The organism is Anaerobacillus sp. CMMVII, assembly GCF_025377685.1.
Taxonomy (GTDB): Bacteria; Bacillota; Bacilli; order Bacillales; family Anaerobacillaceae; genus Anaerobacillus.
The window spans coordinates 173014-288356 of sequence record NZ_JACEHK010000016.1 but is presented as its reverse complement, the minus strand read 5'-3'; the positions used below and the strand labels follow the sequence as shown (position 1 = coordinate 288356).

Genomic DNA, 115343 nt, shown 5'->3' with positions numbered 1-115343 from the left:
ACTACTTCATATTCCCCATACCATTTATATATGGACTTTGTATTTTTTTATTATATTTTTTATTAATCTCTTCTACAAATTTATGATAAAATATTCCAATTTTATATAAATAAAGTAAAAAACTGTGATATATTGTAATAAAATGTAGAATAAAGAAGGTGATGATTTGGTTGTTGTTAATGAACATCTAACTGCCACACAACAAGAAAGAGATGGAGGTTATTACGCAGTTAAGGGATTTTTATACCAATTTGACTTAACCATAATGAAAATACTCGAAAATCCTGACTGCGAAATTAGCTTTGAAAATCAACAAGATATCGATTATGAAGAATTTGTTATTCAGGTCAAGCATAAAGAAACACAAGTATATCAACCTAGCAAAATAAAAGCCCCTGTTATCCAGCTTCTAAAACTTTTTGACATCAATAGAAGTAAAACCTTTTGCTTGTATTGCCACTTTAAAGACACACCACAACATGATAAGCAGCTTTCATTGGAAGAACTAAATACGATTTTAGGAAAAGAAGGAAATTCGTTTTCTACGGAACTTAAAAATTATTTCATTAAATCATTTACACTAAAGTTCCTTCATGATTATGAACAAACCTTTATTAATTTAATTGAAAAGATAAAAACTGTCTATAGACTAAAAGCTAGAAACGAATCCCTTATATACCACTCAATCTTTCGTTCTGAAATACTTAGGTTAGTTATTAAAGAAAAAAAGTTTAGAATTTTAAATAAATTAGCCTTGGATGAACTTATAAAAAAAACTCAGGATATAGTCTTTCATTCTGTTTATGATAACTACTTGACAAAAGATTCCTACGAGGACTTTATCAGAAAAACGTTTTTTACCCAAAGAACACCCAATTTACAAAATTTCGAAAGGCTATTTATTATTGACACGAGTGGCTACTGGGATTTAACTGACCTTCAAAGCGTGATTTACAATATTAGTAATAAATATTATAGAAAAGAAAAGTCTCCTGCCCCTTACATTTGTTTTCAAAATATCAACAAGGACACATTAAATATAATTAAGCAAGATTTAATTGATGCTGGTCTATCATTTTGTGATGGTACTTATTTTAATGGTGATAAATTCAGGTTAGATAAACTAATTACGAATAACTGGGATAATAAAGTGAAATTCATTGACCGTGAATTTTTAGAGCAACTAGTTAAAAGCAAAAACATCCAAGAAATTTACCAATTTTACACTGAGAGCAATTTTGAAATAAATACAAATTACAAACACATCAAAGTACAACTAAATGACATAACTCAAGTAAATAAAATCCTAAAATAAGGAGGAACTATAAGTGACTAATTCTATACAAGAAAAAATTGCAAAAGTGGTTCAAGTGTTGCCAAATAAAATTAAAATTCAAGTAAAAGATATAGAACGTTTTAAAATTGAAAATGAAAAATTTGCTGTTGGCTCATATTTAAGAGTTTCAGATAGTGAAGATTGTGCATTAATAAGTATAATTGAGAATTTTACCATTGAAAAAGAAGAAGATAAGACTAGCAACTATATTCTAGAAGCTACTCCAATCGGTTTTCTTGATAGTGATGGGACGTTTACTAGAGGTGGCAACAATATCGCTATCCCACCTACTGATGTTGAATTGGCAAGAAAAGATGAAATTCAAAAGATTTACAATTTTATAGATGACCAGCGGAAATTCTGTTTTTCAAAACTTTCCCAAGATAATGAAATTAATGTACCTGTAAATGGCGATAAGTTTTTTAACAAGCACATCGCAGTTGTAGGCTCTACAGGTTCGGGAAAATCGCATACTGTAACTAAAATTCTACAAGAAGCAATAACCTCAAAAACGTGGGTTATCAGGGTATAAATAATTCCCATATTATCCTATTCGATATTCATTCAGAATATAAAAGTGCCTTTCCAACTTCAAACTATATTGATGTAGAAAAATTAATTTTACCTTATTGGTTAATGAACGGAGAAGAACTTGAAGAGTTATTTGTAGAATCAGGAGAAAATCAGTCTTATAATCAATCGTCAATCCTAAGAAGAGTAATTACTAGAAATAAGCAAAAATTTAATGATTACGATGAGAATATCACATTTGATACGCCAGTTAAGTTTTCTATTCACGAGGTACTAAATTGTATAATTAACTTATCTAAAGAAACGCGAAAGTCAAAGCAACCAAACATCGTTTGTTTACAAGAAGAAAAATTATTTGAAAATGAGCAAGATAAGTTTGATTTTTATTTTACTGATGATTTCGAATTCCAGGAAACAAAACAGGGTTCAATTAAGAACGGCACTTATAATGACGGTACATTAGAAAAATTTATTTCAAGAATAAGAAATAAAATAATTGATAAAAGATTAGATTTCTTATTTAGTGAGGCTGCATTAAATAGTTCATTTGAAGACACTCTTAGACAAGTGATTGGTTATACTTCTGAGAAAGAAGCAAATATTACAATATTAGATTTAAGTGGTGTTCCTTTTGAAGTGCTGAGTATTACAGTATCACTAATTTCTAGACTGTTATTTGAGTATGGTTATTATTACAAAAAACTGGTAAACGAGCAACCAGAATTGCAAGTTACTCCGTTTCTTCTTGTTTATGAAGAAGCTCATAAATATGTTCCAAAGCTTAAATCAGCTAAATATAACGCCTCTAGAACATCCATTGAGCGAATTGCAAAGGAAGGAAGAAAATATGGTGTAACCGCAATGATTGTAAGCCAAAGACCATCTGAAATTTCAGAAACCATATTTTCCCAATGTAGCAATTTCATTTCAATGAGACTTACTAATCCTGAAGACCAGAATTATGTTAAACGTTTATTACCTGACGTTGTTGGAGCAATTACAGATTCCTTATCAACTTTAAAAGAGGGAGAAGCGATAATTATTGGAGATTCTATAATTATGCCGTCACTAGTTACTATAGATAGATGTGAACCACAACCATCATCAAACGATATTGCTTATCTTCAAGAATGGAAGAAAGAGTGGCATAACACTAATTTTGAAGAGATAATAAAAAAGTGGATAAAATAGTAAAAGGAGTGCAAAACAATTGCACTCCTTTTTATTGTCATAACTCAACTTCCATTATAATTTATTGTCTATACCAAGTATAATGGAGCATTAACTTTTACGATGGTATCGCTATTACCATTCTCTTTTATTTTAACTTTTAAGACTATTTATTTTGTAAGGATTTATTATCCCATGATTGAAGGAGAGTATACCTGACTCTATTGGTCTATAGCCTGTAACTATTACCAAAGAGTTTAATTGAATGAGTTCGTATATTCCTTTACTCTTTTCAAATTGGATGTAATGATTGACATCTCTCCAGAAAACATCATTGTGATTTATTGATAGTCTTTCATTACTTATATGGTCGCTTGCAAAATCACAAAAAGGTATATGAGTATTTAAAAACTTAAAGGAAAATTGGTCAAAATATATTTTTCCTAAACAATCATCTTTCCCTATAAAATTCATGGCTTCTAGGCAAACTGTTTCATTACTAGGATATTTTTCACCGTCTTTAAAAAAATTTACTAATACTATTGAAAATGGGTCTTCAGCAAATACTAGTTTATAATTCATATATGGCAACTCTTTTAGAACTGTATCTGCCCCCGAACCATAAAGACCGTAGTCAAAAGTTGAAATAACCTTACTTTTATCATACGCTTCAATAATAACTTCTTTCAACTTAGAGTTTATACTTTGTGGAGAGGATAATATTTCTCTAGAAAGTGGAATTTCACCTTCAAAAGCTAGCATTTTCCTATATACCAAGTAAGTATGTTCATATTTTTTTTCTGCCCTCCATTTAATTTCACTCATATTTCGCACCTCCTAAATTCGACAAAAATATATTAGTATCCACTAGTTGAATATAAATCTAGTATATCCCAAATAAATCCCAATAAGTCGAAATATTCTCTGAAACACCATAAAAAAACCTATTTTCGTAGAATAGGTTTTCTAAAATTGGTCAAAGTTAATATGAGGTAAACACTACTACATCTCAACACACCTAAAGGAGTTGAGATGTAAATGAAATGTGCTGTATATATAAGGGTTTCAACAGATAAAGAAGGGTAGCGTCAAGTATTTTGTGTAAGCATTAAAAGTAGGGCCCTATGAATTACTTTAGTTAGTTTCTGAATTTTCAGTCATGTATGGGCGGGGGAGCCCGTACATGACTGAAAATTTTTCCATTTTTTAGTTATATCGTTTAGTAAACATTTCTTGTAACTTTGATTTTGATTGTGCAAATCCAGCAGATATTCTAGTTGACCATTTGTCATTCATCGATTTAACTGTTAGATACAAGATCTTCTCAGCTGCTTTAATATCAGGTAGGCTATTCATTGGTTTTACACGTTTTCGAAACTCTTTTATTGTTCTTTCAATCCAATTAGTTGTATAAATACCAGATCGGATATCCATAGGATATTTCATAAACGTCAATAACACTGGCAGATCCTGTTCCCAGGATTGAACTTCTTTTGGATACTTTTTAGACCATTCTTCTTTAAACTTCTCAAATTGAATTTGAGCGATTTCTCTTGTTGGAGATTTATAAACTAACTTCACTCCTTCAGATATGTCAACTTGGTCTTTTTTTCGTACTTGGTTTAAGGTATTTCTTACTTTGTGAACCACACAACGCTGTACATCAGCTTTAGGATACACAGCTAGGAAAGCCTCTTCGAGGCCGCTTAATCCATCAAAAACTCCTAATAAAACTTCTCTTAAACCTCGCGTATACAAATCTGCTAAAATAGTATGCCATCCAGTTGAACTCTCACGTCCCCCTACGTAAAAGGCTAGAATTTCACGGTGACCATCTTCATTTACCCCCATGACAACATAGACAACTTCTTTATCCACCGTATCTCGGCGAACTTTAATATACATTCCATCTAAATATAGTACAGAATATCTCTTATTTAACGGACGTTTTTGCCAAGCTTCAATATCTTGATGCACAACTTCCGTTATATTACTAATCGTTGTCGCGGAGTTAGTTGAGCCGACCATTCTTTCTACAAACTTACCAACATCACGGGTGCTCATCCCAGTTTGGTACATACGAATAATGGCTTCTTCTAACCAACCATCTCTACGCTTGTAAGGCTCAAATAATTGAGTCTTATATTCTCCTTGGCGGTCACGAGGTACAGAAATATCCTCAATTTTACCGTATTTTGTGTCCAATGACCTTTCATAGTAACCGTTACGTTGAAGCCCTTGATCAGGTTTCTCTACTTCAATAAAATTCTTAATTTCTTCTTTTAAGTATAGCTCCATTTTATCTTTTAAAAAGTTTTTTACTAAATCTTCAAGTTGATTCGTAAATTCGTTAGCAGGTATAATAGATTTCATAGTAGGGTTTTTCCTCTCTGTTTGGGATGTCGCAATTCCGAGGATACCCTACTTTTTTTATTTTTTGGAGACTCCAAATTTTGGCCATTTATGTCTTACACAAAATATTTTATACCATCTAAAGAAGAGCAGAAAACATCATTAGAAAATCAACAACGCTACTTCTTTAATGTAATTGCTGAAAAAGGCTGGGATTTATATCGTTTTTACGTTGATGTGGAGACAGGAACAAAGGATAAGAAGAGGAAAAACCTTCTTCAATTAATTAAGGATGCAAAGGAGCGCAAATTTGACATTATTCTTTCTAAAGAATTATCTCGCCTCGCTCGTAACGGTAAACTTTCATATGAAATCAAGGATATTGCGGAGAAAAACAACATTCATATTGTCACATTTGACAATGCTATTAATTCAATTGATGGCAATATTCATATGTTTGGACTCTACGCTTGGCTATACGAGCAGGAATCGCAAAGGACTTCTGAACGAATAAAGGCTGCACTTTTCACCAATGCAAAGAAAGGAGATTTCCATGGCTCAAATGCACCATATGGGTATAAGGTTATTGATAAGAAATTATATCCATCAGAAGATACTACCCCTCATATAACAAAACGGATTTATGACATGTATCTGTCAGGCATGGGTTTCGATTCAATTGCGCGGTTACTTACAAGCGAAGGAGTTCCTACACCAGCAGCAGTTGCTGGTAAAGTAAATGCTGGGGAGTTTTGGCACGGTTCTACAATAAAAAAAATCCTAATGAATCCACACTATACAGGAGATTTAGTACAATGTAGGGAAACAACAAGAAGTGTAAAATCTGAAGCTAGACACCCACTCCCAAAGGAGAAACATGTAATCATCAAAGATGCTCATCAACCACTAATTTCCCGTGACGATTTTGAAGCAGTTCAACATATGATAACTACACGAAAAAAGAATATCACCAAGGGAAAAAAGCATCTCTTTACTAATTTGTTGTATTGTTCTGATTGTGGAACAGGAATGTGGTACCGACAAAATCGGGATGGCTATATTTGTGGTCGCTACGCTCGCTATGGTAAAAATGCTTGCTGTCAAAGAACCATTAAAGAAAAGCATTTACAATCGTTAATCCTAGCCGATGTAACAAAGATGTCGCTCTTAGTTAATAGCGACTCATTCATTAAAGATTTCAACGCTACGTCAGAAGAAGCAAAAAAGCGGGCACAAAAAGATTTACTTAAAATTGACAAGAATGTTGAAGAATTAAAGTTAAAAAAGAAACGTTACCTCGAATTGCTAGCAGCTGATGCAATTACTCACGAAGAATATCGTGACGCAGCAGATGCAACTCAGGAAGAGTTAAAAATTTTATCGCTAAAAAGGAGTGAGCTCAATGCATCACTCCAGGATGAAACGTATATGAATGAAAAAGTTTTAGAACTCAGAAGGGTTATTAATTCCTTCCTACCACTAAACGAGGTTACCGATGAGCTACTTCATTGTTTTGTAAATCGTATAGAGGTAGATAAGAACGGAACGCCTAAAATTAGTTATCGCTTTTCTATTTTACCGGATTAATCCTTTAAAACTATCTGCGACACTACCTCAACATGTGTGGAGTGTATTTAACAAAACATGGGTTGTTCTTGGGTTTTGATTTACAAAGTTTCTAAAATCTGAACTAAGCTTACTAATTTTGTCTTATATCCCTTAATGATTTTGTTTCAACTAAAGCTTTTGACTTTTGATTAGAAAGGAAAACTCCGAAAAAGATTGTTATTAAGCCGATAATTAGGTTACTAGTGATTGGTTCTCCTAATAATACATTCCCCCACAAAAGTGCAGTAAGGGGGATTAGGTAAGTGACAGTACTAGCAAATTCCGCCCCACCATTATTAATCAAATAATAATAGAGTAAATGTGCAATCCCTGATCCTAAACAGCCTAAACCTAATACAGATATTAGAAAAAGTAAATCAATTGATTCTAATATGTTCGCAAATGATGAAGAGTCTGTTGTAACTACTCCTATTGCCCCTATACAAGCACCAACAAGTAAAGAGAATATTGTAATGATGACGACATTTAAACTTTGGAGGTATCTTCTAGTAAAGTGAGTAGCGAATCCATAACAAGTGGTCGCTATGATCATTGTTCCAATTCCAATAAAATTGCTAGAAAGTAGATCGTTAATGTTAAAATTCATCAAGATTAAAATTCCAATAAAACCGAGAAAAATGCCTCCCCATTGCTTTTTGTTAAGATAGACTGAAAAGATAATAAATCCAATCAAACCTGTCAATATTGGCGTCAAGGCATTAAGGACTGCTGCTGTATTACTAGTAATATTCGTTTGACTAAGTGCAATTAGTCCCCAAGGCAATCCTGCATTAAAAATCCCAACGGTCACTAGTGCTTTCCATGGTAGACGTTTCGGAACCTCTTTTTTCTTCATCTTAATTAATAAAAATGGTAATAGGATGATAGCACCCGCGAGACAGCGTAAGAATACCGTTCCCCATACACCAGCTGTACCAATTAAGTTTTCTATAAACACAAAGGATAATCCCCATATTAAACTTAATACTATTAAAGGCCCGATTAATCTCATAAGCTAACTCCCTTGGCAGTTTTATACTTTTTTCTATAAGCGATTGGTGACAACAGCTTTTCTTTTTTAAACAAGGTAACGAAGTAAGAGGTATTAGCATACCCAACTGCGGAGCCAATTCTTGATACCGTTTCGTTTGTGTTTTCCAAGTAATAGATTGCTTTTTCTACTCGAATTTTCCGAAGGTATTCCACTGGACTAATTCCTGTTGCCCGCTTGAACGTTCTCTGAAGATGATATGGACTCACATGAAAAGTTTCTCCAAGAGTCGTTAACGTAATAGCTTTCTTATAGTTTAAGTCCAACCAACTCAAAATGGAATTCACCCACTTCTCCTCAGGAAGTTCGATAGTATCCGGTCTACATCGTTTACAAGGTCTATATTGAAAGGATTGTGCTACGTTCGCATCATGGAATATCCTAACATTATCTTTATTAGGTGGTCTTGAATGACATGATGGACGGCAGAATATCCCTGTCGTTTTGACAGCATAGTAAAAAACTCTATCATAACTGGGATTATTTTCTAAGATTGCTTTCCAATATTCTTCTGGTATTTCCTGTTTCACTCGAACACCTCATCCCTACCTTCTAAGATACCAAAATTCAAAATATAGGCAATAGCTTTCGAATGTAATAGCAAAAAAACAAAATAACGGCTCAAATCCTGTGCCTAGTCACTCCCCCTAACTACGCTTTTATATTATTTCTTTTCCCTTACGGATAGGATGCGAGCCTTTTCTCCGTACTCCAATCGCATTGTTTTTCTTACATCGACAGGCGTTCTCGCATTAACGGACTTGGTTTGCTTTTCACCCATTAGCTCTATTTCAACGAGAAAGCATTTGGATCCGCACCTCATGGGAATTCCCTCTTTTCTGTATTACTTTACTCCATGACGATAATCGTATGTTTGATCTGGAAGAATCAAAGTAACATTATTTATCTATACTATGTTGTCATCAATCCACTCAAGGACAGCTTTTTCTCCTCGGTATTCCCAATATATTTCCTTAGATTTTTTATTGTTTTTATCAGGATCTTTTCTAAAACATTGTTGCTTTTTCAACTAAGATAATTGAAAAAATTACTTAAAAGAAGATATCACCCAATAAATTTAGTAAGAAAAGAGCAATACTTACTAATAGTAGTCAAATTTTAGTATGTACTTAAGCAACAAACTTTGCGAAAACAGCCTTTTATTAAAAAACTAGTTCTCCAAGAACTGAATAGTTAACCGTAGCTCCACCATTATATACATATGCATTAATCGTATACGTACCTTCAGGAGAGGTTAATTCGATAATTAACTCTTGTTTAAATAAACTCCAATCAAAAAAGGTATATTGTACACTAAATACTATAAGACTGACAAGTAGGAATAAAACTATGATTGGGGTCTTTCTTACAAATTTCAAGTCAACTACCTCGATTTTAAAACTCCACTTTTTTCCTAACACAAAATACCAGACAGTTTTTACAATAATTCACAAAATGTCTTTCTCGCATGTTGAATGAACAGTTAAATTGCCATTTCCTGCGCTTGCCCGGGAAAAGTTTTGAATTTCAGGAAAATAAAAACGGCATTTCGTAAACGCCGTTTTTAAAAAGTTAATTAGCCGTACTAATCTGTTTTTTCTCTTTGCCTATACTTTGTTTCACAAGTGCTTTCTTCTTCCAATTTCCTGATAAGTAATAGGTACCTGCAATAACGTAAGCCAGAATAAAACTTAAGGCCATTCCATACCAAATTCCATCAGTCCCAAGAAAATGCGCCAATATATAAACGGCGGGAACTCGTATCGCCCATAAAGAAGCTGCTGTAAGGATAAGACCCCAAATCATATCCCCTGCTCCCCTTAACACACCTGTAATAATAAACATGAAGCTAAATGGGACGAAAGCGAACACTACAATTTTAAGATAAGAAGCACCTTCTTTAATAACTTGAGGATCGTCTGTAAATAAAGCTAATGCTTGTTCTCTTAAGAAAAATAATACCAAAGATAAGCTTCCCGTAATAACAAATGTTAAAAATAGACCAGAACGGACAATGCTCGGGATCCGTTCCCACTTTCCAGCTCCGATATTTTGACCAACCATTGCCGAAATTGCCAATCCCAAGGACATGGCAGGTAGCATGATAAAGCCATCTAACCTCGTTGCCGTACCAAATCCTGCCACAGTAGCCGCTCCTTGCATATTTACCGCACCCATCACTGCAACTACCGCTGATGAGACTACTACTTGCTGCAGCCCTGCAGGAATCCCCATTTTAATCATTCTCATAAGATAGAAATTCTCTGCTTTCCCCTTAAACAATCTCATTTTAAAACCAAGGTCATGTCTTTTGATGTAACTTAATCCTAACCCAAATGCTAACGCTTGAGAAAGGACCGTTGCTAGTGCGGCACCTGCTACGCCTAGTTCCGGAATTGGTCCCACACCAATAATTAAAATAGGGTCTAAAATAATATTTGTTACTGTCGCTACAATTAGAAAATATAAAGGAGTCTTTGAATTCCCTAAACCTCTTAATATAGCACTTAAGTAGTTATATCCCCCAACAAATAATAATCCAGAGAAAAAGATCATTAAATATGTTTGAGCCATATCAAAGATTTCAACCGGGGTTTGTAAAACTCTTAATATGTAAGGCGTAAGAAAAATAGCAACAACGGTTAATACGAGAGCAGCTAAAGTTAGTGCCTTTACTGAACTATCAACCGTTTTCTGTAATGACTCTTCGTCTTTTGCCCCTTTATATTGTGCAACCATTGTCGAGGTTGCAATGACAAACCCAAAGATAAAAGCCAGCAAAACAAAGACGACCGAGCCTGACACAGCAATACCTGCTAACGCATTAGGACCAATAAATCTCCCAACCCAAAACGCATCAATTAATTGATTTAATGACTGCAGTAGGTTACCAATAAGTAATGGAAAACTAAAAAACAATAAATGCTTAAAGACATTGCCCTCTGTTAAATCTCTTCCCCTACTCTTTTTTTCCGTTTGACTAGACATGAAGTACCTTCTTTCTCTGCTCTATTAAATTATTTAGATAGTCTAATTATATATAATTTTAGACTGTAGGTTACTATTTTTCAAATATTTTGTAAATAACAAAAAACAGCTTCCAAGCGCAAATTATAAAGATTTTATATTTTCCATTAAAACATTCTTATTAAGCTAGAACCTACCACTTCAAAATTCGTCACAGTGACTCCCCTAAGTTTCTTGTTTCACAATGTTTAACGATTTATCAACAACGCCTGTGAAACCTACTTGCGAAACAAAATTTTTCGGGGTGTCACTGTGACGAAATTATATTGACAGAATATTGTAATTTTGAGAAAATGAACGCGTGTACATAACGATAAAAGCACTTACGTAAAAAGTTTGACAGCTGGTAAATATCTTTTGGTGTAAAGAATGGAGGGAATTTTATAACTAAGAGAATTGATGTTGCAAAATTAGCAGGTGTGTCAGAAGCCACAGTATCCCGGGTGTTTAATAATGTTGGTCCCATCCGTGAAGAAACAAAACAGAAAGTATTTGAAGCAGCTAACGCTTTAAATTATCAGCCTAATGCCATTGCTCAAAGCTTTGCTAAAGGCAAAAGTGGAAACATCGGTGTCATCGTTCCTTATCTTCCTAAAGTTCATTTACTATCTACCTATTATTTTTCTGAAATCCTAAGTGGAATTGGAATGAAGCTAGGGGAACATCAGTACAATCTACTATTATTGTTTCAAACTCCTAATGAACATAAAGATAATGTCCAGCTTTTTCAATCACAAAAGGTAGATGGCTGTATCATCTTAGGGGCACGGGATGTACCTAGCGAAAAAGAAGATATTGCTAGATTGCATACACGAGGACTTCCCTATTGCCTAGTTAACCAAACCTTCGATGATGATGAACCGTTTAATTCGATTGATGCCAAACATTATGATGGAAGCTTTGAAGCCGTGTCACTACTAATAAAAAAAGGCTACAAACGCATTGCTTTCTTAAATGGACCCATGGAGTATTCAAATAGCTCTGAGCGTTTAAAAGGTTATCAGGAGGCACTTCGTATAGCAGATATTCCCTTAAAGGATAATTGGGTATTCGAAGGCAATTACAGTCGTTCAAGCGGGCTCAAAATCGCACAGGAGATAGGGTCTATGTTGTCAGAGGTTGATGCAGTTTTTGCTGGGAATGACCGGATGGCAATTGGACTCATGCAAGGCTTAGGGGAACAAGGATTTCAAATTGGTCAAGATTACGCTCTGATTGGCTATGATGACTCAGATGTAGCTAGTATTATCCAACCTCAGTTAAGCTCAGTCCATGTTCCATTGTTTGAAATGGGACAAATGGCTGCAGAAAGGGTTTTACAAGCACTTTTACAGGGTAAAACAGAAAGTTATCAAGAACGATTGCCTGTATATGTTGTAGAAAGACAATCAAGCAATAGAATTAATAGGGGATGATTGGATGAAGTCCGTTAACGTTGGGATGATTGGTTATAAATTTATGGGAAAAGCACATAGTCATGCGTATCGTGACCTTCCGATGTTCTTTCCAAATAGCCTTAAACCTGAAATGAAGGTCATTTGCGGGAGAAATGAGGAAGCTGTGGCTCAAGCAGCTAAACAATTTGGCTGGGAAGAATACACAACGGATTGGAAAAGCCTAATCGAGCGTGATGATATTGATGTAATTGATATTAACGCACCTAGTGATGCACATAAAGAGATTGCGATTGCAGCTGCTAGAGCTGGAAAACACATTTATTGCGAAAAACCGTTAGCGCTTACATTACAAGATTCTCGTGAAATGTTAGCCGCTGTACAAGAAGCAGGTGTAAAGCATATGGTTGGGTTTAACTATAGATTTACTCCGGCCGTTATGCTTGCAAAAAAATTAATTGATGAAGGTCGTTTAGGAGAAATCTATCATTTCCGTGCATGGTTTTTACAAGATTGGATTATTGATCCGAACTTCCCTCTTGTATGGAGACTTCAAAAAGAGGTGGCTGGTTCTGGATCGCATGGTGACTTAGGAGCACATCTCATTGATATGGCTCATTATCTCATTGGTGATATTTCAGAAGTTATTGGTATGAGTGAGACGTTTATTAAAGAGCGTCCTATTCCTGCTAACATGACTGGCTTATCAGCTACAAGTGATGAAAACTCTCCAAAAGGGCCTGTAACAGTAGATGATGCGACTTTATTTATGGCGCGATTTGCAAATGGAGCGCTAGGTAGTTTTGAAGCCACGCGTTTTGCAACAGGTCACCGTAGCACAAATTCATTTGAAATTAACGGTAGCAAAGGTAGCGTAATCTTTGACTTTGAACGCATGAACGAGCTACAGGTTTATTTTACTGATGATGCAAAAGACGTACAAGGCTTCCGCCGTGTCTTAGCTACAGACGCTCCTCATGCTTATTCTGAGGCTTGGTGGCCAGCTGGACATACCATTGGCTATGAGCACACCTTTATTCATAGCATGGTCGAGTTAATGGAAGCATTCACTGAAGACCGTCAACCAGTTCCAAACTTTGTAGATGGAGTAAAATGCCAACAGGTTTTAGAAGCGGTAGAACTTTCGGTTGAAAAAAGACAGTGGGTAAAAGTTTCAGATTTGTAAGATTTCTATTTTCCTAGTCTAATAACAAAGGAGCGAAAAATGAATATGACAAAAAAAGCACTGATTGTATGGGGCGGCTGGAACGGCCATGAGCCAGAACAAGTGGCTGGTATTTTCAAAGGAATCCTAGAGGAAGAGAATTTTGATGTAGAGGTTTCTGATAGCCTTGATTCATATGCAGATCCTGAAAAATTAAAATCACTTGACTTAATCGTTCCTCACTGGACAATGGGTCAAATTGAAAAAAAGTACGTTGACAATATTTCTAAAGCTGTGATGAGTGGTGTTGGATTAGCTGGGTGTCACGGGGGGATGTGTGACTCGTTCCGAAATAACGTCGACTGGCAGTTCATGACTGGTGGAAATTGGGTGGCTCATCCTGGAAATGACGGAGTTGAATATATGGTCAATATTAAACACTCTTCTAGCCCAATCCTAGAAGGTTTCCATGACTTTAAAGTAGTAAGTGAGCAGTATTATTTACATGTAGACCCTGCTGTAGAAGTACTTGCAACAACTCGCTTCCCAATTGTAGAAGGACCACATTCTTTAAATAAAGCAGTTGATATGCCTGTTGTATGGACAAAGCGTTGGGGCGTTGGCCGCGTATTTTACAGTTCTTTAGGTCATCTTGCAAATATTGTATCAATGCCTGAAGTATCCCTTATCATGCGCCGAGGCTTCTTATGGGCGGCAGAAGGAAAAACTCTATATGCAAAAAAGGAATCGAATACGTTTGCTGCAGTAGGAAACGGCAGCCGCATCTATACAGGTATGGGAGATAGTCAATAATCACAGTGGGAGGAAAGTTCAATGAGTAAAGTGAAAATAGGGATTATCGGTTGTGGAAATATAAGCTCTATCTATATGCAAAACATTCCTAGCTTCGATCATCTAGAACTAGTTGCTTGCGCAGACTTAGATGTGGAGAGAGCTCGTGCTCAAGCTGAGAAATTCAATATTCAAAACGCTTATTCAGTAAGTGAAATCCTTGACGATCCTGATGTTGATCTTATCATCAATTTAACAATTCCTAAGGCACATGCACAGGTTTGTATTCAAGCTCTTGAGGCTGGAAAACATGTGTATGTTGAAAAACCACTTGCGGTAACACGTGAAGAAGGTCAAATGATTTTAGATGTGGCAAAAGGAAAGGGCCTACTTGTTGGAAGTGCACCTGATACTTTCTTAGGCGGCGGGATGCAAACCGCTCGCCATTTGATTGAAAAAAGTGAAATTGGTACACCCATTGGCGCTTCTGCATTTATGATTGGGCGTGGACATGAGCATTGGCATCCAGACCCAGGTTTCTACTATGACGAGGGCGGAGGTCCAATGTTTGATATGGGACCTTATTATTTAACTGCACTAGTAAATTTATTAGGACCAATCCGTCGTCTTTCAGGTTCTACTCGAATTAGTTACCCTGAACGTACGATTTTGAGCCAGCCAAAAGCAGGAACCATTATTCAAGTAAAAACCCCGACTCATATTGCGGGTACCATAGAATTTAGTTCTGGCGTTATAGGAACGATTACTACAAGCTTTGATGCATTTGGTGGTTCCACTCTTCCACCAATTGAAATTTATGGAAGTAAGGGTACATTGCTTGTCCCAAATCCCAATACGTTTGGTGGACCTGTTCGAATTCGCAAACGCGAAGAAAAAGAATTTGTTGAGGTCCCCCTCACCCATCATTATGCTGGTAACAGCCGTGGTATCGGTGTAGCAGATATGGCCCTTGCCATTCTAACAGGCAAACCGCATCGAGCGAATGGAGAATTGGCATTCCATGTATTAGAAGCGATGCACGGTTTCCACGATTCCTCTGAAAGTGGGACCTTCTATCGAATGCAAAGCACCTGCGAAAAACCTGAGGCGTTCCCAGAGAATTATCAATTTAATCCATTGGCTAAAAATTCATAATTCTAGATAAATCATAGACCAAAGGTTTATCAATCTGAGTTAAATGTATACATTAAACGATCCTAGGCAGAACCAGGGAATTTTCATCTATACAATAAGCTGTTTTCGCAAAGTTTGTTGCTTTCGTAAAAATCCCAAAAGCCGGATTTTTACACAAAAATACTAAGATTTCACAACTTATTTAATAAGTAGTGCTCTTTTCTTACTCATTTTATTGAGTGATACCTTCATCTAAGGAATTTTTCCAATTATTTTAGGTTAAAAAGCCACAATGTTTACGAAAAGAGCCTTATAATAAAATAAAGTGACCAATCAAATTGGTCACTTTTTTGTTATCTTCCTACATAATAGGTTTCTGTTGGTCCTAGATAGCTATTTGCAGGTCTCTTTCCTTCGGGATAGATGACGAGCTTTTCTAATACAAATCCAGGACTGACTGCGTAAATACGTAAGGTATTTACTCCTTCATGACAGTTTATTTTAATCACGTGCCTGTCGATATTGTCAAGCACCCTAATTGCCCAGTTGTCATCATCAACACGATACCCTTCAGGAAGTGTATTCACAATGTAAATTTCATCATCATTTGTTTGGATGCCACAGAATATCGTGAAATCATTCGATACTGGGTTAGAAGGCTGCATATATAACTCCAACTCATAGGATCCAGCTTCCTGTACTACGAATTGATATTCAAGGTTAGGAGCATCCTTTCCTGGAGTAAAGTACTCTGTCGTCGGAAAAGCCTTTACAGCTGATAATGTTTTACCATAACCATCAAGCACTTCGAATTTATGAACAGCCCCCTGCTCGCTCTTAACTTCCTGTTTTAAGACATAATGCTCTGCTTCGATAGAAATATATCCTTTTGTCTGAATAAAAGTCTTCTTAGCTAGGTTACCGATGTCGATTGGTGATGCGATTACAATGATTGTACAAGTACCTACTGGTGTTTCCACTACTATTCTACCTTCAGTTTCTCCATTTATTGCACTACGATCAATTTTTACATCAACTTTTTCCGTTGCTTTTTCGATACCATCTAAGCTCCCACTTGTCTTAGAAAACTTTAACCATTGGTTTTCGCACGTGATTTTAAACTCTGCATTAAGGTCACTAATACTAGAGATTGTAAAAGAAGCTTTCTCCACATCAGGCTCTAAAAAGTCATTTAAATTTAAGGTGTTTTTATGCCATGGGCTTCCTTCACTGTGTTGATCTGTTCCATCCACCCTAACCATTAGTCTTGGTTTACTAGCAGGCATGACATTCATTAGGATTGGGTACTTGCACTCATCTTCATTCCAATGAATAAAACCAATATGTTCAGATAGGCCCATACCATACCACTTGCCATCCTCAATCGAATGATATTGCTCCACTAGTTCACGATCTCTTTTTAGACATTCTTTAATCTGTTCAGAGAGTTGGTTTGCCTCCATTTGACCTAATTTGGCTGCGTGGTTATTTTTCCCAGTAAGTAACCACATTTTCTGTAAATTAAGGTTACCTACAGTCGGATAATAAATTAGTGCAAAGTAAGCTGGGAAGTGCTCAGGATTCACCTGCTTATAAAGTTCTTCTGCAAGCTCTAATAGGTAATGGATTCGCGCTAATAAATGATCCGTTTCCTTGTAATTCACGGGATGGTATACATCTGCATTCATATGCTCAGGTCTACGATTATGAGCAATCTTTGTATAACCTGTCAGTAGCTCCCATACCTTTTCCATTTCATCCGGACCAAACACACCACCAAACTGTTTTTCAATCCATTGTTTGGTATATAAATCCGTTGAATTTAAGGCACTCGTTCCCCATTTTTCAAAATCATAAGCCATATCTAGGAAATATGATAACGGGAATTCCTGCGTGCAAACATCACCAACATTTACGATCCAAAGATCGCGGATACCAAAGTCGTAAGCCATCGTCATCTGTTCCCATATCTTCGGAAGATAAGAACTGTTAATCCATTCATAAGAAATTGGCCCACCATGGTAATCAAAATGGTAATACATACCATAACCACCTTTATGGTTACGCATTTCTTTCGTTGGTAATGTTCGAAGATTTCCGTGATTGTCATCACAGAGCATCAAGATAACATCCTCAAGCTCCTTAGAGTTCATTAATCCTGGTGTATCCTTATCTCCATAAAAGAATGGTTCTACTTCTTTATATAAGGCAAGCATCCTAGGTACTTCAGAAAGATTAGGATTAACGTTTTCTTGTATCAATCGATTTTGTGTCTGTAATACAACTCTTAGCAGTTCAATATTGTCAGCTAATGTTGCATTTTTCCCCATGATGGAAGTATCTTGTTCGCCACGCATTCCTACAGTAATCACATTTTCAAATTTTCCGCTGCGCTTTAGACCGTCTTCCCAGAACTTTGTGATTCCTTCTCTGTTAGAAATAAAATTCCAGGCATCTCCGTAAATTGAATTCTCTCCACGGAGATATTTATATTCCTCTCCATAACGCAAGCAAGGCTCATGATGCGATGCGCCCATGACGACTCCATATTCATCTGCCAATTCAGCATTTGCGAGTCCCGGCCCTTCATCACTGAAACGAGCTGACCACATTGCAGGCCAGAGGTAATTTCCTTTTAATCTCAATAGCAGTTCAAAGACATGATCATACATTTCTGCATTAAATCCGCCGAAATTTTTCATCGTCCAGTTACCAAAGGCAGGCCATTCATCATTGATGAAAAAGCCACGGTAACGAACTGACGGCTCTTTAGAAATATATTTCAAGTCTTTACTCAAGGAAAATGCTTCTTTACGCTGTGGCTTTACACTACTCCAGTCAACTAGCGGAGAAACACCAAGACGTTCAGATAAGTGAAATAAACCATAGATCGTACCCCGTTTATCACTTCCTGCAATGACTAGAGCGCTTTCAACACCTTCAAATGGTTGACTGATCACTTGGAATAGATACACTTCTCTCTTACCTGTAATTTTTGATAGATCAATCAGCTTTTTCTCTTCAAGTTCCTGAAGAAGCGGACTATGACCGATTGTGCCATAAAAAATAGCCTGTTTTCCAAGCTTCGCTCTATCGCTCGTAGCTTGTGGTGCATATTCAAAAACTAGCTCTATATCATGCATCACCTTACTAGCAATTTTTTGTACACCACTAAAAGCCTCTTTTTCCTGATACAATAATGGAACGGTTTTTAACATTTCCTGATTAATCACAAAGTCCATAAAACCATCCTTTCCGAGACAGAGGGACAGGTTTCTCGTCTCACACCGTTATGAATACAGGTACTTTTTGCCCGTTGATTGGGACAATGTTCCTGTCCCTCTGTCCCGCCCATACATTCGTAAAATCAACAGGTATCTCGGCTAGCGCCAACCACCCATGAAATTTTCACCTCAAAAACAAAACACCTTTACAATATCTCTGTACCTTAATTTCCCTTGGCGACTGAAGCTTGATCCATTTGTATGCTATGATAGAAGGTATACCACTTTCCATTAATCTCCACGATGCTGCCATAATATTGCGACCATAAAACATTGTTTATCGGCAGTTTTGTAAAAATTAATATAAAGATCATTATTGCCACTATCAAAAGAAGCTTCAGCACTGAACAAGCTGTAAAGAATAATGGCAGAGATAAAAAAATTCCAATATTATTATTTTACCTCTTGAACATCTTAAATGTCCTCCTTACAAAATATACTTTTGCACCACTAGATTAAAGAACTTTGTGGTGGGACAAGGGGACAGGTTCCTCGTCCGACTCCGCAAGTGGTGTGAATTTAGAAGGTGCGGTGCCTACCCGAAAATCTTATTTCACAAAATCGTTTCACAGATGTGCAGATGCCAATAATATTTACTAAAAACAAATAGGTCACTCAATACGAGTAACCTAATTTAATATATCAATATTTATATCAACTCTAAACTCTCTGATTTCAAATACCAAGCTGGTAAATGATTATTTCTCTTATCGTTAGTTGATTTTGTTCATCTGTATATTTCTTTAAAATATCTTGTACCATTAATAACCGTTGGCGGTTTGATAAGTTTGAGGGCATATTTTGAGCTCCCTTCAATTGTAGTTAAAATAATAGAATTGTTAATTTATAAGCTCAATTGTTAATTGTTCGTTACATACTGAAGTAGTAGTATCAGACAGATAAATAAGTTTACTGTCAATTTCTAAAAGCTGCTTTGCTAGATAAAAAAAGCGAAGTTGTGGCTCTCGAAGCCTATCTTTCTCTTTTTTCACTTCAGCAAAAAAACAAGTTTCTAAGTTAAAGACAAATAAATCAGGATTTTCAATTGAAATTCCTTGTTGAATAAGGTGCTGAACCGCCTCTTTAAATTGCTTTATTTTATCAGTGTTTACCATGGTTGAAATTATTTTATTGTATCGTTCGTATTTTGATGTTTTCGAAAGTAAATTAAATTCATTTGTTAAGACATAATATCCATGATTTCTAAAATACTTTTCTGCCACCCATTCTCCGAATCCATATCCATTACTAACTCCAGGGCCTTCCCAATCTAATATAAACGCTGGTACAATACCGCTATCTCTATGCTTCCATTGTTGTAATTCTTCCTTAAGATAAGGCAGTGTTATTTGATCTAATTCTATAACCGTCATATCTATCCACCCTTATCAAATTTTTTGAACTATTTCTACTTACTTAATATTATCTCTTAATAGCTTCTTGGCGTGTTCTGAGATAACCGGACTTTTGTATAACTTTACAATTGCTTTTATCATGTCTGCTTCATCAAATGCAGGAGCATTATTTACTGTTTTACCGTTTTTTGTATATCTCATTAACAATTCTTCATGTTCCAATTTTTCTCCATCAATTTTGGGTGTACAACGATCAAATACAATATCGTATTCATTGTTAACATTGTGTGAAATCCGTTCATTTACTATATAATTTATTCTTCCAGTTTTGCTCATTACTAAGCCTCCCTCGTTTATACTTAATATTTTCAGACCCGTTTTTTGTGTGTTTGCAAATTACAATAGTTCGACAACTGCTGTTAAATTCCTCCAATTCGGTGTAGGGGAAAAATATATTACGACACCATACAATATTAAATATTTTAGAAACGACGTTGCCAGGGAAATGGTTAAATAACCATAAATACAGTAAATACAGGGAAGTATTAATAACTTCCCTGTATTTCTTATAACGCTAACCCTAATTATAAACAAAAAAGTGCATCTCTCCTCTTTTAACACGATAACTATTTTCTCAACTAAGTTAAGGAATTGATATCAATGTTCTCGAATATACTAAATGGTTCTTATTCTTTCTTTAACGCTCTTTTCTAAAAGCAACAAAGTTTACGAAACAGCCTTCTTTAAAGAGGCATTTCTTATCTAATAAATTAATCTAGGCCATTTTAGTTATCTTTTCTATATTCCGGACAAACATCTTTATTTAATGCATACTTATCAGGTTTAACTTCATAGACTAAACATTCAACTACACTTTTATAATTTTGACAGTCACTGCATTGAGATGGTGTAACCTTAGGCTTGTAATCATCAAACCTCTTTTCACTACTCACAATAATCTTCCTTCCACAGAGAATTATTTGTTTTCCTATTCAACCCCTAGAACTCACCTAAAAGATTAACTAACTCTTGTCTTATTGCATTATTATATCCGGTGTCACTTCCCGGAATTGCTCAACGGTCATATAGTAAAAATAAAAGCGCTATACTACGATAGCGCTTAAAAACATTCTATATTTTTGTATAATTAACTGAAAAGCATCGCGTTATCACATAAACATTTGATAGAAATTCACACCATGTTTTGGAATAGAAAATCCATTTATATATTCTTATTATTATAATCCTAACAAATTGATAGTTCTTTATTTAATGGCTATTATCTAAGATATCCCATGCAGTAATTATTCCTAGCAATTTTTCATTTTCTTCTCCATTCTCGGTTATTAACATGGCATCAATTCGATTGGAGTATTTCTCGAAAATATCTTTTGCATCATAAATAGATTTCTTTCTGCTGATAAAAATAAAATTATTTTTTTCTTCTTCTAACGACATAACATCACCTATTGACGTTTCTATTGTGGATAATAAAAGGTGATCATCTTCTACATTATAGGACAACCAATTAGTTATTCCATTATCAGTTAGTAAACCTTTAAATTCCCCATTTGAACTATAAACCGGAAAATTCGTATACTTTTTAGTTTTAACTTCTTCCAATACTAAAGAAAGGGGATCATCTACGTTAAATCGAACTACGTCTCTCATAAATCTCGGTATTAATAATTCAGGTTTGGTTAATTCGTTATATATGTTATTAAATTTTTCAACTATTTCTGGCGAAGGGTGTGCCACATAATAATTTGGATTTGTTTTTTCATGGATCATTAAATTTCTTAATGTTGCATATAGTTGAAGTTCATCGAAATATCTTTTTATAATCGAATTTTTATTTTTTGCCTTTTGAGAACAGAACTGTACCCATCTTCGTCCCTAGCTCCAATGGTCTTCTTCATCCACTTTTCCGTTTTATTAAATACAGCAAGAAAATCTTCTGCACTATTTTTTTCCAAAGAAATCTCTCCTATTTACTTTATAAATTTTAGTAACGTCTATCTCCCAAATTCTTCCGTTCAAGTAATCGATGTTATTAGAACTACACAATACATATTTCGACACATTTTGTAAAACCCCTTCAATATCACCTTTGAAAAACAAAAGAGTGATCTCCTTTTTTGGGAAACCACTCTAGTAATAATTAATTTTCTAATTATGATGAAGTTAATCTAGTGCTTCTTATCTATTTACTATGCAGCAAATAGCCCACTTGTTTTTTCACCTTACTTATGATGCAGTTCTCTCTGGTTTACTATGTTATTGGCTTTACTTAGCTAATTATTTCGATTTGAGCACATTTGTCATACTCTATATTATTTTCCACTCTCTTTTTTAAACTAGGTCAATTACCAATTTTTCTACTACCATTTAGTTCCACTCTAAAATAATCAAAATCTACAAAGCCACCAGTTGTTTTTGTGGCATAAGAAAACAAAGCAAAACGATAACCCATGAAATGGTCTAGTTTATAGCTCATCTGAAGAGTATTCCCTATTAAATTCCAGTTAACATTATCTAGACTATAGTAAAAATATGCCTTGTCTGTCTGATTTCTGTAATCAAAATCAATCCTAAAATATACCTGCTCCTGATCAATGGGGATGCTTTCTATTTCCTCTGGTATACCAGAACTAGCATTTACCATTACAATCTCTTTAAAACCTTCGATCATTTTCACACCGACAAAGCCATAATCCTTTTGAAAAGCAGCAAACCCAGCAATGTCCCCGTCCTTCATATGTATCGTTTCTATTTCAACACTACCGGAACATTCCGGTCCAAATGTTCTTTGGGTAAGGGTATTTCTTGCATCTTCCAACCCCGTGCTGACTTTTCCATTTCTCATCCTTAAATAACCAGGACGTTCCGTTAAGGACCAGTTCTGATTGTCCGGATTATGATTCCATTGCCAAGCCATTTCAAGGGAGTTATTATCATAATTAAATTCATCAGACTTTATTATGTTATTTTTAATATTCTTACTACTAACTGGAATAGACATATGTTTTGGAACAGTACCTTGCTCACCAAATACTGGCCAGTTATCTCTCCATGTAACTGGAATAAGACAAGGAATGCGACCTACTGATCCATGATCGCGAAACAGCAATCCATACCAGTTTCCATCAACCGTATCAATAATTCCTCCTTGTGCCGTACCACTGGGATCATCCAATGCAATCCTGCCCTCATACTTACCATCGATACGATCAGATCGGTGAACAAGCTGTGTTCGACTGCCATTCTTGGGCCATGTTATCGTAAACACATAATAATATCCATTGATCTTATGGATATGTGAGCCTTCTGCCTCAAGAAGAACGTCTTCTTGAGCACTTGCCACTAAACTAGCATCTGGAATAATAACTTTGTTTAGCCCTCCTTCTTTAATGGCTGTTGTATCTTCTGTAAGTTCAATAATTTTTATATCTCCTCTGTCATACACCAAATACACGCGTCCATCATCGTCAAATAATATAGACATATCATGGTAATATTTTTCTAGAGTAGAACGTTTCCAAGCACCCAATTCAATATTATCAGTGGTAAAAATATATGTCTTCCCGGTAGACAACGAACCGACAACTAAATAAAAAGTGCTTTGATGATAACGCAGACTACTTGCCCATGAACCTTTTCCATATTCATGTTTTCCGTTTGTTAGCGTTTGTTCCTCATTTTCGGCTAGAACATCATAGGCGTAACTAACGATTTCCCAATTCAATAGATCATACGATTTCATAATCGGTACCCCAGGGTTCATGTGCATAGTAGTACTAGACATATAATAGACATCACCTACTCGAATCACATCTGGGTCTGGTACATCTGTCCAAAGGATAGGGTTTTCAATAATATGTTGATTCAATAAGTCTTCTTTCATGGACTTAAATTCCTTTCCATTTTCCTATTTTTCGCGGTTAAATAGCTTGATAGCCAAATCATAATGAATATGTCTCGTCTCTACTTATGTATTGGGATCAGTAAATCTTCATCCTTTTTGTTAAGCTATTCACTGTACTTTCAACTGCGGTGCCAGATACGGTATAAAGTTTATCCATTTTAAACCACTTACTTCAAACAGCTGACATAATAAACTTCAAACCCAATACCTCAACAAAAGTGGCTATGACAACCTTATATCTGTTACCATAGCCACTTCATTTAATTTCTAAATATGGTCCTTATCACCATTCTCCTCGAACACGAGCCTTAATAACATCTGTGTAGAACTGCTCATAGCTTTCTACATCTAAAGCCCTATAAGCTGAAACAAAATCATTCCACTCTTTTTCAAAATCAGCTTGATTAGCCAATGCAATTCTTGCGTAGTGACGTCTTATAATTTCATTAGCACGCTCATTAAATACTTGTGGGTCAGACCCTTGGATCATATTGGCACTCCAAGCTGGGTACCAAGGACGATCATCCGGGGAAGAGAACAACTCAGAGAATGTTTGGATACCATAAGCGTTAAGGTACTCTTTGTCAGCATCCGTGTACGATGCTAGAGCAACCTCAGGTTGTCTTCGTGGTTCAACAGCATTTCCTTCTATGAAAGAACCATTAATTCTTGGCCAGTTCCATTCGAATGTCTTCATTCCTATTTTTTCTCTTTCTTGCTCATTTTGAGTAAGTTCAATTTGTTCAGGTGTGCGGTAGTAACGACCCTTTTCATCTACATTGTAATGTTCGTCTTCAAATCCCCAAAAAACAAGCTTTTGAATTTCTTCTTTAACTAATTCATTCCAGAATTGAATAATTCTTTCCGGATTTTTAGCATTTACCGTGATACCTACTCCACGGTTACCTACAAACGCAGGCGGATCTAGATACTGATCTTTAATATTCTTATCGAATACAATTGGTAAAGCCATAAACTCACGATCAGGGTTTCCGGCATCTCTCAATGCGTTACTTGCATCTCCAAACTGCCAGCCATAGTCAAAAAACCCTAAAACACGACCAGAAGAAAGCTTTGCAATATACTCATCGTAGTTTGAAACAAAAAGTTCTCGATCAAGTAATCCTTTTGCGTTAAGATCATTTACAGTTTTTAACCAGCGCTTCGCATATTCAGAATCAGCGTATACGCTAGCTTCATGGGTTTCCATATCAACCATTACACCACCATCGTTAGGATAACCAGCTAAATGGTTTGGAATATTGGAAAATGCAAAAAATCTCCAATCATACGTCAATCCAGTAAATGGAATTACATTCATTCCATCAATTCTTGGGTTTTCTGAAGCGTAGCGCTCTATGATTTCCATATACTCTTCCAATGTCTTGATTTCTGGAAAACCGTATTCTTTAAGGATTCCTCGTTGAATCCAAAATGCACCTTGATCAATATTTGGGTTAGGAATAAATTCATTTACATCTGCACCAAATGGTATATAGTAAATATTCCCATCACCCATCGTAAATCTATTAAGATATGGACCATAAACTTTAAGAATTTCTTGACCATGTTCTTCAAGAAGATCGTTTAGCGGGATAAATGCTCCAGCATCTAGCATTGTATCAATTGCGGCATCCGGTATTACAACGTCTGGGTAGTCACCGCTCGCAACCATTAACCCAATTTTTGTATTCATGTCACCAACAATATGTTCAAGCTTAAAGTTAACACCTGTTCTGTCTTCAAGAATTTTCCCAATTCGAGTCGTATTGGTATCAAGATCTTTCCCAGGGACTGCAGCGTTATAATAAGTATACGTTACTGGTGTTTTATTTTCTTCTACTTCTTCCTTGTCAGTCTGTGGTTCATCTTTATTATCTGAAGAAGTTTCATCAGTTTTTGAACAAGCGGTGAAGAATAAAAGCATGGATAACACTAATAATAATACCGAAAATTTTCTTTTGAACATCTAAATATCCCCCTTTGAATTTTTTTGTACTACTACATAAATGAAGTTTTAAACCTTCTCTATACCTATCACCCCCTAAAAGTAAAGTGAAAATTTTAAGCGCTTTCATTTACTAGTGTCCACCATTCTTTTTTACTGACAATACGCCCAAAAATAAAAACGTATCAAACATAGGTTGGTAGCCAATTTCCATGTGCTTCAATTAGATCGTCACAGAGGGAAACAATATCATCAATTGATAATTCTGCAGCCGTATGCGGATCAAGGAGGGCTGCTTGATAGATATACTCCTTCTTTTTTGTCATAGCTGCTTCAATGGTTAAAAGTTGGGTATTAATATTGGTGCGGTTTAGCGCCGCAAGCTGTTCTGGCAGGTATCCAACATAAGTAGGGGTAATTCCACTGCGGTCAGCTACACAAGGAACCTCAACGCATACTTTTTCAGGTAAGTTACTTATTAATCTACCTGTATTTAAGACATTTCCTCCAAATTTAAACGGAGTGTTTGTTTCCATTGCTTCAATAATACGAGAACCATATTCCTGTGAACGTTTATGGGTAAGCGACTTGTTATTTACGAGATTATCCCGCATTTCTTCCCAGCCCTTAATTTGGTTCTCACACCGGCGAGGGTACTCGTCCAATGGGATATTATATTTATCAATGAGCTCCGGATAATTTCGCTTAATAAAATATGGGTGGTATTCTGCATTATGCTCTGACGATTCGGTTACATAGTATCCGAATTTATCCATTAACTCAAAACGGACCATATCATTATGCTTGCTTTTCTGTTTTTCCTTTGCTCTCCGTTTTATTTCCGGATAAAGATCCTGCCCTTCCTTGGAAATTTCCAGAAGCCAAGCCATATGGTTAATTCCGGCAATCCTTTCTTTTATACCCGTTGGATCCATGTCTAATGATTTAAATAAGTGATCTGTACAAATTTGAACACTGTGACATAATCCAACCGTTTTGATAGGGGTGAAGCGGTTCATCACCCCTGTTAGAACAGCCATAGGATTTGTATAATTGAAAAATAGGGCATCTGGGCAAACCTCTTCCATATCCTTTGCAAAATCAAGCATGACTGGAATTGTACGGAGATTTCGAAAGATACCTCCAATCCCTATAGTATCGGCAATGGTTTGCCGGAGACCATATTTTTTAGGAATCTCAAAGTCTATCACAGTACTTGGTTTATATCCTCCAACCTGAATTGCATTAAATACATACTTTGCCCCACGCAGTGCTTCCTTCCGGGAAGTATAAGCCTTAATCGTAACTTTTCTATCCAGACTTTCCGTTAAATTTATCAGCATATTCTCAGAATCTCTTAATCTCTGTTCGTCAATATCATATAATGCAAACACAAATCCTTCTAAAGCAGGAACAAGCATACAGTCCCCTAATACATTTTTGGCAAATACGGTACTACCAGCACCCATAAATGTGATTTTTGACATTTTCTATCCTCCTAAAGTTAACCTTTATCAGAGTATGTTTGTGTTAAAATAATCATAAACAAGAAATGAGAGTTGTCTCAACGGTAAGATAATGTGATTGGAGGGTAAAAAATTGTCTGGTGAATCCGTAGTAACACCTTATGGCTCTTATCGAATTAGCTCTCTGTTTAAAGAAAATGAGCAGTCTCAGATTTCAAGCATCTATGTTGTAGGTTGGGAAAATCGAGAAACAGTAGATTACTATTGGGATGGATTACATAGAAATGACACAGGTACCTATGTTTTTCAATATACGCTCTCCGGAAGTGGAATACTCGAATATGATAACATCAAATATCGCCTTAAATCCGGCGAAGCGTTTATTGTAGACATTCCTAGCTCACATACTTACTATCTGCCTGATGATAGTGAAAGGTGGGAGTTTGTCTATATAACCCTCCAAGGACAGGAAGCGTTAAAATGCTGGAGGTATTTGCGAGAACTATTAGGTCCTGTATTTCAAATTCAGGCTGATTCGGAACTCATTCAGCTACTTATGCGGATATATCGAGACGTTGCAGAAAGAAAGGTTTCAGACATCTACATTTCTTCAGCAAAGGCCTATGAATTTATTATGGAATGCTATCGTTTTGGTAAAAGCAAGGCACTTGCGATAAATGAATTACCTGAAGCTATTTCAAAAGGTGTTTTTTATATAAGAACGCATTATGAAAAACAGATTAGTGTGGAGGATATTGCGGAGTATGTTGGATTTTCAAAATATTACTTTATAAAAAAGTTCAAGGAACATATGCATATGCCTCCGCTTCAATATTTAACGAAAACTCGAATGGAACAAGCTTTCCGGCTACTAACACAAACGGAATTGCCAATTAAGGAAATTGCCGAAAAGGTTGGTTATACTGACGCAAACTATTTTCATAAGGTTTTTAAAAAAGCTGTTGGAATATCTGCAGGACAATTTAGGGAAAATCGCTCAAAGATCCCGTTTGAACATTTATTAATTGAGTAGGTCCCACCAGCCATAAGTTCCTAACCCCTGGCACAAAGCTTTACCCAGTCGGATGTGGTCAGGAACCAAAATTAAAGAAGATGTCTAACTCTAAGTAACCCAAGAAATGAAAAAGAAGCCTTTCAAAAGTTTAGTGAACTTATGAGTAGCCTCTTTTTCATTACCTATGTTAACTAAATGTTAGCATTTCACTCTCACCTTACTTACAAACCCAGTTCTACCAAAGGTTCAAGGGGCAGTCTAGCTACAATGGCTAGTCTCTCGCATCATAAACTTACATCATAGTCCTATCCTTTCATAGAAGGAGACTATTTGACGCTTACCTTTATTTCCTTTTTTATTGAATATTATCGTTGTACTGCGCAACAGCTAGGTCTGTTGTTTTTCGTCTTTCTTATTCAAAATTCCAACCTTGTTTTTACATCTAAAGAAGCGGTTCTGCGTGTTGCTATTTGAAGGCTATCTTGTACTGGCCATCATTCTCGAAATTCCTCCACCATTTTCAAGGTTGGTGAAACCATATGCTTTGAGAACCTGCACTGCATAGGCACTTCTTGCGCCTGACTCACAGTAAAGAATTATTTTTCTATCCTTCTCTCCAAGTCTTTCTACTTTAGACTGTAATTCGTCTAGAGGTATATTTATCGCGCCAGGATATGCACCGTATGAAAATTCCCCGGCAGTACGCACGTCAACAATCAAAGGTTCATTTGAATCTTCCTTTTTCATTTCAACTGTTGGAGCGTTCTTCTCTTCCACATTGCTTTTCTCTCCAATTTTTTTTGGTTCTGGAGCAGGCAATTCTAAACGGAAATTTGATGGAGTTACTGCCCTAACATAGCTGGAAAGACTTGCAAATCCTCCGCTTACATTAAATACATTGGTAAATCCTGTTCCAACGAGAGTACGCAATGCCTGATGTCCTTTTTTTCCTGTTTGGTCATAGACAAAGATTAGTTTATTCTGCGGAAGCTCATTTAGTTTTGATGGAAGAATCTCTAAAGGTATATTCACTGAGCCTTCTATATGAGATTTTTCGAATGCAAATACATCCCTTACATCAATCCAGAGTGCTTCTTTACTATCTATATGAGTATCTATTTCAGAAACTGTCAATGTGGGAGAGTACCCTGAAATTCGGTTCTCGGCTACATATGCTGCCATATTCATGGCATCATTTGCTGTTCCAAGAGGTGGTGAATAGGCAAAATCCATATCCGCAAGATCAGAAACTGTGAGCTTTGTTGCCGCGGCTGCTGCTAGAACATCTAGTCTTCTGTCAGCACCTGCATAACCTGCAGTCTGTCCGCCTAGCACCACTCCGGTTTCTTTGTCATAAACCACAAGTACAGTAACCTGTTCTGCTCCTGGAAAATAAGATGTGTGATGTTCTTTATGAATGACAATTGCATCTGCATTAAGTCCTGCAGCTCTAGCCCCTTTTAAAGAAAGTCCGGTAATTCCTGCAACTGCTTCAAAAACCCTGACAATAGATGTACCTATAGAGCCTTTATATTCATGTCTTTTGCCTAGGGCATTTTCTGCTGCTATTCGCCCTTGACGATTAGCAGGGCCAGCAAGAGGAATACGTACTTTCTTGCCGTGCACTCGGTGTTCAAGTTCAACCATATCCCCTGCTGCATAAATGTTGTCGTCGCTGGTTTTCAATGTTGAATCGACAAGTAAGCCGCCCGCTTCACCGATAGTAAGACCTGCTTCTTGAGCAAGTTTAAGGGTAGGCCGCACACCTATAGATAACAGAACCATATCTGCATCAACTCTAAGTCCATCCTTAAGAGTTACACTGTTTCTTCCTATATCGGAAACTGCTTTATTTGTTAGAACATCTACTCCATATGACAACATTTCTTGCTGGATAAACCCTGCTATTTCGGCTTCCATAATAGTCATCACATGTGGCATCATCTCAACCACAGAGACCTTCATTCCCCTCTTAACAAGTGCTTCTACCATTTCAAGGCCTATAAATCCACCGCCTACAACTACCGCTGTCTTAGGCTTTTTATTTTCTATAAATGAATTGATCTTATCCATGTCTTCAAGAGTCCAAAGCTGGAAGACATGATCCTGTTCTGCGCCAGGAATGGGCGGAGCGATAGGTTTTCCACCCTGAGCCAGAATCAGCTTGGTATATTCATATGTTTTCTTTTCTCCAGTACGTGAATCTACAGCATGTACAATTTTGTTTTTTCGGTCAATCTCTGTTGCGGTTGTATATATATGAACATCTGTCTGATACTGGTCATTAAAACTTTCAGGACTTTGAAGGATAAGCTTTGATCTGCTGTTTATGTCTCTTCCGATATAATATGGAAGTCCGCAATTTGCAAATGAGATATCGGGTCCAGATTCTAGAATTGTAATTTGAGCTTCTGCAGAAAGTCTTCTAGCTTTTGCTGCCGCTGTTGCTCCTGCTGCTACACCACCAATAACAACAATTTTCTCCATGTTTATCGCCTCCGAATAATTTACTTAGTAAGTTCTGCCCATACCTTCATCAATAATAAAATTAGATTTTGAGCTGTATTTTAATGCACAAAAATCATCAAATACTTAGTGTCAGCACAGATTTTGCAGATATCTTTTTATTTACTATGATGGAATATCGATACCTACAACACCTTTGATGTATACCCCACTAGGTATATAATATAAGTTTTTTCTTTAGTTGTCAATCCTCGCGATTATGTAAAGTTTTAACTTATAAAAGTATAGTGTCGGCCTACTCAACATTACCCAACCTCTCAAGCTTGAGCTATCCACCACCCGCAACTTTGAAAGTAAAGTAGGAACAGGTTGTTCTGTTTACCTTTAACTCCAAATATTAAATAACGAAATTACCAACTACACTTTTTGTGTTTCTGGTTTGCTGTGTAACTGATTTTGAATGTTGTTCATATTTGTAACGCAAAACAAATAGCAGCCCTGATGATTGTTTTCTCATCAGGACTGCTTCATTAATTAAATACGTATGATCGTAGTTCCAGGTTGTCATAGTGAAAGTTTCCAGTCCTGGCATGAAAATAATCCTCATTAGTACCTACTTCCCACACCAGCATTTATTTCGACCCAAACGTCATGTCCGTGCTTTTTAAACTCTATGATCCTCTTCGCTCTCCCCCAACTAATAGTTATTAAAACATCAACTATCCCTTGTTCTGTACAGCTGCATTCCATTTCTTTAGGTTTTAAATTACTATTAAATAGTCTCTTCTACCGCTTGAATAGCTTCATTTAAAATGCTGATTAATTTATCGATTTGGTCTTTATTTATCGTTAATGGAGGTGCGAACACAAGCGTATCTTGGCCTTCAAAAACAACCGATCTACAAACGAGCCCTCGCTTCGCGGCTTCTCCAACAATTAATGGAGATAATGGTGTAGAAAATCTCTCATTTGTTTGTTGATCTTTTACAATTTCTATACCACCCATTAAGCCTAGGGCTCTAACCTCCCCAACAATATTTCGGTTTTTTTGTATCCATTTAAACCCATTTAACATTTCGTTCCCCATGAATGTCGCATTGTCGATCAAATTTTCTCTTTCAATGATTTCTAAATTTTTTAAGGCAACACTGCAAGCCATTGGGTGACCACTATACGTATAGCCATGCAAAAGTGTCCCAGTTGAAAGCTCAATAAAATCTTGATGCATTCGTTCAGAAATAACGACACCACCAAGCTGTGCATAACCACTTGTCACTCCTTTTGCAATACACATCATATCAGGAGTAACACCATAGTGCTCCATACCGAAATATTTCCTGTACGCCCAAAACCAGTGATCACTTCATCAGTGATAAATAAAATACCATACTCATCACAAATCTTTCTAACCTTTTTAAAGTAATTGTCAGGAGCAATATGAACTCCTCCAGCACCTTGTACGGGTTCAGCAATAAAAGCAGCAATCGTCTCTGGACCCTCATTTTCAATCACTTCTCGCAACGACTGTGATGAGAAATTTTCCACATAACAGAAATCAGGAGCTAATGAATTCGTAAAATCTCGAAATGCCTTCAAACCAGTTGCACTTGTCGCCCCCATCGCTACTCCGTGGTAAGACTTTTTTCTTGAAATAATTTTTTTTCGGCTTTGTTCCCCTTTTAAAATCCAATAATGTCGTGCTAACTTATAGGCAGTATCGTTCGCTTCAGAGCCACCTGATGTAAAAAATGTAGCCGTCAAGTTACTAGGAGTAATTTGCGACATTTTTTCAGCTAACTTGATCGCTGGTTCATTACTAAATGTTGCAAAACAAGAACTAAATGCTAACTTAGACATTTGCTCCATGGCTGCTCTTCCCAACTCCTCTCTACCATGACCAACATTCACATTCCATAGTGATGACATCCCATCGATTACCTTATTTCCTTTAATGTCCTCAAGGTATATTCCCTCACCTTTCATAAATATAAAGGCCGGTCCTTGTTGATGTTGTTGCTGAATCGGTGAAGTTGGGTGGAAAAAGTACTTTTTATCTAATTCCTCTAACTCTTTAATGTGATCTACCATTATATAAACATCCTCTCATTTTAAAAACTAGATTTACCAAAACATTTGCAAGAAACATGCCACCTTTAACAACCAGTAATATTACTCCACTTAACCCTTCAACCTACGTTGATTTAATTTTTAATTAAAAAGAGGGGAAATTTGATTTAATTATTGATTATTCTGTTAATTTTAATTTATAGTTTAATTAACTTACTATGAAATGGGCGATGATCTTGAACAGCAATACATTAGAAATGGAATTAAACAAAATAATCGAAACTTCTAACAACAATATTACAATCACTGATGAAAATGGAATTATTTTACGCTCCAATCCAAATCATTGGATCATGTATGGGTTAAAACCTGATTCATATATTGGAAAATCCGTATATCAATTTGAAGAGGAAGGCGTACTTTCACCTTCGATCAATGCCTTAGTTCTTAAAGAAGAAAAATACGTCCGTGCTATGCAACATACTAAGACTGGTCGCGTCGTTATGTCTACTGGTTTCCCGGTTTTTAATCATTCTGGTCGTTTAATTAGAGCCATTAGTTTTAGTCAAGACCAAACGGAAATTTTGAATCTTCAGTCACAATACAAACAATTACAACAAAAGATTAAAGGCTATCAAACAGAGGTCGAGGAACTGCGTGGGAAGAATTTGGGTCAGCACCCCTTTTTATTTCGAAGTACAAGTATGCAGCAAATTTTCAAGACCATTTCTCGAGTTGCAAAAACAGATGCAACCATTCTTTTTTTAGGCGCCTCAGGTGTAGGGAAAAGTACACTCGCTAGAGCCGTTCACGATCAATGTCTTAGAAAGACCGAGCCATTTATCGAAGTCAATTGCAGTACTATCCCTGAAACGTTATTTGAATCTGAAATGTTTGGATATGAACCAGGGTCCTTTACAGGAGCTCATAAAACAGGGAAACAAGGTTTGATTGAGCAAGCTGATAACGGAACGTTATTTTTAGATGAAATTGGTGAATTACCCCTCGCCATTCAAGTTAAATTACTTAAAGTACTTCAAGAGAAAAAAATAATGCGCATTGGCGCAAAGAATGAACGTCACGTCAATTTCCGACTGATCACTGCCACAAATCAAGACTTAGGGAAAATGGTTAATGAAGGAAGATTTAGGCTTGACTTATTTTATCGTTTAAACGTCATCCCCCTACAAATTCCTGCTTTAACCGAACGTAAGGAAGATATCCCCATCCTTATCCAGCATTACCTTCAAATGATGAACGAAAAGTATCAGACATCAAAGAAGCTACAGCCTTCTACCTATGAAGTATTATCGAATTATGATTGGCCCGGAAACGTTCGTGAATTAGAGAATATAATCGAACGTGTTGTTTTAACCATTGAGGAAGACACAATCTATCCACAGCACCTTCCTTTTCCCCTTAGACAAACGCTAAAAGAACCTGTCGGTAACGAATATTGGAACCTCGAGAAAAAAAATGCGGGCAAGAAAAGTTTGAAAGAAACACTAGAAGAAGTAGAAAAACACTTAATTAAGAGAGCCTTCGAGGAATGCAAAACTACGTATGAAATGGCAAAGTATTTAGGGATAAGCCAACCTTCTGTAATTTATAAGATGAAAAAATATCAAGGAGAACTCTAAAGAAGGGAACCGTCCCCACGCTTCCTACCAAAGCAAAAGGCTACCTTATTAATGAAGGTAGCCTTTCTGGTTATTTTAATGAGGTAGTTCTTCCTCGTTCATATCAACATCAATGTAAAACTTTATCTTATTTGCGTATAGATAGTATTTTGAATAATGGACTGGAACATCATATTCATCTCTGATAAGTTTTTTTATTTGTACAAGGGGTTCGATTCTGGAAACATCTAACAGGTTGCTAATCTCAGGTGAAGGTTGAACGATTTCCATTTCTTTTCTCGCTTTGCCGAACTTAATGCCGTACTTATTATGAATAATATTAAATGTTGAAACATTATCTTCTATTAAATCACTAATACCAGGATAAATATCTAAGGGGAAATAGGCAAAGTCAACACTAAATGCCTTATTTGAATCTTTTATAAGTCTAGCTAATTTCAATACCTCAAATGGTTCTTTTCGCTCAAATAGTTCCATTAGCTTCTCATCTGCTGTTACGATTTCATTGCTTAATATTTTCTTTGTAATCGAGTTTTGCCCTATCCACATTCCCTCTGTATATCCTTTTAGGTTAAGAATGTGGATTTGTTGCTTTGTTTCTCTTACGAACGTTCCACGACCATGCAAAATTTCAATGACACCCTCATTTGCAAGTTCCTTTAGCGCTCTACGTATCGTAATTCTACTTGTATCAAATAGGTCACATAATTCACTTTCATTTGGTAATTTCTCATCAGGAGCAATTTCACCGTTTGCGATCATTTCCTTAATCTTAATAATTACCTGTTCATATAAAAATACTGGATTCTCTGAACTTATCGATTTTTTTTCAGTCATAGCTACCCCTAATTCACTTTAATTATATCTTTATTATAACGTATTAGTTCGTTGAGACAAACTCAATTGACTCATAATTAAGAAAAAATGTAAATAAAGTCCGTCCGAAGAAGTTCAATTTGGCGCTTGAACAGGAGAGCTTTCAGTCATATAAGGATTATTCAGACAACTCTTTTGGATACCCAAACCCGCCATACACTTTGCAAGTCTCACTTGCTTTTGTCGCTGCGAATGTAAGGGAATCAGACATATTTTGTGTATCAACAAAAGCTGTTAAAAATCCAGCAATAAAACTGTCACCTGCTCCCATTGTATCGACCACATCGGTTTCAACGGGTTCCTGATCATACCTAGTACCGTTATAAATGAACAGGGCAGGTTTGGAACCTCTTGTAATTCCAATTACTTCGAGCTTGAATTTGGAAAGGGTATCAACTAGCTCTTCTAGCTCTGAATCGCTTAAATGAGAACCTGAAAAAAATCCGTATGAGATATGAGGACAAACTTTCTCTAGATAGTCATTCGTATATTTATCTGAAAAGTCAAAGGAAATTTTAATATAGTTGGATAAGCTAGGTAATTCTTCTTCCATTGACGAATAACAGCTAGAATGACAGAGATCGAAGTCCTTAATATAATCATAATCCTGCTGAATCAACTTAAGCTTAACAATATGTTGAACTGTATCCCTCGGACCACCTACAAAAACACGGTCCCCATCTTCCGTTAAATTCACTCTTGGTTGACCACTTACACCCTCTACTGTTCTTGAGCGATGATAGTCAATCCCTTCTATTTCTAACACTGATTTCAGATGTGCAGCCTTATCATCTGTGGCAAAAATTCCAATATAGCCCACCTCACTTGCTCCAGATCGCTTACAGTTAACTGCAACGTTCACGCAATTTCCCCCAGGGTAATAATTTCCCTGATCTAAGTAACAATCGACAACATTATCTCCAACAGCAATAATTTTCATAAAATCTTCCTTTCTTTTTAACCTTTAACAGATCCCTCTGATAAACCTCTTACTAAATGTTTTTGAAGTGCAACTAAGAGTACGATCATCGGCAATGACGAAATAACCATCCCCGCTAATAGAACGCCCCAATCAGTCCTTAATGCATCCCTAAAATTCATTAAACCTGATGGAATGGTCTTCAATGAGTTAGAATCTATGAAGATAGTAGCAAAGAGAAACTCATTCCAGGCAAAAAATGCGGTTAAAACTACAGCTGTTATCAAAATTGGTTTTGCGATAGGAAGATAAATCTTCCAATAGATGCCAAATTCGCTACAGCCATCAATAATCGCAGACTCTTCAAGTTCTTTAGGAATACTTAAAAAATAGGAGCGGATTAATAAAATGGTAATCGGCAATCGAAAAGCGATATAAGGTAATATAAGCGCCCATCTTGTATTGATAATGTCCAAAGAACTTAAAATCCCAAACAATGGTACAATGGCTACTTGAGGATTAATCATCATCCCGGCAATAATAAACACGAGTGCAAGGTCAATCATTCGAGTACGATACCTAGCCAATGAAAATGCTGCCATTGAACCAAAAACAATCACTGCGATAATAGTGGTTCCGGTGACTATCACACTGTTAATAAAGTAACTTGAGATCCCCTTTGACCATGCTTCGACGTAGTTCTGGATTTGCCAGTTACTAGGAAACCCCCAAACATTGTTATAAATTTCATCATAGGTTTTCATTGATGACACGACCATCCAAAAAAGAGGGTAAAGAATAACGATGGCACCTATAATTAAACCTAGCAATGTCAAACCTTCTCCAAAGCCAAAATGCTTATTTTTATAAGATGATTTGTTAAAAACCGCCATTTTAATCATCCTTTCCGGTACGAGACAAACGTATTTGAATTAATGCTAGTATCGCTGTGAGGACAAAAATGACCACTGCTAGAGTTGAGGCATAACCCATATTATCCTTTACAAACCCCTCCTGATACATATGAACAGCCATCGTTGTAGAGCTAAAACCTGGCCCACCATTTGTTAAAATATAAGGTTCGTTAAATACTAACATTGATCCCGTAATTGTAATGAGCGTGTTTACAAAGATTGCCTCTTTTACCTGTGGTACAGTTACACTGACGAATTTGCGAACTCTCCCAGCCCCATCTATGTCTGCTGCTTCATATTGTTCTTTTGGAATTTTCTGAATAGCAACGATAAACAATACCATGATAAAACCTATACTTTGCCATTGTGACATGGCAATGACAGCATAGATAGCTGTGGTAGAATTACCAAGCCAAGGTTTTGCAAATTGTTCTAGTCCTATCAATTCTAAAAAACTATTTAATAGGCCCATCTGTGGATTATATATAAATCCAAAAAGTAGTGCAATAACTGAAATTGAGATCATTACTGGCATAAAATAAACGACTCTAAAAAAATGGTGCAACTCTTCTAAATACTTTTTCTTCTAGTATATAGGCTAACACTAGGGCAAAAGCAACCTGCAAGGCTACTGAAATAACAGCATATTTTACGTTATTTGCTAAAGCAACTTTCACAACTTTATCGTCCCAAAATATCTTAAAGTTGTCCCATCCTACAAACGTTTTTGTCTGAGAAAAAACCGAGAAGTCATAGAAACTATTGTAGAAGTTTTGTATTAGAGGTATAAATACAAAAATGAGAAGTAAAACAATACTTGGGAGCAAGAAAAGAATTGAAGCCATCCTACTTCTATACTTAGGCAATGGATGTCACCCCTAACTTAGTAATTTATAAATCTAAGATTCAGGACGTCCCTGAATCTTAGATCAGTTGAGAAATAAACTGTTATTCAGTTCTCAGGCGAGCTGCACGCTGTTTGACATCATCGACAATTTCTTGAGGAGTCATCTGACCAGTTGCTAATGACTGGCCACCTCTCATGAAAATATCAGCAATGTTAATATTAACAGCATTATCAAACCATGGGACTGGGGCTGTGGCATTTAATACAATGTTATATGCTTCGAAGCTTTCAGGACTTGTATTCCCCTCATCAACTCCGCCTTTAATAGCATTTAATTGCCCATCAACTTTTGTAAATTCATAAGCAGTTTCTTGTGAAGTTAAAAACTTCAAGAAATCAACTGCTTCTTGTGGAGCATTTTTGCTTAACATCCAACCTTCTGGAGCACCTGTTAACGCATCAGGGTCTCCTTTTCCATCTGCGAATTTAGGGAAGTTAAAGAAGCCAAACTCCACCCCACCAATGTTTTTCACTAGCTTAATTTCTGCAAACTGCATATAAACGATAGGAATATCACCATTGCCGAACATATTTCTTGCTGTTTCATGGTCAATTGCAGTCGAGAGATCACCCATATAAGTAGTTAACTCTTGAAAGACCTCTAATCCTCTAATGTAACCAGGATCAGTAAACTCACCAGTCTTCGCATTATAGTCAGCAGCTAACACCTCAGGATCTAGCAATCTTTGAAAAATGGATCCCATATAGTGCGATACTGCCCAGGCATTTGTTAACCCTTCTACCAACGGCGTTTCGTAACCAGCAGCTTGTAGCTGATCTAATGCATTAATGAACTCATCATACGTTTTTGGCACTTGAATATTATGTTCCTCAAAAATTTCTCTGTTATAGAAGAAAGCCTTACCATCCATTGTAAATGGAACACCATAGGTAACACCATCAAACGTAAAGCCACCATATTGAGATTCGATAATATTTCCTGACCAAGCTTTATCAGCCTCTAAAATTTCATTTAAAGGTTTAATTCGCTCTGAAGAAACAAGGTTAAGTGCAAAGGAGTCTGACCAAGATGTAAAAATATCTGGAAGATTATCATTTGAAACTAGTACTCTAATTTTTTCTTTATAGGAATCGTTTAGAACAGCATCAACATTAATTTTCACATGTGGATTTGCATCCATGTACTCTTTTATTTTATCATCATAAAAAGACTTACGTGGCTCATTTGGCCATCTATGGAAGAAATTAATTTCAACGGTTTCCTCGCCAGTTACTTCTTTAGAAGAATTGTTTTCTCCAGATGAACAAGCCACAACTAGAGGAACAAGAAACAGTACTAGAATGACGAATGCAAATAATCTTCTCATTTTTACTACGCCCCTTTTTAAAATGTTAGTTTGTTTTTAATATTCCATTTTCCACATATAACGTCTAACAGATAACGGATGCCCCGTATGTTCAGCTAATCCATCAGCATACTGACGTAAAACAACTCCAGCAATTGCAGGTCCAAAATATTCTTTTAGATCTTCATCAATTCCCTGATAATCAAGCTCTGCAATATCTACGACTTCTACTTTTTCACTAAACTTTTGGACAAAATCAATTGCTCTCTCATCTAAAGGTCTACTAGCGCCTTCTCCTTTGATAATTAAGAAAGGAACATCATAATCCGTTACTTCAAACGGTCCATGGAAGAATTCACCAGAATGAATGGCATTAGAATGGATCCAAAGCATTTCCATCAATAAACAACTAGTAAATGAGTAAGCTTGATGAATATATGCGCCACTAGCCATTGTGTAAATAACTTTTTCCCTTTTGTTGACTTTACCAAAGTTAAAGGCTGTTTCAAATGTCCTTTTTTTGTTAACTTCGAAAAGATTTTCCAAGTGATTTAGTTGATTTAAGACTCTATCATACTTTTCATTTGGAGAGATCGCATTAAGAATACCGAAAATTAAACTATAATAAACCCCAGTCTCGCCGTCAATAGCATCAGACCCGTCTTTGTAATTATAGTGGACCACGTATTCTGCCGCTTGGCATAAAGGTGATTCAACCTCCATTGATATAGCTATTGTTAGGGCACCTTTTTCTCTAGCAAATTTCGCTGCCTCAACTGTCTCTGGCGTCGTACCTGAGTGAGAACGAAGGATCACGACACTGTTACTCCCTAATCCCTTTGGGTTACTATGAATGAATTCATTGGAAGTATACACTCGACTTGGAACATCAATTTCCCGATCTAAAAAATAATCTCCAGTTGCTAGTGACGCCATCGAACCTCCACACGCAACAAAATAAAAATTCTTAACCTCTTTAGCTTTAACGGCATTAACAGCATGATTGATTTGTTCTACATGTTCTAATTTCAAAATTAGCACCTCCGATATAATATAACATCATATGATGTCTTAAATACATCTTAGTTTCTTTTAAGATGAAAGTCAATCAGTTTTTAAAAAATTCTGTTAATTGTTTTTCGCTGTTTTTCAGCAAAATATGCATAAATTTTAATAGAGCATTCCTTGCAAGGTCACCGACGTTAAAGTTTTTCTAGTAGTCTCGTGCGTTTCAGAAGCGTGGGGACGGTTCTCGCGCTTCCTACACCTCAGACTTTCGTGCAACCGTCCCTTTGTTTTGTTTTCAAAATCTTCTTATTGTTTTACGAAAGATAAGTGGTCTAAGTGGTATAATTTAGGAGCGATTAGGAATTTTTGTTAATTAGTTATTACACTGTTCGCTTGAAGCACTGGTTCAAATAAAAAGTTTCATAGCATGAAGCTATTCATGTAACGGAGGTGTGAAAAATATCAATGAATTCAAATGAAACGCAAACAAGGTTACTTCAGGGCCTTTTGGACCAACTAATGGGTATGAAAGGTGTCAGGCATGCAATAATGGCTGTGGAGAGTAGAGATGGTTCGTTTAGTTGGAGTGGGGCTAAAGGCATTGCGCAGCCTGATGGAACGCCTATGGCGATTGATACGCCATTTTGGATCGCCAGCATAACAAAGCTCTACATTGCTTCATCGATCCTCAAGTTACACGAAACAAATAAGCTTTCCATTGATGACTTAGTTATCAATTATCTCCCTGGGGATCTGCTAAAGGGGGTGCATGTCATAAGCGGTGTAGATTATTATGATCAGTTAACGATCAAGCATCTAATGAGCCATTCCTCTGGGATCCCAGATTATCTGGAGGTTAAGGCGAAAGGTGGTAAAACAATAATCGATAGAGTACTAGAAGGAAACGACATGTCCTGGTCTCTTGATGACACACTACAAATAATTCAGAAAGTGAATACTCCCCTTTTCCCGCCTCAAGACTTTAGTAAAACGAAATACCGGATACGTTATTCTGACACCAACTTTCAAATGCTAATTGCCATCATTGAAACGGTAACAAAAAAAACTATAGAAGACGCTTTTAAGGATATGCTTTTTCAACCTTTGCATTTAGTAAATACATTTCTTCCAGGCTCTAAACCACTAGAACCTTTGGGACCTGTTGCTACAGTTTGGATTGAAGACACACCATTTAACAATAAGCCACAGGCGATGCGAGCTTTCGGGGATCTTAATAGTACTGTGAATGATCTCATCAAGTTTATGAGGGCTTTAGTCGATGGTAAAGTTTTTGATAAACCAGAAACTTTACAATTAATGCTTTCTCAGTGGCAAACATTTGGGTTTGGAATTAGTCTGTTAGCACCAGGTTGGCCGATACAATATGGACTAGGGATGATGCGCTTTAAAATGCCTCGTCTTTTTACGCCTTTTCGCCAGATGCCTGAATTAATAGGGCATACTGGTGCTGTTGGATCTTGGCTTTTTTATTGTCAAAAACTAGATATCATTGTTTCAGGAACTGTAAGTCAAGTAACAGCGGCTCCTGCCCCATTTAAAATAGTGCCAAAGCTGCTTCGGATACTAGAAGAAAAGGATTAGTTAAAGAAATCATTTGTGAAAATCCTCTTTTGGTGTGGACGATATTGTTTTTGGGGTGTATATCCTTACATTGCGAGTTAAATAGGTCAAATGAACCCACCACAAGGAACAAAGGTATTAAGGAGGGATAATAATGAAAACTTTGTTTGATTTAAGGGAAAAACAAGAGGATGATATTTATGATGCCATCCAAAATCTTTATAATGAACCATTGAACATCGTTAAATTAGAGGATCAAACTATAACTCCATGTACTGGCTGTTGGACATGTTGGCTAAGGACCCCTGGTAAATGTGTAATGAAAGATCAAATGACTGAATTTTATCCTAACTATGTAAACAGTAATACTGTAATATTACTAATGGATACAGCCCAAGGATTTATCAACCATCAAGCGAAAGCTTTTTTGGACAGGACAATTCCCCACTACCACCCATATATTGAATTGATAGATGGGGAGTGCCATCATGTTGCTAGATATGACTCCTATCCTGACATGGTATTTTTCTATGATACGAAAGGCTTAACAAATCAAGAAGAACAGATTATTGAAGATTATTTGTATCGTACTGCCTACCATTTTAAATCATCTAAAGTCTACCGCATTGTAAAAGGTGGTGCTCTTCAATTGCACCACCTAGAATCAAGGATGGCGAAAAATAAGATTATAGACTTTTCATCAATTGAACCGATAGAAAAACTAGTGATTTACAACGGTTCTCCTAGAAAAAGTGGTAGCAACTCAACACTTATCCTGAATAAAGTGAATGAAGCCCTTGGTGATAGGGTTGAGATACGTGATTTGAAAAAACGAGGTAAATGGGAGGAGTGGGCAGAATCTTTTAAAGGTGAGAAACATGTTATGTTCTTTATGCCCTTATATGTCCATGCAATGCCTTCCCACGTAATGGGATTTATCGAAAAGCTTCAAGTTTCTAAAGGGAGTATAAGCTTTTTTGTACAATCTGGTTTTCCTGAAAGTAGTCAATCTCACTATCTCGAGGCATACTTCGAACAATTGGCGCTCAGATTAGGAAGAACTTATAGTGGTACAGCCATTAAGGGCGGGGTTGAAGGTTTGCAGGTGAGACCGATTAAAGCTCAAGAAAATATGATTGAACCGATCGTAAAAGCCATTGTGAACTTAGTGTATGAAGGGTACTTTAACGAAGCAACTATTCGCAGATTAGCCAAACCAGTTCGATTTAATAAAAGTGGGCAACTTTTCTTGAAATTATTTACGAAGATTGGACTATTAAACTATTTTTTCTGGGATCCACAACTGAAAAAAAATGGTGCGTATGAAAAACGGTTTGATCGTCCTTACTGATGTGACATGGTGACGGTTCTGCTGCTTCTTTCGTTTTGCTAAACGAAAGAAACAGTAGAACCGTCACCGCGCTTCCTAAATACGTTTTATCACATCAGCCAACCCCATTTCTGCCATCGATCTAAGACGTAAATGGTGATTTACAAAAGGTAATGCTTCAGTAACAGGGTTAGGAACGATGACGCATTTTAATCTAGCTGCTAAAGCTGCTTGAAGTCCATTTAATGAGTCTTCAAAGACAACTGCCTCGTTGGGATGAATATTTAATGCTTCAAGTGCTTTTAGGTACAAGTCCGGTGCTGGTTTTACTTTGTCAACATCATCCCGTGTGATAATAAAGTCAAAATAGCCTATAAGCCCAAGTTCAGTTAAATAGTAAGTGACCCATTCTTTTGTTGAACTAGACGCGAGAGAAATTTTGTATCCTAGCGACCTCGCTTCATCTAAATAATCCTTCACACCTTCACGGGCCTGGGGAGATTTCATCATTTCTTTATGTAGCCCTTTTGCTTTTTCTTTTACCTCCTGAATATCACAACTTTCCCCAATCTGTTCTTTCAAATAAGTAAAAAAGAAGTTCCATCTGAACCTACTACTTTAACAAACTGTTCTAGATCCAACTCAAATTCAAATACATTCAAAGTTTCTTTATAAGCCTGAAACCATGCTGTCTCTGTGTCTATAATTAAACCATCAAAGTCGAAAATTACAGCTTTTATCACTATACTTCCCCCTATTTAGTTCCTTTAAGTAATATAGGTATTTATTTTTTGAGCGTAAAACCTGACTGCCCTAGTCCACACCTGTACCTCCAATTGCTGTGCTACATTTCCATATCTCACTATACAGCTAGTTAATAGAAAATTCTATTTTTCATTGTTTAATTATGGAAATACAACCGTTCGGAAATGCTATAATGAAAATGTGTTTATTTAATAATTTCTCAAATAACGCTACATAATGAAAGGAATGATTTTTGCATGTATCAAATTGGAGATACGATTATTGCAGATATTGAAGGACAAAAAAAGGAAGCTGAAATTGTAGAAATTGAAAAGATTTTTCGTGAAACGGATGGAAACGGAGATTTTGTGGAACATGGACTCATTTTACTTGAAAGTGCAATTCCTACCATTCAACTTCCATATGAATACCATGAGGATATCTTAATCGTCTTTTATCCAGAAAGTAAAATTGAAGAAAACAAAGACGATAACAAAGTCATTTATCGATGTAAGGACCATGCGTATACACTACAGATTGATGATTACCGTATTGTTGTAGGTGAAGAACAATTGATTTAATCAATTCATTCGACTGACACCCTTTCTTGGTAGGAATACACCTGTTACAAATCCATTACCATTAAAGCTAAACATTGCTTTGCAAAATTATCCGCAGCCTTTTCATGGGGAATGTTTCGATACTTCTTCTTCTCCTTATATGTGTAACCGTGTTTCATTTCTGAAACAAAGCGTTTGTAGAAGTATTCTCCCTTATCGAAATAATCAAAAATGCGATCTCGTTTCTCCTTCCCATTTCCGCCAATCAGGCCATGGAAAAGGTGACCGACTTCATGAAGACAAACAAAGGCAGCATATTCAAAGCATTTAACTTCACTTTTATTCATTTCAAGTACATATTCCTTATTTTTGTAGTCTTCTGCAATGGCCATAATGTTTAAATAGATGACCGCTTGAAAATGTTCCTCATCATACACCCCTAATTCGCCTGGGAAATTGATCGGTTCATCCGTAATATTGAAAACAATATCTTCGATTACTTTTTGATAAATTGAACTGGTCAACCAAGTAATTGTAGCATGGATACCTTTCAAAGCCTCTGTCATATGAAGCTTTGAAACACCAAATTTATCTTTAATATACTCGTCTGCTTCATCTAAGTAATCTATCATTTCAATAATTTTCATTTTGAGCACACCCTGTTTTTTGTAGTAAAAACACTCAACGATACCATTGGCTCATTAAACTTCCTTATGAAATGATATTCACAAACCACTTACTTATGTATTTACGACATTTACAATATGTTTACATATGTTTTCCTCGAAAATTGCGCTATTAAAATAGCTAGTTAAATGACAAAAGATGTCCGTATAGCACTGTTTCCGACTACAATCAAGAAAATATTACTTGATAAACCTCCACCATCTTCCTATTCTGGCTGTAAGTGTCTATTTTGTGTCTTTTTATTTCCTTAATTTACATTTTGCAAGTCTTTTTTTTTGAAGTTGTTAATAATAGTTTATTATAATGATTATAGAAATAAGAATAATTATTGTTTGCTAGTTTGTAAGGTTTTCGACTAGAGGCATAATTGTTCACTACTTAAATTACAGAAAATGAGGAGGAAAAACGATGGATGCGAAAGAAAATGCTAACATTGGAAAATGCCCATTTAACCACGGCGCCACTACTAGCCCTAAATCTAGTGGTACGTCAAATCAAGACTGGTGGCCAAACCAGTTGAACTTGAATATTCTCCATCAGCATGACAGAAAATCTAACCCTATGGGGGAAAGCTTTGATTATGCAGAAGAATTTAATAAGTTAGACTACGCTGCTCTTAAGCAGGATCTTTACGACTTAATGACAGACAGCCAAGATTGGTGGCCTGCTGACTATGGACATTATGGTCCATTCTTTATCCGTATGGCATGGCACTCGGCTGGTACATATCGTACAGGTGACGGCCGTGGTGGTGCTGGAAGCGGAACTCAGCGTTTTGCTCCACTTAACAGCTGGCCAGATAACGGCAACCTAGATAAAGCCCGTCGACTACTTTGGCCAATTAAGCAAAAGTATGGTAACAAAATCTCTTGGGCTGACTTAATGGTTCTTGCGGGTAATGCTGCTATCGAATCAATGGGTGGAAAGACATTTGGTTTTGGTGGAGGACGTGAAGACGTTTGGCATCCTGAAGAAGATATCTATTGGGGTACTGAAAAAGAATGGCTAGGCGATAACCGTTACACGGGTGATCGAGACCTTGAAAATCCACTTGCTGCCGTTCAGATGGGTCTTATCTACGTTAACCCAGAAGGACCAAACGGTAAACCAGATCCACTTGCAAGTGCTCGTGACATCCGCGAAACCTTTGCTCGTATGGGAATGAACGATGAAGAAACTGTTGCCCTAGTGGCTGGTGGCCACACTTTTGGTAAGGCACACGGTGCAGGGGATGCTGCTCATGTTGGTCCAGACCCTGAGGCTGCTCCTATTGAAGCGCAAGGCTTAGGTTGGCTAAGCACACATGGTAGCGGTAAAGGTCGTGACACAATTACTAGCGGTATTGAAGGTGCTTGGACTGCTAATCCGACACAGTGGGATAATGGTTACTTTGATCTATTGTTTGGATATGAATGGTGGCTTACAAAGAGTCCAGCAGGTGCGTATCAGTGGCTAATTGTTGATGCTGATGAGAAAGACCTTGCACCAGATGCTGAAGATCCATCAGTTAAAGTTCCAACCATGATGACTACTGCAGATATGGCACTGCGTTTTGATCCAGACTACGAAAAGATTTCTCGTCGTTTCCATCAGAACCCAGAAGAGTTTGCAGAAGCATTTGCTCGTGCTTGGTTCAAACTAATACATCGTGACATGGGTCCTAAAACAAGATATCTAGGTCCAGAGGTTCCTGAAGAAGATCTTATCTGGCAAGACCCTGTACCAACTGCTGATTCTGATTTAACTGATGCAGAAGTAGCAGAGCTTAAAGCAAAAATTTTAGACTCAGGGCTTACAGTTAGTGAGTTAGTTACAACTGCTTGGGCTTCAGCTACTACATTCCGTGGCTCAGATAAGCGTGGCGGTGCTAACGGTGCCCGCATCCGTCTTACTCCACAAAAAGATTGGGAAGTTAATCAACCAGAACAACTTGCAAAAGTGCTTTCTGTACTTGAAGGTATTCAAGCCCAATACGATAAGGAAGTCAGCCTTGCTGATTTAATCGTACTTGGTGGTAGTGCCGCAGTAGAAAAAGCTGCACGAGTGGCAGGCTTTGATGTGACTGTTCCTTTTGTTGCTGGACGTGGCGATGCCACGCAAGAGCAAACTGATGTAGAAGGTTTTGCAGTGTTAGAGCCTGTTGCTGATGGGTTCCGCAACTATCAAAAGAAGCAGTACAGCGTAAGTGCTGAAGAGCTATTAGTAGATAAGGCACAATTGCTTAACCTTACTGCCCCAGAAATGACTGTACTTATTGGCGGTATGCGTGTTCTAGGTACAAACTACGGTGGTAGCGATCACGGCGTATTTACTGATACTGTAGGTACTCTTTCTAACGACTTCTTTGTTAACTTGCTTGACATGGGAGTACAGTGGAAGCCTGTAGACGAAAACGTATATGAAGGACGTGATCGCAAAACAGGTGAAGTGGTACGTACAGCAACTAGAGTTGACCTAGTGTTCGGTTCAAACTCAGTTCTACGTGCTATTGCAGAGGTTTATGCTCAAGACGATAACAAAGAAAAATTTGTGCGTGACTTTATAGCTGCTTGGGTAAAAGTGATGAATGCAGATCGTTTCGACCTTACACGATCTGACCTTAAGAAAGCTCAATTAACTAGTAAATAAATAAGAGGAAAACCGCCGTCGATTGACGGCGGTTTCTCTTGTTTAATTAATATTGTACCTTTTGGATACGGTCCTCAATGGTTGCGTTAAATGGTTGTGGTAATGATTTGATGTAATCGACAAGCGCATCTAAATCAACAGGACCTGTTTCTCGATTTGTGCCATCACGAAAAACTGTAAAGCTATCTCCTCCACCAGCAAGAAAACTATTCACAACAACAGTGTAAGTTTGATCAGGATCTAGTTCTGATCCGTCTGGTAAAGAAATACTTAACACCTTTTGACCTGGGGGTTGAAGAGCATCCCACATATAGGATAATCCTGAAATTTGGAGCATCCTTGTCGTATTCGGTTGCCATTGCTGATTAAGAGCAGTACGAATTTGCTGCCCCGTTAATGTCATTTTTACAAGCATATTATTAAAAGGTTGAACGGTATACACGCTACCCCATGTAACTTCTCCCATATTGATGTCTGCTCGAATTCCTCCAGGATTCATAAACGCAAAATCAGCATTCATCGCTTGCCGCTGTGCGTCGGCAATGAGGTTTCCTAAAGCAGATTCGCCATGTTCATTTTGTTGTGTTCGTAGTCTAGTCTCTGCTGTTCCAACGACACGTTGGACAATAGCTTCGACTTGTTGTTCGTATTGCGCAACCCACTCTGTATATTCTGGATCTGGGTCAATATCTTCTTGGAACACATTGACAATTTCAGCATTTTTCGTAACAATATCCTTTGTTCGAGGATCAATTTCGATATCGACATCCGAGAAGGCTGTTGCAAATGAATATGATTGAATTAGGAGCTTGTCATCAACTAGTGCGTTCATATACGCATGGTTATGACCACCATAAATGATATCGACCTCATCATCCACTTCATTGGCAATTCTCACTAAATTACCTGTAGCTTGTTGGCCATTCATATTTGAACTACCTGGATTATGAGCCAGAACAATAATTGCTCTTACTTTCCTATTCTTTAGCTCAGCAACTGCTTTGTTAATCGCTTCTACTTCATCGATAAATTTTAGTCCAGCAACACCACTCGGGATAACAATATTCGGTGTATCGGTTGTTACTACTCCAATAAAACCAATGTCCATGCCATCAACTTTTACCACTTTATATGGTGGTAAAATTGGCGTACCTGTTTCTTCAGTTATGACATTAGCTGCAAGCCATGTGAAATCTGAACCACCGAATTCGCCAGTTTCTTCATGGAAACCACCAGCGTCGATCCGCAGTAGTTCATCTACGCCACGATCAAACTCATGATTTCCTACCGCTCCTATATCAAAATTCATTTTGTTTAAAAATTCAATCGTTGGTTCATCTCGTAATAACGCTGAAATAGGCGGACTTGCGCCAATCATATCACCCGCATGAACAAATAATGTGTTTTTATTATCAGCTGCCCGCTGTTTTAAATAGGCTGCTAAATAATCGACACGTCCAACAGGTCTGTTATTGACTCGACGGGTGACGTTTAATTGTCCGTGAAGGTCGTTAATCCCTAAAAGTTGAATTTGTTTAAAGCGTGGATTAGCCGCTGGCTTCTTCCCTTTCTTTTCTTGTGTTGGGCGTCTGTCGATATGGCCATGTTCATTAGACGATTGCCCTTGTTCGTTCCAGCGGTCTTGATTGTTTCTATTTTGTCCGCGTAATTGGCCCTGTTCAGTCTCCCAATCTTGATCGTTTCTATTTTGGCCAAATAATTCTCCTTGGTCTCTTTGGCGGTTGCGATTATGTAGACTGCCAGTTCTCCCTTGTTGGCGATTGGCCGTATGGGTGTTGTTGAATGGTTGCAAGTGAGCCGTATCAGAGTCAGTCACATTTCTCTCCTGATACCCATACCCTTGCTGAGGATTTTGTGCCCCCTGGTTTACGCCGTTGCACCCAATTAAAGAAAATATGAAGAGCAACATAAACGCATTCATAAGAATTTTTCTCACCGTAATTCCTCCTTTTAAGTTATACGATGGTATTTTCTCTTTTACTTGAATTTGTTATCCATATTAAACCGGAAACTCATTTCCTTTATATGTAAACTTATAAAAATAAAGTCAGATCTACATTTTTTTAAAGGCTATTACTCTTTTCTTACTCAATTTAATTTATTGGGTGATATTTTCATCTAAGGAATTTTTCCAATTATTTTAAGTTAAAAAGCAACAATGTTTTAGAAAAGAGCCTTTAGAAAAGATAGGTTAGAATTTAAAGTGACTAATTATGGTTAGTAACCAAACATTTTTGCCTACATATATATGGTACTACTAGCTTGATTAGAAACGCTATGCGTTAGACATCATCTAAGATTTTTATAAATATTTTTTAAAAAAGGAGGCGTTTCATTGCCCTATTTCATAGTTTTCGGAATTATGGTGGGAATGTTAACTTACCGAATTACACTAAGTAACATTATGTATATGGATCATTGGAGACAGAAGGTAGTAAATTACCTAACGATCCCAATTATTTTCAGTTTGTTCTATAGTGGTGTTATCATTATTTTTTCAATACGACTTAGTTGGAATATTCATTTAATCATCGGTTTTGTTATTGGGTTACTTACGCAATACTTTATGATCAAAATTAGAAAAAAATATTATAGGGAACTACTTAAGTTAGAGAGTTTAACCAGAAATGAACATACTCCTGATTAAGTACGTATACCGCTTTCAAGCCCTGTAGAAACACTGCAAGGCTAATTTTCTTTCCTAAGAAATCCCCCCTATTCCACAGAAATACCACAGTCTACGAACTGTGGCAGCCCTAATTTACAAACTTTTATAGTACTAGATGACTTATCCTTTTACGACATATTTATTGGCATCATTACCGGTAATATGGATAGGAAGGATAGCCGAAATACGGGTATGGATATGGCCTTGGGTATGGTCTTGGATAATATGGGTAAGGCGGGTAGGCATATCCAAAGCCAGGTCCTGGAGTTAATAGTGCACCGGTAGCTAGGCCACCTAAAAAGCCAAGTCCTAATCCTAAACCTGGCACAAACCGTTGATCATTGACATGATAGTTATATGCCTGAGGGGATGCCATGTATTGATGATAGTTAGTCAAGATAATTCCTCCTCCTGTTATTTTCATTACAATAAATGATATGCGTCTATAGGCAAATGGGATTGGGTTAACGCCCTTATCCTTAAAATTTCCCACACAATCCAGGTTTGGCTATCCCAAAATCTGTCACTACTCCACCGTTTTCCAAAGTTAAAAGCAAAAGGTTCAAGCTCAGTGGAACTGAACTTGAACCCTTGAAGCTTCTTTCCCTTAGATATACAAATCCTTACCATGGACCTATGTTATTGCTATTGGGTGGATTATGTTTTTGAGTTTCATCTTTAATTTTTTCAATGTTTTCTTTAACTTTTTTATCAGTCACCGATTTATACCTATCGGTTCTTCTATCAATGAAATATCCTAACACCAATAACGATACGACAAAAAGTAAAATTAGATACCATACCATCAACTTCGCCTCCTTTACGATAAAAAACTAACCAGATTTAGTAATTAGAAATCCTATGCAGATATCTATGAATAGTCTAAGTTGCTTATTCCTAGATAGGAAAGTTCTATTCTTAGCCATGGTTATATTTTCTACCAAGTGTGTGCTACTATTTATATATGGTACACACTCGCTAAAGTAATAATGGAACTACTATACAAAAGAAGCCAGCTCTTTATTTGTGATATTGGCTCTTATTCGCCACAAATACGATTTTTTACAATTAAAAGGAGAATTTATGAGAACTGAAAAAGAGAAAATGCTGAACGGCGAACTTTATCAAGCAGGTGATCCTGAATTAGTGAGAGATAGAGTTAATGCTCGAAGACTTACTAGACTTTACAATGATTCAATTGAAACAGATGATCAAAAAAGAACGGAATTGTTAAAGGAACTGTTCGGTTCCACAGGTGAAAATCTCTTCATCGAACCCGCGTTTCGTTGTGATTATGGGTATAACATTCATGTTGGTGAGAATTTCTTTGCGAACTTTGATTGTGTTTTTTTGGATGTTTGTGACATTCGAATTGGTGATAACTGTTTCATTGCTCCCGCTGTTCACATCTATACTGCGACTCATCCGCTCAATGCTGTTGAAAGAATATCTGGTGCGGAATACGGCATACCGGTTACGATTGGTGACAATGTTTGGATTGGCGGAAAAGCGCTTATCAACCCTGGCGTGACGATCGGCAACAATGTAGTCGTTGCTTCAGGCGCAGTCGTAACCAAAGGTGTTCCAGACAATGTGGTCGTCGGTGGCAATCCCGCCAGGATCATTAAGGAAATTGAGAATTAACTACTCGGCAATCACAGTACGCTATTTGCTACTGTGATTTTCATTTCACCTTTGCATAATCTTAACTAGGAGGTTTGTAAGATAGAACACACACTCCTCCTTTCACTATCTGAAAAAGGAAATACATACCGTCATAATCAAACTGAAGAACACAGCATACATTACCATCTCAAGTTGAAATTTCAATAACGATTTTTTTAGTAAATATTCTTTTTTGAAATATACCTGCCCCTCAATGTTATCCAAAAATGGTGACGCAGATGAAATATGGGTAAATACAAACATCAAACTACCAAAGAATATGAACTGTACGACTGGCCCTAGATCTCCGATTGCATTTACTAACGGCAATAGAACCAATGCCATTAACAAACCTCTAACTATTTGGGCTGGCAGAAAATACTTCTCTACATGCTTTCGCTCTTTGTCCAAAGCCATGTCATTCAAAAATGACAGAGCCTATTTTTCGTCTCGTAAATATCCTTACTAAACTTCAGTGCAATCGCTCCAGCTACGGTATACGACACAACATGTGCAATGGTAAATAAAAGAATGAACGTTAAATACATCGTTCTTCGCCTCCTTTCACTAAAATTTTACCATATTAATCCAATCTACTTACTAAATTATTTAAGATAACAAAAACAAAACCTACTGATTTTTTAAGTAGGTTTATTTGACCTTATTTAGTATTTAATAAATCTTTTTTTCCCTCTCGCCTCAAAGTCTTTCTGGAGAGAAATCTTGTTAAAATATATGAAGGAATATGCAAGGCAAATAAGTAGCAGACTTTCATTTTGAAGTCGCCCCAAAACCAGTAACTACTCCTCTACCTTAGCAACTCCTAGTGCTAGGTGATCCCATAATACCTTTTCTACTTTTTCGACCAATTCATCAGAGCAATCAATAACGACTACTACTTCAGACTTCTTACCTTTGAGTTCCCGTTTTCTTTTGTGTATGACTTTAAAGATAAAATAATCGATGAGAAAGCCAATGACAAATCCTCCGGCTGCACCTATTAATCCCCAATATATCGGGCCCCATTCCAAGACAAAACCGACACTTGCGCCAATAACAGAGAACGCAGTTCCAATCGCTGCCCCCTTATCAAATAGGCTTACACCATCTGCACGATGAAGCGTATCAAATAGTCTTCTCTCTTCAACTCGATTCGTAAGCGGAACGGCAAGAATCTGTTGCTTTTTTATCCCTACTTTTTCTAATGACGTAATTGCTAATTCAAGATAAGTTGAATGCTCAAAGGTTGAAAAAATCTGCAAGATTGTCACCTCATCCTTTTTGGGCGATCTTCACGCGATAGTGTTGATATTTTTTCTTTAGGAATTTCCTTTGTTCACTTTCAAACAGTTTATTGTTCTCTACTGTATTCACATAGGAATCGTAAACTGAAAATCCGTAGTGAGAAGGGATGAATAATAACCATTGTGGGTCAAGGACTTGTGTTGCTAAGTTTATTTCTCCTAGAAAAAGGTGCTGCACTGCAACAAGGACACCGGAAAAGTAAACGAACACAATCATAAACACCATCGTAAAAGCTCCTGTCAAAACCCTGTGGATATACAGTTGCCCTAATCCTGGAGTAAATAGTGACCATAAGACCGCCATAATCGGTCTTCGTTTATCTAAATAGTTAATTTCAACTGAACCAATGCTGTATGTATTAAAATCTGCATTCTCACGTTCTGCTAGCAAAAATACTTTGTTCAAATCAACCGTGGTTCGGTAACTGTCCCATATCGCAAAAATATAGACCGGTATATACAAAAGAAGCCATCTCGGTTCAAGAACCTCCTTAGCCCTTCCAATATTCCCAGTAAAGGAATAGACCATGGCTAGATTGATATTAGCCATATTATTAACGAGGATCTCCCAGACAAAAAGCGCATACCCTCTAAGATATTTTGACAAAAGGAGATGACCGAAGCCCGGAAATGCAGCTGACCACCAAGCAATTATATAGGGGTTTCGTAGATGTAATTGTGTGGTTCCGAGGAGACTTACATGGGCTTTAAAACGCCGTTCACGATTAGTTGATTTGAAATTCTCCAATTTACTACTCCCTCAACATTTTTTATAACATTTGTTATCTTTTCCAATTTTCAGGTCCTTACTCATTTTTACTTAGTAAAGAAAAAAAAGCGATTATTAACAATCGCTTTTACCTAGTACAACCGCAGTCATATACCTCGAATCTGTATTCTTTATACAACCTTATTTGTTTAAAGTCACTTGTATCGGACTCATAGACTTTTATTAACGGAGCAATATCAAGTTTTGCAATTTCTTTTATTTGCTTCTCCATATCTTCAAAAGAGTCGAAAAAGTATTCATTCATATCTTCATATAAGTGATTGTGTTCACAAACATCATATGTCACAGCTTTATATAATTGCTTCATTAAGACCTCCTAATACTCCATCCGGTTACTTTTTCGATCAAGTACAGTTTATTTTGCAAATCGGTTTAAAATTTTTTTAAACATTCCTTTTGACTTATCATTTTTAGAAGACTGATTAAAAATATAGTTTGGATTGTCACTATAAACTTCAACTCCGATAAAATCTAAACAATCATCATCTGCAAAAAGAAATTTCACATCAACAATCCGTTCGTAAGTGACCGTTTGCCTCACAGGTTTGTCTTCCAGTTTAAACGAGTAGTAGCTATGTCCTTGACCATCTGTTTCTTTTAAAAAGCATCTCTGTTCAATCGGCAATTCAGATATTTTCTTTGCTGCTGCACCATCAAGCTCAATTCCAACGATCGGAACTTCTTTTCCTAAATCAAGAATGATCTGCTCACTTTCTGGCAAAGTTTCTGTATAAAACTCAAATTTTTTCGGCTCTGCAAAAAAAATATAACCAGTTTCTGTCTCTTTGTCATATGTAATGAACTCTGCATTTATGTTAGTCATCATTTCACACCTTTTCTCAAGTCATCGTTTACTCTGCCTCTAACTTTATCTATTAAATTTTGGCACAAATCTAACTAATAAGTAAAGCGAAAACTATGAAATTTCTATATGGCTGTGGTGAAAAAAAACATGTACCAATGTTTCAGTACATGTTTTTCGCTTTCGCTTACTCTTTAAGGTTCTTTCTTATCTAGTTTAATAAACTCTTTGTACAACCTAACTCCCCCTTCTAACTAAGCATTCCGCTCTAGCCTTTCATCTAATCCGTCGCGATCAAGTCAATTATCCTCCCAATCTAGTAACTCATCTATTTTCTTCTGTTGCACATAATCACACCTTTATAAAATCGATACACCGTAAAATTAATATTCTACAAAATACATGTTTTTCCTTTTATGAGTCAATTTCATCATTACCTTAATCCAAGCTAACTAGTTATAAAAATTAGGGGATTCCATTCGAAAAAAAAGGGCAACAATCAATGATCGTTACCCAATTATATATCCGATTAATAGTTATTAGCTACATTTTGGAATTCTTTATAAAATTCATCTATTTGCATATGGCCTACCATCATGTTTGCCATAATCTCATTAAATAAATCATTGTCCTTATTTTCCAAGTACTCAGGTAACAAATCAGTAGCTGATTTGTAATAGTTAATGGCGTCTAGCAAAATCCTATGAGGTTCACTTAGTGGTGCAGGTACTTGGTCGTAATTGCTGATAAAATTGATGTTAGATTCAATTGTCTCAACTGCTCCATCGATTGCCTCTTTTCTTTCCTCATTGAAGCCTTCGTTATCAAAGATTACGCTAATTTCGTTAAATGCAGAACCTAGTTCTTGTAATGCCATTCCGATATCAATTGAATAAGCGGAAACTTGCTGACTTTCTGTTAATTCCACCGATTCATCATGTTCTTCGTTATCTTTTTCTACCGTTTCTTCAATCGCGATTTCAGCTTCTTCTGTGTCAGTAAATTCAGGTTCTGTCTCAGGCAAAATCATAATCCCGATAAAAAATATCACAAAACCGATTGCTGCTCTTATAAACATAGTTTTAGCTTCAGCCTGTCGCTTGGATAACATTCGTCGTATCATTTTGATTAAATAGACTAAAAACATTACTAGGCCTAAAAAGATTAGTAATAAACTCATTATTTCCCCTCCCTTTTGTCTTTAACATTTATTATTTGAGGAATAAGTGGACTTATTCAGGTTGAAAAAAATTAGTGCAAGTGATATAGATTATTAAATATTACACATAACTTGTTTAATGACGTGATTTTATTGGACATGTCGGGAATGGACATATACAATTCTTTTAAAAGGAGGAGAAATGGTGAGACAACATTTTATTTTTGGAATTGAAAATCCAGACTATACAGTGATAAACAGTAACACAAGATATAACCAAGTAAAAGGCTATGGTTTAGAGTATGGAACTTTCAATGATGATATAAAATCAACCTCCTTTCGCGCAAATGTTAATGCTGGAGAAGATTATCTAATTTGTGTAAAAGTGAATCGTAATTGTACAATTGAAAATCCTTTATTCATAAATGACGTAGAAATCAGTAAAGAATGGCTACAGGAAGAAGATAGTAGCATGATAAGTTTCAGGTTTGCAGCAATCGAGAGTAGTCTATACTTTGAAATTCCTTTAGTATTTGAAGACCTATGTGAGCTTTCTCTTTCTCCAATACCAAAACGTACTGCAAGTAAAAATCCTAGTATCTACTTGATTAGTGATTCTACGGTAAAAACATACGGTCTTGATCAATCACCTATGGCAGGATGGGGCCAAGTTATTCATCGTTTTTTTAATCGAGAAATTAAGGTTGATAACCGTGCAATGGGTGGGAGAAGTACAAAACTTGCCTATAAGGAAGGCAGATTGAATGATTTATTAGTAGATATAAAACCTGGTGACTACATGTTTATCCAATTTGCTCATAACGACATGGCTCAAGGAAAACCGGAACGATATGTTACCATCGAACAATACAAGGATTATTTAAACAATAAATATATTAAAGGTGCGCTTCAGCGTGGCGGGACTCCTGTATGCCTTACATCTATGAACAGAAGAACATTTGATAATGAAACCAAAACATTTGTTGATTCTTTCCCTACCTATACTCAGGCAATGAGAGAGGTAGCAAACGAAAATAAGCTTACTCTGCTTGATTTAAATCAAAGAAGTTTGGCCTTTTATAACTCCCTTGGACTAAATAATACAGACCCGCTTTTCATGCAACTACGTCCAGGAGAACACTCTAATTATCTAGATGGCCTAGACGACAATACTCACTTTCGAGAAGCTGGCGCTAAACAAATGGCACGAATGGTGATCGAAGAAATCAATCATAAACTACCAGCATTAAGTTCCTATACTTTAAATCCTCAAAGCGTTTTAAATGAGGTCTTTGCTGATACAATGAATTATTGGGCACGTGATCAGGTTGAATTAATGGCCCGCTTAGGAATTATGGCAGAAGAACCGGACGGTTTCTTTCATCCAGAAGCTGACATTACGGTAGGAACTTTTTTTAAGGCTCTTGGAAAAATAACTGACCATCCTGATCTTAACTCTTTCAAGCTTACAATTGATAATTTCTTAGACTTACATACTGCAAGTTCAGTTATTTCCCAGCTCGGTTACGCAGATGTTAGTGTTCAATTTCTTCTAAGAAATAGTGAAGAACATGATTATAGATTAACCAAGGGGGAAGTAGCGGCTATTCTGTATAAGCTTTATTTCCATATCAAAATTAAGGAGCATACCCTGCCTCTCGAGGGGTACTAGATTCGGCTATCAACTTTCCGTATCTTAGTCTTTTATTATCTAAGCTAAAAAAACCGCCTTTTCGCGGTTTTTTTGTGTTGCAATATGTAGTCTTTTTAAATCTGAGAAAAAGTTACTTCCTATTTTCTCTAGCTGCTTTTTTCCTTGCTTTTTTACTTTGCGTAAGTTCTGCTCCAAATTCTGTATCGGTTTCTTTCCCTACTGCAGACTGCTGTTGATCGCGCTTCTTTTTACCCATTCATTTCCCTCCTTTTTTATTTTCGCTAAAAAATTGAATAGACTACTCTTGCAACTATTATAATGATGCATTATTATCTAGGTAATTATTCCTATAGTTGAGAATATTTAGTGAAAATTAATATCTTTAGGATCTCATTCTGCCTTTTGAGAGCTTAGGAAGAAGACAAGCAACTGACCTCCTTCACATCGTGAGGTAAATCATATGGAACCGCTATCCTAGGCTTGCGTAAAGTTGAATTTAAAATTTAGTGGACGTACGTTCCTCTATTTTAGCCAATATAGTCCTTTTTAAAATTTCGAGGACATACGATCACTTATTATCGCATTCGGACATGTATTTTAATGAATTCAGAGGAAATAAGGTACCGTATGTCCTCAAATATAGTAAAACCTCAAAGTTCTACCAATAGAGGATCATATGTCCTCTTAATTTCTCTAGTCACAACGCACAGATCTCTTTTATGTATGTACAAAAAAACACATCCGCAATTGGATGTGTTTTTTACCTAGCAACGTCCTACTCTCACAGGGGGAAACCCCCAACTACCATCGGCGCTGAAGAGCTTAACGGTCGTGTTCGGCATGGGAACGAGTGTGACCTCTTCGCTATCGCTACTAGATTATATGAAGAAAGTTCATTCCTTCAAAAAAGCGACTGACCTCAATCACATCGTGAGATGCTTCTTTGAGTTTACATCATGCTGCTTTGCGTCGAGGAAGCTTACTTCGAAGCTACACTAGTAGACACAGACGCACGAACTCAATTCAAGATCAAGCTACTTAATTTTTCAAGAAATTTTCATTCCCTGAAAACTAGATAACACACATTTAAGACTTGAGTAAAATTCAATCCGTATTGTTTAGATTTTTGTATTTTGCTTCATTGAGTTACTCACACAACTCAAAACTCAACACTCATAACTCTAAACTATTTATAGGATAAGTCCTCGACCGATTAGTATCTCTCAGCTCCACACGTCACCGTGCTTCCACCCGAGACCTATTAACCTCATCATCTTTAAGGGGTCTTACTGGATTAACTCCAAGGGAAATCTCATCTCGAGGAGGGCTTCATGCTTAGATGCTTTCAGCACTTATCCCTTCCACACGTAGCTACCCAGCTATGCTCCTGGCGGAACAACTGGTACACCAGCGGTGTGTCCATCCCGGTCCTCTCGTACTAAGGACAGCTCCTCTCAAATTTCCTACGCCCGCGACGGATAGGGACCGAACTGTCTCACGACGTTCTGAACCCAGCTCGCGTACCGCTTTAATGGGCGAACAGCCCAACCCTTGGGACCTACTTCAGCCCCAGGATGCGATGAGCCGACATCGAGGTGCCAAACCTCCCCGTCGATGTGGACTCTTGGGGGAGATAAGCCTGTTATCCCCAGGGTAGCTTTTATCCGTTGAGCGATGGCCCTTCCATGCGGAACCACCGGATCACTAAGCCCGACTTTCGTCCCTGCTCGACTTGTAGGTCTCGCAGTCAAGCTCCCTTTTGCCTTTGCACTCTACGAATGATTTCCAACCATTCTGAGGGAACCTTTGGGCGCCTCCGTTACTGTTTAGGAGGCGACCGCCCCAGTCAAACTGCCCACCTGACACTGTCCCCGAACCGGATCACGGTCCTAGGTTAGAATTTCAATACAATCAGGGTAGTATCCCACCGACGCCTCCACCGAAGCTGGCGCTCCGGGTTCTCAGGCTCCTACCTATCCTGTACAAATTGTACCAAAATCCAATATCAAGCTACAGTAAAGCTCCATGGGGTCTTTCCGTCCTGTCGCGGGTAACCTGCATCTTCACAGGTAATATAATTTCACCGGGTCTCTCGTTGAGACAGTATCCAAATCGTTACACCATTCGTGCGGGTCGGAACTTACCCGACAAGGAATTTCGCTACCTTAGGACCGTTATAGTTACGGCCGCCGTTTACTGGGGCTTCAATTCAGAGCTTCTCCTTACGGATAACCCCTCCTCTTAACCTTCCAGCACCGGGCAGGTGTCAGCCCCTATACTTCGCCTTGCGGCTTCGCAGAGACCTGTGTTTTTGCTAAACAGTCGCTTGGATCTATTCACTGCGGCTCTCTCGGGCTTTAACACCCTATCAGAGCACCCCTTCTCCCGAAGTTACGGGGTCATTTTGCCGAGTTCCTTAACGAGAGTTCTCCCGAGCGTCTTAGAATTCTCTTCTCGCCTACCTGTGTCGGTTTGCGGTACGGGCACCTCTCACCTCGCTAGAGGCTTTTCTTGGCAGTGTAGGATCAGGAACTTCGCTACTTAAATTTCGCTCGCCATCACAGCTCAGCCTTCACGAGAAGCGGATTTGCCTACTTCTCAGCCTAACTGCTTGGACGCACATATCCATCAGTGCGCTTACCCTACCTTTCTGCGTCCCCCCATTGCTCAAACGGTGAGGAGGTGGTACAGGAATTTCAACCTGTTGTCCATCGCCTACGCTTTTCAGCCTCGGCTTAGGTCCCGACTTACCCTGAGCGGACGAGCCTTCCTCAGGAAACCTTGGGCTTTCGACGGAGGGGATTCTCACCCCTCTTTTCGCTACTCATACCGGCATTCTCACTTCTAAGCGCTCCACCAGTCCTTCCGGTCTGACTTCGCTGCACTTAGAACGCTCCCCTACCACTGCGCACCAGGTGCGCAATCCATAGCTTCGGTGATACGTTTAGCCCCGGTACATTTTCGGCGCAGAGTCACTCGACCAGTGAGCTATTACGCACTCTTTAAATGGTGGCTGCTTCTAAGCCAACATCCTGGTTGTCTGGGCAACTCCACATCCTTCTCCACTTAACGTATACTTTGGGACCTTAGCTGATGGTCTGGGCTGTTTCCCTCTTGACTACGGATCTTAGCACTCGCAGTCTGACTCCCGAGGATAAGTATTTGGCATTCGGAGTTTGACTGAATTCGGTAATCCTGTGGGGACCCCTAGTCCAATCAGTGCTCTACCTCCAATACTCTTCCCTCGAGGCTAGCCCTAAAGCTATTTCGGGGAGAACCAGCTATCTCCGAGTTCGATTGGCATTTCACCCCTACCCACACCTCATCCCCGCACTTTTCAACGTGCGTGGGTTCGGGCCTCCATTCAGTGTTACCTGAACTTCACCCTGGACATGGGTAGATCACACGGTTTCGGGTCTACGACCACGTACTCATTCGCCCTATTCAGACTCGCTTTCGCTGCGGCTCCGCCTCTTCAGCTTAACCTTGCACGTAATCGTAACTCGCCGGTTCATTCTACAAAAGGCACGCTGTCACCCGTAAATGGGCTCCAACTACTTGTAGGCACACGGTTTCAGGATCTCTTTCACTCCCCTCCCGGGGTGCTTTTCACCTTTCCCTCACGGTACTGGTTCACTATCGGTCACTAGGAAGTATTTAGCCTTGGGAGATGGTCCTCCCGGATTCCGACGGGGTTTCACGTGTCCCGCCGTACTCAGGATACACTCTGGAGGAAACGAAGTTTCGATTACAGGGCTGTTACCTTGTTTCGCGGACCTTTCCAGATCGCTTCGTCTACTTCGTTTCTTTGTAACTCCGTGTAGAGTGTCCTACAACCCCAAGGGGCAAGCCCCTTGGTTTGGGCTGTTTCCGTTTCGCTCGCCGCTACTCAGGAAATCGATAATTTCTTTCTCTTCCTCTGGGTACTTAGATGTTTCAGTTCCCCAGGTCTGCCTCCTCATAGCCTATGTATTCAGCTATGGGTACCATCCCATTACGGATGGTGGGTTCCCCCATTCGGAAATCCCCGGATCAAAGCTTACTTACAGCTCCCCGAGGCATATCGTTGTTCGTCACGTCCTTCTTCGGCTCCTAGTGCCAAGGCATCCACCGTGCGCCCTTTCTAACTTAACCTAAATTTTTCGCAATAAGCGGCGAATATCTTCGTCGCCTTCATTCCTCAATCATCCTCATGTACGGTTTATGTACACTCCGGTGATTGACTCAATCGGCTCCTGGATCTTCTTGCTTCTTTCGAAAAATTACCTGTTAAAAGGATTTTACGTCGAATTGAATTCTTGACTACTCAAGTTTACTCATAAAGTTTTTACAAACTTTCCGGTAAAACTTAAATGTGTTAGTTGTTATCTAGTTTTCAAGGAACAAAGCCACTGATCTCAATTACATCGTGAGATGCTTCATTGATTAGCTTCATGCAGCTTTGCGACGAGGATACGACGCAAGGAGTACCGCAGGAGCACAATAATGAATATTGAGCAGTTAACTATTTAATTGAGAGATCATTCTCTCAAAACTGAAACACAGCGTCAGCGTACTTTTCTAAAAGAAAAGCATCGACTAGAGTTTTAACTCCATAGAAAGGAGGTGATCCAGCCGCACCTTCCGATACGGCTACCTTGTTACGACTTCACCCCAATCATCTGTCCCACCTTAGGCGGCTGGCTCGCATATTGCGTTACCCCACCGACTTCGGGTGTTACAAACTCTCGTGGTGTGACGGGCGGTGTGTACAAGGCCCGGGAACGTATTCACCGCGGCATGCTGATCCGCGATTACTAGCAATTCCGGCTTCATGTAGGCGAGTTGCAGCCTACAATCCGAACTGAGAATGGCTTTATGGGATTGGCTCAACCTCGCGGTTTTGCTGCCCTTTGTACCATCCATTGTAGCACGTGTGTAGCCCAGGTCATAAGGGGCATGATGATTTGACGTCATCCCCACCTTCCTCCGGTTTGTCACCGGCAGTCACCTTAGAGTGCCCAACTGAATGCTGGCAACTAAGATCAAGGGTTGCGCTCGTTGCGGGACTTAACCCAACATCTCACGACACGAGCTGACGACAACCATGCACCACCTGTCACTTTGTCCCCCGAAGGGGAAAGCCCTATCTCTAGGGTTGTCAAAGGATGTCAAGACCTGGTAAGGTTCTTCGCGTTGCTTCGAATTAAACCACATGCTCCACTGCTTGTGCGGGCCCCCGTCAATTCCTTTGAGTTTCAACCTTGCGGTCGTACTCCCCAGGCGGAGTGCTTAATGTGTTAACTTCGGCACTAAGGGCATCGAAACCCCTAACACCTAGCACTCATCGTTTACGGCGTGGACTACCAGGGTATCTAATCCTGTTTGCTCCCCACGCTTTCGCGCCTCAGCGTCAGTTACAGACCAGAGAGTCGCCTTCGCCACTGGTGTTCCTCCATATATCTACGCATTTCACCGCTACACATGGAATTCCACTCTCCTCTTCTGCACTCAAGTTTCCCAGTTTCCAATGACCCTCCACGGTTGAGCCGTGGGCTTTCACATCAGACTTAAGAGACCGCCTGCGCGCGCTTTACGCCCAATAATTCCGGACAACGCTTGCCACCTACGTATTACCGCGGCTGCTGGCACGTAGTTAGCCGTGGCTTTCTGGTTAGGTACCGTCAAGGTACCGCCCTATTTGAACGGTACTTGTTCTTCCCTAACAACAGAACTTTACGACCCGAAGGCCTTCATCGTTCACGCGGCGTTGCTCCGTCAGACTTTCGTCCATTGCGGAAGATTCCCTACTGCTGCCTCCCGTAGGAGTCTGGGCCGTGTCTCAGTCCCAGTGTGGCCGATCACCCTCTCAGGTCGGCTACGCATCGTCGCCTTGGTAAGCCATTACCTTACCAACTAGCTAATGCGCCGCGGGCCCATCCTGTAGTGTTAGGTAAACCCAACTTTTACTTTCGAGCCATGTGACTCAAAAGATTATCCGGTATTAGCTTCGGTTTCCCGAAGTTATCCCAGTCTACAGGGCAGGTTGCCCACGTGTTACTCACCCGTCCGCCGCTAACAATTGAGAGCAAGCTCTCAATTGTCCGCTCGACTTGCATGTATTAGGCACGCCGCCAGCGTTCGTCCTGAGCCAGGATCAAACTCTCCATAAAAGTGTTTGATATAGCTCGAAAAATTTTGTTACATTGACGAGATATTTACTATCTCTTTCATTCGCTTGGCTGTGTGTTCAGTTTTCAAAGAACGATGCTTCTGATCTTTCTCTTGCAGACGCAGGAGCAATTACTGTCGTTTTAGCGACAAGATTTATTATATCACAATAACAAATCCAGCGCAACATCTTTTTAAAAAGAAACTTTTTAATATTGAAATTAAAAATATGTGATAACGACAAGAAAATAATAATAACATAATTCATTTTCTATCGTCAATAGCTTGTTGCATTTTTTTATTTCTGTCCAAAAAATAAATGGCTAGGGTACCGACCCTCATGATCGTTACCCTTAAATATAGTACGTTAGCTAACAAAGCCTACTCTTCATTTTCTATCTCTTCTATATATAACTTAAATTTCGCTTCAACTTGTTTCCACTCTTCTTCACTTTCGATTTCATCATAGAACAGTGTTCCTTCATCATCTTCTGTATAAGAGAATGCAATGATTTCAGGTTCTCCATTTTCTTTATCTAATTCATCACTAGGCGCAGCCAATAAATATAGCTTCTCATTCAACTCACATGTGTAAACTACTTCATATTTCTGTTCGTTACCTTCTTCACCAAAAAACAACTCTTCTCCAATTTCAACTGCCATGTATAATTACCTCCCTTTTATTCTTTCTAGTTTAACCTACCAATTGCACAATAAAAACATTCTTACCTATTTAATTCATTTTTCTAACAATCCAACCTCATAACAGGCCTGTCCACAATTAGGAACTTGCTCAATTCAGAGGCATTTTAATCTCCTCGAAAATTTTTCCTCCAGTAATACTGAACCTGTAAAAAGTCCGCCAATACTTTTTGGTTTTTGCTAGATAATTCGGTAGTAAGTACTCCGAATTCTTTAAACCGATTATTTTTATGAACAACATCGACATCCTCTCTCAGTTGATTGGAAAGCTTCATAAATTCATTTCCTGCATAACCGGCTAAATCAAAAAATTCATTCATGAGGAAATAGGGACCGATCGTTGGTCCATCGCCTTTAAAATCATTGTTTAAGCTTTTTTTTGCGCTGTCATTTCCCCAGATAAGATACGGAGTATTATAGTAATTATAAAAACCTTCATCTAAACTTAAATCAAAATCAATGCCCAACGTTTTGTAAACACTGTTGTTATCACCCAACCATGGGTTGTGATCTCCGAACAAGATAATTACTACCGGTTCCTCTTCTTGTCTAAAGTAATCGATGAACGTTTTTAGCTCTTGGGTTGTATGATGAATCCCTGCTAGATAATTGTTTAGAATATGGTATTCTTCATCAGGATAGCCAATATTTTTAATGAATTGTACGTCCGTTGTGGCTTCAGTAGAATACGGTCCATGATTTTGATAAGTAACATTAAAGCTGAAATACGGTTTACCTGTCTTTTTATTTGCTTCATATAGCTTGATAATTTGTGGGAACAATATATCATCATCAGCTATTTTTCCGTTAGCAAGTTCGGAATAATAGTTTTCAAAATAATAATAGTTCTCAAAGCCGAAATACTCATTAATATTTTTACGATTATAAAACCAATCATGGCAAGGGTGGCTACCTTCTACGGTATACCCTTGCTCACCAAAATAACGAGCATAGGAGTTAACATTGTTTCTGAAGTTATAAAGAGACGTGTAGCCTGTCAGAAAACTCCGTTCGGTATCGACTGTATTTCCAGCGAAAATATTGGTGACCAATTCTCCTGAATATGACTCCGCTTCAAGCTCGTGCAGGTAGCCATAAACATCTTTACTAAATTCAATTTGCTTGAATTTAGTAAAATCATTGTAAGCTTCGAGCATGATCGAAATGACGTGAACCTTTTTATTTTCGGCAATGTTCGAATAATTGTATGCGGATAACCTCTCTTTTGCTGCTGTTTCATTGTATCCTACTGGTGCTTCATCAATTGCTGCTTTAATACTATAAATAAAGGGATATACAAAACCTTTTGATATATATACCTGTGTGGCTGACCATCTGTTTATTAATGTATAGTTTTCCGTGGCTGAATAGATTTTGTCGTTTGCGTATAGATTTTTATACGAATACAAACTTACCACTACAAGCACAACGATGCCAAGCGTTCGAAAACGAATGAAATCGATCCTCCCCTTTACCCAATAGAACGCTACTGCTGTTCCGAGAATACAGGCAACAATCACAGAGATGATCTTCCAGTCTAACTCTATTACATACTTACCAGCCATATTCATTGATTCAAAAAATAAGTTTACATCCATCGCTAATAAAGGATCGTTTCGAATTAAGAGCTTGAAATAATTGATCCAGGTTAACCCCATGATGACTATTGATGTAAGTAGGAAACTTACCCAAGCCCTGTTAAAAATAAAATATAGCAAAAATATAATTAATACCACCGGCAAAACATTTAAAAAGAGCAAATTTTCCACTTTAAAATACGAAATGAACATCGGCATGAGAAAATAAGCTGCTCCAAAATACATGCTGATAAGACCAAGAGATAGTCCCATCATCAAAAGCATAAAAAAGGTATAAGCTAAATTTAGAAGTTTGTATACCCAGAACCGTCTACTAGTAACGAAAAATTTATGATTATAAACGATCACAAACTCTGCATCTTTCATTTTTTTTAGCTTGGAATGATAATTGGCAAAAATCCGCGTTTTTTCACTTAAAGATGTTTTTTCATATAATTGCTCGACAGCTTCAAAAGAGTAAAATGCTTTGGCATTGATATCATACGTATTAGCCACTATCTCAACCTTGTGTTGGTTGGCAATGTCCCTTAGTAAAACGTAAGGGTACTCACTGATCCAGACAATCTTCCCTACTGAAACATGGTTCATAAATTGCTTTCTTCCAGACTGCCAAAAGGAATTGACCTTCTCCTCAAGATTATTGACATCCTTCAGAAAACCCAAGCGAAGCTCGAGGTATTTTTTCTTCGGGATGATCATCAAAAGGTGAAGAAATGTGTAGAGTAAATAGGTTATTAAATATTTGCTCAAAGACAATTGCCGAAGTAGACAATAATAGTAGAACTCCTTCTCAAGAGCACGTGGATAGACTGCTTCTTCAAACAATAAAACTTTTCTCATTGAAACTACCTTTCATGTAACTTTCAGATTTTCTTCTATTTTTAACCAAAATGACAGAAATCACTCAAACTCTTTTTTTCAAGACAAAAAATCACTAATTACGCTCTCTACCAATTCAACACACTGTTAGGTTTTGGGCTTCAATGTCTTTTGATTTAATGGTATGATGTGATGTAAAATAACTACGTAGTACTCCAACGATTATCAACTATTTAAATAAATAGAAAAGAGTGTAGGAATATGCAGACGAACTTCGTTTCATTAAGAGAAAAAAGCATTGTTTTTATCGGTTTTATGGGCTCTGGAAAAACTACGATTGGTGAACTTGTTGCTAAAAATTATATCGATCATTTATAGATGTTGATCAAGAGATTGTCAAAGAATTTGGTATGCCAATCTCTGAGATATTCCAAACATTAGGCGAAGAAGCCTTTCGCGCCAAGGAAAAAAGTATGATTAGTACCTTTTGTACACAACGTCTAAAAATCATTTCTGTTGGTGGAGGCGCTTTTCTCCAAAAGGACATTCGTGAAATTTGTTTAAGAAATTGTATTGTCTTTTATTTAGATGTTTCTTGGGAATCATGGAAGGATCGACTTAATATCTTAATTGATAGTAGACCTGTACTTCAGGGACGTAGTCTTGAGGAAATCGAAGAACTTTTTCACAAAAGAAAAAGTAGCTATTCTTTGCACAATTCAAAGTTAACTACCGATAACCAAGATGTTGAAGAAATTGCAGATTATATCATTGAGTCACTTAAGTTAGCATGGGAGATGTACGACTAAAAAAAAACAAAAAGCTCCTTCCATATCCGTATATGGGAGGAGCTTTTTTAGTTTCTGTAAATGGGGTCTACAATTCCTGTAATTTATCTTCCTTGAAAAGTTCACTTTTCTCTACATAATTGCTTCTTCAACTATATTTGTTACACTTATTGGTGAAAGTGAACATTCATTGTAATTCCTAGAGGACGTTCCAACGGTGCGTCCTCTTTTGATTCTTCAAGGATATTCGCTACATTAGGATGATAAAAACGCAAGTGTCGATGCTAGTTGATTTATATGTTCCTTGCTCGCCCATAGAATGAAATAATTATAGGTTGAACCTCCAATTTTTATTAGGCTTGGGTACCTGACAATTAGTGCTGCTTGGCCCTTCATCCCTTCAGGTTGATCAGCGGAAGGAAAAATAAAACATGCATCTTGATTTTGAAGCATTGTATGGACAATCCTTGGCTGTGTACCATAGGGTAGTAATTGATGAAATGCTTCATCCTGACAAACCACATCAATTTCGGGACCAGCATTAATAGCAGCGATTTGAAAAAAGCCATCTGTCCCTTCGTACCTTTCGGGATTTACTCGGAACCAATTCATTGGATATTGCAGTCTTATGTTAAATTCCTCATTTGAGTATACTCTACTAGGTAGTGTCATTTGGGTTGGAGACCATCTCATAGATTGAATAGATCTACCACTTATTAGTTGAATTGGTACAGGGTGATTAAGGTCAACATACCACATTTCACTTGCAACTGCCGCACTCTGACAACCAGAAAGGTAGACTATTTTTGGGCTATCAGGAGACCAAGTAACTGGGGTCGCAAAGCAATCGGATATCGCCCAGGTCCGGTCATTCTCCCCTCTGTTCCCGACAGTTCTAATAAGTGAATAATATCCTTGCTCCAGAAAAGCGGTCGCACTATAAGCGATGTTCTTGGAATCTAATGACCATTCAGGAAAATAATTTTTAGCAAGTGGACCGCCTCTCACTTCGAACACTTGACCAGTGAAAATGTCCACAGTATAAATAAGGGAAATACTAGCACCCGGGGTTGTATAGAGTACAAAACGACCATTAGAAGCCAGTCGAACGTGATTTAGCGGCCCTTGTTGGTTCATCGTTAATTGCTGAATACTTGTTTGGTCAATACTAATTCTGAATAACTGACTAATCCCCGTAAAATCTGCGGTTTGAAATAAAAGTGTCGTTCCATCTGGAAACCATTGAACGTCCGTGGGACTAGGTTCGTTAATCATTTGGGATTGATGAGAGCTAATGTTATATAAAATAATTTGATTTTGCTTCGTATAAGCTAATCTTTGACTATCAAAGGACCAATCGAGAGTGTGGACTTCACCTTCCACTAATTGATCAATTTGGGCGACCGCCCCGCTACTAACCTCAACGACATAGACAATAAAGTCCTTTCCTACAAAAGCAATATAGCGACTATCACGGGACCAAAAAGGTATTGTAAAATAATCCGCTTGACCATAAGTAAGTTGAGCATGAACGCCGTTCCTCAAGTTATAGAGCCAAATATCATAATCACCACCATGATCAGAAGTATAGGCAATTAATCCGATCTCACCAGTGGGCGCATAAGGAATGATGAGTCTCATTCCTGGAACAATGATGGTTGATGGTAGATCATTTACTTGACGAATTAGTTCAAAGTTATAAATCCCAGCCGTAATGACGTTATATCTTCTTGCGATTTGATAAAGCGAATCCCCCTGTTGTACTACATAATAAGCTGCTCCTGGTGGAACCACAACGAGTTGGTCAGGATAGATTACGTAGGGAGGTAGCAAATTATTTGCTTCAATAAGTAATGATAACGGAATCCCATATTTTTCAGAAATCCTGTATAGCGAATCCCCCTGTTGAACCCGATAGTGCGTTACTCCGATTGGCATCGAGAGTTGCTGACCGATAAAAATGATATAGGGAGACACTAAATTATTAGCTGCAATAAGAGATTCAATCGGCAATTCCCACCTTTTGGCGATATTGTAAACCGTATCACCTGGTCGAACCGTATAAAAATGCTGTTGTAATCCTTCTGACAACCTTATCACTCCTCTCTACCCTATAAATTATTTATTACGGCAAAGGGAGCTTCATTCCAAGTTGCAAAAATATATAGGAACCAATTTACGTTATTTGAGATAAACAAAATTGAAAGAGTCAACACGTAAGGATGTTGACTCTTTCACTCCCCTTAGTAAGGTCTAACAAACGCAGTCCCGACAATAACTAATAGGATAAACAACACGACGATTAACGCAAAGTTGTTTGAAGGTCTGTGACAATGTGACATATTTATCACTCCTTTATTAGGATATTACGAGATTTACGTACCTCGCATTAATAGTTTATGCTGCAAAAATACATCGGACAGGGTATTTGTAGCTAACATTTAGCTCATTTTAAATTGCTTAATATGCATTGAGATTCATTCAAGACAATAGAAACAATCTTAAAAAAGCACTTTTCGAATCACTCACTTAAATAAGCATAAAAATGCGATGCTGTTCCGACAGCACCGCTTCATAGTATATTATTATATTAGTTCAAGACTTTGTTTGATATCATCACGGATATCTTCCCAAGCCTCAAGGCCGACAGATAAACGAATCAGTTGATCGGTTATGCCCATTGATAATCTCACATCCTCCGGAATGACAGAGTGAGTCATCGTTGCCGGGTGCTGTATTAACGATTCGGCGTCCCCAAGGCTAACGGCAATTTTTATCATTTTTAACCCGTTCATAAAGGTTTGGATTTGTTGCTTTGTTCCGTTTAATTCAAAGGAAAATAGGCCACCACCATGTTTCATTTGTTTTTTTGTAATTTCGTAATCTGGATGGTTTGGGTCACCAGGGTAGTACACTGCTTTGATCAACGGTTCAGTTTTTAGCCATTCAACAAGTTTTAATGTATTTTCACAGTGTCTATCCATTCGAATTGGTAGAGTTTTCAAACCACGTAACAATAACCATGCATCAAAAGGCGCTAGAATGCCACCTATATCTTTTTGTGTTGTCATCGCGATTTTTGCCATTAGTTCTTGGCTGCCTACCGCTAAGCCTGCGACAACATCACCATGACCACAAATGTATTTCGTAGCACTATGGATAACTACATCACATCCTAGTTCTAGTGGCTTTTGTAAATATGGAGAACAGAAGGTGTTATCAACTACGACTGGAAGGTTGTATTCTTTTGCAACCGATACAACCATCTCTAAATCTATCACTTTCATAGTAGGATTAATAGGAGTTTCAAGGTAAATACACGTTGTTTCAGGTTTGATTAATTCTCTAAGTTGTTGTTCGTTTTCCATTAAACAAAAATCATGGTTAATATTATATTTCTCTTCCATTAACGTCAATAATCCATAAGTACACCCATAAATTCCTTGTGAAACAACTACATGATCGTTAGCTTTTGTTAATGATAAAAGAACTGCAGAAATAGCAGCCATACCAGATCCGAAGGCTAAGCAAGCTTCACCTTCTTCAATTTCGGCAATTTTCTCTTGTAAAACCGTAACGGTTGGATTTCCCAATCTTGAATAAATATAACCCTTTTCTTCACCAGCAAAAAAACGTTCACCTTGTTCAGCTGTATCAAAAGTAAACGTTGACGTTTGATAGATCGGCGTTGATAAACTCCCCAAATGGTCCTTTGAATCATATCCCGTGTGAATAACCTTTGTTTCGAAATGCGTCGATTTTTTCTCCATCTTTTCTCCTCCTCTTTCTCTCTCTATTTATATATACCACATAGAGTAAAAAATCTGAATGAAAACGCTTTCTTTTTCGAAATTTTTAGTACTATTTTACTATGTTTTGTCTATTAGCGTTTCGATAATTAACATCTAAACAGTGTTTTATGCTACAATGTTTTATAATTGTAAATTATTTAGAGGTGACTTTTAAAATGCCTAATGAAATATTCATGTGGTTTATGTTATTTTGGTCAGTATTTATTTTTGTCCTTATGTGTATCGGTGGCTATTTTATGTTTCGTAAGTTTCTAAAAAAGATGCCAAAGGAAGACGGCAAGTCGATTTTAGACTGGCAGGATTACTATATTGAACAAACAAAAGATCTTTGGGATGAGGAAGGTAAAGCTTTCTTAGAAGAATTAGTTGAACCTGTTCCAATGTTATTTAGAGATGTTGCTCGTGACAAAATAAAAGGGAAAATTGGTGAGCTTGCTTTAGAGGATCAGGCTGAAGAAATTTCTAGAGATCATATTATTAAAGGGTACTGTTTAGCCACACCAAAGCGAGATCATAAATTCCTCATTAAAAAACTCGCTGAAAAAAATATTGATAAATCTACGTACTATCAATATTTATAATTGCTACAACTAAAATTGTGTTGATTTTTGATCGTAACCAAGCATTGCTTGACTCTTCACTGAGGCGTGAAATGAGCAAAGAGACAGTTCACCTGTCTCCTTGCTCATTTCGTCTATAAACGGTAAAAGCAGCTACCTGGGTAGCTGCTTTTTTTATGGCTGTGTTGAAACAACCGTTTCCTTTACATCTGTATCTGTAAATTCCATTTTTTGAAGCTGTCGTTGTAATTTTTTAAAACTAATGAACATCGAAATCCGCCAAGGGACGATCATTCCATAAGCAACTATAAAGAACATCCCACTCAGGTGCATTGGGTCAATATGGAACCCTAAAATGTATTTTAAAATAAGCCGAACAGCTAAGAGACCAATTAAGATAAATAAAAATGATTTTGTTTTCTTTAAGAAAATGTGTCCATCTCGAATTTCAAATTTTGAAGTTCTAACTAAGAATAAAGAGAAAAATAACCCTACTGCTAGAGCTTCTAAAACTTGGAGATAACTTATTTGAGCTGGTTCGTATAAAAACATTAGAAAACCAGTCGACATAAACATTGGTGGCAATACAATTTTTTTCACAGTGGCTGGTTTTTTTGCTGCCTTCATACGGATAAAAAACGCCATAAACGCCATAAAAATGGCTATTCCAGTTGCTAAATAAGTCATATAACAGCCGGTACCTCCTCTTTATAAACAATATATCGATCATTATAACACAAAATATTTATTTTTAATGAATTTCATCAGTCATTTTTTGCGCTACTAAGTTCTAAATAAAGTTGCATAGAACCAGTCGCAACTTTATTTAGTTTGTAATGATGAAATTTAATCTATTATCGAATTACAGAAATGGACTGATCATAACCTGAATAAAAAAGTAAGCTAGTAGTAGCATGATAGCCAAGACCCCTGCTCTTTGTTTTTGAAACAATGTAATCATGGTTTGTAGTAGCAGGCTATAAAACAACAAGTAATAAAGGTTCACTGGGTGATATAACGTTCCGTCAATCGTAAAGCCAAAATTATAAGGAGTGGCAACTCCGTAATTTTTTAGAAGTAGGCTATTAACAATTAAGTAAATATATGCTGAAATTGCCAGATAATCAAGAAACCTAATTGGCCATTTTTCTTTATAAAAGGAATAGGAAAAATAGCTAAGTGACACAAAGGTCGAAATTTGAACCGCATAAGGGCCACCTGAATAGATTAACAGTTTTGAAGGAGTAAATATATATGCAGGATGAAAAATAAATGGCAATATTTTAAACGTTATCAAAAAAAGTAACCCGCTCGTTTGCAATGTATTTAGTAATTTTGGGCTAAGGTCTGGGTAATTCTTTTTTACTAAATACCCCACTGTCCAATAAGCCAATAAAATGCTAAGTCCTAAGCTTAATAAAGAAAAGGATAAAAAAATAGGTCCTAACTGAACTCCATCCAACTCACCTAGCATCTGGTTCACTCCCTTCAATCACTCTTTGAACCGCAGCAATGATTTCTGATTTCGTCATACCACCTAATTTTCGAAAGACAACCTGTCCATTTTTGTCAATGACTAACGTTGCTGGTATCGGCGGAACTTGATACAGTCTTGCTACAGCTCCCGTTTTATCAACTAAATTAGGATACGGTACGTGAAATTCATCAAGAAAAGCCTGACTTTGACTATTAGTATCTTGTGTAGCCACATTAATGCCTATGAAGCTAATCTGCTCTTCATATTGCTTAGCTACTTCAACTAAGTCTGGCATCTCCGCTCGACAAGGTGGGCACCAGGAGGCCCAAAAGTTAATGAGCATCGGTCTTCCTACTAGATCATCATCAAAGCTTACCAACTCACCTTCAAACGTTTCTAAGCTAAACGAAGGGGCTTGATAACCAACTAAAGGTAATGTCGGGAGTCCGGTATTCATTTCAAAGCTTTGTTGTTTTTGTCCCATCCAGAAAAACGCGATAATAACAATCGCATTTAAAATGATAAGTAATCGCTTACGAACATTTTGAAACCGCCTTTCAAATCTATCCCTGAATGACTTGTTGTATGCAGGAACTAATTTATAGAGTAGGGTAGGGGGTAATTATAGATACGAAAAAGAAAGAGGTGTTCCCACCTCCTTCTCAACTATTATTTACAATTAAACCACGTCATAGCCTGCTTCTTCAATTTCATTTTTAAGCGTTGCTTCGCTAACTTTTGCACTATCAAATTGTACTGTTACATTTTTCGCGGCTAGATTTACTTCCGCACTTGCTACGCCATCTATTTTTGATAAAGCTCCTTCTACTGCAGCTTTACAATGACCGCAACTCATACCTTCAACTGAAATTGTTACTTCTACCATTTAAAACAACTCCCTACTCATATATTTTATTTAATTTTTACGCGTTTTAAGCGTAAAGAGTTACTAACAACTGAAACTGAACTAAATGCCATTGCTGCGCCGGCAATCCAAGGTGCCAATAATCCAGCAGCCGCAATTGGAATACCAATGGAATTATATACAAATGCCCAGAAAAGGTTTTGCTTAATATTCCGCATTGTTGCTCGACTTAACTTGATTGCCTCTGGAATTGAGCGTAAATCTCCACGCATTAATGTGATATCAGCGGCTTCCATGGCAACATCTGTACCAGTACCGATCGCCATTCCAATATCAGCAAGGGCTAAAGCTGGGGCATCATTAATGCCGTCCCCTACCATAATTACTTTTTTGCCTTGATCTTTTAATTCTTTTATTTTAAACGCTTTTTGATCTGGTAATACTTCTGAGAATACATGATCAATATCAACTTGCTTAGCAATCGCTTTTGCTGTTCGCTCGTTATCACCTGTAAGCATGATCACTGTATAGCCCATTTTCTTTAATTGATGAACTGCTTCTTTCGAGCTATCCTTCACTTGGTCAGCCACAGCAATCACACCGGCTAACTGATCATTTACACTTATGAGCATTGCCGTTTTTCCTTCTGTTTCTAAGCGAGTCATCTCAGTTTCAAACGTTTGAAAATCAATCTTATTTTCACGAAGTAATTTTCGTGTACCAATAAATACTTCTTTCCCTTCGTAAACGGCTTTTAGGCCATGACCTGGAATTGCTTCAAAATGTTCCACACTATTTAGCTCTATTGCTTTTTCTTTTGCAGCCTTCACAATGGCTTGCCCAAGTGGATGCTCAGAGCCTTTTTCAATTGATGCTGCGAGCTTTAGTAGTTCTTCCTGATCCCAGCCGTTTACAGAAACAACATCAGTTAGTTCAGGCTCACCTTTGGTAATTGTCCCTGTTTTATCTAAAACAACAGTATCGGTTTTATGAGCACGTTCTAGATGCTCTCCACCTTTATAAAGGATGCCGTTTTCAGCCCCACGTCCAGTACCAACCATTATGGAAGTAGGTGTTGCAAGCCCTAAAGCACACGGACAAGCAATGACAAGTACTGCAGTAAAGTTAATCAACGCCTCTTGGAAACTTGCCCCTAGGATAAAGTACCATGTAACAAATGATAGAACTGCGATTAAAACAGCCACCGGCACGAAATAACCTGAAATAATATCTGCTAATCGTTGAATTGGCGCTTTCGAACCTTGGGCCTCTTCAACAACCTTAATAATTTGCGCCAAGGTCGTTTCTCTACCAACCTTCGTTGCCTTGAATTTAAACGAACCATGCTTATTAATTGTAGCTCCAATTACTTCATCATCAATACTTTTATCTACAGGGATACTTTCACCAGTTAACATCGATTCATCAATACTTGTATGCCCTTCGACGACAATCCCATCAACCGGAATTTTTTCACCTGGTTTAACAAGCACGATATCTCCCATACGAACATCTTCGATCGCAATTTCTTTTTCGATCCCATCACGGATAATTGTAGCTTTTTTTGCTTGAAGACCCATTAACTTTTTAATCGCTTCAGACGTACGTCCTTTTGCTCTAGCTTCTAATAATTTTCCTAGTAGGATTAATGTAATAATAACTGCACTCGTTTCAAAAAAGAGATATACATCTCCTTGGAGTACTAGCCAAACTGAGTAAAAATAGGCAGCGGATGTCCCCATGGCAACTAATACGTCCATGTTCGCACTTCCACCACGAAGTGATTTATAGGCCCCCTTATAAAACTGAAGCCCCGCATAAAATTGAACAGGAGTAGCTAATGCCCATTGCAAATACCCATTCATAAACCAATGAGGTAAGATCATTTTTTCTGGATAGAAATGATCAATCATTGTTATAAATAACGGTACAGAGAATATTAACGCAATGATAAACATTCGTTTCTGTCGTGCTACTTCTTTGTCCTTTGAAACTTCCGCTCTTTCTTCTTTACGAACTGAAGCTTTAAAGCCGATCTTTTCGATGCGCTGTATGATCTCATCCTCTGTAGTTACCCCCTCCACGTATTCAATTGTTGCACGTTCAAGTGGCAAATTCACAGTCGCTTGCTGAACACCTTCAAGTTTATTAACGACCTTTTCAATTCTAGCTGAACAAGCCGCACAGGTCATTCCTTTAATATCTAGATCGACCTTTGACTTTTGGACCTCAAAGCCAAGCTTTTCAATTTTTTCCTCAATTTCCTTTATGGAAGTTTGAGCTGGATCAAAGCTAATTGCAGCTTTTTCCATCGCTAAATTAACAGTGGCAGTTACACTTTCCTGTTTATTTAGAACTCTTTCAATTCGGGAAGAACAAGCAGCACAAGTCATACCCCCGATGTTTAATTGAACGTTCTTCTCACCCATATATATCACCTGACTTTTTTATGATTTCGAAAATTGCTGGATAACCTTCATCAATTCTTCGATTGCTTCATCTCCCTCACCATCTGCAACGGCTTGACTAACACAACCTCTTGTATGGTGCTCTAAAAGGGTATACCCAACTTTCTTTAACGCTGCTGAAACTGCTGATACTTGAACCAAGACATCGACACAATAGCGATCTTCCTCAATCATACGTTGGATTCCTCTAACTTGTCCCTCGACACGTTTCAATCGATTTACAAGTTGCTGTTTTTCTTCCTCTCGGCGCCTGACAGCAGGACTCTTCTCAGGATGAAGGGGAATATTTAAAATTTCTTTTTCCATGTCATCACCTCTACATATACCATACCCCCACATAGTATTTTTGTCAATAAAAAACACAGCAGATTTTTTATCCTACTGTGTTAGTTTCTCAAATTATTCACAATTAATATTTTCCTTAAGCCAATTCAGAAGTTGTTACAGATTCAATTTCTTCTGGATCACCCTGCTGCAGCAAGTACATTTTGTGGTATAGCCCACCTTGCTGAATTAGCTCCTGATGCGTTCCCCGTTCAACAATTTCACCTTGATGCAACACCAAAATTTGGTCGGCATCCTGTATCGTTGAGAGGCGGTGTGCGATCGCAATTGTTGTTCTACCTTGGCGCATTTTTTCTAATGCTTTTGAATTTCTCCTTCTGTTTCGGTGTCAACATTTGCTGTCGCTTCATCTAAACAAGAATACTTGGATTTAAGGCAATTGTACGAGCAAAAGAAAGCAACTGCCTTTGACCACTTGAAAGAGTAGAACCACGTTCACCAATTTTGGCGTCATACCCCCCAGGGAGATTTTCAATAAAGGGGTGTGCATGAACAAATTGCGCAGCCGCAACAATATCTGCTTTGGTTAATTCATGATTATAAAATTTAATGTTTTCCTCAACTGTACCAACGAACAAAAATGGATCTTGAAGCACCAGTCCCATTTTTCTTCGAAGTTCTTCATTCGCATAGTTCTCTATTGAAACGCCATCTAGTAAAATATCACCTTGAACCCCTGGGTAAAAACGCATCAATAAATTAATAATCGAACTTTTCCCACTGCCTGTATGACCGACAAGTGCCACTGTCTCACCTTTTTTAGCGGTAAAAGAAATATTTTTCAGAACTTGATGTTTCCCATCATAAGAAAAGCTTACGTTACGAAACTCAACTTCCCCTTTTTCAATCAAAGGATTTCCTTCTCCAGTTTTCTTTGGAGCAATCTCATCATGGTCAAGCAGGCGGAAAACACGACTTGCCGATACGAGTGCTTGTTGAAAAATCGATAACCGCATCATCATTTGATTAACAGGTTCAAAGAAACGATCTAAATAGTTAATAAACGCATACAACACACCAATTTCAACAGGACTATTAAATGAAGTAATACCAAAATAACTAAGAACTAAAATTAAAGCCATAATCGACACAAAATCAACCGCTGGTCTTAACAATAATCCATCAAGCTTAATACTCTTTAACCAAGCTCTTTGATGTTCATCGTTAATTGTTTCAAACTCTTTCCTTAGACGTTTTTCTTGACGAAAAATTTGAACTACAGTCATTCCTTGAATTGACTCATTAATTTTTGCGTTTAGTTGACTTAATTTCTCACTCATTTCCGCATAAAACTTAGAACTAAAGCGGCGGTATGTTTGCATTAGAATAAGTAAAATTGGCAGAATAAACAAACAAAAAAGAGCAAGTCGAACATTTAAATAAAACATCGCAACAAAGACACCAATTAAAAACATTAAATTTTGAACGTAATTTGAAAGGACACTCACATATAGGTCTTTAATCGTCTCCGTATCATTGGTAATACGCGAAACAAGGCCCCCTGTTGGAAACTTATCAAAAAACGCTAAACCTAATTCTTGGACTTTGGCAAACACGTCGATCCGCAATTGTTGAATAATTTGTAAGGCAATCTTTTGAAACAAAAATAGCTGGACATAGGTAATTGCAACACTTGCAAAGTGTAACCCTAGATACCCTGCGCCTAACCAGAACAATGGTTGAAAATCAAATACTCTTGGTGTTAAATAATCGTCAATAAAGATCTTGACAAGAATAGGACCAATAATTTGAGCCCCAGTACCCAGAAGTAATAACACAAAAGCAATTGTTAACCAACGGAGATGAGGCTTTGTATAACCTAACAGTCGTTTAAAAACTATTTTTTGGTTCATCGGCTCAAACAATAAAGTTTCTTTACTTTTCTCACTCATCTTTTGAGCCTCCTTGTTCTACAAGTGATTCCAGCTTTTGCTTTTCATACATTTCTTTATACCAACCATCCTGCGCCATTAACTCTTCATGCGTACCATTTTGAATAATTTCCCCTGCATCTAAGACAATAATTAGATCTGCATGTTTAATAGCACTTAAGCGGTGCGCAGTGATCATCGTTGTTTTCTCTTGACGTACTTCGCGTAATGCATCTAAAATAGCTTCTTCAGTTTTAGCATCAACAGCTGATAAACTATCATCTAAAATAAGTACCTCAGGGTTGGCAATTAGTGCCCTAGCGATCGAAATCCGTTGTTTTTGACCACCGGATAAGGTAACGCCACGTTCACCCACAATCGTTTCATACCCTTCAGGTAATTGAACGATGTCCTCATGAATGGAAGCAAGTTTTGCAGCTGCAATAATTTCTGACATTGTCGCATTTGGTTTTGCAAAGGCAATATTATCAGCTATTGTCGCTGAAAATAAAAAGTGATCTTGTGGTACATACCCAATTGACTTCCGTAGCGCATCTATGGAGTATTCTTTAATTGGTCGATCAGAAAAATAAATGGCGCCATCAGTGATATCAAACTGTCGCATAAATAGCTTCATTAACGTTGTTTTTCCACTACCAGTTCGACCAACCACCCCTAAAGTTTCACCTTTTCTTAGGGTAAAATTGATATCCTTTAACACTACTTCCTCATCGGTGTATGAAAACTGATCAATTTGATAGTTTATATCGCCTGTCGGTTGCTCTGTCGCTGCATTTTCAAGATTAGTAATCTCGGCTTGAACCTTTAGTAAAGATGAAACGCGGTTGTAAGAAGCACGTCCTCTTTCTACAATGTTAAATAACCATCCAAACGCTAGCATTGGCCAAATGAGCAACCCTAAATAAATTGTAAAACTAGTTAATTCACCAATAGTCAGTTCACCCGAAACAACATATCTAGCACCAAAAAAGATCGCTAAGAAGTAGGAGATCGAAACAATAAGTGAAATTGTCGGATCAAAAAGAGCATCAACCCTGGCTACGGAGATGTTTTTTTGAACGACATCTTCAGATTTTGAGCGAAAAGATTCTACATCATCTTTTTCGTAACCGAATGTCTTGATCACTCTGATGCCAGACATACTTTCTTGAACTTTATCATTTAAACTAGAGAACGCAGCTTGCGCTTTACCAAATCGGTCATGAAGTAATGATCCATAATAACTAGTTGCAAGAGCCATAAAAGGCATTGGAATAAGAGCAATTAATGTTAATTTCCAGCTAATCGTCGTCGCCATCGTAATAATAACAAAGCCACCCATTAACAGGGAATCAACCAGAGTTAAAATACCAATACCTGCCGTTTGTTCAACCGCACGAATATCGTTTGTAGAATGAGCCATAAGGTCCCCAGTTCGTCTTGAATGATAAAATCTAGGAGACATTTTTGTAAAATGTTCGTAAAGTTGGTTTCGTAATTTTCGTGCCAGCCGAATTGACGCTCCGAAAATCATGATCCGCCATAAATAGCGAAACACATAAACAGCTACAGCCACCCCGATTAATACACCGCCCCATAAATATAAAATCGACATAGTAAGCGACTTACCCTCAATATGATCGACGATAACACCAACAATATAAGGCGGGATTAATGACAAGATTGAGACAAACGCCAGTAAAAGAATTCCAGACAAGTATTTCTTTTTCTCTTCCTTAAAGAACCACATTAAGTCTATAAAAACCTTCATATTTTTCTCCTCAAGTTCTCTTTATTTTTCAAACATAAGCAAAGTTAATTTTATCAGACAAACGAAGTTGTTAGAAGTAAAAACTTCCAGCAACGAAATTTCTTCATCGTTCGTTTTTTTTGATTGTTGCTTTAACGCTCATAGCAAATACTTGACTATAACTCAAACTGTCAAATAACTAGTCTTAACAAATACCTCTTTAAACAAAAAAGTAGAATGGTTGTTATGCCATTCCTTCACATGTACTAAATTGATATTCATATTTTGCTATGACATTTTTTACACCTTCAACAGCTTCATTTACATCAGTAAACTGTATCTGGTGATTTATTTGATGATAATGGAGAGATGCGTGATTATATTGCGGATCATAATAAGTTGTAAGTAGCATTTCAAATGCTCGTTCGTATTGTTGAGTCTTTAATAAAACTTCAATTTCATTAGCAATATCCACTTGCATTCGTTTCTTGATAGCCAGAAATGCTTCGAACACTTCCTGACCATACTTATTTGGCTGATACGTCTCAATCAAATGCTGAACTCTTTGTTCTAGCGGATGTAGCAATTCGATGTTAATACCAGCTTTTTTCCCATGAATAATAAAATCTGGTACGATAATATTTCCTATTCTTTTACTCTCGGATTCAATAATAATATAAGGGGAATTTTGATGGATTTCTAATTCCTCAACAAGTAGTGCATCAAACTGCTTTTGTGTTCTCGCTTTCAAGCCAATTCCACCAAAAGCCGAACCACGATGTGCAGCTAAACCCTCTAGATCAATAATAGGATACCCCTCTTGTTTCAAGCGCTGTAACACAACGGTTTTTCTTGTACCTGTATTTCCTGAAACAATAAAAAATCTTTTTATAAAAGCTGAATAGTTTTCCAGCTTGTCCATAATTAATTTCCGGTAAGAACGAAACCCGCCGTCTAATTGGTAACAATGCATTCCCAGCATATTTAATGTCGAGGCAATCGTGCTACTTCTCATACCGCCTCTAGCACAAACGATCACTACCTTTTCATTGGGATGCTGTTCTTTTAGTTTTAAGATCGTATCGAAAATCTCCGTGATTTTTTTTGAGTAAATCGCTAACCCTAATTTAATTGCTACAGCTTTTCCAAGTTGCTTATAGGCTGTTCCTACCTTTACTCGTTCTTCATTATTAAAGATCGGTACATTAACTGCATTAGGTAAGGAGGATTCTTCAAACTCTAGAGGTGAGCGAACATCAATCGTTAAATATTTTTCTGCATTCCACTGATTAATCGATACTTTTGGTATATGAAACTGTTCATCAATCAATTTATAATTCACCCTCTTTAGGAAATAACCTATTTAATTATAACAATAATGGTATTTTGGCGATATAGCAATTAAATGCAATAATCAATATTCAACACCACCGAACTTCTATATGATCCTACCGATAACCTCTTTTTTCGACGATTTATTCTCTAAAGCTTCCGGCAAAGTGTGGTAAGGGCACAAGCTTGGCAACGACCTATAGTTGGCAATATGAAAAAACACTCCAAAATGGAGTGCTTGTCCTTTATTACTTCATTTGGTTGTTCATTGCTTTCATCATTTGCGTAATTTTTTTCTGTGATGGGTTCATACCCATTTGCATCATCATTACGCGCAACATCTTTTCGTTAATAGGTGGGTTTTTCTTAAGATAGTTCATCATTGTTTTGCGGGCAATAAAAAAGCCAATCGCAACACCGGCAATTAATGATAATACGCCGATTAAAATATTAATCCACATTCTCTATATCCTCCTTCTAGTTGTGCCTATCGATAGGCAGCCATGCATTTGCATCCAATTCATTATAACCTAATAAATTATTGAATAAAAGTATTAAATATAATTAACTTGTTTTACTGGATTTAACCAGCCATAGTTACGATTTTCGAAATCCATTGCAAAAAAAGCAGGGTTTATTTGCCTTAACACTTCAAAAAAGATTGTTTCGGCTTGGTAGGAACCACTTGCAGAGATCGTTAGCATACTCCCATGATCTTTCAAGACAGCCTTGCTGTCTAGAGCTTTGTTATCGAGGTAATAATGATCACTTATCACATAAAAGTCATTACGAGTCCGCAACGCTTTCTCTAAACCTTTTTTGATTTGTAATGTAGGAATAGTTCCACTTATATACTCAATTTGTTTTTGGACGATGGCTCTGAGTTCTTGTTTTTCAGTTTCCCCTTCAACAAAAAGTTGAAAAATCAACCACTCTTTACCAAAATAATTCATAGCAATTTCAGGCTTTAATAAATAGATGTAATAGTGCCTCATTTATTATTCCCCCATTCACACATTTCTTTATACAAGGAAATTTTTTCCTTTTGCACTAGCTTATAGATCAATAACTAATCTAACTATAAAGCATGTCCAAAGAAATGATTGTCAAATAACGGAGAAATACTACACTACTTTTGTCAGATCATGATGATTAGTGTGTCTGAGGCAAAAAATACTACGAGGCTGACACTCCTATAGGTCAGCCTCGTAAATTTAATTAAAGTTCTAGAGTAGCTTTTAATTTTGCAATAACGTTTTCTACTGTAAATCCGTACTCTTCCATTATTTTCTCACCTGGAGCCGATGCACCAAACTGATCGATAGCGATAACCTCACCCATGTCCCCAGTATATTTATGCCAACCGATAGATGAGCCCATTTCAATTGCAACACGCGCTCTAATATCTTGAGGAATCACAGAATTTTTGTATTCTTTCGACTGCTTTTCAAAGCGATCCCAGCTTGGCATACTTACTACTGAAACAAAGATCCCTTCAGCTTCGAGTTGTTTTTGCGCCTCAACAGCTAATTGCACCTCAGAACCTGAAGCAAGCAAGATACCTTGAGTATCTCCGTTTGCTGGCGAGATAACATAAGCACCTTTTTTTACACCTTCATATGCTAGTTCTTGTGTTGATGGTTGAGTCATTAAATTTTGTCGCGATAATACAAGTACAGTCGGCTCGTCTTTGCTTTCTAAAGCAAGCTTCCAAGCTGCAACCGTCTCATTACTATCACCAGGTCTGATCACAGAAATACCTGGCATAGCACGAAGCGATGCCAACTGCTCTACAGGTTCGTGAGTTGGTCCATCTTCACCCACTGCGATGCTATCATGTGTAAACACATACGTTACTGGTAATTTCATTAAAGCTGATAAACGAATAGCTGCTCGTAAATAATCAGAGAAGACAAAGAAAGTTGCGCCAAAGGCTTTTACACCACCGTGAAGTGTCATTCCATTTAAAGCTGCTCCCATTGCAAATTCTCTAACACCAAACCATACATTTCGGCCTTCATAACTATCCCTTGTGAAATCACCTGCACCACTTAACATTGTTTTGTTTGAAGAAGCTAAGTCTGCAGACCCACCAAAGATTTGCGATACGTTTTTCGCTAAGGCGTTTAATACTTCTCCAGAAGAAGATCTTGTCGCCACATTATCTTTGCCACCTTCATAGCTAGGTAGATTTTGGTCCCAACCTTCTGGAAGATCCCCGTTGATTGCAAGTTTTAATTCGCTTGCAAGTTCAGGATACTGTTCCTCATATTTCTTCATCAACTCATTCCACTCTGCTTCTTTCGCAATTCCTGCTTCTTTAGTAGCTGCAAAAACTTCAGTAACTTCCTCAGGAATGTGGAACTCTTGCTCATATGTCCATTTATAAGCTTCTTTCGTTAATTTAATTTCATCTTTTCCTAGCGGAGCACCATGTGAAGCTGATTTGCCTGCTTTATTTGGCGAACCATAACCAATAGTTGTTTTCACTTCAATTAACGTTGGACGCTCGTCTTGTTTAGCTTGCTCAATCGCTTTATTGATCTCAGCAATATCATTTCCTTGTTCTACACGAATTACCTGCCAACCGTACGCTTTAAAACGATCTTCAACACTTTCACTAAATGAACGATTTAGTTCACCGTCTAAAGAAATGTCATTTGAATCATATAAAACGACTAATCGACCCAACTTTAAATGACCTGCAAGTGATGCTGCCTCAGCAGATACACCCTCCATTAAATCTCCGTCACCGCAAATCGAGTATGTATAATGATCAACAACTTGTAGACCATCTTTATTATATTTAGCAGCTAGATGTCTCTCCGCCATTGCAAATCCAACGGCCATGGCAACACCTTGTCCTAGCGGGCCTGTTGTTGCGTCTACTCCTGGAGTATGTCCAAATTCTGGATGACCTGGAGTTTTACTTCCCCACTGACGGAAGCTTTGTAAGTCTTCTAAAGAAAGGTCATAACCAGAAAGGTGTAGCAAGCTATATAACAGCATCGAACCATGTCCCGCTGATAATACAAAACGGTCCCTATTAAACCAATTAGGATTATTCGGATTATGGTTCATATACTTTGCAAAAAGTGCGTATGCCATTGGAGCAGCTCCCATAGGCATTCCTGGGTGTCCAGAATTCGCTTTCTCAATACTATCGATCGATAAAGTCCGTATCGTATTAATTGCTAATTCGTCAACGTTTACTGACATATAAGATCATCCTTCCATTCTCATTTTACATTTTTCTTCGTTTTTCATCATATACCTTCTTTCCCAATTTAACAAGGAAATCTCTGGTAAAAATCATGAAGATTTGACGAAACTTGCAGACATTAGTGCTTTAAATTACTTCTAACACTTTCCTTACTCGCCTTCAACTTCTCAGGCGTGACATCTTCTCCTTTTTCATCTACCACTTTAATTGAATGTAGTTGATTATCAAAAGAGGAGCGAAACGTCTGAATGTATTCTTGACGTAATTGCTGTTGTTCTTTACTTTCTTCGTTTGTAAGACTTGTTTGTTTTGCCTTCTTTGCAAGTTCATTAATACGTTTTATTTTTTCACTAGATAACATTAACTTAACCTCCAAAAGTTGATTAGACCTATTGTAAAATGTACATCAAGGCTCAAACCTTTTCAACTTTTTACTAGTTTGTTCCTAAGTTCTCCTGATTATGACTTTCAGGTATACACAATACTAATTTTTCAGAGATGTAGTTTCAACCGTATCCAGATTGTCTTGAAGGTATTCTTGGTAACGACGGTGGACGGTTGCCTTAGAAACATCATAGCCAAATCCTCTTAAGGTTGCTGCAATTTCTCGGAAGGTTAATTTCATGCTTTTTAATCGTACAATTTCTTCGATCGGCACCTCTTTTTTAGTCCGGCCTCCTAAGTTAGTATTCCCTAAATTCTTGCGAGGATTAAAACCATTCTCAATCGCTTTATTTATGCCTCGCTTTATTTTTAAATTATGTAATTTCCGTTGGTATTCTTCAACAATACTAACAATATTAAGTACTAGCGTGTCAGTTTCTGAGAGTTTTAACTCTCCAGAATCATTTATTGTTTGAATTTGCACTTCATTTTTCAATAATTGATGCACAAGAGCAATTTTCGTATTTCCTCTTCCTAACCGGGTATCATCTTGGATCAATAAAACATCTGCCCTTTTCTCTTTAAAATCATCTAAAAGTTCAAAAATTCCTTCTCTCTCAATCTCATACCCACTAGCTTTTTCCTCAATTATTTTGTATATTTCCAGATCATTTTTCTTTGCTAACATAACTAATTCTTCTTTTTGCCTCAAGATAGAGGAATGCTGTGCTTCCTTATCAGTGCTTACTCGACAATAAATAATTGCTTTCATGTTCATGTGCAGTTGAAACCTCCTTATTTTCTATCTGTGGTAATAGGAGGACTTGCCCTGGATAAATGTTATGGTCTTTAAGATTGTTTTCCGCTTTTACTAAGGATATATAAGCTGGCACTGTCATTCTATCAGAATATTGACTCGAGATAGACCAGAGTGTATCTCCAACATTGACTTCAACTTCTAGTATATGGTCAAATTTCGGTTGCGCAGAAACATGAACCGACATTAACAAGTAGGCAATTAACAACATAAACACTACGATATAGCTCATACCCTGGATCGAATGATTTCTATTTCTATTCATTAAAAACACTCACTTTCGCACATAGGAATATTTGTTCTCCTTTATAATAAACAGAACACTCGTTCTAGTCAAGAATTATTTAGAACTTATGTTTGCATTTTTGATCAGTTTACCTTATAATTTATGGTAAGATAAAGAAAAAATGGGGTGCTACATAATGAACAAGGTATCGAAACGGCAGCAAGAAATATTAGATTATATCAAAGACGAAGTTCGTAAAAAAGGATATCCACCTTCCGTTCGTGAAATTGGTGAAGCAGTAGGTTTGGCTTCTAGTTCAACTGTTCACGGACATTTATCCCGCCTAGAGAAAAAAGGATTTATTCGTAGAGACCCAACTAAACCTAGAGCCATTGAAGTACTAGATTTAAATGGCGGAGAATTTGAACAAATCACACCTAATACGACCTACGTGCCTATTATTGGTAAGGTTACTGCCGGAGAACCAATTACCGCTTTTGAGAATGTAGAAGATTACTTGCCCCTTCCGGAGAAATTTGTTGGTGACGATAAAGTATTTGTCCTTATTATTCAAGGGGATAGTATGATTGAGGCAGGAATTTTCGATAGAGATATGGTTATTGTTAGACAACAACAAACGGCTAATAACGGTGATATCGTTGTAGCAATGACTGAGGAAGACGAAGCAACTGTGAAACGCTTCTTTAAGGAGAAGGATTTTATTAGACTCCAGCCCGAAAACTCAACAATGGAGCCTATTATTCTACAAAACTGCTCAATTCTAGGAAAAGTTATCGGTGTGTTCCGCTCGGTACATTAGAATGTGAGTAAATGAAAAGAACCAATTCTGATTGGTTCTTTTTTTGATTCTCTCAGCGGTCAATTAACTTATGAGTTCAAAAGAAGGATATAAGGCTGCATGATCCTTTCCGAACTTGACCTAAGTTCGGAATGCTTTTCTTTTTTCAGCTTGCTCCCGTCCGAACTTGCTTTAGGTTCGGAATGCTTTTCTATTGATCAGCCTAATCCTCTCTGAACTTCAACCACATTCGTTTACACCATTCAACAGTCGTTAGTATAGTCGTTCTTCATACAGAATTATAAACTACTTGAAAAAGATGATGAGTAATTTTGTACATTCTTAAACGGTCAGAAATGTGCATCGTCAAGCACTAAAAAATACCCCTCAACGCCATTTGGACATTGAGGGGTATTCTATATTTTCATTTGATACTCTTAGTAGTTTGACATATATTGCTCGCGTTCCCATGGATGAACTTGGGTTCTGAACATATCCCATTCAATTTCCTTAGCTTCACAGAAGTGTTCTAAAGCATGCTCTCCAAGAGCGCTTGTAATAATTTCATCAGCTCTTAACTTCTCAAGTGCTTCTTTAAGAGTTGCTGGAAGATCATTAATACCTGCTTCCATACGCTCTTCTTTGTTCATCACATAGATGTTACGGTCTGTTGATGGAGGTGGTGTCATTTTATTTTTAATTCCGTCAAGACCCGCTGCAAGCATAGCAGCCATTGCTAGGTAAGGATTTGCTGCAGGGTCTGGGCTACGTACTTCAATACGAGTACTTAAGCCACGAGATGCCGGAATACGAATTAGCGGACTACGATTACGCATTGACCATGCAACATAGCAAGGTGCTTCATAACCAGGCACTAAACGCTTATATGAATTAACAGTTGGGTTTGTAATAGCTGTAAATGCTTCTGCATGCTCAATGATACCTGCTAAGAATTGCATCGCTGTTTCGCTTAAACCAGTTTCTGTTGATGCATCATAAAAGACATTTTCATTACCTTTAAATAAGGACATGTTACAGTGCATCCCTGATCCATTAACTCCAAATAAAGGTTTCGGCATGAATGTTGCGTGTAAGCCGTGTTTTCTTGCAATTGTTTTAACAACTAACTTAAATGTTTGGATGTTATCACATGTCGTTACCGCGTCAGCGTATTTGAAATCAATTTCGTGTTGTCCTGGTGCTACTTCATGGTGCGAAGCTTCAATTTCAAAGCCCATATCCTCAAGTTCTAGAACGATATCACGTCGGCAGTTTTCGCCTAGGTCTGTAGGTGCAAGGTCAAAGTATCCACCTTTATCGTTTAATTCCAACGTAGGTTCGCCTTTTTCATCAACTTTGAATAAGAAAAACTCAGGCTCAGGTCCGATGTTAAACGAAGTAAAGCCCATTTCTTTTGCTTCAGCTAAAACTCGCTTTAAAACGCCACGTGGGTCACCTGCAAATGGTACACCTGAAGCATCGTGGATATCACAAATTAGGCGGGCAACTTTCCCTTTTTCACTCGTCCAAGGGAATACAACCCAAGTATCTAAATCAGGGAATAAGTACATATCCGATTCTTCAATACGTACAAAACCTTCGATAGATGAACCATCAAACATCATCATATTATCTAATACTTTGGTTAACTGGCTAATTGGAACTTCCACGTTTTTAATAATTCCTAGTAAATCAGTAAATTGTAGGCGAAGAAATCTTACATTCTCCTCTTTTGCCAATTTCATAATGTCTTCTCTTGAATACTTTGCTCCCATAATCCATTCTCCTCCTAAAATTGTTCATTTATATTTATACTAACCACTTTTAGTAAAAACGATGTTTTACAAAAAAGGTAATGTCCTTTAATTAAGTTCTTTTCTCGTTCATTGATTGTTGTTATTCGATTACTCAGTAGCTTTTAATGAAAAAATCTTGATAATTCTCCTTGAATTAACGAAGCTTTCCCAAATCTTCCAGCCATCATTAATTCACTTTTTAAATAGCTTCTTAGCTGTTGATCGGTTAATTCTTTTTGAACTTTATGATTATTCGTTTGAAGCAAATCTGGAACTGCATGTTTCACTTGTTGTTTCATGATGAAAACTTGCTTGATACCAGAGATATTAACACCAGTGTCGATTAGCTCTTTAATTTCTAATAGCCTATCAACGTCATTAAAGGAAAACAATCGTTGATTACCACTTGTACGTGCCGGATGAATTAATCCATGTTCCTCGTAATAGCGTATTTGCCTTGCTGATAATTCAGTAAGTTTTTTTACGATACCTATTGGGAACAACGGCATGTTTCTTCTAATGTGATCTCCCAAATTGCCTCCCCCCTTTAACTTGTTAATAATAGGTTACAACACGGCAAGAAAGCTGTCAATACATGTGAGCTAAGTTAACATCAAAAGTATGTTAGATTATCTAACATACCTGTTTTTACTCATAATGAACAACCTATACTACCAACTAAAATTAAAAATCACCCTGCGACGAAGGTGATTTTCTATATGTTTATATGGTTAGTAAGCCTTTTTTCACTAAATGATCAACAGCTGTCAAGATCCCTATTTTTACGTGCCCATAGGTAAGCCCTCCTTGAACATAAGCAACATATGGTGGGCGGAGCGGACCATCAGCCGAAAATTCTATACTAGCTCCTTGGATAAACGTTCCCGCTGCCATAATTACCTCATCTTCGTATCCTGGCATAGAGCTAGGGTACGGAACCACATGGGCATTTACTGGGGCCGCTTGTTGGATCCCTTGGCAAAAGGCAATCATTGTTTCTGAATGATTAAATTGTACCGATTGGATTAAATCTGTTCTCGTAGCATCCCAGCTTGGATTTGTTGAAAACTGCAGCTTTTCAAGAAATGCAGCGGTAAAAACAGCACCTTTTAATGCTTGACCGACAGTATGCGGTGCAAGAAAGAACCCTTGGTACATTTCTTGTAAACTATATAATGAGGCTCCACCTTCTTTTCCGATACCAGGAGCTGCAAGGCGATAAGAAGCTAAGTCAACCAGCGCTTCTTTCCCAACAATATAGCCACCCGTTTTCACTATTCCACCACCAGGGTTTTTAATTAGGGACCCTGCAATCAGGTCAGCTCCTACATGACAAGGCTCTAAGGTCTCGACAAATTCTCCATAACAATTATCAACAAAAACAATTACATCTTTCTTAATCTCTTTCACAAATGCGATCATTTCCTTGATCTCGCTTATTGTATAGGAAGGACGATTGGCATACCCCTTGGACCTTTGTATGCCAATTACTTTTGTCTCACTCTTTATTCTGTTAGCAACTTCAGCGAAGTCTACTCTACCTTCCGCAGTTAGCTCGACACAACCGTAGGTTATTCCAAATTCTTTCAACGATCCGTTCCCGTGACCTCTACTCCCTACCACTTCTTCTAACGTATCGTAAGGCTTTCCTGTAATATATAATAATTCATCACCCGGGCGTAAAACTCCAAACAAACAAGTCGCTATCGCATGCGTGCCTGAGATGATCTGAGGACGTACAATCGCTGCTTCACCTCCGAAAACACGGGCATAGATTGATTCTAAAGTATCCCGACCGACATCGTCGTAACCATAACCAGTGGATGGAGTAAAATGAAAATCAGAGACTTGATGATCGCGAAACGCCTGCAATACATGCAATTGGTTTTCTTCCATCGTCTCTTCAATCTTGTTATGTATTGCTTTTATTTTTTCTTCGACTTCTTTCACTATTTGTTTTAATTTTTCACCATTCGAAAATTGTTCGTACATAATTACTCCTTTTATGCTTGAAATTGTTGTAATTGTTTATAGGTAGTAGAAAGGGGTGGCACATAGCCTCTTACCAGATAGCTTTCTACTTCTTCTACCCACTCTCGTTTCTCAATAATCGCCCCCATTTGCACACTTGTTAGAAATTTTCCATGGCTAGCAGGGATTTTCGCTTCAAAATATTTGAAATTTTGTTTAAGTTCCTCTTCAATTCTAAGGAGGAGTTTCTCTAAATCAGCTTGTTGCAACGCAGAAATAATGGTTGATTTCTTCCCTTCTGTCGGGACAAATTGTGCGGTCATAGCATCGCGTTTATTATATACTGTAAGCATTGGTACATCTTTGACATCGAGTTGGTCTAATAATGACATTACGGTTGCTTCATGATTAAAGTAATCCTCACTAGAAGCATCAACTACATGCAATAAAAAATCTGCTTCACGTACTTCTTCTAACGTCGAACGAAATGCCGCTACTAAAGTGGTCGGAAGATCTTGAATAAAACCTACCGTATCTGTTAGCAACGCTTGAAACCCACAAGGTAGCTTTACTCTTCTTGTTAACGGATCTAACGTTGCAAATAATTGATCTTCCGCTAGGGCGTCTGCGACTGTTAAGCGATTATGTATCGTCGATTTTCCGGCATTTGTATAACCAACCAAGGCGATTTGGAACGCTCTATTTTCTTTTCTGCGCTCGCGATATAAGGCACGATGCTTAACGATCGATTTTAATTGCTCCTTAATTTCATCCATTCTACGTCGGATATGACGACGATCGGTTTCAAGCTGAGTTTCACCTGGCCCCCTCGTCCCGATACCACCACCAAGTCTTGATAAGGAGTGCCCTTGGCCAGATAACCTTGGCAACAAATAATTCAACTGCGCTAATTCAACCTGGAGCTTCCCTTCTTTTGATTTTGCTCGCTTAGAAAAAATATCTAAGATAAGCTGCGTTCGATCAATAATTCTAGCAGGAATTAATGCCGTCAAATTTCGAACCTGACTAGTCGAGAGTTCGTCATTAAAAATAACTACATCTATTTCAAGTTCTTCAACTAAAGGAATAATTTCTTCAATTTTTCCTTTTCCAATATAAGTAGCGCGATCTAGGCTATGTCGATTTTGAATGACAGTCGAATGTACAACTCCTCCTGCCGTTTTCGTCAATGCAGCTAATTCCTCCATCGAATAACGAAAACGATCTTCTTGCACTTCTGTTAATTTACAGCCTACTAGCAACACTTTCTCTTCGGTACTTTTCGTTGTTTCAACCAAAGCTTCACAACCTTTTCCTTGAACTTCATCTTTTACGAATATTATTGCCAATCTTTACTATAATCTTTCCAATAAGAAAAGTGCAAGTGCGGTTATTAAAGTTTAATAAACTTTGACTTCCGCTTGCTTGCACGTTTTATTCTTTGATTCGCTCCACATTTATCTAAACTAAAATCCTTCATCTATTTGGTTCTCCACTTTGATATCCTCTTTTGTTAAGGTAAGCAAATCTTTTCGGCCGTATTTCCCTTGATACAATAACCTTACCGCCTGAGCTCTCACTGCCTTCTCAACAATATTCCGGATTAGTCTTCCATTACTAAAATTAAAACTACGCTCAGCCTTTAGGCTCTGTAAATAATCGCGTAATTTCATCTCTGCATCTCTTTCAATGATATACTCGCGATCTTTGACCATCTTTCTAGCAATCTCGATCAACTCATCATTTGTATAATCAGGAAATTTCATTGTAATTGGAAAACGCGAAGGTAAACCTGGATTTAACGAAAGAAAGTGGTCCATCTCTCTAGAGTAACCGGCAAGTATTAACACAAAGTCATGTTGCTGATCTTCCATTGCTTTTACTAGGGTATCAATCGCTTCTTTTCCAAAATCCTTCTCTCCACCTCGAGCAAGAGAATAGGCTTCATCTATAAAAAGAATGCCCCCGACCGCTTTTTCACCAAATCACGAGTTTTTTGGGCGGTATGGCCGATATATTCACCAACTAAATCTGCCCGTTCAACTTCATGTAAATGTCCTTTCGAAAGGACCTCCATTTCTTTAAATAACTTTGCTAACAACCTTGCAACTGTTGTTTTCCCTGTACCCGGATTTCCTTTAAAAATCATATGCAGTACTTGGTTTCCAACTTTTAGACCTTGTTCTTTACGACACTTGTTAATGTAAAGCCAAGCGTAGATTTCTTTAATAAACCGTTTCATTTCTTTTAAGCCGACTAATTCTTCTAGTTCCTTTTCAATTTTTTCAAGAATATAATGTTTTTCTCGATCCGCTTCTGAAAATCCCGTCAACATTTCACTACTCTGCTTTAACTCTTTTTGGTTTAAGACTATATTTATCTGACCTCTTGACTTCACTGACAAGGGTTTTTCCAATCGTTTCACCACCCTATATACAAATTAAAGATTTTTTATTAAGAAAAGCTTTACCCGAAACAAAGCTTTGAGCCGAGTGACACAGGTACTATTGCTTTATGTGCTTTGATCTAAAGGGACGGTAGTCTAATGTCATTATACTCGGTAGCCCAAAAAGGTGACAAATGCCTATTTTTTTCTCGCCTTGACCACATAGAATGGTGTTCTATACAAGGAACTACCAAAAGCAGAGCAGACCTTTTATTGTTCACCTTTTCTTAAATTACCCCTGAAGGATCATAGACTGTTATAATACATATATACCATTATAGGGGAGGGAATTTAATTAGATTTGTTATTTCAAACCTCTTTACCTAGCTTCGTAAAAGACTATCTATTCTCTTTAATAAAGAAGAAACGGAAACCCTCGACAATAAAACGATACATCTATGACCTTGAAGATTTTTTTCTTTGGATGCAAATCGAAAAACATGAACAATCTTTCGCTACCTGGGCCACTTTAACTAAACGTGACATCGAGAATTACATAACCATCCTAACAGATTCGAGAAGATACCAACCAAGAACAACAAAACGGGTACTTACTGTTTTAAATCAGCTTTATAAATATTATGACAACTTAGGCTTATCCAAAAACCCAATTCTTGAGATAAATATGATTGAGCTTGAAGAAGATACGATGACGGATAGTGATTTTTTTAACAAAAGCGGAAATAAAACAGCTGTTCACGTCACTTCGATCAAGCCACAACCTTTCAGAAAATCAACTTAAGACTAGACATTTAATTGTCGATCGTAATGAAACGATTCTTACTTTATTTTTATATTACGGGCTCACGCTTCAAGAATTAACTAGCTTACGAATGAACCAGATCCACTTCGAAACGAATACGATATCCTTAAATACCGCATTAGAGCCAAGAATTATCACACTCTCCTTAGAACATAAACTACTCTTTTATAAGTATTATGAAACGATTCCAACACCTGTTCGACCAAGGTATCATGATAACGATCCTTTTTTAGTTGCTTTTGATTTTCAAAGAGGTACTTTCCGTTGGGTTTATGAAGAAGATAAACCGAAAACGTTAACAGACATTGCTGTACAGAGGATGCTTCAAAAGGAAATAAAACGAAGTGGACTTAGAAAGGGAATTTCGGCTCAACATCTAAGGAATACATTTATTTTAATGGAAATCAGTAAAGATAAGTCGATTAGCGAAATACAAAAAGAATTGGGCTTAAAAACAGAGATTTCCTTAAAAAAATATTTTCAATATGCGAAGGCAAAAGCTTTAAATTAAGAATCTTTTTCGTAAACTTCATGGCTTTGAAGTCGTCATTTGAGAATAAATAGCTTTTTAGGACAAATTTATTTGTCCCATGGCTTATTTATTCTCAAAAGCTTCACGCAAAGCGTGAAGAACCATAAATTCGCTTGGTTACGACCTAAAAGCTAATAGCAACAATCTTTTAGAAAAGCGCGAAATAAAAATAAAAAGCTCCCATTCGGGAGCTTTTGGTAAATACCTCAATGTGCACTTATGCTTCTGGATTTAACGGGACGTTTTTTTGAGGTGAAAATGTTGAGATCGCATGTTTATAAACTAATTGTTGTTTACCTTCAGTTTCTAAAATAACTGTAAAGTTATCAAAACCTTTGATTAAACCTCTTAGTTGAAATCCATTTAAAAGAAAAACGGTAACTGGAATACTCTCTTTTCTAAGTTGATTTAAAAATACATCTTGAATGTTTACCGATTGTTGCTTCATTGAACAGTCCTCCTCTAATATCTATACTTTATATTTCGCCTTTTTTAGAGTCTTTCCTCTATTAATTTAAGAATTTCTTGTTTCTTTTCTGTGAAATTTGCTTCTGATACTTCAAACCAATTGATATCCATTTTATTGCGAAACCAAGTAAGTTGGCGTTTTGCGTACCTTCTTGAATTTTGCTTTAAGGTTTCAATCGCCTGTTCCTTCGTCGTTCGTCCTTCTATGTAGTCATAAATTTCTTTATAACCGATTGCTTGTACTGACTGACAATTGATTACGCCACTCTCATAGAGGTTCTTGGCTTCTTCAATGAGCCCAGCCTCAATCATCAAATCAACTCTAGCATTAATTCGCTCATATAACAAATCACGATCCATCGTTAAACCAATCATGATAACATCATACTGACTTACTTTAGGTTGTTGCTCTTGGAAGTCATAGATCGTTTTATTTGTCACATGATAAACTTCCAATGCCCTAATTACTCTACGGTAATTATTAGGATGGATTGTTTCATAGCTAATGTGGTCAATGTCTTTTAGTTTTTCGTGAAGTCTTTCTACACCAAATTCAGTTACAAACTTTTCCATCTTTTGACGATAGTCAGGATCACTAGGTGCGTCAGGAAAATTGTAATCATAGATAACAGAACTAATATACAAACCAGTTCCACCAACAATTAGAGGGAGTTTTCCTTCTCCATTTAACTTTGAAATTAATGGCTTTACTAAGCTTTGAAATTCTGCGACAGAAAAACTCTCTGTCGGTTCTTTAATATCAATTAAATGGTGAGGAATTCCACCCATTTCAGCGTGAGTAACCTTTGCTGTTCCAATATCCATCCCTTTATAAATTTGCATTGAATCACCGCTAATTACTTCCCCTTTAAGCGATTTCGCTAATTCAACTCCTAATTTTGTTTTGCCGACAGCTGTAGGACCGACAATCACAACAAGCTTTTCTTTCATGAAAGACTCCTTTTTTAACCAATCATAATTCAATCGAAGCGTAATGGAATGGAGAAGTAGTACGTTTGTAAACATTGAAATTAAACTGGTCAAATCGTGTGCTTTTCCAGTGATCTTTTAAAACTACACGTGATTTAGCAACACGCTTTGCCTCTTCAATCGTCTCTCCATCAAGGGGGCGATATATAGCCATATTTCTAATTGGATTGATCCCATCAGAGTCAATCTTCAACTCAAACATGGGGTCAAAATAAACCACGTCAAAGGCGTTCGTTTTTTCGTTCCGTAAGTAGTCAAGATGATCCATGTGAACGACATCGATCCGCTGCATAGCCTCATTTATTTCGACTAAGCCACTATCCCAACTCTTTAGCCCTTCTCTAACGATGTACGCTAGAAAACGATTACCCTCAATCCCAACTACTTTCCCATATTTTCCAACAACTACACTTGATACTATACTATCAGATGCAAGACCCAATGTACAATCGAGGAATGACATTTTTTCGGTCAGTTTCGTCGCTTGTAAAAAAGGACTTGTATCCCCTTTCATAATCCGCTTTACTTTAAACATAGCTGAATTTGGGTGAAAGAACATTGGTACATCAGTTGCTAATTGATATAGCGATAATCGATTAGAGCCTACTACAAAAACATCACAGCCATATTGACCCTGTAAGGCTGATATAGGCCCTTTATCACGGGTAATAAACGGTAAATTAAGGTCTACAGCAACCTGTTTTGCTTTTTTAAGCATTTCTTGAGTTGGTCGCAGTGAAGTTGTTACAATCATTTTTCTCCTCTTATCGTGTTCAAGCCACTTCTCTAAATTTGGCTGTTTCGCAAAGTTTGTTGCTTAAGTACATACTAAGATTTCACTACTTATTTAGTAAGTATCTTTTCTTACTAAATTTATTGGGTGATATCTTCATCTAAAGAATTTTTCCAATTATTTTAGGTTAAAAGCAACAAGTTTTTTTTGTGCGACGAGTAACCGCAGGAGCAATGTTTTAGAAAAGAGCCTTAAATTTAGAAAAACATAGGCCAAAACCAAGTTTTTCTACTATTATAGTCATTTGGATGTTCCCATGCAAATTTTTCTATTCCAACACAACAAAAACATGGCATCATCCTAGGTTTCTTTCAAAAAACTTGCCCCTGCATGAATGAGTATATGCATGGGGCAAGTTTTCGTTTTTTAGATCTCTCTACATAATTCGTTTAAACATTTTTTCCATTTCGTATGTTGTAAAATGTATAAAAATCGGCCGACCATGTGGACATGTAAATGGGTCCTCACACTTTCGAAGTGTTTCAAGGAGGGCAAACATTTCATCATTTCGCAAATACCTATTTGCTTTAATAGAGGCTTTACAAGACATCATGATTGCCGCTTCTTCTCGGAGCTTTGCTAACGATACCTTCTTTCCGGTCAGAACTTCTTCAACGATATCTTTAATAATCTCTTCCTCTAATCCCGCTGGAAACCAAGTTGGGTGCGAGCGGACAATAAAACTATGTTGACCAAATGGTTCCAGAAAAATACCTAGAGCCTGCAGAGAATTTTCATTGGCTTTAATACGGTCCATTTCTGAACCTGTAAACTCAAAAGAAATCGGAACCAATAAGTCCTGTAGCTGTTTTTGATCTTCGCCAACCTTTTCACGATAGTATTCATATTTAATCCGCTCTTGTGCAGCGTGTTGATCAATTAGATATAAACCTTTTTCATTTTGAGCTAAGATATAAGTTCCATGCATTTGTCCAATTGGGTAAAGAACAGGAACTCGTTCTTCTTTCGGCCCTTCGTTTTCATTTACAACACTTTTTTCAACAGTCTGTAAAGGTACATTAAATTTTGGTGTTGAAAAAATCGCCTCAACAACCTCTACTTCTTCGATTTGAGTTTCTCGAAGGAAAATAGTTTCGTTTTTTGGAAAACTCGTTTCTTTATGTTCCTCAGTGATCAAAGGTACCTGATGCTCTAAGGAAAACGTTAACTGCTCCGATTTTTCCTTTTCTACTACTGGCCTTTTCACTTCAGGGATTAACTGAACTTGTTTGAAAATTGACTTAATCGTATCTGTCACAAGCTTATTTAGTTCGTCTTCTTTACTTAAACGAACCTCCAGTTTTGAGGGATGAACGTTAACATCAATTAATGTTGGATCCATCTCTACATGAAGAACGACTACAGGATAACGACCTATTGGTAATAACGTATGGTAGCCATCTTGGATTGCCTTTGTTAACGGAAAGTTTTTTATATATCGATAATTAATAAATGTAGACATATATTGTCTTGATGCTCTAGTAACTTCAGGCTTACACGCATAACCTGAAATCTTAAAATCTAATGATGAGTTCTCAAAATAGAGCATTTGTTTTGCAATATTCATACCATAAATCGCTGCAATCACCTGTCTTAAGTCTCCATTTCCATTGGATGAAAAGACCTTTTTCCCATTATGATCTAAGCGAAACGAAATCTCAGGATGGGCTAGAGCCAACCTGTAAACAAAATCGGTAATATTTCCAAGCTCCGTATGAATCGTTTTCAAATATTTGAGTCTTGCTGGTGTATTATAAAAGAGATTTGTAACTGTAATATCCGTTCCTTTTCTACCAGGCGACGAACCATGCTCAATAATTTTGCCACCTTCAATCACAACAGTTGTACCTGCTGCACCACCAGTACAGCTTTTTAGCTGAAGATGAGCAACAGAAGCAATACTTGGCAACGCCTCACCACGAAACCCTAGAGTGCGGATCCTGAATAAATCTTTATCTGATTTTATCTTACTAGTCGCATGACGATGAAAAGCTAGTAAACAATCATCCTCTTCAATCCCATCGCCATTATCAACTATGCGAATTTTTTGTAGCCCGCCTTCTTCGACTTCAATATGGATAGACGTACTGTTGGCATCAATAGAATTTTCAACTAGCTCTTTTACAATTGATGCGGGACGCTCGACTACCTCACCAGCAGCAATTTTATTGATAAATACTCATCTAATTTAACTATTTTACCCATGGGAGTTTACCCCTTTTCTATTTCGCACTATTTAAGCTTTTTTTGCAATTCATTTAGCTTTTGAATAGCTTCAATTGGAGTGATGTTTAATATATCTAGCTTTTTTAATGAAGCAATCACTTTTTTCTCATCTTCGCTAAAAGAACCTTTTGATTGTTTTTTTGTTACTTCTGGCTTTTCTGCAAATAAAGATAGCTGAATTGGTTGTTCGGTTTCTTGCACTGGTTTTACATGTGATTGATTTTCAAGCTTCGATAAAATTGTCTTTGCTCTTGAAATTACTTGTTCGGGAAGATCTGCAAGCTCTGCAACATAAATACCATAACTTTTATCAGCTTGTCCATCCACAACCTTGTGTAAGAAAACTACTTTACCACTTTCCTCTACGGCACTTACATGAACATTTTTTAAAGAAGAAAGCTCTTCCTCGAGGATGGTTAGCTCATGATAATGGGTAGAAAATAATGTTTTCGCCCCAACTTCTTCGTGGATATATTCGATAATTGCTTGAGCGAGAGCCATACCATCATAGGTTGAAGTCCCCCTACCAATTTCATCTAATAAAATCAAACTTTTTTGAGTGGCTCTAGAGATGGCATTTTTCGTTTCTAACATCTCTACCATAAACGTACTTTGGCCACTTGCTAAATCATCGGCAGCTCCAATTCTTGTAAACACTTGATCAAAAATTGGAATAGACACCTTCTTTGCAGGAACATAACAACCCACCTGCGCTAAAATTGAAATCAATGCTAATTGACGCATATAGGTGCTCTTCCCTGCCATATTAGGACCAGTTATTAATAATATCTCTCTCTCAGAATTCATTTGGACATCGTTTGGAACATATTCTCCTGAACGGAGAACCTTTTCTACCACAGGATGTCGACCTTCAACAATGACGATTTGACGGTCCTCATTAAATTCTGGCTTCGTATAATGATTTTCTTCACTGACTTTCGCAAAGCCTTGTAGGACATCAAGTTCACTAATTTTCTTGGCAACATATTGGAGTTTCGAAATATATTGTTTTACATTCTCACGAATACCCAAAAACAAGTCATATTCTAACTGTTCAATTTTTTCCTCTGCTTCTAGAATCAGAGCTTCTTTGTCCTTAAGCTCTGGAGTAATAAATCGTTCCGCATTAGAAAGCGTCTGCTTTCGCTCATAACGGCCCTCTGGAAGAGTTCCTAGATTTGCTCTTGTCACTTCAATATAATAACCAAAAACCTTGTTATAGCCTACTTTTAATGACTTAATTCCGGTTACTTGTCGTTCTTGTTGCTCTAGTTCAGCAAGCCAACTTTTTCCGTTTCTACTAGCGTCTCGGTATTGATCAAGTTGTTCATTATAGCCATCTCGGATAATTCCACCCTCTTTGATGGAGATAGGAGGATCTTGTTTTAACGATTCTTGTAACATTCTGCAAAGATCTTCGCATAAATCAATATCCCCTACGAGCTGTTCACCATATGGATTACTTAATTCTTGAACCGTAGCTACTATTTTAGGGATTTGCTGCAATGAGCGTTTAAGTTGAACAAGCTCTCTTGCATTCACATTTCCATAGGCTACTTTTCCAGCAAGGCGCTCTAAATCATAAACTTCTTTTAATTGCTCGCGTAATTCTTCCCGCTCGAAAAATTGATCTAGCAAAGTTTCTACCATGCTCAGCCTTTTTTCAATCTGTTCTTGCTTTAATAATGGACGTTCAAGCCATTGCTTTAATAATCTACCACCCATAGCTGTTACGGTCTTGTCTAGAAGCCACAAAAGCGAGCCTTTTTTCTTCTTATCTCGAATCGTTTCAACTAGCTCTAAATTTCGTTTCGAGTGTAGGTCTACTCTCATAAATTCGCTTGGCGTATAATAAATAACAGGTTGCAAATGATCTAACGAACGCTTTTGTGTTTTTACAAGATAGGAACAAAGTCGACCAAAGGTTTCGATTAATTTGCGCTGCCCAAGCCCCTCACATAAAGATAAAAATGCTTCTGGTGGTTGCTCACTATCTTCATATGAATGTGCTACTTGAATTTGTTGGAGCAATTGTTCAATTTTTGCTTCACTATGGTTTGTCGCAAAAATGATTTCTTTTGCTCCAGTAGTCGCTATTTCATTAATCACATCTTGCCAGCTACCTTGTAGGATTGTGATAAAATTTTCCCCAGTCGTTAAGTCTGTCAGAGCAAACCCGTACGTATCGTCGAGGAAGTCAGTTACTGAGGCGATAAAATTATTCTCTTTTTCTTGTAAAACCTTTCCTTCCATCACTGTGCCAGGAGTAATTAATTTAACAACTTCACGCCTCACGACTCCTTTTGCTTGTTTAGGGTCTTCTGTTTGTTCGCAAATGGCTACTTTATAACCTTTTTCAATTAATTGTTGGATATATTGCTCAGCTGCATGATAGGGCACTCCACACATTGGAATTCGTTCACTATCTGCCCCTGCTCCTCGACTTGTTAACGTTATCTCTAGTTCTTGAGATGCAAGCTTCGCATCATCAAAGAACATTTCATAAAAATCTCCTAAACGAAAAAATAAAAAGGCATCTTTATATTGTGCCTTTATCGCAAGATATTGTTTTATCATAGGCGTATGTTCTGCCATAGACTCTTCCCCCATGTCTTTGTATTCAACAGTTAATAGTATACCATAATCATAGAGGAAGCTCGAGAATTTCAAAGATTTTTAAGATATGAAATATAGTCATCAAATAGTGATTTTCCTAGATCCTCCATCAGCATATCTCGATTTTCATTTACCCATTGATCAAATAATTTTTCTCCTTTTTCCTGATTGTAGTAGGCCTTGATAAATTTTTGATCAATTAGTCTTGTTGTGATTTCCTCTGAATTTTTTAGGAGATATTCAACCCATAGCAATAGTGGTAAACAACTAGGGATATGCTGATACCATGTTGGCAGAACCCGATATTCAAAACCTTGGAAATCATTTTCTCGCACCGAACCGAGCCTTCCATAGCTTTGTCTTCGTAACACTGAAGGGTTTCTCTCTACGAGGGCAAAGGGAATTGTTACAAACTGATCAAGTAGCCTAACATGTTGAAATGTAAAAGGAATATTCCCAAAATGGAGATGTCCTCCTAGAAAAAAACGGCCGATTGGATTCGGATCAGTAATAGCGCTTAATTGGTATTTTGCCGCTTGGCTTTCAAATTGTTGGTATAGTGTTAGTAAATTCATATGTAATTCCACCATAGTTACTGCTGGTTTCGGACGAATTTCAACAATCGGATGAAAAACTTGATGATTATTCACAGCAATCGCTTGATCAAAACCAAATTCGTTACTTGTTAATATATCAGCATTCATAAACTTCTTGCTTTTCTCATTTTTCAGCATCAATTCAAGGTCTGCACCAAAGGTTATACCTCTCCTAATAGAATGCTTTTGTATTTCGTATCTGACAAATTCCTGTTGGGTATTTGTTAATTGTTCTACCATTATTTCTTGAATTCGAACGACAACTATATCCTTCTTTCCTACTCGTTTAACAATACACTCTCCCAATGGTATGTTCGTTAAATACAAACAAAGCAAAGCAAATTCTATTAGTTCCTTTTCAAAATAGTATTGGTTTTGTTCAATGTCTTCCCAAATGATCTCATCGCTCCTAAAAAGAGTCCCATGCTTACTCCTTTTAGATGATAATAATGCATAATGAAAAGCTTTTACCTTTACCATATTTCTTCGATTTCCCACATTACTTGTCCCAATTTGAAATTTGTGGTCCTGTAATGTTGAAATTGACTGCTTTGGTAGTTGATACTTAATATTTTTATGAAAGTCATCAATTTCCTTTTTAAGGCTCATAAAATCTTCCTTCCAGATTAGAAAATATTTCACTTTCACCAACACAGATTGAATAAATTGAAGAACTATTCAGAGGTATTAAGGAAAGTGAATTTTAGGTTTTTATCTTTTAATCAATCCGAAACCAAGACTAAAAAAATTAATAGTATAAAAAATAGGAAGAAGTAAACTTCTTCCTATCAGTACTATTCTTCTAATTCGCCAGTTAAGAAATTTGGATCTAAATCTTCGAACTCTTCATCTTCGACGTCGTAGTCCCATGTCTTTGCATCTAGATCATCACTAATTCCATCTGGATTTACGTATACACAAACTTTTGTTTCACCAATAACTTCCACTAAAAACTCTCTTTCAACCTGAACAATGACACTTGTTCCATTAGGTGCGATTGTTGCTTCAAGCGTATTAGGTTGTTGAATAGCTCTTGCGATAACTTCTAAATCATCACTTAATACGTTTTTGTCTTGAAGAGTTAGTGGAACTACATCAGTATAAGTAACCGTTTCTGTAGCAACTTCAGTTTTCGTATTGTTACTATAAGAAAACCAAATGTTAGCATCGTAACTTCCACGAACCTCAATGCAGTCTCCCTTTTTTTCCGCTTCATACTTATGGTTAATAATCCAGCAACCTAAGATACTTGACGGCTTATGGGAAGGGCGTATCGTATGACTAGTCTGTGAGAATTTTCTCCCTTTTCCACAAACGGCTTTTGTTATAATCTCTCTGTAATTCAATTCTTTTTCTGTTTGTGACATTTGTTTTTACCCTCCTCAAACAATTGGTTGTTCTCCGTGGAGCTTCTATATATTTTTAAAAGCTCCTCCCAAACAGTCCTCACTCTCATCCTATGCAAGACAAATGACTATTGTGCTAACAATTTGGGGTAAAAGTTAGAAAAACTTAACTTAGCCTAAGAGACTAGGCGTTGAGTCTATATTTTTCTGTTCTTTTAAACTACAAAATCGTTCTATTACTTCCCTATTACATTGATATTAAAGCATATGTGTAAACATTCTTGGTTGTGCTAATTTCATTAACTTTTTCATTCATATATATGGGTTCTCTCGGCGTTTCATGCTAATTTTTTTCAAGTATTTTATTACGGTACGTGAAATTATATATAAAATAAAAAAACTAGCTGCTATTTCTCGTAATAGCAGCTAGTTTTTCTTTTAATGATTGTCACGCAATCATATTTATTAATGTCAAGACTTCATTGGTGCCTTTGTTGTTTTCGTTGCAGTTGTTCCCTTCAGAACGTCCCCACCAGTTGATTTAATAATTTCATCAGTTACCGTATTTGAAATCGTAGTAGCTACAAGTTGTAACAAGCCATTGACGTCCATTTGACTCTGTTTGAATTCTTTCACTAATGGGATCTCATCCAATTCATCTTGAAGCGTCTCAATTTTTACATCGGCATTTTTTTGCGCTTCGACTTTGCCATAATGCTCTAAATTGACAGCTTCTTTTTGAGTTTTTTTGATTTTGCTAATTAACTCTTGAATTGTTGCATTTTCATTGACTTGAAGCTCAGCCTGTTTAAAGAATTCTACTTCTTCCGTTTCAGCAATCATTTTTGCAAGTTCTTGTGCTTTTAAGATAATATCATCTTTTGTATATGTTTTTGTCATTATGCTTTCACCTCTACCTTTTCAACTACTTGACCATCTAGTGACCATGTTTTGGCTTCTATTATTTTAACATGAACGATCTTACCAATAATAGACTTATCTCCTGCAAAATTAACAAGTTTATTTGTTCTTGTTCTACCTGAGAGAATTTCTGGATTTTTCTTACTCTCCCCTTCAACAAGAACTTCAACAATTGTACCTTCTAGTTGCTTATTCTTTATAGCAGAAATATCGTTAATTAGGGCATTTAAGCGTTGAAGACGATCGCGCTTCACTTCTAGAGGGACATTGTCCTCCATCTTCGCTGCCGGTGTTCCTTCGCGTGGAGAATAAATATACGTGTAGGCACTATCGTATTGGATTTCCTTCATTAAGGATAAAGTATCTTCAAATTGCTCTTCAGTTTCATTTGGAAAGCCAACAATAATATCAGTCGTCAGAGTCGCGTTCGGCACTTTCGCTTTAATTTTGTTTGCTAATTCAATATACTGCTCACGTGTATATTTTCTCGCCATAAGCTTTAATACTTCTGTATTCCCACTTTGTACTGGCAAATGAATATGCTCAACTAGATTTCCGCCTTTTGCTAGTACTTCAATCAAACGATCGTCAAAATCACGAGGGTGACTTGTTGTAAATCGAATTCTTGGAATATCGATTTTCCGTATTTCGTCCATTAAATCACCTAAACCATAGTTCATGTCATCAAAGTCTTTTCCATAGGCATTGACATTTTGTCCTAGTAAGGTAATTTCCTTGTAACCTAAGCGAGCTAAATCACGGACCTCTGCGATAATATCTTCAGGACGACGACTTCTTTCTTTCCCTCTTGTATAAGGAACGATACAATACGTACAGAACTTATCACAGCCATACATAATGTTTACCCAACCTTGTAACTGGCCACGACGAGCACGCGGCATATTTTCGATAATATCGCCCTCTTTAGACCAAACCTCAATCACCATTTCTTTGTTAAAGATCGCATCCTTCAATAGGAATGGTAGACGGTGTATGTTGTGCGTACCAAAAATAAGATCGACATGCTGATGCTTCGCTAAAATTTTATTAACAACTGATTCTTCCTGCGACATACAGCCACAAACACCGATAACAAGGCCAGGTTTCTCTCTTTTTAATGGTTTTAAATGACCAATTTCACCAAATACTTTATTTTCAGCATTTTCTCGAATTGCACATGTATTTAAAAGGATAACATCTGCTTCTTCAGTTTGAGACGTCGGTTCAAAGCCCATGTCTAATAAAATTCCAGCCATATTTTCCGAGTCATGTTCATTCATTTGACATCCGTAGGTACGAACAAGAAACTTTCTCCCTTTCCCTAAGTCACGCATGTCTTCTGGAATATCAAAATCATAATGTACTGTTACATCTTCTTTTCCACGGCGTTTTGCATCCTTTAAGCTTGGTTGTGTAAACGTTGTTTGGAAGTATTCGCCATAGTCCTTTTTCTGTCCGGATTTTTTGTCCGCAGAAGAGGAATCTATCGTAATCGTCATTTGCTTCTTTTGTTGTTCATTCATGTGTAGTTGCTCCTTTTCTAAAAATTACGTACCAATAAACTAGTATATAGAGTTTTTGGTAGAAACTCAATAGTTGATGTAATTGAGTTTTGAGTTTTGAGTTTTGAGTTTTGAGTTGTTTGGAAGTAGAAACTTCGAAGCAACTTCCTAATAACTTTAAACTCAACACTCTAAACTAAAAAGGCTGACTTGCGTCAGCCTTTTCTTCTTACATAAATTCAGTTAACAATCCGTCAAACGTTTCTTTTTCAAGAGTAAGATCTTGATCTACTAATGGAGTTTCTTTAAAACCATGAACCAATTGCTCATATGAAGGTCTCTCTTTATTTTGATAGATTAATCCAGTCACTAAGCCATTATGTTCCATTAATGTATTAACTGCCTGAGCGCGATTTGTTGGGTCATACCCTTCAATCGAGTCGAGCTTTACAATATTCTCTTTAAACCACTCATACGTATTTACCTTATTAAATGTGACACAAGGGCTAAATACGTTAATGAAAGAGAACCCTTTATGATTGATCCCTTGCTCGATGATTGACGTTAGTTCCTTCAGGTCACTTGAAAAGCTTTGAGCAACAAACCCAGCACCTGCAGAAATAGCTAACTCCATGATGCCGATCGCAGACTCAATTGATCCAGTAGGTGTACTCTTTGTTTTAAAACCTAGTTCACTTCTTGGTGATGTTTGACCTTTTGTTAGTCCGTATATTTGGTTGTCCATAACAATATAGGTAACATCAATGTTTCTTCTAATCGCATGGACCGTGTGACCCATTCCAATTGCAAAACCGTCACCATCTCCACCAGAAGCGATAACTGTTAATTCACGATTTGCCATTTTTACCCCTTGAGCGATTGGTAATGAACGACCGTGAATACCATGGAAACCATATGAATTGATATAACCTGAAATACGACCTGAACATCCAATTCCAGATACTACTGCAAGGTTTTCCGGCTCTAATCCTACATTTGCAGCTGCTCTTTGGATAGCTGCTTGAACTGAGAAGTCACCACATCCTGGACACCAGTTAGGCTTGATATTATTTCGGAAGTCTTTAAATGTAGACATTTATAACAACTCCTTGCATTGATTATAAATTTCTGATGGTAAGAATGGATTTCCGTCATACTTCAGAATATTTTCTAATTGACAATTGATATTCATTTTAATAATTTGAGCAAGTTGTCCAGTCGCATTATTTTCAACTACGACAACTTTTTTAGCTTTATCCATTAATGGCTTAAGCTCATCAACTGGGAACGGATGCACTAAACGCACTTGAGCATGGTTCACTTTGAAACCATCATTTTCTAATCTTGGTAAAGCTTCCTCGATTGTGCCTCGAGTAGAGTTGAAACCGATTACTAGTAAATCCGCCTCTTCATGCGGTGCATTCGTGAAGATTGGATTTTGGAAATGCTCATGTAATGTGTTTAGCTTCGTTAAGCGTTTATTCATTTGGTTAATTCGGTTTGTTGGGTCTTCCGATGGTTTCCCTTGTTCGTTGTGCTCTACACCTGTTACATGGTGAATTCCATTTTTCATACCAGGTACAACACGTGGGGAAATTCCATCTTCCGTCACTTCATATCGTTTAAAATAATCGCCGCCTAAGTCAGGAAGCTCAGCATTTAGATCTAGTTTTCCTCTACGAATTTGTAAGCGATTGTGATCTAGTGGCTCAACCGTTTGTTTCCCTAATGATAAAGCTAAATCAGTAAGGATAATAACCGGACATTGGTATTCTTCAGCAATGTTAAACGCTTCAGCACTATCATAGAATGCTTCTTCTACTGTACTCGGTGCGATAACTACCTTAGGAATTTCACCATGTGTTCCATAGATCATAGCCATTAAATCCGATTGCTCTTGCTTTGTTGGAAGTCCTGTACTTGGACCACCACGTTGAGTATTGACAATTACTAGTGGAATTTCAGTTATTCCTGCTAAACCAATGGCTTCCATCATCAACGAAAGTCCTGGTCCTGCTGAAGCAGTTAATGTACGAACACCTGCATAATTTCCGCCGATTGCCATTGTACAAGCAGCAATTTCATCCTCAGTTTGGATAACAGCGCCACCAAATTCCGGTAATTTTTTCGTTAAGTATTCCATTATCTCAGAAGCTGGTGTAATTGGATATGCTGGCATAAACCTTGCTCCACCTGCAAGAGCACCTAGAGCAATCGCATGGTTTCCAATCATAAACATCCGCTTTTTACCATCTGCTTTTTCAAGCTCGAATGACTGAATTTCTCCAGTAGCAGCTTCTACTAAGTACTCTGCACCACGTTTAATGGCTTCCATATTTTTTTCAACAACTGAACTACCTTTTCGTGAAAAGATCTCTTCAACTACTTCACGGTAAGACTCAGGAGCTAGGCCTAAAACAGCACTCGAAGCACCAACTGCCACCATGTTTTTCATTAATGTAGTACCTAATTCACTAGCGATATCCGTAAATGGAACCGCATACATAGTTCCTTTTGAACCTTCTGGAAGCTTTGGATTGAATTTAGAGTCAGCGATTACCACGCCACCCTCTCTTAATTCATGAATGTTTACATCGATCGTTTCTTGATCAAATGCAACTAGTATATCTAAATCATCAGAAATTGAGTTAATTGCTTTCGAACTTACACGAATCTTGTTGTTTGTGTGACCGCCTTTAATACGAGAAGAAAAGTGACGGTATCCATAAAGATAATAGCCTAAACGATTTAATGCTATTGCAAATATTTCTCCGGTACTTTCAATACCTTCCCCTTGTTGTCCTCCAACTTTCCAGGAAAGTTGATTGATCATGCTCTCCACCCCTTTTGGTAAATGACAATGTCTATATGTCACGATTTACATTGTATCTCTAAATGGAAATGTGACAAATTTGTTAATAGTTCGAACGATTACAATGATAGACTTAAAACACAGAAAAATCAAGCAGTATTTACTTAAAATTCGAATAAATTATTGTACTTTATACCTCAATTAAAAAGTTTAAAAGACCTCTTTAATTGTGAAACCGTATCCCCATTCCATACTCTAAAAGAGAGTAAACGTTAGGCAATTTATTGCACACAAGATATGTAAAAACAACTGATAAAAAGGGTTTAAAAAAGTATGTTTGTGATGCAATAAACTTTTAGTAATATAAAGCTCTTTTCGTAAAAAATATTCTTAGGAAAAAATACTAATACGATAAAAACAGTCTAAATTCGACAGACTCATTTTGCTCTTTTCGTTAGTGTTTCACAGACCATTCTAAAATGAATAAGCCTTTGTTAGATTCATAGCATCACTCGCTTTTCATTGTTAAGTCAATTCCTTTTGGTTTAAGCAAAAGCTTTTATAAACAAAATATAGTAAATATTTTGTCATATATTAAGATTTCACCATGGTTGAAGAAAATCCTGCATGAAAAAATAGTTTTTTTCTGCGTTTATCGACTGTTTTCACCTAAATTGTGGTTTCAATTAGGCGTTTAGAGCCGAAACAGCTCTCTGTGTGCCCAAAAAATTCGCATGACAAAAAGGGGCTGTCCCATAAGTGTAACTCAGCACTCGTCTAGCTAAACTGTAGCGGCATACGCTTGCATACAATCTACAGATAGAGTTGTGCTAACTTACATTTTCAAGGACAGCCTCTCGTGTTTCATTAATCGTTAGCGAAAATTCTTACCTAGGCTCAATAATTAACTTGATTGCTGTTCGTTCTTCCCCATCAATTTTTATGTCGGTAAATGCTGGAATACAAATTAAATCAATTCCACTTGGAGCTACAAACCCTCTTGCAATTGCAACAGCTTTAATTGATTGGTTTAGCGCTCCGGCACCAATTGCTTGAATTTCTGCAGCTCCTCGTTCACGAATTACACCTGCTAGGGCACCAGCTACTGAATTAGGGTTAGATTTTGCTGAAACTTTTAATACTTCCATTTCTTTAAACCTCCTCAAATGTGAAACTTGTGTTTTTCATTAGTGGAATGCTAAGCGCTGCTCTTCAGTTTCCCTGAAAATATGCCTTGTTCAGTATATATTCAAAAATAATCCTGATATTCCACATTCGAAGAAGTTTTATAAGAAAAGCGTTTGCTTCAAGTAGGTGACCTCACTAGCAAAAGTTACTCAAAAAATGGATGATCTTCATTGATGATAATTGGCGAAATCGATTTTGCAGCTCCGGTATTAGGGTCTATCTCTATGAGCACACCATTTAATTGCTCTCGCCCTTTTGCGACCTCAAACCTTACTGGTAAAGCTGTTAAGAACTTATTCAAAACAGCCCCTCGTTCCATGCCGAGAATGCCATCATAAGGCCCTGTCATGCCTACGTCAGTCATATAGGCTGTCTTGTTCGGTAAAATACGATGATCAGCTGTTTGAACGTGTGTATGAGTACCAACGACCGCAGAGACCCTACCGTCTAAATACCAGCCCATGGCTTGTTTCTCGCTTGTCGCTTCCGCATGAAAGTCGACAAAAATAATCGGCGTTCTTTTTTTGACAATCGCAATTAATTCATCTACTTTTTTAAAGGGACAATCTAAAGGAGGTAAAAATGTTCTACCTTGAATACTGATAATGCCCACTTCGATTTGGTTTACTTTCACAATTGTATAGCCTTTCCCAGGAACTCCCTCTGGAAAATTAGCTGGACGCACTAGATTTGGGCAATAATCAATTACTTCGATTAGTTCTCGTTGATCCCATGTATGATTACCCAGGGTTACAGCTTGTGCACCTAGTTCAAGCATTTGCTTATAGATCTTCTCGGTAATTCCTTTTCCGGACGCTGAATTTTCGCCATTTACAACCGTAATGATTGGTTTATATTTATTTTTTAATTTCGGCAAGTATGTTGCGAGCATATCACGTCCCAAAGAACCCACAACATCACCAATAAATAATAATTTCATGCTTACACCTCTTATGTACTTTTGTTTTGAATTTTAACACATAGCAGTTTTAAAACAAACTCGAATGGCTGGTTTTGAGCCAAAAAAATAAAGTGGCGATTGGCCACTTTATTTTGCATACTCGACAGCTCTGGTTTCACGAATAACTGTAACTTTAATGTGGCCAGGGTAGTCAAGCTCTTCTTCAATTTTCTTGGTAATATCTCTTGCTAAACGGTACGCCTCACTATCATCGACCATTTCAGGCTTAACCATAATTCTAACTTCACGACCTGCTTGGATGGCATATGTTTTTTCAACACCATCAAACGACTCGGAAATTTCCTCAAGCTTTTCTAAGCGACGAATGTACGTTTCAAGTGTTTCACGTCTAGCTCCCGGTCTGGCGGCTGAAAGTGCATCAGCAGCTGCAACAAGGCTTGCAATAATAGACGTTGCTTCTGTATCACCATGATGTGAAGCAATACTATTAATAACAACTGGATGTTCCTTATATTTGACAGCTAATTCGACACCAATTTCCACGTGACTTCCTTCGACCTCATGGTCAATAGCTTTACCGATATCATGGAGAAGTCCTGCCCTTTTTGCCAGTTGAACATCTTCTCCTAATTCAGCAGCCATTATTCCAGCTAGTTGAGCCACTTCGATAGAATGCTTAAGAACATTTTGTCCATAGCTCGTTCTAAACTTCAGTCGTCCTAAAATCTTAATTAGATCTGGATGTAAACCGTGAATTCCAATTTCAAACGTTGTTTGTTCACCATAATCTCTAATCATTTCATCAACTTCGCGTCTAGACTTATCAACCATTTCTTCAATTCGAGCTGGGTGAATTCGTCCATCTTGAACCAACTTCTCAAGAGCAGTACGGGCAATTTCCCTTCTTATTGGATCAAAACCAGAAAGAATTACTGCTTCAGGAGTATCATCAATTATAAGATCAATACCAGTTAACGTTTCAAGGGCACGAATGTTGCGTCCTTCTCGTCCGATAATTCTTCCCTTCATTTCATCGTTAGGAAGAGTTACAACAGATACAGTAGTCTCAGCAACATGATCGGCTGAACAACGTTGAATCGCAAGTGACACGATTTCTTTCGCTTTCTTGTCCGCTTCTTCTTTTGCCCGTGTAACTAATTCTTTTACCATTAAGGCAGTTTCGTGAGTTAACTCATCTTTCACGTCTTTCATAATGATTTCTCTAGCTTCTTCTCTAGTAAATCCTGAAATACGTTCAAGCTCAGCTTGCTGCTTTTGTAAGAGTTCCTCCACTTTGCTATCCATCTCTTCAATATGTCGTTGTTTTTTGGTGAGAGCTTCCTCTCGCTTTTCTAAGGATTCCTCTTTTTTATCTAAGGTTTCACTTTTTCGATCAAGGATCTCTTCTTTTTGAACCAAACGATTCTCTTGTTTTTGAATCTCATTTCTTCGCTCACGAACATCACGCTCAGCATCTTGACGCAACCTATGAATTTCATCTTTTCCTTCAAGGACAGCTTCTTTCTTCAGTCGCTCTGCTTCACGTTTACTTTCTTCAATAATTTGATTTGCTGCATGTTCCGCACTAGAAATTTTCGCTTCTGCTATCGATTTTCGAACAAGATATCCAACAACTGCACTAATTGCTGCAGAGACAAGCAAAATGAAGATGAACACGTAAATGTTAATTTCCATACTTTCACCTCCCCTTGCTATCTAATTGTTGGGTTTTCATCATACATCATTTTCATTCGTATTAGGTGTGCACATCCAGCACAGGTTACCTTTTTTATTAAAATAAAAAAAATAGCCAATAGTAAAATGCGGGTATTCTTCACAATTGTATAATTGCTTACTGTTATTGTCAAGCTTTGTCAATAAACAGAAGTTCTAAACATAATTTTACGAATAATATTTATCTGAGTGAATTTGATAATTATCTTAATCAAATTCATATAGAACTTAATAGAGAACATAATGTGGGTGAAGCCTTACGAAAAATGCCAATTAAATAGAAAAATCTACTTTCCTAGCACAGTTGTTTTTTGGCTACTCGTTTGCCTACTATCTCAGAAACTAATCACAACCACTTAGAGCCTAAAAAAATGACTTAACCAATATTCCCTCGAAATAATTTCTGCTAAACGAAGGGCAATTTAGTTAAGTCATTTATTAATTACTATTAAATTAGTTTACTTTAAATCTAACGGAAGATCTGCGAACTCATCTTCTGATGGTGGATCAACTTTAATTTCACCATTTAATCCGTAATGTTCACGAATTTTCAGCTCAATTGCATCTTTAATATCTGGATTTTCTTTTAGAAATTGTTTAGAATTTTCTCGACCTTGTCCTAAACGTTCCTCATTATATGAGTACCATGCACCACTTTTGATAACGATATCTAATTCAGATCCAATATCTAAAATTGAACCTTCTCGAGAAATTCCTTCTCCGTACATGATATCTACTTCTGCTTGCTTAAATGGAGGAGCAACCTTGTTCTTTACTACTTTAATTTTTGTTTTGTTACCAACCATGTCATTTCCTTGCTTTAACACTTCTGCTCTACGAACTTCTAAACGAACTGATGAATAGAATTTAAGTGCTCGTCCACCAGGTGTTACTTCAGGGTTACCAAACATTACCCCAACCTTTTCACGGATTTGGTTGATGAATATCGCAATAATTTTTGATTTATTAATCGCACCAGACAGCTTTCTTAATGCCTGTGACATTAAACGAGCTTGAAGCCCAACGTGACTGTCGCCCATTTCACCCTCAATCTCAGCCTTCGGTACAAGAGCAGCTACAGAATCGATGACAAGAATGTCTACTGCACCACTACGAACTAATGCTTCAGCAATTTCTAACGCTTGCTCCCCAGTATCCGGTTGTGATAAAAGTAATTCATCGATATTTACGCCTAGTTTTTGAGCATAAACAGGATCAAGAGCGTGCTCTGCATCGATAAATGCCGCTTGTCCACCTTGACGTTGCACTTCAGCAATTGCGTGTAAGGCAACTGTTGTTTTACCTGAAGATTCCGGACCGTATATTTCAATAATTCTTCCTTTTGGATAGCCACCTACTCCTAGGGCAATATCTAATGCTAGTGAACCACTAGAAGTTGTTGAAACTCTTTGTCCAGCTTGTTCCCCTAACTTCATAATTGAACCTTTTCCAAACTGTTTTTCAATTTGGCGTAACGCCATGTCT

General features: G+C 37.4%; 93 protein-coding genes, 3 rRNA genes and 7 pseudogenes (1 of these 103 running past the window's edge). 22 read left to right on the top strand and 81 right to left on the bottom strand.

Annotated features, from left to right (window positions below; genetic code table 11):
- The first annotated feature begins 166 nt into the window (after positions 1–166).
- Genes H1D32_RS21475 through H1D32_RS21465 form a run of 3 tightly spaced genes read left to right on the top strand, consistent with a single transcriptional unit; the run spans position 167 to position 3058 of the window.
- Positions 167–1315, top strand: coding sequence for a hypothetical protein (locus H1D32_RS21475; RefSeq protein WP_261180233.1), 1149 nt, complete (start codon positions 167–169; stop codon positions 1313–1315).
- A 13-nt stretch (positions 1316–1328) separates the two neighbouring features.
- Positions 1329–1868 carry a helicase HerA domain-containing protein gene (locus H1D32_RS21470; protein ID WP_261180232.1) on the top strand — a complete coding sequence of 180 codons (540 nt, stop codon included), beginning with the start codon at positions 1329–1331 and terminating at the stop codon, positions 1866–1868.
- Positions 1850–3058 carry an ATP-binding protein gene (locus H1D32_RS21465; RefSeq protein ID WP_261180231.1) on the top strand — a complete coding sequence of 403 codons (1209 nt, stop codon included), beginning with the start codon at positions 1850–1852 and terminating at the stop codon, positions 3056–3058. Before H1D32_RS21470 ends, H1D32_RS21465 begins: the two co-directional genes overlap by 19 nt.
- Positions 3059–3190: 132 nt before the next feature.
- Here H1D32_RS21465 and H1D32_RS21460 read toward each other — a convergent pair whose 3' ends face one another.
- Positions 3191–3862: a hypothetical protein gene (locus tag H1D32_RS21460; RefSeq protein WP_261180230.1), complete on the bottom strand. Its 672-nt coding sequence runs from the start codon at positions 3860–3862 to the stop codon at positions 3191–3193.
- A 381-nt stretch (positions 3863–4243) separates the two neighbouring features.
- Positions 4244–5410 carry an IS256 family transposase gene (locus tag H1D32_RS21455; RefSeq protein WP_261180229.1) on the bottom strand — a complete coding sequence of 389 codons (1167 nt, stop codon included), beginning with the start codon at positions 5408–5410 and terminating at the stop codon, positions 4244–4246.
- Positions 5411–5500: 90 nt separating this feature from the next.
- Here H1D32_RS21455 and H1D32_RS21450 point away from each other — a divergent pair, with 90 nt between their 5' ends.
- Positions 5501–6976, top strand: a complete 1476-nt coding sequence (locus H1D32_RS21450) for a recombinase family protein (protein ID WP_261180228.1) — start codon at positions 5501–5503, stop codon at positions 6974–6976.
- Between the two features lie 112 nt (positions 6977–7088).
- Here H1D32_RS21450 and H1D32_RS21445 read toward each other — a convergent pair whose 3' ends face one another.
- The 5 genes from H1D32_RS21445 to H1D32_RS21430 all read right to left on the bottom strand — a co-directional run bounded on the left by H1D32_RS21445 (position 7089) and on the right by H1D32_RS21430 (position 11036).
- Positions 7089–8009 carry a DMT family transporter gene (locus H1D32_RS21445; RefSeq protein WP_261180227.1) on the bottom strand — a complete coding sequence of 307 codons (921 nt, stop codon included), beginning with the start codon at positions 8007–8009 and terminating at the stop codon, positions 7089–7091.
- Positions 8006–8578: a bifunctional transcriptional activator/DNA repair enzyme AdaA gene (locus H1D32_RS21440; RefSeq protein ID WP_261180226.1), complete on the bottom strand. Its 573-nt coding sequence runs from the start codon at positions 8576–8578 to the stop codon at positions 8006–8008. Before H1D32_RS21440 ends, H1D32_RS21445 begins: the two co-directional genes overlap by 4 nt.
- Positions 8579–8955: 377 nt before the next feature.
- Positions 8956–9078: a DUF5412 family protein gene (locus tag H1D32_RS25550; RefSeq protein WP_396126272.1), complete on the bottom strand. Its 123-nt coding sequence runs from the start codon at positions 9076–9078 to the stop codon at positions 8956–8958.
- Positions 9079–9211: 133 nt separating this feature from the next.
- Positions 9212–9427 (bottom strand): DUF5412 domain-containing protein, encoded by a 216-nt coding sequence (locus H1D32_RS21435; protein ID WP_261180225.1) that lies wholly within the window; start codon positions 9425–9427, stop codon positions 9212–9214.
- Positions 9428–9620: 193 nt separating this feature from the next.
- Positions 9621–11036 (bottom strand): MATE family efflux transporter, encoded by a 1416-nt coding sequence (locus H1D32_RS21430; RefSeq protein ID WP_261180224.1) that lies wholly within the window; start codon positions 11034–11036, stop codon positions 9621–9623.
- A gap of 389 nt (positions 11037–11425) precedes the next feature.
- Between H1D32_RS21430 and H1D32_RS21425 the strand changes: the two genes are divergently transcribed.
- The 4 genes from H1D32_RS21425 to H1D32_RS21410 are packed head-to-tail and all read left to right on the top strand — an operon-like array spanning position 11426 to position 15581.
- Positions 11426–12490 carry a LacI family DNA-binding transcriptional regulator gene (locus tag H1D32_RS21425; protein WP_314733477.1) on the top strand — a complete coding sequence of 355 codons (1065 nt, stop codon included), beginning with the start codon at positions 11426–11428 and terminating at the stop codon, positions 12488–12490.
- A 4-nt stretch (positions 12491–12494) separates the two neighbouring features.
- A complete protein-coding gene (locus H1D32_RS21420) occupies positions 12495–13655 on the top strand; it encodes a Gfo/Idh/MocA family protein (protein WP_261180223.1) in 1161 nt (386 codons plus the stop codon).
- A 45-nt stretch (positions 13656–13700) separates the two neighbouring features.
- Entirely contained in the window at positions 13701–14447 is a 747-nt protein-coding gene (locus H1D32_RS21415) for a ThuA domain-containing protein (RefSeq protein ID WP_261180257.1), read from the top strand.
- Between the two features lie 21 nt (positions 14448–14468).
- Positions 14469–15581, top strand: a complete 1113-nt coding sequence (locus tag H1D32_RS21410; protein ID WP_261180222.1) for a Gfo/Idh/MocA family protein — start codon at positions 14469–14471, stop codon at positions 15579–15581.
- Between the two features lie 332 nt (positions 15582–15913).
- Here H1D32_RS21410 and H1D32_RS21405 read toward each other — a convergent pair whose 3' ends face one another.
- From H1D32_RS21405 to melA, 9 genes are all read right to left on the bottom strand, one after another.
- Complete coding sequence (locus H1D32_RS21405; protein ID WP_261180221.1) at positions 15914–18802, bottom strand: glycosyl hydrolase 115 family protein; 2889 nt, start codon at positions 18800–18802, stop codon at positions 15914–15916.
- 717 nt (positions 18803–19519) lie between these two features.
- Positions 19520–19642 (bottom strand): hypothetical protein, encoded by a 123-nt coding sequence (locus H1D32_RS21400; protein ID WP_261180220.1) that lies wholly within the window; start codon positions 19640–19642, stop codon positions 19520–19522.
- Positions 19643–19683: 41 nt separating this feature from the next.
- Positions 19684–20217, bottom strand: coding sequence for a VRR-NUC domain-containing protein (locus H1D32_RS21395; RefSeq protein ID WP_261180219.1), 534 nt, complete (start codon positions 20215–20217; stop codon positions 19684–19686).
- 39 nt (positions 20218–20256) lie between these two features.
- Positions 20257–20535, bottom strand: a complete 279-nt coding sequence (locus tag H1D32_RS21390) for a hypothetical protein (RefSeq protein WP_261180218.1) — start codon at positions 20533–20535, stop codon at positions 20257–20259.
- 933 nt (positions 20536–21468) lie between these two features.
- The gene (locus H1D32_RS21385; RefSeq protein WP_261180217.1) at positions 21469–21990 is read right to left on the bottom strand and encodes a CBS domain-containing protein; all 522 of its coding nucleotides are present in this window, start codon (positions 21988–21990) and stop codon (positions 21469–21471) included.
- A gap of 47 nt (positions 21991–22037) precedes the next feature.
- On the bottom strand, positions 22038–22175 hold the full coding sequence (locus H1D32_RS21380) for a hypothetical protein (protein ID WP_261180216.1): 138 nt from the start codon (positions 22173–22175) through the stop codon (positions 22038–22040).
- Positions 22176–22561: 386 nt separating this feature from the next.
- Positions 22562–24103: a glycoside hydrolase family 43 protein gene (locus H1D32_RS21375; protein WP_261180215.1), complete on the bottom strand. Its 1542-nt coding sequence runs from the start codon at positions 24101–24103 to the stop codon at positions 22562–22564.
- A 304-nt stretch (positions 24104–24407) separates the two neighbouring features.
- Positions 24408–26093, bottom strand: a complete 1686-nt coding sequence (locus H1D32_RS21370; protein WP_261180214.1) for an ABC transporter substrate-binding protein — start codon at positions 26091–26093, stop codon at positions 24408–24410.
- A gap of 164 nt (positions 26094–26257) precedes the next feature.
- Positions 26258–27559: an alpha-glucosidase/alpha-galactosidase gene (gene melA, locus H1D32_RS21365; RefSeq protein ID WP_261180213.1), complete on the bottom strand. Its 1302-nt coding sequence runs from the start codon at positions 27557–27559 to the stop codon at positions 26258–26260.
- A gap of 112 nt (positions 27560–27671) precedes the next feature.
- On the opposite strand from melA, the gene H1D32_RS21360 reads away from it, so the two are divergent.
- Complete coding sequence (locus H1D32_RS21360; RefSeq protein ID WP_261180212.1) at positions 27672–28571, top strand: AraC family transcriptional regulator; 900 nt, start codon at positions 27672–27674, stop codon at positions 28569–28571.
- A 459-nt stretch (positions 28572–29030) separates the two neighbouring features.
- Here H1D32_RS21360 and H1D32_RS21355 read toward each other — a convergent pair whose 3' ends face one another.
- From H1D32_RS21355 to H1D32_RS21345, 3 genes and pseudogenes are all read right to left on the bottom strand, one after another.
- Complete coding sequence (locus H1D32_RS21355; protein WP_261180211.1) at positions 29031–31040, bottom strand: FAD-dependent oxidoreductase; 2010 nt, start codon at positions 31038–31040, stop codon at positions 29031–29033.
- A 376-nt stretch (positions 31041–31416) separates the two neighbouring features.
- Positions 31417–31626, bottom strand: a complete 210-nt coding sequence (locus H1D32_RS21350) for a hypothetical protein (protein ID WP_261180210.1) — start codon at positions 31624–31626, stop codon at positions 31417–31419.
- 165 nt (positions 31627–31791) lie between these two features.
- Positions 31792–33107: pseudogene (locus H1D32_RS21345) on the bottom strand (aminotransferase family protein).
- Positions 33108–33316: 209 nt separating this feature from the next.
- On the opposite strand from H1D32_RS21345, the gene H1D32_RS21340 reads away from it, so the two are divergent.
- Positions 33317–34726, top strand: coding sequence for a sigma-54 interaction domain-containing protein (locus H1D32_RS21340; RefSeq protein ID WP_261180209.1), 1410 nt, complete (start codon positions 33317–33319; stop codon positions 34724–34726).
- A 75-nt stretch (positions 34727–34801) separates the two neighbouring features.
- Here the strand turns inward: H1D32_RS21340 and H1D32_RS21335 are convergent, their stop codons facing one another.
- The 6 genes and pseudogenes from H1D32_RS21335 to H1D32_RS21310 all read right to left on the bottom strand — a co-directional run bounded on the left by H1D32_RS21335 (position 34802) and on the right by H1D32_RS21310 (position 40690).
- Complete coding sequence (locus H1D32_RS21335; protein WP_261180208.1) at positions 34802–35563, bottom strand: GntR family transcriptional regulator; 762 nt, start codon at positions 35561–35563, stop codon at positions 34802–34804.
- A 157-nt stretch (positions 35564–35720) separates the two neighbouring features.
- Complete coding sequence (locus H1D32_RS21330; protein WP_261180207.1) at positions 35721–36542, bottom strand: PfkB family carbohydrate kinase; 822 nt, start codon at positions 36540–36542, stop codon at positions 35721–35723.
- A 17-nt stretch (positions 36543–36559) separates the two neighbouring features.
- Positions 36560–37414: a carbohydrate ABC transporter permease gene (locus H1D32_RS21325; RefSeq protein WP_261180206.1), complete on the bottom strand. Its 855-nt coding sequence runs from the start codon at positions 37412–37414 to the stop codon at positions 36560–36562.
- A 1-nt stretch (position 37415) separates the two neighbouring features.
- Positions 37416–38280 (bottom strand): annotated as a pseudogene (locus tag H1D32_RS21320) (carbohydrate ABC transporter permease).
- Between the two features lie 103 nt (positions 38281–38383).
- The gene (locus tag H1D32_RS21315) at positions 38384–39670 is read right to left on the bottom strand and encodes an ABC transporter substrate-binding protein (RefSeq protein ID WP_261180205.1); all 1287 of its coding nucleotides are present in this window, start codon (positions 39668–39670) and stop codon (positions 38384–38386) included.
- A 36-nt stretch (positions 39671–39706) separates the two neighbouring features.
- Positions 39707–40690, bottom strand: coding sequence for an SIS domain-containing protein (locus H1D32_RS21310; protein WP_261180204.1), 984 nt, complete (start codon positions 40688–40690; stop codon positions 39707–39709).
- Positions 40691–41122: 432 nt separating this feature from the next.
- Between H1D32_RS21310 and H1D32_RS21305 the strand changes: the two genes are divergently transcribed.
- Positions 41123–42259, top strand: coding sequence for a serine hydrolase domain-containing protein (locus H1D32_RS21305; RefSeq protein ID WP_261180203.1), 1137 nt, complete (start codon positions 41123–41125; stop codon positions 42257–42259).
- Positions 42260–42392: 133 nt separating this feature from the next.
- Positions 42393–43589, top strand: a complete 1197-nt coding sequence (locus tag H1D32_RS21300) for a flavodoxin family protein (protein WP_261180202.1) — start codon at positions 42393–42395, stop codon at positions 43587–43589.
- 75 nt (positions 43590–43664) lie between these two features.
- On the opposite strand, the pseudogene H1D32_RS21295 reads toward H1D32_RS21300, so the two are convergent.
- Positions 43665–44308: pseudogene (locus H1D32_RS21295) on the bottom strand (HAD family hydrolase).
- Between the two features lie 261 nt (positions 44309–44569).
- Here H1D32_RS21295 and H1D32_RS21290 point away from each other — a divergent pair.
- Positions 44570–44893, top strand: a complete 324-nt coding sequence (locus tag H1D32_RS21290; protein WP_261180201.1) for a hypothetical protein — start codon at positions 44570–44572, stop codon at positions 44891–44893.
- 44 nt (positions 44894–44937) lie between these two features.
- Here H1D32_RS21290 and H1D32_RS21285 read toward each other — a convergent pair whose 3' ends face one another.
- Positions 44938–45519, bottom strand: coding sequence for a hypothetical protein (locus H1D32_RS21285; protein ID WP_261180200.1), 582 nt, complete (start codon positions 45517–45519; stop codon positions 44938–44940).
- Between the two features lie 448 nt (positions 45520–45967).
- On the opposite strand from H1D32_RS21285, the gene katG reads away from it, so the two are divergent.
- Complete coding sequence (katG, locus tag H1D32_RS21280) at positions 45968–48187, top strand: catalase/peroxidase HPI (RefSeq protein WP_261180199.1); 2220 nt, start codon at positions 45968–45970, stop codon at positions 48185–48187.
- Positions 48188–48233: 46 nt separating this feature from the next.
- Here the strand turns inward: katG and H1D32_RS21275 are convergent, their stop codons facing one another.
- Positions 48234–50144: a 5'-nucleotidase C-terminal domain-containing protein gene (locus H1D32_RS21275; protein WP_261180198.1), complete on the bottom strand. Its 1911-nt coding sequence runs from the start codon at positions 50142–50144 to the stop codon at positions 48234–48236.
- Between the two features lie 399 nt (positions 50145–50543).
- On the opposite strand from H1D32_RS21275, the gene H1D32_RS21270 reads away from it, so the two are divergent.
- Positions 50544–50855 (top strand): hypothetical protein, encoded by a 312-nt coding sequence (locus H1D32_RS21270; RefSeq protein WP_261180197.1) that lies wholly within the window; start codon positions 50544–50546, stop codon positions 50853–50855.
- Between the two features lie 172 nt (positions 50856–51027).
- On the opposite strand, the gene H1D32_RS21265 is transcribed toward H1D32_RS21270, so the two are convergent.
- Positions 51028–51273 carry a hypothetical protein gene (locus H1D32_RS21265; protein WP_261180196.1) on the bottom strand — a complete coding sequence of 82 codons (246 nt, stop codon included), beginning with the start codon at positions 51271–51273 and terminating at the stop codon, positions 51028–51030.
- A 226-nt stretch (positions 51274–51499) separates the two neighbouring features.
- A complete protein-coding gene (locus tag H1D32_RS21260) occupies positions 51500–51682 on the bottom strand; it encodes a hypothetical protein (protein ID WP_261180195.1) in 183 nt (60 codons plus the stop codon).
- A gap of 277 nt (positions 51683–51959) precedes the next feature.
- On the opposite strand from H1D32_RS21260, the gene H1D32_RS21255 reads away from it, so the two are divergent.
- Complete coding sequence (locus H1D32_RS21255) at positions 51960–52520, top strand: maltose acetyltransferase domain-containing protein (RefSeq protein ID WP_261180194.1); 561 nt, start codon at positions 51960–51962, stop codon at positions 52518–52520.
- A 105-nt stretch (positions 52521–52625) separates the two neighbouring features.
- Here the strand turns inward: H1D32_RS21255 and H1D32_RS21250 are convergent, their stop codons facing one another.
- The 7 genes from H1D32_RS21250 to H1D32_RS21220 all read right to left on the bottom strand — a co-directional run bounded on the left by H1D32_RS21250 (position 52626) and on the right by H1D32_RS21220 (position 56617).
- Positions 52626–52886, bottom strand: coding sequence for a hypothetical protein (locus H1D32_RS21250; protein ID WP_261180193.1), 261 nt, complete (start codon positions 52884–52886; stop codon positions 52626–52628).
- Positions 52887–52963: 77 nt separating this feature from the next.
- Entirely contained in the window at positions 52964–53089 is a 126-nt protein-coding gene (locus tag H1D32_RS21245; protein WP_261180192.1) for a hypothetical protein, read from the bottom strand.
- Positions 53090–53341: 252 nt separating this feature from the next.
- Positions 53342–53803, bottom strand: coding sequence for an inorganic phosphate transporter (locus tag H1D32_RS21240; protein ID WP_261180191.1), 462 nt, complete (start codon positions 53801–53803; stop codon positions 53342–53344).
- A 10-nt stretch (positions 53804–53813) separates the two neighbouring features.
- Positions 53814–54593 (bottom strand): hypothetical protein, encoded by a 780-nt coding sequence (locus H1D32_RS21235; protein ID WP_261180190.1) that lies wholly within the window; start codon positions 54591–54593, stop codon positions 53814–53816.
- A gap of 109 nt (positions 54594–54702) precedes the next feature.
- Positions 54703–54942 carry a hypothetical protein gene (locus H1D32_RS21230; protein ID WP_261180189.1) on the bottom strand — a complete coding sequence of 80 codons (240 nt, stop codon included), beginning with the start codon at positions 54940–54942 and terminating at the stop codon, positions 54703–54705.
- A gap of 48 nt (positions 54943–54990) precedes the next feature.
- A complete protein-coding gene (locus tag H1D32_RS21225) occupies positions 54991–55461 on the bottom strand; it encodes a DUF2283 domain-containing protein (protein ID WP_261180188.1) in 471 nt (156 codons plus the stop codon).
- A gap of 505 nt (positions 55462–55966) precedes the next feature.
- Positions 55967–56617, bottom strand: a complete 651-nt coding sequence (locus tag H1D32_RS21220) for a hypothetical protein (RefSeq protein WP_261180187.1) — start codon at positions 56615–56617, stop codon at positions 55967–55969.
- A 181-nt stretch (positions 56618–56798) separates the two neighbouring features.
- Between H1D32_RS21220 and H1D32_RS21215 the strand changes: the two genes are divergently transcribed.
- Positions 56799–58268, top strand: coding sequence for a rhamnogalacturonan acetylesterase (locus H1D32_RS21215; RefSeq protein ID WP_261180186.1), 1470 nt, complete (start codon positions 56799–56801; stop codon positions 58266–58268).
- A 112-nt stretch (positions 58269–58380) separates the two neighbouring features.
- Here H1D32_RS21215 and H1D32_RS21210 read toward each other — a convergent pair whose 3' ends face one another.
- From H1D32_RS21210 to H1D32_RS21185, 6 genes are all read right to left on the bottom strand, one after another.
- Positions 58381–58506: a hypothetical protein gene (locus H1D32_RS21210; protein WP_261180185.1), complete on the bottom strand. Its 126-nt coding sequence runs from the start codon at positions 58504–58506 to the stop codon at positions 58381–58383.
- 506 nt (positions 58507–59012) lie between these two features.
- A 5S ribosomal RNA gene (gene rrf / locus H1D32_RS21205) occupies positions 59013–59128 on the bottom strand.
- Between the two features lie 315 nt (positions 59129–59443).
- A 23S ribosomal RNA gene (locus H1D32_RS21200) occupies positions 59444–62384 on the bottom strand.
- A gap of 464 nt (positions 62385–62848) precedes the next feature.
- Positions 62849–64402 (bottom strand): 16S ribosomal RNA (locus H1D32_RS21195).
- The 16S, 23S and 5S rRNA genes sit together here, the layout of an rRNA operon.
- A 379-nt stretch (positions 64403–64781) precedes the next feature.
- The gene (locus tag H1D32_RS21190; RefSeq protein ID WP_261180184.1) at positions 64782–65063 is read right to left on the bottom strand and encodes a DUF1292 domain-containing protein; all 282 of its coding nucleotides are present in this window, start codon (positions 65061–65063) and stop codon (positions 64782–64784) included.
- Between the two features lie 146 nt (positions 65064–65209).
- Positions 65210–67540 (bottom strand): LTA synthase family protein, encoded by a 2331-nt coding sequence (locus H1D32_RS21185; protein WP_261180183.1) that lies wholly within the window; start codon positions 67538–67540, stop codon positions 65210–65212.
- A 240-nt stretch (positions 67541–67780) separates the two neighbouring features.
- On the opposite strand from H1D32_RS21185, the pseudogene H1D32_RS21180 reads away from it, so the two are divergent.
- Positions 67781–68328: pseudogene (locus H1D32_RS21180) on the top strand (shikimate kinase).
- 234 nt (positions 68329–68562) lie between these two features.
- Here H1D32_RS21180 and H1D32_RS21175 read toward each other — a convergent pair.
- The 3 genes from H1D32_RS21175 to megL all read right to left on the bottom strand — a co-directional run bounded on the left by H1D32_RS21175 (position 68563) and on the right by megL (position 72077).
- On the bottom strand, positions 68563–70398 hold the full coding sequence (locus H1D32_RS21175; RefSeq protein ID WP_261180182.1) for a LysM peptidoglycan-binding domain-containing protein: 1836 nt from the start codon (positions 70396–70398) through the stop codon (positions 68563–68565).
- 152 nt (positions 70399–70550) lie between these two features.
- A complete protein-coding gene (locus H1D32_RS21170) occupies positions 70551–70649 on the bottom strand; it encodes a YjcZ family sporulation protein (RefSeq protein ID WP_261180181.1) in 99 nt (32 codons plus the stop codon).
- 243 nt (positions 70650–70892) lie between these two features.
- Positions 70893–72077 (bottom strand): methionine gamma-lyase, encoded by a 1185-nt coding sequence (megL, locus tag H1D32_RS21165; protein WP_261180180.1) that lies wholly within the window; start codon positions 72075–72077, stop codon positions 70893–70895.
- Positions 72078–72274: 197 nt separating this feature from the next.
- Here megL and H1D32_RS21160 point away from each other — a divergent pair, with 197 nt between their 5' ends.
- Entirely contained in the window at positions 72275–72700 is a 426-nt protein-coding gene (locus tag H1D32_RS21160; protein WP_261180179.1) for a DUF2621 domain-containing protein, read from the top strand.
- Positions 72701–72853: 153 nt separating this feature from the next.
- Here H1D32_RS21160 and H1D32_RS21155 read toward each other — a convergent pair whose 3' ends face one another.
- The 15 genes and pseudogenes from H1D32_RS21155 to yneA form a co-directional block, all read right to left on the bottom strand.
- Positions 72854–73366, bottom strand: a complete 513-nt coding sequence (locus H1D32_RS21155) for a CcdC family protein (RefSeq protein WP_261180178.1) — start codon at positions 73364–73366, stop codon at positions 72854–72856.
- 175 nt (positions 73367–73541) lie between these two features.
- Positions 73542–74153, bottom strand: a complete 612-nt coding sequence (locus H1D32_RS21150; protein WP_261180177.1) for a hypothetical protein — start codon at positions 74151–74153, stop codon at positions 73542–73544.
- Positions 74143–74640 (bottom strand): TlpA family protein disulfide reductase, encoded by a 498-nt coding sequence (locus tag H1D32_RS21145; protein ID WP_261180176.1) that lies wholly within the window; start codon positions 74638–74640, stop codon positions 74143–74145. The genes H1D32_RS21150 and H1D32_RS21145 overlap by 11 nt, the downstream gene beginning before the upstream one ends.
- A 195-nt stretch (positions 74641–74835) precedes the next feature.
- Positions 74836–75042, bottom strand: a complete 207-nt coding sequence (gene copZ, locus H1D32_RS21140; RefSeq protein WP_261180175.1) for a copper chaperone CopZ — start codon at positions 75040–75042, stop codon at positions 74836–74838.
- A 26-nt stretch (positions 75043–75068) separates the two neighbouring features.
- Positions 75069–77450 carry a heavy metal translocating P-type ATPase gene (locus H1D32_RS21135; RefSeq protein WP_261180174.1) on the bottom strand — a complete coding sequence of 794 codons (2382 nt, stop codon included), beginning with the start codon at positions 77448–77450 and terminating at the stop codon, positions 75069–75071.
- An 18-nt stretch (positions 77451–77468) separates the two neighbouring features.
- Positions 77469–77795: a metal-sensing transcriptional repressor gene (locus H1D32_RS21130; protein WP_261180173.1), complete on the bottom strand. Its 327-nt coding sequence runs from the start codon at positions 77793–77795 to the stop codon at positions 77469–77471.
- Positions 77796–77910: 115 nt separating this feature from the next.
- A pseudogene (locus H1D32_RS21125) lies at positions 77911–79726 on the bottom strand (ABC transporter ATP-binding protein).
- Positions 79719–81476 carry an ABC transporter transmembrane domain-containing protein gene (locus H1D32_RS21120; RefSeq protein ID WP_261180172.1) on the bottom strand — a complete coding sequence of 586 codons (1758 nt, stop codon included), beginning with the start codon at positions 81474–81476 and terminating at the stop codon, positions 79719–79721. Before H1D32_RS21120 ends, H1D32_RS21125 begins: the two are co-directional and overlap by 8 nt.
- A gap of 223 nt (positions 81477–81699) precedes the next feature.
- On the bottom strand, positions 81700–82785 hold the full coding sequence (mnmH, locus tag H1D32_RS21115) for a tRNA 2-selenouridine(34) synthase MnmH (RefSeq protein WP_261180171.1): 1086 nt from the start codon (positions 82783–82785) through the stop codon (positions 81700–81702).
- A 250-nt stretch (positions 82786–83035) separates the two neighbouring features.
- A complete protein-coding gene (locus H1D32_RS21110; protein WP_129079276.1) occupies positions 83036–83248 on the bottom strand; it encodes a YneF family protein in 213 nt (70 codons plus the stop codon).
- A 93-nt stretch (positions 83249–83341) separates the two neighbouring features.
- Positions 83342–83782, bottom strand: coding sequence for a sporulation inhibitor of replication protein SirA (gene sirA, locus H1D32_RS21105; protein WP_261180170.1), 441 nt, complete (start codon positions 83780–83782; stop codon positions 83342–83344).
- 223 nt (positions 83783–84005) lie between these two features.
- Positions 84006–86006, bottom strand: coding sequence for a transketolase (gene tkt, locus H1D32_RS21100; protein WP_261180169.1), 2001 nt, complete (start codon positions 86004–86006; stop codon positions 84006–84008).
- A gap of 122 nt (positions 86007–86128) precedes the next feature.
- On the bottom strand, positions 86129–86371 hold the full coding sequence (locus H1D32_RS21095; RefSeq protein WP_261180168.1) for a DUF896 domain-containing protein: 243 nt from the start codon (positions 86369–86371) through the stop codon (positions 86129–86131).
- 123 nt (positions 86372–86494) lie between these two features.
- Positions 86495–87166 (bottom strand): YneB family resolvase-like protein, encoded by a 672-nt coding sequence (locus H1D32_RS21090; protein WP_261180256.1) that lies wholly within the window; start codon positions 87164–87166, stop codon positions 86495–86497.
- On the bottom strand, positions 87132–87476 hold the full coding sequence (gene yneA / locus H1D32_RS21085; protein WP_261180167.1) for a cell division suppressor protein YneA: 345 nt from the start codon (positions 87474–87476) through the stop codon (positions 87132–87134). The genes H1D32_RS21090 and yneA overlap by 35 nt, the downstream gene beginning before the upstream one ends.
- 157 nt (positions 87477–87633) lie before the next feature.
- Here yneA and lexA point away from each other — a divergent pair, with 157 nt between their 5' ends.
- The gene (gene lexA, locus H1D32_RS21080; protein ID WP_261180166.1) at positions 87634–88257 is read left to right on the top strand and encodes a transcriptional repressor LexA; all 624 of its coding nucleotides are present in this window, start codon (positions 87634–87636) and stop codon (positions 88255–88257) included.
- Between the two features lie 416 nt (positions 88258–88673).
- Here the strand turns inward: lexA and glnA are convergent, their stop codons facing one another.
- The 5 genes and pseudogenes from glnA to spoVK all read right to left on the bottom strand — a co-directional run bounded on the left by glnA (position 88674) and on the right by spoVK (position 94419).
- Positions 88674–90011 (bottom strand): type I glutamate--ammonia ligase, encoded by a 1338-nt coding sequence (gene glnA / locus H1D32_RS21075; RefSeq protein WP_261180165.1) that lies wholly within the window; start codon positions 90009–90011, stop codon positions 88674–88676.
- A 143-nt stretch (positions 90012–90154) separates the two neighbouring features.
- Complete coding sequence (locus H1D32_RS21070) at positions 90155–90565, bottom strand: MerR family transcriptional regulator (RefSeq protein ID WP_314733474.1); 411 nt, start codon at positions 90563–90565, stop codon at positions 90155–90157.
- A 190-nt stretch (positions 90566–90755) separates the two neighbouring features.
- Positions 90756–92024, bottom strand: a complete 1269-nt coding sequence (locus tag H1D32_RS21065; RefSeq protein ID WP_261180164.1) for a methionine gamma-lyase family protein — start codon at positions 92022–92024, stop codon at positions 90756–90758.
- Positions 92025–92035: 11 nt separating this feature from the next.
- Positions 92036–93301: a GTPase HflX gene (gene hflX, locus H1D32_RS21060; RefSeq protein WP_261180254.1), complete on the bottom strand. Its 1266-nt coding sequence runs from the start codon at positions 93299–93301 to the stop codon at positions 92036–92038.
- Positions 93302–93469: 168 nt separating this feature from the next.
- Positions 93470–94419: pseudogene (gene spoVK / locus H1D32_RS21055) on the bottom strand (stage V sporulation protein K).
- A gap of 331 nt (positions 94420–94750) precedes the next feature.
- Here spoVK and H1D32_RS21050 point away from each other — a divergent pair.
- Both H1D32_RS21050 and H1D32_RS21045 read left to right on the top strand, forming a co-directional pair.
- A complete protein-coding gene (locus H1D32_RS21050; protein ID WP_261180163.1) occupies positions 94751–95191 on the top strand; it encodes a phage integrase N-terminal SAM-like domain-containing protein in 441 nt (146 codons plus the stop codon).
- Positions 95109–95723, top strand: a complete 615-nt coding sequence (locus tag H1D32_RS21045) for a site-specific integrase (protein WP_261180162.1) — start codon at positions 95109–95111, stop codon at positions 95721–95723. Before H1D32_RS21050 ends, H1D32_RS21045 begins: the two co-directional genes overlap by 83 nt.
- 238 nt (positions 95724–95961) lie before the next feature.
- On the opposite strand, the gene hfq is transcribed toward H1D32_RS21045, so the two are convergent.
- The 15 genes and pseudogenes from hfq to recA all read right to left on the bottom strand — a co-directional run.
- Positions 95962–96192: an RNA chaperone Hfq gene (gene hfq / locus H1D32_RS21040; RefSeq protein ID WP_071316298.1), complete on the bottom strand. Its 231-nt coding sequence runs from the start codon at positions 96190–96192 to the stop codon at positions 95962–95964.
- Positions 96193–96236: 44 nt separating this feature from the next.
- Complete coding sequence (gene miaA, locus H1D32_RS21035; protein WP_261180161.1) at positions 96237–97163, bottom strand: tRNA (adenosine(37)-N6)-dimethylallyltransferase MiaA; 927 nt, start codon at positions 97161–97163, stop codon at positions 96237–96239.
- Between the two features lie 22 nt (positions 97164–97185).
- Positions 97186–97956: a class I SAM-dependent methyltransferase gene (locus H1D32_RS21030; RefSeq protein WP_261180160.1), complete on the bottom strand. Its 771-nt coding sequence runs from the start codon at positions 97954–97956 to the stop codon at positions 97186–97188.
- A gap of 415 nt (positions 97957–98371) precedes the next feature.
- Positions 98372–100200 (bottom strand): annotated as a pseudogene (gene mutL, locus H1D32_RS21025) (DNA mismatch repair endonuclease MutL).
- Between the two features lie 27 nt (positions 100201–100227).
- A complete protein-coding gene (mutS, locus tag H1D32_RS21020; protein ID WP_261180159.1) occupies positions 100228–102816 on the bottom strand; it encodes a DNA mismatch repair protein MutS in 2589 nt (862 codons plus the stop codon).
- Between the two features lie 71 nt (positions 102817–102887).
- Positions 102888–104042, bottom strand: a complete 1155-nt coding sequence (locus tag H1D32_RS21015; RefSeq protein ID WP_261180158.1) for a putative amidoligase domain-containing protein — start codon at positions 104040–104042, stop codon at positions 102888–102890.
- A 185-nt stretch (positions 104043–104227) separates the two neighbouring features.
- Positions 104228–104800: an outer spore coat protein CotE gene (locus tag H1D32_RS21010; RefSeq protein WP_261180157.1), complete on the bottom strand. Its 573-nt coding sequence runs from the start codon at positions 104798–104800 to the stop codon at positions 104228–104230.
- A gap of 450 nt (positions 104801–105250) precedes the next feature.
- A complete protein-coding gene (locus H1D32_RS21005) occupies positions 105251–105679 on the bottom strand; it encodes a YlbF/YmcA family competence regulator (protein WP_261180156.1) in 429 nt (142 codons plus the stop codon).
- Positions 105679–107223: a tRNA (N6-isopentenyl adenosine(37)-C2)-methylthiotransferase MiaB gene (miaB, locus tag H1D32_RS21000; RefSeq protein WP_261180155.1), complete on the bottom strand. Its 1545-nt coding sequence runs from the start codon at positions 107221–107223 to the stop codon at positions 105679–105681. The genes H1D32_RS21005 and miaB overlap by 1 nt, the downstream gene beginning before the upstream one ends.
- Positions 107224–107431: 208 nt before the next feature.
- A complete protein-coding gene (locus H1D32_RS20995; RefSeq protein WP_261180154.1) occupies positions 107432–108298 on the bottom strand; it encodes a 2-oxoacid:ferredoxin oxidoreductase subunit beta in 867 nt (288 codons plus the stop codon).
- The gene (locus H1D32_RS20990) at positions 108299–110035 is read right to left on the bottom strand and encodes a 2-oxoacid:acceptor oxidoreductase subunit alpha (protein WP_261180153.1); all 1737 of its coding nucleotides are present in this window, start codon (positions 110033–110035) and stop codon (positions 108299–108301) included.
- An 866-nt stretch (positions 110036–110901) separates the two neighbouring features.
- Positions 110902–111162, bottom strand: coding sequence for a stage V sporulation protein S (locus tag H1D32_RS20985; protein ID WP_261180152.1), 261 nt, complete (start codon positions 111160–111162; stop codon positions 110902–110904).
- A 185-nt stretch (positions 111163–111347) separates the two neighbouring features.
- On the bottom strand, positions 111348–112142 hold the full coding sequence (locus H1D32_RS20980) for a TIGR00282 family metallophosphoesterase (RefSeq protein WP_261180151.1): 795 nt from the start codon (positions 112140–112142) through the stop codon (positions 111348–111350).
- Positions 112143–112250: 108 nt separating this feature from the next.
- A complete protein-coding gene (rny, locus tag H1D32_RS20975) occupies positions 112251–113819 on the bottom strand; it encodes a ribonuclease Y (RefSeq protein ID WP_261180150.1) in 1569 nt (522 codons plus the stop codon).
- A gap of 497 nt (positions 113820–114316) precedes the next feature.
- A protein-coding gene (gene recA, locus H1D32_RS20970; RefSeq protein WP_261180149.1) for a recombinase RecA crosses the window boundary here: on the bottom strand, positions 114317–115343 show its 3' portion. The gene runs 23 nt beyond the window's last position; 1027 of the gene's 1050 nt are visible here — the last part of the coding sequence; its start codon lies beyond the right edge, outside the window; it ends in the stop codon at positions 114317–114319.

What these genes read in the sequence shown, in the direction of transcription:
- H1D32_RS21460 (WP_261180230.1), bottom strand. Translation starts at nt 3,862, where the DNA reads ATGAGTGAAATTAAATGGAGGGCAGAAAAAAAATATGAACATACTTAC.
- H1D32_RS21455 (WP_261180229.1), bottom strand. Translation starts at nt 5,410, where the DNA reads ATGAAATCTATTATACCTGCTAACGAATTTACGAATCAACTTGAAGAT.
- H1D32_RS21450 (WP_261180228.1), top strand. Translation starts at nt 5,501, where the DNA reads ATGTCTTACACAAAATATTTTATACCATCTAAAGAAGAGCAGAAAACA.
- H1D32_RS21445 (WP_261180227.1), bottom strand. Translation starts at nt 8,009, where the DNA reads ATGAGATTAATCGGGCCTTTAATAGTATTAAGTTTAATATGGGGATTA.
- H1D32_RS21430 (WP_261180224.1), bottom strand. Translation starts at nt 11,036, where the DNA reads ATGTCTAGTCAAACGGAAAAAAAGAGTAGGGGAAGAGATTTAACAGAG.
- H1D32_RS21420 (WP_261180223.1), top strand. Translation starts at nt 12,495, where the DNA reads ATGAAGTCCGTTAACGTTGGGATGATTGGTTATAAATTTATGGGAAAA.
- H1D32_RS21415 (WP_261180257.1), top strand. Translation starts at nt 13,701, where the DNA reads ATGACAAAAAAAGCACTGATTGTATGGGGCGGCTGGAACGGCCATGAG.
- H1D32_RS21410 (WP_261180222.1), top strand. Translation starts at nt 14,469, where the DNA reads ATGAGTAAAGTGAAAATAGGGATTATCGGTTGTGGAAATATAAGCTCT.
- H1D32_RS21405 (WP_261180221.1), bottom strand. Translation starts at nt 18,802, where the DNA reads ATGGACTTTGTGATTAATCAGGAAATGTTAAAAACCGTTCCATTATTG.
- H1D32_RS21400 (WP_261180220.1), bottom strand. Translation starts at nt 19,642, where the DNA reads ATGCCCTCAAACTTATCAAACCGCCAACGGTTATTAATGGTACAAGAT.
- H1D32_RS21395 (WP_261180219.1), bottom strand. Translation starts at nt 20,217, where the DNA reads ATGACGGTTATAGAATTAGATCAAATAACACTGCCTTATCTTAAGGAA.
- H1D32_RS21390 (WP_261180218.1), bottom strand. Translation starts at nt 20,535, where the DNA reads ATGAGCAAAACTGGAAGAATAAATTATATAGTAAATGAACGGATTTCA.
- H1D32_RS21385 (WP_261180217.1), bottom strand. Translation starts at nt 21,990, where the DNA reads ATGATCCATGAAAAAACAAATCCAAATTATTATGTGGCACACCCTTCG.
- H1D32_RS21375 (WP_261180215.1), bottom strand. Translation starts at nt 24,103, where the DNA reads ATGAAAGAAGACTTATTGAATCAACATATTATTGAAAACCCTATCCTT.
- H1D32_RS21370 (WP_261180214.1), bottom strand. Translation starts at nt 26,093, where the DNA reads ATGTTCAAAAGAAAATTTTCGGTATTATTATTAGTGTTATCCATGCTT.
- melA (WP_261180213.1), bottom strand. Translation starts at nt 27,559, where the DNA reads ATGTCAAAAATCACATTTATGGGTGCTGGTAGTACCGTATTTGCCAAA.
- H1D32_RS21355 (WP_261180211.1), bottom strand. Translation starts at nt 31,040, where the DNA reads ATGGAGAAAATTGTTGTTATTGGTGGTGTAGCAGCAGGAGCAACAGCG.
- H1D32_RS21350 (WP_261180210.1), bottom strand. Translation starts at nt 31,626, where the DNA reads ATGAGGATTATTTTCATGCCAGGACTGGAAACTTTCACTATGACAACC.
- H1D32_RS21340 (WP_261180209.1), top strand. Translation starts at nt 33,317, where the DNA reads ATGATCTTGAACAGCAATACATTAGAAATGGAATTAAACAAAATAATC.
- H1D32_RS21335 (WP_261180208.1), bottom strand. Translation starts at nt 35,563, where the DNA reads ATGACTGAAAAAAAATCGATAAGTTCAGAGAATCCAGTATTTTTATAT.
- H1D32_RS21330 (WP_261180207.1), bottom strand. Translation starts at nt 36,542, where the DNA reads ATGAAAATTATTGCTGTTGGAGATAATGTTGTCGATTGTTACTTAGAT.
- H1D32_RS21325 (WP_261180206.1), bottom strand. Translation starts at nt 37,414, where the DNA reads ATGGCGGTTTTTAACAAATCATCTTATAAAAATAAGCATTTTGGCTTT.
- H1D32_RS21315 (WP_261180205.1), bottom strand. Translation starts at nt 39,670, where the DNA reads ATGAGAAGATTATTTGCATTCGTCATTCTAGTACTGTTTCTTGTTCCT.
- H1D32_RS21305 (WP_261180203.1), top strand. Translation starts at nt 41,123, where the DNA reads ATGAATTCAAATGAAACGCAAACAAGGTTACTTCAGGGCCTTTTGGAC.
- H1D32_RS21300 (WP_261180202.1), top strand. Translation starts at nt 42,393, where the DNA reads ATGAAAACTTTGTTTGATTTAAGGGAAAAACAAGAGGATGATATTTAT.
- H1D32_RS21290 (WP_261180201.1), top strand. Translation starts at nt 44,570, where the DNA reads ATGTATCAAATTGGAGATACGATTATTGCAGATATTGAAGGACAAAAA.
- H1D32_RS21285 (WP_261180200.1), bottom strand. Translation starts at nt 45,519, where the DNA reads ATGAAAATTATTGAAATGATAGATTACTTAGATGAAGCAGACGAGTAT.
- katG (WP_261180199.1), top strand. Translation starts at nt 45,968, where the DNA reads ATGGATGCGAAAGAAAATGCTAACATTGGAAAATGCCCATTTAACCAC.
- H1D32_RS21260 (WP_261180195.1), bottom strand. Translation starts at nt 51,682, where the DNA reads ATGGTATGGTATCTAATTTTACTTTTTGTCGTATCGTTATTGGTGTTA.
- H1D32_RS21255 (WP_261180194.1), top strand. Translation starts at nt 51,960, where the DNA reads ATGAGAACTGAAAAAGAGAAAATGCTGAACGGCGAACTTTATCAAGCA.
- H1D32_RS21250 (WP_261180193.1), bottom strand. Translation starts at nt 52,886, where the DNA reads ATGGCATTGGTTCTATTGCCGTTAGTAAATGCAATCGGAGATCTAGGG.
- H1D32_RS21245 (WP_261180192.1), bottom strand. Translation starts at nt 53,089, where the DNA reads ATGTATTTAACGTTCATTCTTTTATTTACCATTGCACATGTTGTGTCG.
- H1D32_RS21230 (WP_261180189.1), bottom strand. Translation starts at nt 54,942, where the DNA reads ATGAAGCAATTATATAAAGCTGTGACATATGATGTTTGTGAACACAAT.
- H1D32_RS21225 (WP_261180188.1), bottom strand. Translation starts at nt 55,461, where the DNA reads ATGATGACTAACATAAATGCAGAGTTCATTACATATGACAAAGAGACA.
- H1D32_RS21220 (WP_261180187.1), bottom strand. Translation starts at nt 56,617, where the DNA reads ATGAGTTTATTACTAATCTTTTTAGGCCTAGTAATGTTTTTAGTCTAT.
- H1D32_RS21215 (WP_261180186.1), top strand. Translation starts at nt 56,799, where the DNA reads ATGGTGAGACAACATTTTATTTTTGGAATTGAAAATCCAGACTATACA.
- H1D32_RS21210 (WP_261180185.1), bottom strand. Translation starts at nt 58,506, where the DNA reads ATGGGTAAAAAGAAGCGCGATCAACAGCAGTCTGCAGTAGGGAAAGAA.
- H1D32_RS21190 (WP_261180184.1), bottom strand. Translation starts at nt 65,063, where the DNA reads ATGGCAGTTGAAATTGGAGAAGAGTTGTTTTTTGGTGAAGAAGGTAAC.
- H1D32_RS21185 (WP_261180183.1), bottom strand. Translation starts at nt 67,540, where the DNA reads ATGAGAAAAGTTTTATTGTTTGAAGAAGCAGTCTATCCACGTGCTCTT.
- H1D32_RS21170 (WP_261180181.1), bottom strand. Translation starts at nt 70,649, where the DNA reads ATGTCACATTGTCACAGACCTTCAAACAACTTTGCGTTAATCGTCGTG.
- megL (WP_261180180.1), bottom strand. Translation starts at nt 72,077, where the DNA reads ATGGAGAAAAAATCGACGCATTTCGAAACAAAGGTTATTCACACGGGA.
- H1D32_RS21160 (WP_261180179.1), top strand. Translation starts at nt 72,275, where the DNA reads ATGCCTAATGAAATATTCATGTGGTTTATGTTATTTTGGTCAGTATTT.
- H1D32_RS21155 (WP_261180178.1), bottom strand. Translation starts at nt 73,366, where the DNA reads ATGACTTATTTAGCAACTGGAATAGCCATTTTTATGGCGTTTATGGCG.
- H1D32_RS21150 (WP_261180177.1), bottom strand. Translation starts at nt 74,153, where the DNA reads ATGCTAGGTGAGTTGGATGGAGTTCAGTTAGGACCTATTTTTTTATCC.
- H1D32_RS21145 (WP_261180176.1), bottom strand. Translation starts at nt 74,640, where the DNA reads ATGGGACAAAAACAACAAAGCTTTGAAATGAATACCGGACTCCCGACA.
- copZ (WP_261180175.1), bottom strand. Translation starts at nt 75,042, where the DNA reads ATGGTAGAAGTAACAATTTCAGTTGAAGGTATGAGTTGCGGTCATTGT.
- H1D32_RS21135 (WP_261180174.1), bottom strand. Translation starts at nt 77,450, where the DNA reads ATGGGTGAGAAGAACGTTCAATTAAACATCGGGGGTATGACTTGTGCT.
- H1D32_RS21130 (WP_261180173.1), bottom strand. Translation starts at nt 77,795, where the DNA reads ATGGAAAAAGAAATTTTAAATATTCCCCTTCATCCTGAGAAGAGTCCT.
- H1D32_RS21120 (WP_261180172.1), bottom strand. Translation starts at nt 81,476, where the DNA reads ATGAAGGTTTTTATAGACTTAATGTGGTTCTTTAAGGAAGAGAAAAAG.
- H1D32_RS21110 (WP_129079276.1), bottom strand. Translation starts at nt 83,248, where the DNA reads ATGTGGATTAATATTTTAATCGGCGTATTATCATTAATTGCCGGTGTT.
- sirA (WP_261180170.1), bottom strand. Translation starts at nt 83,782, where the DNA reads ATGAGGCACTATTACATCTATTTATTAAAGCCTGAAATTGCTATGAAT.
- tkt (WP_261180169.1), bottom strand. Translation starts at nt 86,006, where the DNA reads ATGTCAGTAAACGTTGACGAATTAGCAATTAATACGATACGGACTTTA.
- H1D32_RS21095 (WP_261180168.1), bottom strand. Translation starts at nt 86,371, where the DNA reads ATGTTATCTAGTGAAAAAATAAAACGTATTAATGAACTTGCAAAGAAG.
- H1D32_RS21090 (WP_261180256.1), bottom strand. Translation starts at nt 87,166, where the DNA reads ATGAAAGCAATTATTTATTGTCGAGTAAGCACTGATAAGGAAGCACAG.
- yneA (WP_261180167.1), bottom strand. Translation starts at nt 87,476, where the DNA reads ATGAATAGAAATAGAAATCATTCGATCCAGGGTATGAGCTATATCGTA.
- lexA (WP_261180166.1), top strand. Translation starts at nt 87,634, where the DNA reads ATGAACAAGGTATCGAAACGGCAGCAAGAAATATTAGATTATATCAAA.
- glnA (WP_261180165.1), bottom strand. Translation starts at nt 90,011, where the DNA reads ATGGGAGCAAAGTATTCAAGAGAAGACATTATGAAATTGGCAAAAGAG.
- H1D32_RS21065 (WP_261180164.1), bottom strand. Translation starts at nt 92,024, where the DNA reads ATGTACGAACAATTTTCGAATGGTGAAAAATTAAAACAAATAGTGAAA.
- hfq (WP_071316298.1), bottom strand. Translation starts at nt 96,192, where the DNA reads ATGAAGCAACAATCGGTAAACATTCAAGATGTATTTTTAAATCAACTT.
- miaA (WP_261180161.1), bottom strand. Translation starts at nt 97,163, where the DNA reads ATGAAAGAAAAGCTTGTTGTGATTGTCGGTCCTACAGCTGTCGGCAAA.
- H1D32_RS21030 (WP_261180160.1), bottom strand. Translation starts at nt 97,956, where the DNA reads ATGATTGTAACAACTTCACTGCGACCAACTCAAGAAATGCTTAAAAAA.
- mutS (WP_261180159.1), bottom strand. Translation starts at nt 102,816, where the DNA reads ATGGCAGAACATACGCCTATGATAAAACAATATCTTGCGATAAAGGCA.
- H1D32_RS21015 (WP_261180158.1), bottom strand. Translation starts at nt 104,042, where the DNA reads ATGAGCCTTAAAAAGGAAATTGATGACTTTCATAAAAATATTAAGTAT.
- H1D32_RS21010 (WP_261180157.1), bottom strand. Translation starts at nt 104,800, where the DNA reads ATGTCACAAACAGAAAAAGAATTGAATTACAGAGAGATTATAACAAAA.
- H1D32_RS21005 (WP_261180156.1), bottom strand. Translation starts at nt 105,679, where the DNA reads ATGACAAAAACATATACAAAAGATGATATTATCTTAAAAGCACAAGAA.
- miaB (WP_261180155.1), bottom strand. Translation starts at nt 107,223, where the DNA reads ATGAATGAACAACAAAAGAAGCAAATGACGATTACGATAGATTCCTCT.
- H1D32_RS20995 (WP_261180154.1), bottom strand. Translation starts at nt 108,298, where the DNA reads ATGTCTACATTTAAAGACTTCCGAAATAATATCAAGCCTAACTGGTGT.
- H1D32_RS20990 (WP_261180153.1), bottom strand. Translation starts at nt 110,035, where the DNA reads ATGATCAATCAACTTTCCTGGAAAGTTGGAGGACAACAAGGGGAAGGT.
- H1D32_RS20985 (WP_261180152.1), bottom strand. Translation starts at nt 111,162, where the DNA reads ATGGAAGTATTAAAAGTTTCAGCAAAATCTAACCCTAATTCAGTAGCT.
- H1D32_RS20980 (WP_261180151.1), bottom strand. Translation starts at nt 112,142, where the DNA reads ATGAAATTATTATTTATTGGTGATGTTGTGGGTTCTTTGGGACGTGAT.
- rny (WP_261180150.1), bottom strand. Translation starts at nt 113,819, where the DNA reads ATGGAAATTAACATTTACGTGTTCATCTTCATTTTGCTTGTCTCTGCA.